The organism is Rhodococcus ruitaii, assembly GCF_055230935.1.
Genome location: NZ_JBUYWC010000022.1, coordinates 1 through 90,131, shown reverse-complemented (window position 1 = coordinate 90,131; position 90,131 = coordinate 1). Strand labels below are relative to the sequence as shown.

80 protein-coding genes and 1 riboswitch are annotated in these 90,131 nt (G+C 66.6%); of the genes, 54 read left to right on the top strand and 26 right to left on the bottom strand.

Annotated features, from left to right (window positions below; translation table 11 throughout):
* The coding region (locus tag ACZI8W_RS24035) for a biotin/lipoyl-containing protein (protein ID WP_463371031.1) at positions 1-487 on the bottom strand (487 nt) is incomplete at its 3' end.
* A gap of 309 nt (positions 488-796) precedes the next feature.
* Positions 797-2,308 carry a leucyl aminopeptidase gene (locus ACZI8W_RS24030; RefSeq protein WP_463371030.1) on the bottom strand — a complete coding sequence of 504 codons (1,512 nt, stop codon included), beginning with the start codon at positions 2,306-2,308 and terminating at the stop codon, positions 797-799.
* Positions 2,309-2,438: 130 nt separating this feature from the next.
* On the opposite strand from ACZI8W_RS24030, the gene gcvT reads away from it, so the two are divergent.
* The gene (gene gcvT / locus ACZI8W_RS24025) at positions 2,439-3,539 is read left to right on the top strand and encodes a glycine cleavage system aminomethyltransferase GcvT (protein WP_463371029.1); all 1,101 of its coding nucleotides are present in this window, start codon (positions 2,439-2,441) and stop codon (positions 3,537-3,539) included.
* Positions 3,540-3,571: 32 nt separating this feature from the next.
* Positions 3,572-4,678 (top strand): branched-chain amino acid aminotransferase, encoded by a 1,107-nt coding sequence (locus ACZI8W_RS24020; RefSeq protein WP_463371028.1) that lies wholly within the window; start codon positions 3,572-3,574, stop codon positions 4,676-4,678.
* A 30-nt stretch (positions 4,679-4,708) separates the two neighbouring features.
* Here ACZI8W_RS24020 and ACZI8W_RS24015 read toward each other — a convergent pair whose 3' ends face one another.
* The 3 genes from ACZI8W_RS24015 to ACZI8W_RS24005 form a co-directional block, all read right to left on the bottom strand.
* Entirely contained in the window at positions 4,709-5,470 is a 762-nt protein-coding gene (locus tag ACZI8W_RS24015) for an adenosylcobinamide-GDP ribazoletransferase (RefSeq protein WP_463371027.1), read from the bottom strand.
* Positions 5,470-6,540 carry a nicotinate-nucleotide--dimethylbenzimidazole phosphoribosyltransferase gene (cobT, locus tag ACZI8W_RS24010; protein WP_463371042.1) on the bottom strand — a complete coding sequence of 357 codons (1,071 nt, stop codon included), beginning with the start codon at positions 6,538-6,540 and terminating at the stop codon, positions 5,470-5,472. Before cobT ends, ACZI8W_RS24015 begins: the two co-directional genes overlap by 1 nt.
* 174 nt (positions 6,541-6,714) lie before the next feature.
* The gene (locus ACZI8W_RS24005) at positions 6,715-7,392 is read right to left on the bottom strand and encodes a DUF3043 domain-containing protein (protein ID WP_463371026.1); all 678 of its coding nucleotides are present in this window, start codon (positions 7,390-7,392) and stop codon (positions 6,715-6,717) included.
* A gap of 170 nt (positions 7,393-7,562) precedes the next feature.
* On the opposite strand from ACZI8W_RS24005, the gene ACZI8W_RS24000 reads away from it, so the two are divergent.
* Together ACZI8W_RS24000 and ACZI8W_RS23995 are read left to right on the top strand one after the other, a co-directional pair.
* Positions 7,563-7,913, top strand: a complete 351-nt coding sequence (locus ACZI8W_RS24000) for a HesB/IscA family protein (RefSeq protein WP_463371025.1) — start codon at positions 7,563-7,565, stop codon at positions 7,911-7,913.
* A gap of 177 nt (positions 7,914-8,090) precedes the next feature.
* Positions 8,091-9,059, top strand: coding sequence for a carbohydrate kinase family protein (locus ACZI8W_RS23995; protein ID WP_463371024.1), 969 nt, complete (start codon positions 8,091-8,093; stop codon positions 9,057-9,059).
* A 68-nt stretch (positions 9,060-9,127) separates the two neighbouring features.
* Here ACZI8W_RS23995 and asnB read toward each other — a convergent pair whose 3' ends face one another.
* On the bottom strand, positions 9,128-11,053 hold the full coding sequence (gene asnB / locus ACZI8W_RS23990; protein WP_463371023.1) for an asparagine synthase (glutamine-hydrolyzing): 1,926 nt from the start codon (positions 11,051-11,053) through the stop codon (positions 9,128-9,130).
* A 312-nt stretch (positions 11,054-11,365) separates the two neighbouring features.
* Between asnB and ctaC the strand changes: the two genes are divergently transcribed.
* A complete protein-coding gene (gene ctaC / locus ACZI8W_RS23985; protein ID WP_463371022.1) occupies positions 11,366-12,421 on the top strand; it encodes an aa3-type cytochrome oxidase subunit II in 1,056 nt (351 codons plus the stop codon).
* A gap of 28 nt (positions 12,422-12,449) precedes the next feature.
* Positions 12,450-12,866: a cytochrome c oxidase subunit 4 gene (locus ACZI8W_RS23980; protein WP_463371021.1), complete on the top strand. Its 417-nt coding sequence runs from the start codon at positions 12,450-12,452 to the stop codon at positions 12,864-12,866.
* 658 nt (positions 12,867-13,524) lie between these two features.
* Here ACZI8W_RS23980 and qcrB read toward each other — a convergent pair.
* From qcrB to ctaE, 4 genes are all read right to left on the bottom strand, one after another.
* Positions 13,525-15,264, bottom strand: a complete 1,740-nt coding sequence (gene qcrB / locus ACZI8W_RS23975) for a cytochrome bc1 complex cytochrome b subunit (RefSeq protein ID WP_463371020.1) — start codon at positions 15,262-15,264, stop codon at positions 13,525-13,527.
* Positions 15,261-16,388 (bottom strand): cytochrome bc1 complex Rieske iron-sulfur subunit, encoded by a 1,128-nt coding sequence (qcrA, locus tag ACZI8W_RS23970; RefSeq protein WP_463371019.1) that lies wholly within the window; start codon positions 16,386-16,388, stop codon positions 15,261-15,263. Before qcrA ends, qcrB begins: the two co-directional genes overlap by 4 nt.
* On the bottom strand, positions 16,385-17,221 hold the full coding sequence (qcrC, locus tag ACZI8W_RS23965; protein WP_463371041.1) for a cytochrome bc1 complex diheme cytochrome c subunit: 837 nt from the start codon (positions 17,219-17,221) through the stop codon (positions 16,385-16,387). Before qcrC ends, qcrA begins: the two co-directional genes overlap by 4 nt.
* 104 nt (positions 17,222-17,325) lie before the next feature.
* On the bottom strand, positions 17,326-17,940 hold the full coding sequence (gene ctaE, locus ACZI8W_RS23960; protein WP_463371018.1) for an aa3-type cytochrome oxidase subunit III: 615 nt from the start codon (positions 17,938-17,940) through the stop codon (positions 17,326-17,328).
* 138 nt (positions 17,941-18,078) lie between these two features.
* Between ctaE and ACZI8W_RS23955 the strand changes: the two genes are divergently transcribed.
* Together ACZI8W_RS23955 and trpD are read left to right on the top strand one after the other, a co-directional pair.
* Positions 18,079-18,537: a hypothetical protein gene (locus tag ACZI8W_RS23955; protein WP_463371017.1), complete on the top strand. Its 459-nt coding sequence runs from the start codon at positions 18,079-18,081 to the stop codon at positions 18,535-18,537.
* Positions 18,538-18,652: 115 nt separating this feature from the next.
* Positions 18,653-19,744, top strand: a complete 1,092-nt coding sequence (gene trpD, locus ACZI8W_RS23950; protein ID WP_463371016.1) for an anthranilate phosphoribosyltransferase — start codon at positions 18,653-18,655, stop codon at positions 19,742-19,744.
* An 80-nt stretch (positions 19,745-19,824) separates the two neighbouring features.
* Here the strand turns inward: trpD and ACZI8W_RS23945 are convergent, their stop codons facing one another.
* A complete protein-coding gene (locus ACZI8W_RS23945) occupies positions 19,825-20,100 on the bottom strand; it encodes an Lrp/AsnC family transcriptional regulator (protein ID WP_463371015.1) in 276 nt (91 codons plus the stop codon).
* Positions 20,101-20,169: 69 nt separating this feature from the next.
* Positions 20,170-21,927: a DEDD exonuclease domain-containing protein gene (locus ACZI8W_RS23940; RefSeq protein WP_463371014.1), complete on the bottom strand. Its 1,758-nt coding sequence runs from the start codon at positions 21,925-21,927 to the stop codon at positions 20,170-20,172.
* A gap of 448 nt (positions 21,928-22,375) precedes the next feature.
* Positions 22,376-22,541, top strand: a riboswitch (cyclic di-AMP (ydaO/yuaA leader).
* A 15-nt stretch (positions 22,542-22,556) separates the two neighbouring features.
* Between ACZI8W_RS23940 and ACZI8W_RS23935 the strand changes: the two genes are divergently transcribed.
* From ACZI8W_RS23935 to ACZI8W_RS23880, 12 genes are all read left to right on the top strand, one after another.
* Complete coding sequence (locus tag ACZI8W_RS23935) at positions 22,557-23,120, top strand: C40 family peptidase (protein WP_463371013.1); 564 nt, start codon at positions 22,557-22,559, stop codon at positions 23,118-23,120.
* 203 nt (positions 23,121-23,323) lie between these two features.
* Positions 23,324-24,370: a C40 family peptidase gene (locus ACZI8W_RS23930; protein WP_463371012.1), complete on the top strand. Its 1,047-nt coding sequence runs from the start codon at positions 23,324-23,326 to the stop codon at positions 24,368-24,370.
* Between the two features lie 60 nt (positions 24,371-24,430).
* A complete protein-coding gene (locus ACZI8W_RS23925; protein ID WP_463371011.1) occupies positions 24,431-25,762 on the top strand; it encodes a DUF1570 domain-containing protein in 1,332 nt (443 codons plus the stop codon).
* 64 nt (positions 25,763-25,826) lie between these two features.
* Positions 25,827-26,984 carry a glycosyltransferase family 4 protein gene (locus tag ACZI8W_RS23920; RefSeq protein ID WP_463371010.1) on the top strand — a complete coding sequence of 386 codons (1,158 nt, stop codon included), beginning with the start codon at positions 25,827-25,829 and terminating at the stop codon, positions 26,982-26,984.
* Between the two features lie 49 nt (positions 26,985-27,033).
* Positions 27,034-27,429 carry a polyketide cyclase / dehydrase and lipid transport gene (locus ACZI8W_RS23915; protein ID WP_463371009.1) on the top strand — a complete coding sequence of 132 codons (396 nt, stop codon included), beginning with the start codon at positions 27,034-27,036 and terminating at the stop codon, positions 27,427-27,429.
* A 122-nt stretch (positions 27,430-27,551) separates the two neighbouring features.
* On the top strand, positions 27,552-27,989 hold the full coding sequence (locus tag ACZI8W_RS23910) for an SRPBCC family protein (RefSeq protein WP_463371007.1): 438 nt from the start codon (positions 27,552-27,554) through the stop codon (positions 27,987-27,989).
* Positions 27,986-29,212, top strand: coding sequence for an ArsA family ATPase (locus tag ACZI8W_RS23905; RefSeq protein WP_463371040.1), 1,227 nt, complete (start codon positions 27,986-27,988; stop codon positions 29,210-29,212). The genes ACZI8W_RS23910 and ACZI8W_RS23905 overlap by 4 nt, the downstream gene beginning before the upstream one ends.
* Positions 29,209-29,676, top strand: a complete 468-nt coding sequence (locus ACZI8W_RS23900) for a hypothetical protein (protein WP_463371006.1) — start codon at positions 29,209-29,211, stop codon at positions 29,674-29,676. Before ACZI8W_RS23905 ends, ACZI8W_RS23900 begins: the two co-directional genes overlap by 4 nt.
* Positions 29,677-29,693: 17 nt before the next feature.
* Complete coding sequence (locus tag ACZI8W_RS23895) at positions 29,694-30,674, top strand: ROK family protein (RefSeq protein ID WP_463371005.1); 981 nt, start codon at positions 29,694-29,696, stop codon at positions 30,672-30,674.
* A gap of 128 nt (positions 30,675-30,802) precedes the next feature.
* Positions 30,803-31,555 carry a lysophospholipid acyltransferase family protein gene (locus ACZI8W_RS23890; RefSeq protein WP_463371004.1) on the top strand — a complete coding sequence of 251 codons (753 nt, stop codon included), beginning with the start codon at positions 30,803-30,805 and terminating at the stop codon, positions 31,553-31,555.
* A 30-nt stretch (positions 31,556-31,585) separates the two neighbouring features.
* Positions 31,586-32,077: a polyadenylate-specific 3'-exoribonuclease AS gene (locus ACZI8W_RS23885; protein ID WP_463371003.1), complete on the top strand. Its 492-nt coding sequence runs from the start codon at positions 31,586-31,588 to the stop codon at positions 32,075-32,077.
* Between the two features lie 45 nt (positions 32,078-32,122).
* Positions 32,123-33,508 (top strand): class II 3-deoxy-7-phosphoheptulonate synthase, encoded by a 1,386-nt coding sequence (locus ACZI8W_RS23880; protein WP_463371002.1) that lies wholly within the window; start codon positions 32,123-32,125, stop codon positions 33,506-33,508.
* 68 nt (positions 33,509-33,576) lie between these two features.
* Here ACZI8W_RS23880 and pknB read toward each other — a convergent pair whose 3' ends face one another.
* Positions 33,577-35,610: a Stk1 family PASTA domain-containing Ser/Thr kinase gene (pknB, locus tag ACZI8W_RS23875; protein WP_463371039.1), complete on the bottom strand. Its 2,034-nt coding sequence runs from the start codon at positions 35,608-35,610 to the stop codon at positions 33,577-33,579.
* Positions 35,611-35,720: 110 nt separating this feature from the next.
* Here pknB and ACZI8W_RS23870 point away from each other — a divergent pair, with 110 nt between their 5' ends.
* The gene (locus ACZI8W_RS23870) at positions 35,721-36,092 is read left to right on the top strand and encodes an Rv2175c family DNA-binding protein (RefSeq protein WP_463371001.1); all 372 of its coding nucleotides are present in this window, start codon (positions 35,721-35,723) and stop codon (positions 36,090-36,092) included.
* Here ACZI8W_RS23870 and ACZI8W_RS23865 read toward each other — a convergent pair.
* From ACZI8W_RS23865 to ACZI8W_RS23850, 4 genes are all read right to left on the bottom strand, one after another.
* Positions 36,064-37,038: a phytoene/squalene synthase family protein gene (locus ACZI8W_RS23865; protein ID WP_463371000.1), complete on the bottom strand. Its 975-nt coding sequence runs from the start codon at positions 37,036-37,038 to the stop codon at positions 36,064-36,066. The genes ACZI8W_RS23870 and ACZI8W_RS23865 overlap by 29 nt on opposite strands.
* Entirely contained in the window at positions 37,035-38,600 is a 1,566-nt protein-coding gene (locus ACZI8W_RS23860) for an alpha-(1->6)-mannopyranosyltransferase A (RefSeq protein ID WP_463370999.1), read from the bottom strand. The genes ACZI8W_RS23865 and ACZI8W_RS23860 overlap by 4 nt, the downstream gene beginning before the upstream one ends.
* Positions 38,601-38,721: 121 nt before the next feature.
* Positions 38,722-40,263, bottom strand: a complete 1,542-nt coding sequence (crtI, locus tag ACZI8W_RS23855; protein WP_463370998.1) for a phytoene desaturase family protein — start codon at positions 40,261-40,263, stop codon at positions 38,722-38,724.
* The gene (locus ACZI8W_RS23850; protein WP_463370997.1) at positions 40,263-41,336 is read right to left on the bottom strand and encodes a polyprenyl synthetase family protein; all 1,074 of its coding nucleotides are present in this window, start codon (positions 41,334-41,336) and stop codon (positions 40,263-40,265) included. The genes crtI and ACZI8W_RS23850 overlap by 1 nt, the downstream gene beginning before the upstream one ends.
* A 242-nt stretch (positions 41,337-41,578) precedes the next feature.
* On the opposite strand from ACZI8W_RS23850, the gene metF reads away from it, so the two are divergent.
* Complete coding sequence (gene metF, locus ACZI8W_RS23845) at positions 41,579-42,499, top strand: methylenetetrahydrofolate reductase [NAD(P)H] (RefSeq protein WP_463371038.1); 921 nt, start codon at positions 41,579-41,581, stop codon at positions 42,497-42,499.
* Between the two features lie 28 nt (positions 42,500-42,527).
* On the opposite strand, the gene ACZI8W_RS23840 is transcribed toward metF, so the two are convergent.
* From ACZI8W_RS23840 to ACZI8W_RS23830, 3 genes are all read right to left on the bottom strand, one after another.
* A complete protein-coding gene (locus ACZI8W_RS23840) occupies positions 42,528-43,247 on the bottom strand; it encodes an LppM family (lipo)protein (protein WP_463371037.1) in 720 nt (239 codons plus the stop codon).
* Positions 43,248-43,327: 80 nt separating this feature from the next.
* Positions 43,328-44,935, bottom strand: coding sequence for a phytoene desaturase family protein (locus ACZI8W_RS23835; RefSeq protein ID WP_463370996.1), 1,608 nt, complete (start codon positions 44,933-44,935; stop codon positions 43,328-43,330).
* Positions 44,932-45,549, bottom strand: coding sequence for a GNAT family N-acetyltransferase (locus tag ACZI8W_RS23830; protein WP_463370995.1), 618 nt, complete (start codon positions 45,547-45,549; stop codon positions 44,932-44,934). Before ACZI8W_RS23830 ends, ACZI8W_RS23835 begins: the two co-directional genes overlap by 4 nt.
* 251 nt (positions 45,550-45,800) lie before the next feature.
* Here ACZI8W_RS23830 and ACZI8W_RS23825 point away from each other — a divergent pair, with 251 nt between their 5' ends.
* From ACZI8W_RS23825 to ACZI8W_RS23715, 23 genes are all read left to right on the top strand, one after another.
* Positions 45,801-46,190 (top strand): SAV_6107 family HEPN domain-containing protein, encoded by a 390-nt coding sequence (locus ACZI8W_RS23825; RefSeq protein WP_463370994.1) that lies wholly within the window; start codon positions 45,801-45,803, stop codon positions 46,188-46,190.
* Positions 46,191-46,392: 202 nt separating this feature from the next.
* Positions 46,393-46,821, top strand: a complete 429-nt coding sequence (locus ACZI8W_RS23820) for a DUF3040 domain-containing protein (RefSeq protein ID WP_463370993.1) — start codon at positions 46,393-46,395, stop codon at positions 46,819-46,821.
* 473 nt (positions 46,822-47,294) lie between these two features.
* Positions 47,295-47,726 carry a division/cell wall cluster transcriptional repressor MraZ gene (gene mraZ / locus ACZI8W_RS23815; RefSeq protein ID WP_463371036.1) on the top strand — a complete coding sequence of 144 codons (432 nt, stop codon included), beginning with the start codon at positions 47,295-47,297 and terminating at the stop codon, positions 47,724-47,726.
* A 240-nt stretch (positions 47,727-47,966) separates the two neighbouring features.
* A complete protein-coding gene (gene rsmH / locus ACZI8W_RS23810) occupies positions 47,967-48,977 on the top strand; it encodes a 16S rRNA (cytosine(1402)-N(4))-methyltransferase RsmH (protein WP_463370992.1) in 1,011 nt (336 codons plus the stop codon).
* A gap of 3 nt (positions 48,978-48,980) precedes the next feature.
* A complete protein-coding gene (gene ftsL / locus ACZI8W_RS23805; protein WP_463370991.1) occupies positions 48,981-49,853 on the top strand; it encodes a cell division protein FtsL in 873 nt (290 codons plus the stop codon).
* The gene (locus ACZI8W_RS23800) at positions 49,850-51,760 is read left to right on the top strand and encodes a peptidoglycan D,D-transpeptidase FtsI family protein (protein ID WP_463370989.1); all 1,911 of its coding nucleotides are present in this window, start codon (positions 49,850-49,852) and stop codon (positions 51,758-51,760) included. Before ftsL ends, ACZI8W_RS23800 begins: the two co-directional genes overlap by 4 nt.
* 180 nt (positions 51,761-51,940) lie before the next feature.
* Positions 51,941-53,623 carry a UDP-N-acetylmuramoyl-L-alanyl-D-glutamate--2,6-diaminopimelate ligase gene (locus tag ACZI8W_RS23795; RefSeq protein WP_463370988.1) on the top strand — a complete coding sequence of 561 codons (1,683 nt, stop codon included), beginning with the start codon at positions 51,941-51,943 and terminating at the stop codon, positions 53,621-53,623.
* Entirely contained in the window at positions 53,620-55,152 is a 1,533-nt protein-coding gene (locus tag ACZI8W_RS23790; RefSeq protein ID WP_463370987.1) for a UDP-N-acetylmuramoyl-tripeptide--D-alanyl-D-alanine ligase, read from the top strand. The genes ACZI8W_RS23795 and ACZI8W_RS23790 overlap by 4 nt, the downstream gene beginning before the upstream one ends.
* Positions 55,149-56,231, top strand: coding sequence for a phospho-N-acetylmuramoyl-pentapeptide-transferase (gene mraY, locus ACZI8W_RS23785; RefSeq protein ID WP_463370986.1), 1,083 nt, complete (start codon positions 55,149-55,151; stop codon positions 56,229-56,231). Before ACZI8W_RS23790 ends, mraY begins: the two co-directional genes overlap by 4 nt.
* A gap of 4 nt (positions 56,232-56,235) precedes the next feature.
* Positions 56,236-57,813, top strand: a complete 1,578-nt coding sequence (murD, locus tag ACZI8W_RS23780) for a UDP-N-acetylmuramoyl-L-alanine--D-glutamate ligase (protein WP_463370985.1) — start codon at positions 56,236-56,238, stop codon at positions 57,811-57,813.
* Positions 57,814-57,869: 56 nt separating this feature from the next.
* Positions 57,870-59,324, top strand: a complete 1,455-nt coding sequence (ftsW, locus tag ACZI8W_RS23775; RefSeq protein ID WP_463371035.1) for a putative lipid II flippase FtsW — start codon at positions 57,870-57,872, stop codon at positions 59,322-59,324.
* Positions 59,321-60,475, top strand: a complete 1,155-nt coding sequence (murG, locus tag ACZI8W_RS23770; protein ID WP_463370984.1) for an undecaprenyldiphospho-muramoylpentapeptide beta-N-acetylglucosaminyltransferase — start codon at positions 59,321-59,323, stop codon at positions 60,473-60,475. Before ftsW ends, murG begins: the two co-directional genes overlap by 4 nt.
* Complete coding sequence (murC, locus tag ACZI8W_RS23765; protein WP_463370983.1) at positions 60,472-62,001, top strand: UDP-N-acetylmuramate--L-alanine ligase; 1,530 nt, start codon at positions 60,472-60,474, stop codon at positions 61,999-62,001. The genes murG and murC overlap by 4 nt, the downstream gene beginning before the upstream one ends.
* 152 nt (positions 62,002-62,153) lie before the next feature.
* The gene (locus ACZI8W_RS23760; RefSeq protein WP_463371034.1) at positions 62,154-62,816 is read left to right on the top strand and encodes a cell division protein FtsQ/DivIB; all 663 of its coding nucleotides are present in this window, start codon (positions 62,154-62,156) and stop codon (positions 62,814-62,816) included.
* Between the two features lie 187 nt (positions 62,817-63,003).
* A complete protein-coding gene (gene ftsZ, locus ACZI8W_RS23755) occupies positions 63,004-64,227 on the top strand; it encodes a cell division protein FtsZ (protein WP_463370982.1) in 1,224 nt (407 codons plus the stop codon).
* Positions 64,224-64,958 (top strand): peptidoglycan editing factor PgeF, encoded by a 735-nt coding sequence (gene pgeF, locus ACZI8W_RS23750; RefSeq protein ID WP_463370981.1) that lies wholly within the window; start codon positions 64,224-64,226, stop codon positions 64,956-64,958. Before ftsZ ends, pgeF begins: the two co-directional genes overlap by 4 nt.
* Positions 64,955-65,692: a YggS family pyridoxal phosphate-dependent enzyme gene (locus tag ACZI8W_RS23745; RefSeq protein WP_463370980.1), complete on the top strand. Its 738-nt coding sequence runs from the start codon at positions 64,955-64,957 to the stop codon at positions 65,690-65,692. The genes pgeF and ACZI8W_RS23745 overlap by 4 nt, the downstream gene beginning before the upstream one ends.
* A gap of 32 nt (positions 65,693-65,724) precedes the next feature.
* Complete coding sequence (locus ACZI8W_RS23740) at positions 65,725-66,378, top strand: cell division protein SepF (RefSeq protein WP_463370979.1); 654 nt, start codon at positions 65,725-65,727, stop codon at positions 66,376-66,378.
* 134 nt (positions 66,379-66,512) lie between these two features.
* Complete coding sequence (locus ACZI8W_RS23735) at positions 66,513-66,803, top strand: YggT family protein (protein WP_463370978.1); 291 nt, start codon at positions 66,513-66,515, stop codon at positions 66,801-66,803.
* 153 nt (positions 66,804-66,956) lie between these two features.
* Positions 66,957-67,811: a DivIVA-like cell division protein Wag31 gene (gene wag31, locus ACZI8W_RS23730; protein ID WP_463370977.1), complete on the top strand. Its 855-nt coding sequence runs from the start codon at positions 66,957-66,959 to the stop codon at positions 67,809-67,811.
* Positions 67,812-67,855: 44 nt separating this feature from the next.
* Entirely contained in the window at positions 67,856-68,098 is a 243-nt protein-coding gene (locus tag ACZI8W_RS23725) for a hypothetical protein (RefSeq protein ID WP_463370976.1), read from the top strand.
* Positions 68,099-68,429: 331 nt separating this feature from the next.
* On the top strand, positions 68,430-71,576 hold the full coding sequence (gene ileS / locus ACZI8W_RS23720; protein ID WP_463370975.1) for an isoleucine--tRNA ligase: 3,147 nt from the start codon (positions 68,430-68,432) through the stop codon (positions 71,574-71,576).
* A 20-nt stretch (positions 71,577-71,596) separates the two neighbouring features.
* Positions 71,597-74,929 (top strand): AfsR/SARP family transcriptional regulator, encoded by a 3,333-nt coding sequence (locus ACZI8W_RS23715; protein ID WP_463370974.1) that lies wholly within the window; start codon positions 71,597-71,599, stop codon positions 74,927-74,929.
* 42 nt (positions 74,930-74,971) lie between these two features.
* On the opposite strand, the gene ACZI8W_RS23710 is transcribed toward ACZI8W_RS23715, so the two are convergent.
* Positions 74,972-75,796, bottom strand: a complete 825-nt coding sequence (locus ACZI8W_RS23710) for an ABC transporter permease (protein ID WP_463370973.1) — start codon at positions 75,794-75,796, stop codon at positions 74,972-74,974.
* Complete coding sequence (locus ACZI8W_RS23705) at positions 75,793-76,794, bottom strand: ATP-binding cassette domain-containing protein (RefSeq protein ID WP_463370972.1); 1,002 nt, start codon at positions 76,792-76,794, stop codon at positions 75,793-75,795. The genes ACZI8W_RS23710 and ACZI8W_RS23705 overlap by 4 nt, the downstream gene beginning before the upstream one ends.
* Before the next feature lie 155 nt (positions 76,795-76,949).
* On the opposite strand from ACZI8W_RS23705, the gene ACZI8W_RS23700 reads away from it, so the two are divergent.
* Both ACZI8W_RS23700 and ACZI8W_RS23695 read left to right on the top strand, forming a co-directional pair.
* A complete protein-coding gene (locus ACZI8W_RS23700) occupies positions 76,950-78,287 on the top strand; it encodes a DNA polymerase IV (RefSeq protein WP_463370971.1) in 1,338 nt (445 codons plus the stop codon).
* A 139-nt stretch (positions 78,288-78,426) separates the two neighbouring features.
* Positions 78,427-78,924 carry a WKL family lipoprotein gene (locus ACZI8W_RS23695; RefSeq protein WP_463370970.1) on the top strand — a complete coding sequence of 166 codons (498 nt, stop codon included), beginning with the start codon at positions 78,427-78,429 and terminating at the stop codon, positions 78,922-78,924.
* 99 nt (positions 78,925-79,023) lie between these two features.
* Here the strand turns inward: ACZI8W_RS23695 and ACZI8W_RS23690 are convergent, their stop codons facing one another.
* Entirely contained in the window at positions 79,024-79,980 is a 957-nt protein-coding gene (locus tag ACZI8W_RS23690; RefSeq protein WP_463370969.1) for a hypothetical protein, read from the bottom strand.
* Between the two features lie 65 nt (positions 79,981-80,045).
* Here ACZI8W_RS23690 and lspA point away from each other — a divergent pair, with 65 nt between their 5' ends.
* From lspA to rarD, 4 genes are read left to right on the top strand one after another with little or no spacing between them, the layout of a single operon-like run.
* Complete coding sequence (gene lspA, locus ACZI8W_RS23685; RefSeq protein ID WP_463370968.1) at positions 80,046-80,702, top strand: signal peptidase II; 657 nt, start codon at positions 80,046-80,048, stop codon at positions 80,700-80,702.
* 14 nt (positions 80,703-80,716) lie between these two features.
* Positions 80,717-81,625 carry an RluA family pseudouridine synthase gene (locus tag ACZI8W_RS23680; protein ID WP_463371033.1) on the top strand — a complete coding sequence of 303 codons (909 nt, stop codon included), beginning with the start codon at positions 80,717-80,719 and terminating at the stop codon, positions 81,623-81,625.
* A 3-nt stretch (positions 81,626-81,628) separates the two neighbouring features.
* A complete protein-coding gene (locus tag ACZI8W_RS23675) occupies positions 81,629-82,267 on the top strand; it encodes a hypothetical protein (RefSeq protein ID WP_463370967.1) in 639 nt (212 codons plus the stop codon).
* Positions 82,268-82,321: 54 nt separating this feature from the next.
* On the top strand, positions 82,322-83,302 hold the full coding sequence (rarD, locus tag ACZI8W_RS23670) for an EamA family transporter RarD (RefSeq protein ID WP_463370966.1): 981 nt from the start codon (positions 82,322-82,324) through the stop codon (positions 83,300-83,302).
* Positions 83,303-83,345: 43 nt separating this feature from the next.
* Here rarD and ACZI8W_RS23665 read toward each other — a convergent pair whose 3' ends face one another.
* Positions 83,346-84,239: an aldo/keto reductase gene (locus ACZI8W_RS23665; RefSeq protein ID WP_463370965.1), complete on the bottom strand. Its 894-nt coding sequence runs from the start codon at positions 84,237-84,239 to the stop codon at positions 83,346-83,348.
* Positions 84,240-84,402: 163 nt separating this feature from the next.
* On the opposite strand from ACZI8W_RS23665, the gene ACZI8W_RS23660 reads away from it, so the two are divergent.
* Complete coding sequence (locus ACZI8W_RS23660; RefSeq protein ID WP_463370964.1) at positions 84,403-85,320, top strand: helix-turn-helix transcriptional regulator; 918 nt, start codon at positions 84,403-84,405, stop codon at positions 85,318-85,320.
* 64 nt (positions 85,321-85,384) lie between these two features.
* Positions 85,385-86,404 (top strand): aldo/keto reductase, encoded by a 1,020-nt coding sequence (locus ACZI8W_RS23655; RefSeq protein WP_463370963.1) that lies wholly within the window; start codon positions 85,385-85,387, stop codon positions 86,402-86,404.
* Positions 86,405-86,436: 32 nt separating this feature from the next.
* Here ACZI8W_RS23655 and ACZI8W_RS23650 read toward each other — a convergent pair whose 3' ends face one another.
* On the bottom strand, positions 86,437-86,802 hold the full coding sequence (locus ACZI8W_RS23650; RefSeq protein ID WP_463370962.1) for a DUF2255 family protein: 366 nt from the start codon (positions 86,800-86,802) through the stop codon (positions 86,437-86,439).
* Between the two features lie 314 nt (positions 86,803-87,116).
* On the bottom strand, positions 87,117-89,780 hold the full coding sequence (gene nhaA / locus ACZI8W_RS23645) for a Na+/H+ antiporter NhaA (RefSeq protein ID WP_463370961.1): 2,664 nt from the start codon (positions 89,778-89,780) through the stop codon (positions 87,117-87,119).
* Positions 89,781-89,914: 134 nt separating this feature from the next.
* Here nhaA and ACZI8W_RS23640 point away from each other — a divergent pair.
* Positions 89,915-90,131, top strand: a 217-nt coding sequence (locus ACZI8W_RS23640; protein WP_463371032.1) for a PHP domain-containing protein, incomplete at its 3' end; no start/stop codon positions are given.

Sequence of the window (90,131 nt, the reverse complement as noted above, 5' to 3'; positions counted from 1 at the left end):
CGGTGGAGACCTCGAGGAGGGGTTCGTCGACGGCGACCTCGTCGCCGATGGCCTTGAGCCAGCGGGTGACGGTGCCTTCGGTGACGGATTCGCCGAGCGCAGGCATGGTGACGGGGGTGCCCGCACCATTGCCGCTCGACTGCGCGGGTGCGGCGGGAGCCGGTGCGGCTTCGGCGCCGGGCGCAGGTGCCTCGGCTGCAGGAGCAGCTGCTTCGGCTGCGGGGGCGGGTGCGTTACCTGCGGATTCGCCATCGCCGCCGATCTGTGCGAGCTCGCCGCCGATCTCGACGGTGTCGTCTTCCTGAGCGACGATCTTGATCAGCACGCCGGCAGCGGGGGACGGGATCTCGGTGTCGACCTTGTCCGTGGAGACTTCGAGCAGCGGCTCATCGACTTCGACCGTGTCTCCTTCCTGCTTGAGCCATCGCGTGACAGTTCCCTCGGTGACGCTCTCACCAAGCGCTGGCATCTGGACGGAGAAGGCCATGTCTGTTGACTCCTCGACGGTTGTGTTCGGGTGTGTTGAGTTGTACCGACTCGTGGGTGTCGACCATTGTGTGGTCGCGCTCCCATTGTGCTCGAGGCCGGGGACTCGTGCGGTTGGTTCAGGTGTTCTCGTGGGCCGATACCGGAGGAGGCACGCCCGGAACCATCCTTGCACTCGTCGCCATCGGATGTTCGACGAGGGGCGGATCTGCTCACACCGCTTTCGTGGTGTGTCCGGCCACACGCGGCCGTCCCACCCGACTCAGGGGGACGGCCGCGCCGAACTCACGGCAATAATGGGCGACTGTCGTCATCCGCGTTCTGCGACGTCCTCGATCACCGCGAGCATGGTGCGCACCGGCACCCCGGTGCCGCCCTTACCGACATAGCCGAACGGGCCACCTGTGTTGAACGCCGGGCCGGCAACATCGATATGGACCCACTGCACGCCCTCGGGGACGAACTCCTTCAGGAACAGCCCCGCGGTCAGCATGCCGCCCCAGCGGTTCGGGCTGACGTTCGCGAGGTCGGCGACTCGCGACTCGAGATCCGAGCGCATGTACTTCGGCAGCGGCATCGCCCAGCCGTTCTCACCGACCTCCTGCGACAGCGCCGCGACCCGGTCGCGGAACTCCTCGGTGCCCATCACGCCGGGCGTGCGGGTGCCGAGCGCCACCATCTGTGCACCGGTCAGCGTCGCGGTGTCGATCAGGTAGTCGGGCTCGTCCTCGCACGCGCGCACGATGGCGTCGGCGAGAATCAGCCTGCCCTCGGCATCGGTGTTGATCACCTCGACGGTGGTGCCGCCGTACTGGGTCAGGACATCGCCGGGACGCTGCGCCGTCGCCGACGGCATGTTCTCGGCCATCGGCACCGTGGCCGTGACGTCGGCGGCAACGCCCAGCTTCGCGGCGAGCACCACGGTCGCAACGACGGCCGCGGCACCCGCCATGTCCGAGGTCATGGCCTCCATGCCGGCGGCCGGCTTGATCGAGATGCCGCCCGTGTCGAAGGTGACTCCCTTGCCGACGAGCGCGATCTTCGGCGCCTTGCGCTTCTTCGAGGCGTACGACAGGCGTACGAGACGCGGCGGTCGCGACGACCCCTTGCCGACACCCACGATGCCGCCGTAGCCGTGCTTCTCCAGTGCCTTCTCATCGAGCACTTCGACCTTCAGTCCCGCCGCTTCACCCAGAGCCTTCGCGCGCTCCGCGAAGGACGCCGGGTACAGGTGGCTGGGCGGGGTGTTGACGAACTCGCGGGCGGCTGCGACCGCTTCCGCAACCGCTGTCGACCGGGCGAGTGCGGCCTTGGCGGTGCGGTCACGGGTCGAGGTGACGAGCAGTTCGATCCGTGACGGCGGCTTCTTGTCGGCACCGGGCGCCGACTTCTCGGACCGGAACTCCGTGTAGGTGTATGCGCCGAGGGCGAAGCCTTCCGCGGCGGCACCGAGGTCGACGGCCGACAGGGTGGTCGCCACGGTGGCGACACCGGCCAGTGCGCGGGAAGCGGCACCCGCTGCGCGACGCACCTGCTCGGCGTCGATGCTGTCGGCGGCGCCGAGTCCGACGGCCACGACACTCGGGACGGGGAGTTCGGCGGGCGCAGGAACGCGGGTGATCTCCTCGGCGCGACCGGTGGCTCCGACTGCCTGCACCGCGTCGAGAATGCTCCCGAGCACGTCTTCGTCGATCACATCGTCGCCGAGCAGGACCTCGGGGTCTCCGTCGGTCGAGGTCAGACCGACGACAAGTACGTCGGCTCGCTTCGATACCGAGCCGGCGAGAACGAGTTCGGGCAACTCCGGGGTCGGTGCGCTCACTGGGCAACTCCTAGGCAGACGAGGTGACGCAAGAAGGTGGTCCCGAACGATGCTAGTGATTGCGCGGAGAGGAGGTGGGTGTGGCCGGACGGAACTGCGCCGCGCAGCGGGTCGGCTAGCCTCATGTCACATGAGTGACCAGGAATTGCAGCGGGGACCGATCCATGCCGTGCATGTCGAACTCGGCGCGACATTCGCGCCGTTCGGCGGCTGGGAGATGCCTGTGTCCTATGCGGGCACGCTCGCCGAGCACACCGCGGTCCGCGAGAACGTCGGCTTGTTCGACGTCAGTCATCTCGGCAAGGCGCTGGTGGCGGGACCGGGCGCCGCGGAGTTCGTGAACTCGGCCCTCACCAACGACCTGGCGAAGATCGGACCCGGCAAGGCGCAGTACACCTTGTGCTGCACCGAATCCGGCGGGGTCATCGACGACCTGATCGTCTACTACGTGTCGGACGAGGAACTCTTCCTCGTGCCGAACGCCGCGAACACCGCCGCGGTCGTCGCAGAACTCGCCGCACAGGCGCCGGACGGCATCACTGTCACCGATCAGCATCGCGACTACGCAGTCCTGGCGGTGCAAGGTCCGAAGTCCGCCGACATCCTGACGGAACTGGGTTTGCCGACGGACATCTCGTACATGGGGTTCGTCGACGCGGAGTGGAACGGCACGCCGATCCGTGTGTGCCGCAGCGGTTACACCGGCGAGCGCGGATTCGAGGTACTGCCGGCCTGGGGCGGTGCTGAGGCGTTGTTCCGTGCGCTGGAGACCGCAGTGCGTGCTGTGGGGGGCCAGGTGGCTGGCCTGGGTGCCCGCGACACCCTGCGTACAGAAATGGGATACCCGCTGCACGGGCACGAGCTGTCGCTCGCGATCTCGCCGGTGCAGGCCCGCACCGGCTGGGCAGTCGGATGGAAGAAGCCGGAATTCTGGGGTCGGGAAGCGTTGCTCGAAGAGAAGCAAATGGGTCCGACGCGTCGCCTGTGGGGTATCAAGGCTCTCGATCGCGGAGTTCTGCGGCAGGGTCAGACGGTCCTGAAGCACGGTGCGGCAGTCGGCGAAACTACCTCGGGTACCTTCTCTCCGACCCTCGAGATCGGAATCGCACTCGCCCTGCTGGACACGGATGCCGAACTCGCGCCCGGCGACGAGGTGAGCGTGGATGTGCGTGGCCGCTCCTTGCGTGCCGAGGTGATCTCTCCGCCGTTCGTCGAGGACCACACCAAGTAGGCGTCGGCGCCGATTGGTTACCATTGTCATTCATGACAGGTGTCCTCGAATTCGCTCGCGTCCCGCATCCCTCACCGACTTCCGCGGAGCGGCGTCAGGAGATCCTGGCCGATCCCGGATTCGGCCGGTACTTCACCGACCACATGGTGACGATCACCTACACCGAGGGCACCGGCTGGCACGGCGCGAAAGTAGAGCCCTACGCGCCCATCTCGCTGGATCCCGCCGCGATGGTGCTGCACTACGGCCAGTCGATCTTCGAAGGGCTCAAGGCGTACCGGCAGAGCGATGGCAGCATCGCGTCGTTCCGCCTCGAGGCCAACGCTGCCCGGTTCAACCGGTCGGCCGACCGCATCGCGATGCCGCACCTGCCCGAGGAACTGTTCGCTCGGTCCATCACCGAACTGCTCGACGTCGATCACGAATGGGTCCCCCAGGCCGGAGGTGAATCGTCGCTCTACCTTCGCCCGTACATGTTCGCGACCGAGCCGGCGCTCGGGGTTCGCCCCGCGGCCGAGTACAAGTACCTGCTCATCGCGTCTCCCGCCGGGGCGTACTTCCCGCGCGGGGTGAAACCGGTGAGCGTGTGGCTCTCGCGTGAGTACGTGCGTGCCGCACCGGGCGGCACAGGTGCCGCCAAGTTCGCAGGCAACTACGCTGCCTCGCTGGTCGCGCAGGCGCATGCCGCCGATCAGGGTTGTGACCAGGTGGTGTGGCTCGACGCCATCGAGCGGAAGTACGTCGAAGAGATGGGCGGCATGAACCTGTACTTCGTGTACGGGTCGGGTCCCGATGCGCGGCTCGTCACCCCTGAGTTGTCGGGTTCACTGCTGCCGGGAATCACCCGCGATTCGCTGCTCACGCTCGCGATGGATTCGGGTCTGTCGGTCGAGGAGCAACGCATCAGCACCGAGGAATGGCGCGAGAAGGCGGCCTCCGGCGAGATCACCGAAGTGTTCGCTTGCGGCACGGCGGCGGTGATCACGCCCGTCGGGAGCGTCAAGGATCGCGACGGCGAGTTCAGCATCGGTGGTGGAGAACCCGGACCGATCACGATGGCGCTGCGCGACACGCTGACCGGAATTCAGCGGGGAACCTTTGCCGACACACACGGTTGGATGACAACCCTGCGCGCATGAGTCAGGCCTGAGAGGTGATCCGTCGGAAGGTCAGACAGCGCACGCGGCGACGACGGCGAGCAAGGCCACACACCCTTCGGTCGTCGCGCCGAGAACGTCCCCACTGAGGCCGCCGAATCGGGCGGCGCAGTGTTTCACGAACCACCACGACAGCGCCAGTGCCACGCCCACCGCGACCGGGCCGAGCCACAGCGGCCCCGGAACGCACACGGCTGCGGTAGCGATCGCGACGAGACTCCACGCTCCGATCACCACCGGTCCCTGAGAATCGGCGACGAGCGCTCCGAATCCGCTGCCCGCGGCGGCGGGGAGTCCTCGTCTGCATGCCGGCACCACCGTCACCCGCCCGAACGCGACGGCGAACCCGATCGCCGCCCAGGCATTCGCGTCGGCGAGCGCACCGAACGACACGGCCTGCAGGCCGAGCACGACGATCAACGCGGCCACTCCGAACGGCCCGGCACCGCCGGACTTCATCACCTCTCGGGCGCGTTCGGGAGGGCCGTAACAACCCAGACCGTCCGCGGTGTCCGCGAGGCCGTCGATGTGCATGCCGCGGGTTGCGAGGGCGAGAAAGCCGACACACACGAATCCGATGATTCCCGTGGTAGCTCCTGCAGCGGAGACCACCCACGCCACTGCCGTCGCAGTACCGCCGAGGACCAGCCCGGCGACGGGCGCGGCACCGATCGCGCGACCCGCGACTGCCCGGTCGATCTCACGTGGACCGCGCACGGGTGCGACCGTCAGCCACGACAGTGCCAACGCGACACCGCCGAGCCCGCGCTGCATCAGCTGTCTGTGGGTTCGGCGGGGGTGTCTGTTGCGTCACGGGTCGTCACGCCGGCTTCGGCGAACGTCGCCATGTTCGCGAGTACGGACACAGCGCCCCGAAGGATGGGCAGCGCGGTGACCGCCCCCGACCCTTCACCGAGTCGCATGTCGAACTCGACGATCGGTTCGAGCCGGAGGTGACGCAGGGCGACGCTGTGAGAGGGTTCCGACGATCGGTGGCCGGCAACCCACCAGCGGCGTGCGCCTGGAGCGAGTTCCTCTGCAAGCATCGCTGCCGCTGTGACGACCACCCCGTCGAGTACCACGGGTGTACGACGCACCGCCGCCTGCGCGAGATACCCGGCCATCGCGGCGAGATCAGCGCCGCCCGCGGTCCGCAACAGCGCGACTGGATTCTTCACGAACGGGCGTGCCCGTCGCATGGCGTCGCGGATGGCAGAGACCTTGCGCATCCACCCGGCGTCGTCGATACCGGTCCCACGTCCCACGGCTGCAACCGGTTCGGTCGAGGTCAGAGTAGCGATCAGGACGGTTGCCGGAGTGGTGTTGCCGATTCCCATGTCGCCTGCGATCAGGAGGTCTGCGCCTTCATCCACCTCGCGGTCGGCGATCGTGCGGCCCGCGGCGATCGCGCGCATCGCTTCCTCGTGGGTCAGGGCGTCCTCGCGGTCGATGCAGCCGCTCGACCGGCGGATCTTGTAGGCCGACACGTCGGGGGCCGTGTCGCCGTCCACTGCCATGTCCACGACTCGGACCTGGGCGCCGGCATCGGCGGCCAGAACATTGACCGCGGCGCCACCGGCGACGAGATTCGCGACCATCTGCGCCGTCACCTCCGGCGGATACGCCGATACCCCGGTGCGTGCGACACCGTGGTCACCCGCGAAGACCACCACCCGTGGCTGCCGGAACTGGCGGGGAGGTACCTCCCCCTGGCACGACGACACCCAGCAGCCGAACTCTTCGAGTCGCCCCAGCGACCCGGCCGGTTTCGTGAGATCTCGCTGTCGTGCTTCCGCCTGCAGATAGAGCTCCCGATCCGGCGCAACGATGGCGGGAAAGTCGATGGTGGCGGGATCTGCCGTCGTGTTCGGCCCGAGTGTTCTGTTCGGCGCAGGGGGTTTGTTCGGCCCAAAGGGTTTGTTCGGCACAGCAGTGGGATCGCTGCTCACAGGTCGCCTCTCACGTGGGTCAGTCGATTCCACGGTGGATTCGACTGGGATACCCAAGGAATATTTCGGTCAGATCGCGTCGCCGGGCTTGACTCGGGGTAGCGGCGCTCGCAATTTCCGGATCTGCGATGCGCGCACGAATGCGTACCAGCCGAGACCGAAGCCGCCGTCGGTGGAATCCGGGAATCGCGCTCGGACCTTCTTGTTGACCATCCGACCGAGGTAGATGCCTTCGATCACCATCAGCAGCATCATCACGAACATCGCGAGGGTGACGTACTGCTGGATGACCGGGCCGAGGAACATCGTCATGATGAGCACCAGTGCGAGGGGCATGAACAGGCCGACGAGATTGCGGCGGCTGTCGACGATGTCGCGCACGTAGGCCCGGGCGGGACCGCGGTCGCGGGGGAGAAGGAACTTCTCCTCGCCTGCGAGCATCCGGTTGCGGCGTTCGGACGCGTCTGCGCGCCGCTGCGCGGACTCGGCCTTGCGCTCGTCTTTCGACTTGGACTGACGCGCTGCCTTACGGCGTGCACGGGCTTCCTTGGCTGTGAGGGGAGCCGGAGCCACGGGCCCGCGCCGCTTGCCTTCCGCATCGCGCCGTTTGGGCGTCGGGCGCCCTTTCCCCTCGGTGACGTTCGAGGGCGATGTGGTCTGCGTCGACTCGTCGTCGGCGGAGACCTCGGGCGTGGACACCCCCGGCTTGTCGGAGTCGTCAGAACCACCACGGCGTAGCAACTTCACCCTTCCAGGCTATATGCCTGCTCCCGTGATCAGGTAAGCCGCCCACCGGAGGGTGCAGTGAACCTTCTGAAATGAACCTACTGAAATGTGAGCAACTCCTGTAGGAGGAATAGATTCCAGCGCGGTACCGTTGACGCATTCGGGTTGAATTCGAACGACAGGGAGCGCCCATGACTGTCCAGCAAGAGACTGCCGCCCATGGCGTCATCATGACCGAGACCGCCTCTGCGAAGGCGAAGGCTCTTCTCGACCAGGAGGGCCGTGACGATCTCGCGCTGCGCATCGCTGTGCAGCCAGGTGGTTGCGCCGGCCTTCGTTACCAGCTGTTCTTCGACGATCGGTCCCTCGACGGCGATCTCACCGTCGAGTTCGGTGGCGTTGCCCTCGCTGTCGACCGGATGAGCGCCCCTTACGTCGAGGGTGCATCCATCGACTTCGTCGACACGATCGAGAAGCAGGGTTTCACCATCGACAATCCGAATGCCACCGGCTCCTGCGCCTGCGGCGATTCGTTCAACTGAGTTCGACCGTCCGGACCCCGGCACGCAGGCCGTGCCGGGGTCCTCACGTATCTGCCGGTACCGTGAGTCCGCTGCGGCCATCGACCGATGCGCCCTAGCGAATCTCGACAATCCTGAATCTCGACAATCCTGCATCTCGACACACCAGATACCGATAACGCGGAAAGGCTCTTCCACGTGACCATCGCTGTGACCGGCTCCATCGCCACAGATCACCTCATGCGCTTCCCAGGCCGATTCGCGGAGCAGTTGCTCGCGGATCAGCTCGCGCACATCTCGCTGAGTTTCCTCGTCGATGACCTCGTTGTCCGACGCGGTGGGGTGGGAGGCAACATCGCCTTCGCCATGGGTGTTCTCGGCGGTGCGCCGGTGCTGGTGGGCGCGGTCGGGGCCGACTTCGCCGAATACCGCGGCTGGCTGGAGCAGCACGGCGTGGACTGTGGGTCGGTCCACACATCGACGACGGCTCATACGGCCCGGTTCGTGTGCACCACCGACGAGGACATGGCGCAGATCGCTTCGTTCTACCCCGGCGCGATGTCGGAAGCCCGCGAGATCTCCCTTGCCGACGTCGTCGACAAGCACGGAGTCGACCTCGTGCTGATCGGTGCGAACGACCCCGACGCGATGATCCGTCACACAGAGGAGTGCCGCCGGCTCGGTATTCCGTTCGTCGCCGACCCGTCGCAGCAGCTTGCGAGGCTCGATGGCCGCCAGGCGGAGGCACTCATCGACGGCGCCGAATACCTGTTCACGAACGAATACGAGTGGGGCCTGCTCAAGCAGAAGACCGGATTGACGGACGACGAGATCCGCGCCAAGGTCGGCATGCGTATCACCACTCTCGGCGGTGACGGCGCCCGTATCGTCGACGCCGACGACAATTGGGTCCAGGTGGGCGTGGTGCCCGAGCGCGCCAAAGTCGATCCCACCGGTGTCGGCGACGCGTTCCGTGCCGGTTTTCTCCTCGGACACCGGGGAGGGCTCAGCGTCGAGCATGCGGCACAGCTCGGGTCGCTTGTTGCTGTGCACGTCCTCGAGACCACGGGCACCCAGGAATGGGTTTTCGACCGGACCGATGCCGTCAAGCGACTGGCAGACGCCTATGGCACCGTCGCCGCCGACGAGATCGCTGCGATTCTCTGACGGACGAAGTGCGGGACGGCGCTCGTCGTCGACGAAGAGCGCCGTCCCGGTCCGGGCGTGATGCCCGCCTAGAGTTCGACGGGGTAGGTCGGTTCCTGGATCTGCGGCACGATGCGCTTCTCCACGAAGATTCCGTGCCAGATCATGAACACCAGCAATGTCCACAGTCGCCGGCTGTGATCGATCGGGCCCTCCCGATGCGCGTGCAGCATCTTCATGATCGCGGCCTTGTCCAGAATGTGCTCGGTCTGCGACTCGGTGATCACTTGGTGGGCCCAGTCGAACAACTCCGTACCGGCGAGCCAGTGGCGCATCGGTACCGGGAATCCGAGTTTCGCGCGGTGTAGCACATGCGGTGGGACGATGCCTTCGAGAGCTTGCCGAAGCGCGTACTTCGTCGTCTGTTTCGTAATTTTCTGATCGAGCGGTACCTGCGAGGCCACCCGGAACACCTCTGAGTCGAGGAACGGAACCCGCAGTTCCAGTGAGTTCGCCATCGTCACCTTGTCGGCCTTGACGAGAATGTCGCCGCGCAGCCACGTGAACAGGTCCAGGTGTTGCATCCGCGCTACCGGGTCCCACCCGACGGACTGGGCGTAGATCGGTGCGGTCACGTCCTGATGTGTCCACTCCGGTCGGAACTCGCGCAGTACCGAGCGCAGCTGTGCGTCGTTGAAACTGCGCGCGTTACCGTAGTACCGCTCCTCGAGAGGCATCGACCCTCGGTTGAGCAGGCTCTTGCCCCGGGTGCCTTCGGGGATGCGGTCGGACAGCTTGCCTGCGGCGCGACGCAACGGCGACGGCAGGTACTCGAACGGTTTGAGTGACAGCGGCTCGCGGTAGATGGTGTAGCCGCCGAACAGCTCGTCGGCGCCCTCACCCGAGAGCACCACCTTCACGTGCTTACGGGCTTCACGCGCGATGAACCACAACGGCACCAGCGCAGGGTCGGCGACGGGGTCGTCGAGGTACCAGACGATCTCCGGGATCGCCGCGGCGAACTCGGCGGGGGAGACGACCCGCACGATGTGCCGTGCCCCGATGGCCTCCGCGGATTCTGCGGCGACGTCCACCTCGGAGTAACCCTCGCGCTCGAAACCGGCGGTGAAGGTGATCAGGTTCGGGTTGTGTCGTTTGGCCAGTGCCGCGATGGCGGTCGAGTCGATGCCGCCGGAGAGGAACGAACCGACCGTGACGTCGGCACGCATGTGCTTGGCGACCGAGTCCTCGAGGACGTCGGCGATCTCGCGGTAGCGATCCTTCTCACGACCCGCCGCGAACGGACGCACCGGGAAGGTCGGGGTGAAGTAGCGGACCTTCTCCGGCTCGGAACCCGGTCGTACGCGGGCATAGGAGCCGGACTCGAGACGAGTGATCCGGCGGTGCAGGGTCTCGGGCTCCGGTACGTACTGCAGTACCGTGTAGTGCTCGATCGCGCGCTCGTCGAGTTCGGTGTCGATGCCGATGACGTCGGCGAGTTCGAGCAGACTCTTCTTCTCGCTGCCGAACGCGGTGCCCGCCGAGCCTGTTGCCAGGAACAACGGTTTGATGCCGAACGGGTCGCGTGCGAGGAAGAGTTCGCGTGTCGCGGTGTCCCAGATCGCGAAGCTGAACATGCCCCGCAACCGGCGCACCGCGGCGGCGCCCCAGTAGTGGTACGCCGCGACGATCGTTTCGCTGTCACCCTCGGTCGCGAAGGTCGCACCGTGCTCGTCGGCCAGTTCTGTGCGCAGTTCGAGGTAGTTGTAGATCTCCCCGTTGAACGTCAGCGCATACCGGTCGGGCTGTTCCGGTGGTCCCCATCGGAGGGGCTGGTGGGAGTGGGCGATGTCGATGATGGACAGACGGTTGAAGCCGAGAACGAGATCGGCGTCGTGCCAGGTGCCTTGTTCGTCCGGTCCGCGGTGGCGCAGGCAGTGCAGTGCGTCGCCGACGCGCGAGACGGCGTCATCGCTGGTGCCTTCGTTGGTCAGAAACCCGAGCAGTCCGCACACGGAGTTCGGTACCTCGATTCCAATCGGGAAGTGAGTTGATCCCGTGGCGTCCGCAGCGCGTAAGGATGCGGGGAACTCTGAGCCGGGATCCGACGTTTGTCACTGTGGAGTATGCCGCAGATCGCCGATCGAGTTCGTCATCGGGATCGCGCAAAACACGTCGTCATCCGCGACTGCGTCCGGCCGACCGATCCGACGCGACACGATCTTCGTGCCCCGAGGGTGGATAGTGGTCGGCTTTGGTCTACGCTGCGTAGTAATTGGGTCTGCCCAACGGGTGTGCCCTAATGGAATTGCGGCGATCAGGAAGGCGTGAACGTGGCGCAAGGTCGGATCCTTCGGCGGTTCGGGCTCGCAGCATCACTCGGCATTGCAGCCTTGGTGTTGACGGGGTGCTCGAGCGAAGAAGTTCTTCGTTTCGGCTGGCCGGAGGGTGTTACTCCCCAGGCCGAGCGTATGCGCGAGTTGTGGACGTGGTCGGTTGTGGCCGCCCTCGCCATGGGCATCCTCATGTGGGGCCTGATGTTCTGGACGATTCTCTTCCATCGGAAGAAGAAGAACTCACCGGAATTCCCGCGGCAGACGGCATACAATGTGCCTCTCGAACTGCTGTACACCGCCGCGCCCTTCGTGGCGGTTTGTGTCCTGTTCTACTTCACCGTCGTGGTGCAGAACTACGTGCTGGAGAAGGAAGACAACCCCAACGTCGTCGTCGACGTCACCGGGTTCCAGTGGAACTGGAAGTTCGGCTACCGCACCGTCGACATGGGCGGGTCCGTCTACGACGGCACGGATTACGAAGCCGAGGAAGCCATGGCTTCCGAGCCGTTCGATCCGGAGTCGGCCGACCACCATGCCCAGCCGGGTCCCATCCACGGCGACGGTGTGTCAGATCTGTCGTACCTGAACTACGACAAGATCGAGACCGTCGGCACCACCGAGGAGATTCCCGTCCTGGTGCTCCCGACCGGCAACCGGATCGAGTTCAACCTCGCATCATCGGACGTCATCCACGCCTTCTGGGTTCCCGAGTTCCTGTTCAAGCGCGACGTGAACCCGAATCCGCTGAACAACAACTCCGACCCGGTGTTCCAGATCTCCGAGATCGAGCGGGAAGGTGCCTTCGTCGGTCGTTGTGCAGAAATGTGCGGTACCTACCACGCGATGATGAACTTCGAGGTTCGTGCTGTGTCCCCGGAAGATTTCGCGGAGTACATCGAACTGCGTAAGCCTGTTGAAGACGGTGGCGAAGGTTTGACCAACGCCCAGGCGCTCGAGGCGATCGGTCAGGATCCGCTCGCGATCTCCACCCATCCGTTCAAGACCGACCGCACGGACCGCTCGGCGAGCGTTGCCGCGGACGAGTGACCACACATCGACAAGGACAAGTGCTGAAATGAATATCGAAGCCAAGATCTTCGAACTCGTCACGGTGTTCTTCTTGCTCGTCGCCGTCGTGTACGGCACGTTCACCGGCTTGTCGGACAAAGGTATCGAGTGGGCAGGTCTCACCGCGCTCGCGTTGTCCGGCGGATTGACCCTCATCGTCGGAACCTACTTTCGGTTCGTTGCGCGTCGTCTCGATACGCGTCCCGAAGACTTCGAGGATGCAGAGATCAGTGACGGTGCCGGCGACCTCGGATTCTTCAGCGCAGGTAGCTACTGGCCGATCCTGCTCGCCGCCGCTGCTGCGTTCGCTGCGATCTCCCTGGCGTTCTTCCAGGGGTGGCTGATCGTGGTCGCTGTCCTGCTGATCATCGGTGCGTCCGCGGGCCTGGTATTCGAGTACCATCTCGGTCCCGAAAAGCACTGATCACTTCCTGAATGCACTGATCACCTCCTGATCTCACGAGGGCGGGCGCCGCACCCAAAAAGGGTGCGGCGCCCGCCCTCGTTCGTGTCCGGTGAGAAGTATCCGGAAGAGCCGCAGCCTGATCGGGATCGAACGTGCCATCCGACGCGCGCCGTCACCGTCTCGATGCGAAAGCGCCGCGGCGTGCCGGACACCGCCGCACCGACCGCGCTGGGGGCACCATCCGGCGCCAGCGGGGGAGAATCATCGAACCAGACTTGTCAGGTCGTCCGACTTGCCGCGATCGGATGCTCGGGACCGAACGAGGTCGGGCCGGTCGTAGTGTTTCACCATGATCAAGATCGCAGAGGGGGCCGACAAGACCCGCCGTACCGTCGCACGTGTCCTGTCCCCACCGGATACCACCTCGGTGCGACTGCAGGATGCCACCGTCGGACGGGGGTGATGCCGTTGGCCTGACCCGGGCGCGAGAGATCAGCTGTCCGCCCCACAGGGAGATCAGCTGTCCGCTGGTGCCAGGGGTGACGTATGAATCCCTCGGCGCGAATCCCTTGGCGCCGCGCCGAGTACCCAGTGAACGGGACACGGCTTCGATACGGCCAGAGGGCCCCGAACCGGATCCGGTTCGGGGCCCTCGGTGGGTCGAGCTGATGAAGCGTCAGTGAGCCTTGTCGCTGTCGCCCTTGTCGCGGTCGCCCTTGTCGCTGTCGCCCTTGTCGCTGTCGCCCTTGTCGCTGTCGTCCTTGTCGGACAACGCCTTGGAGTCGTCGACGTCGGACTCGCGGTGAATGCGGTCCTGGTATTCCTTCAGGATCGTGCGCAACTCCGCTTCGCTCTCGTGATGTGCGGCCTCGAGGGCAGCCGACTCGTCGGCGGGATCCGCGCTCCACCAGCTACCGGCACCGGGCTTGCCTGCGCTGCCGAGGCGGTTCATCCGCTTGGGCACTGCAGCGCCCTGGTAGTCGAGCGGCAGCGGGTGTCCATGGTCGTCCACCGGGCCGAGCGGCTGGTGGATTTCGATGTACTCGCCGTGCGGGAGGCGACGGACGATGCCCGTCTCGATGCCGTGCTCGAGCACCTGGCGGTCGCTGCGCTGCAGACCCAGACAGAACCGGTAGGCGATGTAGTACGCGAGCGGAGGCAGGATGACGAGCCCGATCCGCCCCATCCACGTCGTCGCGTTGATGGAGATGTCGAACTTGTACGCGATGATGTCGTTGATGCACATGAGCGTCGCGACACCGTAGAAGGCGAGAGCCATCGCGCCGAGTCCGGTGCGCACAGGTACATCCCGGGGGCGCTGCAGCAGGTTGTGGTGTGCGTCGTCCTTGGAGAACTTCTTCTCGATCCACGGGTAGAGGATCAGCACGGTGAACACCAAGCCCATGAGCAGTGCGATCCAGAACGGCTGGGGGATCGTGTATCGGCCGAACAAATACAGCTCCCACGCCGGCCAGATACGAGCCAGGCCGTCCGTCCACATCATGTAGAAGTCGGGCTGCGACCCTGCGGACACCTGCGATGGGTTGTATGGACCGATGTTCCACACCGGGTTGATCTGCAACAGACCGGACATCAGGGCCAGCACCGCGAAGGTCATCGCGAAGAACGCGCCGGACTTGACGGCGAACACGGGGAGGATGCGCACACCCACCACGTTCTGCTCGGTTCGGCCGGGGCCGGGGAACTGCGTGTGCTTCTGGTACCAGACCAGCGCGAGGTGCGCGGCAATCAGCGCCAGAATGATGCCGGGGATGAGCAACACGTGCAGGACGTAGAACCGCGGGATGATCAGTTCTCCGGGGAAGTCTCCGCCGAAGATCATCCAGTGCAACCAGGTGCCGACGACGGGAACCGACAGTGTGATGCCGGAGAATGCGGCGCGAAGGCCGGTGCCGGAAAGCAGGTCGTCGGGCAGCGAGTATCCGAAGAAGCCCTCGAACATCGCGAGGATCAGCAGGAGCGAGCCGATGACCCAGTTCGCTTCACGCGGGCGACGGAACGCGCCGGTGAAGAAGATACGAAGCAGGTGGACGATGATCGACGCCGCGAACATCAACGCGGCCCAGTGGTGGATCTGTCGGACGAACAGACCGCCGCGCACCTCGAAGGAGATGTTCAGCGTCGTCTCGTACGCGCGGGACATGCCGACACCGCGGAGCGGCGTGTAGACACCGTCGTAGGTGACGTGGGCCAGTGACGGGTCGAAGAACAGCGTCAGGAAGACACCTGAGATCAACAGGATGATGAAGCTGTACAGGGCGACCTCGCCCAGCAGGAACGACCAGTGGGTGGGGAACACCTTGTTGATCTGACGGCGGATGCCGGCTGAAAGGTGATACCGCGAGTCGAGGTTCTCGCCTGCTTTTGCAGCGTGTGATTGAGTTGCAGTACTCACGGGCGACGCTCCCAAAATGCCGGGCCGAGAGCTTCGATGAAGTCGCCGCCGGCGACGAGGAAGCCCTCTTCATTCACTGTAATAGGCAGCTGCGGAAGAGCGCGAGCAGCGGGACCGAAGATCGGTTTGCCGTACTCGAGTGCATCGAACTGCGACTGGTGACACGGGCAGAGAATCCGGTTGGTCTGCTGCTCGTACAGCGACGTCGGGCAACCGAGGTGGGTGCAGATCTTCGAGAAGGCGAAGTAGTCGCCGTAATTGAAGCTTTCCTGGCCCTTGCGCTTGATGGCGCGCTCGGCATCGTCGGTTCGCAGACGAATGAGCATGACCGAGTTGCGGATACCGCGAAGACCGTCGAGCAGCGCGTGGTCGTCGCCGCGATCGGATTCACGGAACGGGAAGACCGTTTCCATGCCGCCCGCGTCGAGGTCTTCCGGACGCACCAGGACGATGTCCTGGGGGCGACCGGTATCGCGGCGCAGGTAGATCGTCTCGCCCTGGTAGCGGGGCGTCCACCCGGACACCCAGAGCGACGAGTCGTCACCCTCGGCCCACGGATTCTTGATCAGTCCGCCGAGCGGCATGATCAGACCGACGCCCAGTGCACCACCGCCGAAGATGGCGGTCCGCTTGATGAGTTTGCGCCGGGGCAGCGTCGAGGTCTCGAGTGAGTCTGCCAGCTCGGCGACGATCGTCTTGCGATCGACCTCGGCCGACGGGCCGTCGTGGCGATCCTGGATCGACACCTCTTCGGGTATGAACTTCTTGGTGAACTGGACTGCGCCGACACCGATCCCGAGGATGGACAGCCCCAGGGTCAGACCGAGCAGCGGGGTGTAGAGGTTGTACCACCCGTATTGCGGGTCGTCGATGCTCTGGTATTCCCATGGCCAGAACAGGTAGACGGCGATGAACGCAACACCTGCGATGCCGGCCAGGATGAACCAGGCTGCCACGTTGCGCTCGGCGCGCTTCTCGGCGCGGGTGCCTTCGACGGGCCACCGATCCTTGCGGAACGCGACATCGACGCCGTCGAGGTTCGTGCCGAGCTCGACGAGATCGTCGCGGCTCATCTGATCGAGGTTCTCGATCGAGTGCTTGTTCGGCGTGTCGCCGCTACTCATGACCTTGCTCCGATCCACAGTGCAGCACCGACAACCGCGACGATGCCTACGGCGAACATCGTGGGACCTTCGGCGCCGGGCCCGAAGCCTCCGAGGCCGTAGCCGCCCGGATCCTGTGTCTCGCTGACAGACTTGACGTATGCGATGATGTCTTGCTTCTCCTCGATCGTCAGCTGACGATCGGAGAATTTCGGCATGTTCTGCGGCCCCGTGACCATGGCGGTGTAGATCTGCTGTTCATTGGCCGGGTCGAGGATGGGTGCGAACTTGCCGGACGAGAGTGCGCCACCGCGACCGGTGAAGTTGTGGCACGATGCGCAGTTCTGCCGGAACAGTTCGCTACCGCGTCCGATGTCGTTGCCGCGCAACGAGGACTGGGCGATCTCGCCGTTCTCGTCGCGGATGACCGTCGGCCCACCACCGTTGGCCTGGATGTAGGCGCCGAGAGCATCAGTCTGATGGGCGTCGAACTTCGGGTCCTTACGCAGGGCCTGAGCCTCGTTTCGGGCGGCCGGCATACGACCGGAGGACACCTGGAAGTAGACCGCAGCCTCGCCCACGCCGATCAGCGTGGGGCCGCGATCGTCGATGCCCTGCAGATTGACACCGTGGCAGGTCACGCAGGAGGTCTCGTAGAGCTGCTGGCCTTCGCGGATCAGTGCGCTCTGATCGTCCTGCGCAGTGGCCACCTGCGGGTCGGGTGTCAGCGCCGAGGCGAGGAAGCCTGCGCTGAGGAGACCGAGGGCCAGTACCAAGGCGCCGGTGACGCGGCGCCTGAGCTTGCGCTGACGGCGGGACGTGGCAGCCGAAGCTGCCGAGGATCGACCGGGCATGTCGTCACCCTCGGGTGCGAGAGGTGGGGATGAACTCATCTGTATCCCTTATATGTAAGTCGGGACTGACTGGACGTCAGGGGGCTGCCTAAGCGTTCAGCTGGCTAACGGATGAAATAGATCGTGGCAAACAGTGCGATCCACACGATGTCGACGAAGTGCCAGTAGTACGACACCACGATGGCTGCGGTGGCCTGCGCGGGAGTGAACTTACTGACCTTGGTGCGGAACAGTAGGAACACGAATGCGATGAGTCCACCGATCACGTGCAGGCCGTGGAAGCCGGTGGTGATGTAGAAGACCGAGCCGTACACACTGCCCGAGATGGTGGTGCCGTCCTGGACCAGGACGATGTACTCGTAACCCTGACCGAGCACGAAGAATGTGCCCATCGCGAGGGTGATCAGGTACCACCGTCGAAGACCGAAGACGTCGCCGCGTTCGGCTGCGAACACACCCAGCTGGCAGGTGAAGGAGGATGCGATCAGCACCGAGGTGATCGGTACCGCTACCCACAGGTTCAAGTGGGTGGGGGGCGGAGGCCACATGCCCTCCGGCGCCTGTGCCCGTGCCACGAAGTACATGGCGAAGAGCCCCGCGAAAAACATGAGCTCACTGGACAACCACACGATTGTGCCGACGCTGACCAGGTTGGGCCGGTTCAACGAGTGCACGCGCTGTGTGATTGCAGATCCTGAAGTCCCTACTGCGCTCGTCACGCTGGCTAGTATGACCCGTCGTAGTAAGTGATGGGCAATCGGGGCCGAAATCGGCGCGTCTTCACAGTTCCCGAGGTGAGAAATGCCGAGTCCCCGGATCGCGGGGCAACCCGATATGGCGGATGTGAAGGTGGCGGAATGAGTGAACAACCGGGGTTGCTGGGGAGAATCCGCCGGCTTGTGACGAGACGGCGACCAGAGCCCCTCGACGGAACCCGGCAGGACCTCGTGATCGTCGTCGAATCGTTCGACGACTCGGAGGCATGCTCGGCCGCACTCGATCGTGGCACACAGCGGGCCCCGTATTGGGTCGAATCCGACGATGCTGTCCTGCGACACCATCTGCAGCTTCCCTCAGCGCTGGTCGAGGAAGCTCTCGCGCTGGCCGGTCAGGACGGTTACACGGCCTCCGTGCCCCCGGTTCCGGTGTCTTCTGCGGCCCCTGCCGCAGATGGGGAGGCACCGCTCTCTCTGATCTTGCAGCGAGTCCAGAGACTCGACGCGATGCACTGCGCCCAGGAGAAGTCGCGGATGGCGTCGCTGGCCCAACGTCTCGGCGGCAATGCTCTCGGATGGGACGCGCTCCAGCCCGAGTGACCGCTCCAGGCCGAGTGCCATGCATGCAGTCGCCGGACAACGCCTGGCTAAGCTTTCTCCGCGAAGGGCACAACAGTGCTCGGCAGCGAGTCGGATGTGGCGAAGGGTAGGTGCGATGAACGCGAGGCAGACCGCGGACGAGGTGGTCGCCAGTTGGCCCGCAGTACTCGGATCGCTGACAGCGGGCCGCGATCTGACGCGACCCGAGGCCGTCTGGGCAATGGACGAGATCTTCTCCGACAACGCAACCCCCGCGCAGATCGCGGCGTTCGGTGTCGCACTGAAGATGAAGGGCGAGACCCCGGACGAGTTGCGAGCTCTCGCCGACACGATGCTCGGCTACGCGAACCTGGTGCCGGTGGACGACGACACGGTCGACATCGTCGGAACCGGCGGTGACCGTGCCAACACTGTGAACATCTCGACAATGGCAGCGCTCGTGGTGGCCGCAGCGGGTATCCGAGTGGTCAAACACGGGAACCGGGCTGCCTCGTCGAAGAGCGGTGGCGCCGACGTGCTCGAGGAACTCGGGGTACACATCGATCTCGGGCCGGAGCAGGTTGCACGCTCGCTCGAGGAAGCGGGCATCGGATTCTGCTTCGCGCCGGTGTATCACCCGGCCCTGCGGTTCGCGGCTGCCCCGCGCAAGCAGATCGGGATCCCGACCGTGTTCAACGTTCTCGGTCCGCTCACCAACCCTGCGCGTCCCCGTGCCGGGCTGATCGGCTGTGCCTTCGAGTCATTGGTACCGACCATTGCGGGGGTGCTCGCGCAACGTGGTAAATCGGCGCTGGTCGTTCGTGGCGACGACGGTCTCGACGAGCTGACGACGTCGACGACGTCGACCGTGCACATCGTGCGAGGAGGCGCGGTCGAGGTTCGGACGCTCGATCCGACGAGGCTCGGGATCGCACGCGTGCCGCTCGAAGCGCTTCGAGGTGGCGATGCAGCCGAGAATGCTGTGGTCGCACGGGCATGCCTCGCGGGCGAGACCGGGCCCGTGCGTGATGCTGTGCTTCTCAATGCCGCGGGAGCGATTGCCGCGTTCCGAGGTATCGACGGTGGGGGTATCGACGGTGGGCTCGAGGAAGCGCTTGCCGCCGGACTCGAGTCGGCCGCGGCCGCCGTAGACAGCGGCGCGGCCGTGAAGGTGCTCGAGAGGTGGGCCGCCGTGACGACCCGACTCGGGGGCGAAGCCCAGCGCTGACCCCAGCCGTCATGGTGTCGAGGTGGTGCCCGCACCGTGTGGGCGGACACCACCTGGCGCGGATGTGCCGCGGGAGCGGGTCAGTTCCCGATGGAGAAGCCCGCCTCGATGTCGTCGCTCGAATACGACTGGAACGCAATGTGCGTGACGGTCTTGCTCACGCCCTCGACCTTGTTGATGCCCCGCGTGACCACCTCTGCGATCTGCTCGTGGTCGCGGACCCGCACAATCGCCACGAGATCGACGTCCCCGGCACACGAGTACACCGTGTCCACCCCGGCGAGGTCGGCCACCGCTCGGGCGGTTTCCGGGATGCGGTGGGCGTCGGCGTCGATCAGGACGATGGCGTTGATCATGGGGACTCCTTGTGTGTACTCCGGTGACTTGTCTGTACTCCGATGACGCAGATCTTCCTCCGGTGCCGATCAGCCTATGCGGTGGGCGTCCGGTTCCGGGGGCGGCCCGGAGGCCCCGCGCGCTTCGCGGGCCAACTCGGCCCATTCGCTCCATCGGCCCGCGCCTTCGACAGGCTCGGACCATCCGTGGGAGGTCCGCACGATGCGCACCCCGTCGGAGTCCAGCCACCGCGCAAGCTGTCCTATCTCTTCGGGGGGCGCACCGCGAAGAGGGCCTGGACCGGGCCGTATCGTTTCGGCGCTCGCCGTGATCGCCTCGACGACCGGCATGGGACGCACCCCACGTTCGGCGACGCCGGCCGACGCGAGTCGTCCGGCGCGCACGACGGCGAAATCCCACCCCCCTTCGGGGCGGGGCCGGGCGGCGATCAGTTCGTCGATGGCGGCAAGCGCGGCGAGGCGTTGCGTGCGTCGAAGGGCACGGACTGCGTCGGCGGTGCGGTCGCGTAATCGTGCCGCGTTCTCGAACAGTTCTTTGCCCGCCAACTCGTCGATGCGCTCCTGCGCTCGTGTGATCGTCGAGGCGTCGTGGCCACGGAGGAGCGCGCGTGCCTGCCGGACCTGAACGGAATACTCGTCGGGAGTCTGAGGACCGAACGAGGCCGCCGAACAGGCACCGACAGCGTCGGGTGGGCAACGGTCGCCGTGGCGCGCGGACAGGCCGATCCGGCGGGTACACGTGCGCAGCCCACTGAACCCGGCGAGGGTGGCGGCCACGTCGGCGGCTGCGTTCCGGACGGAGAAAGGACCGAGCGCGTCGGTCGAGGGTGTGCGCGAGATCGCGAGGCGCGGGAACGGTTCGTCGGTGAGTGTGATCCACCATCCGCGAGTGGGGTATTTGGAACGGCGGTTGTACGGGGGAGCGTGGGCAGCAATGAGTCGGAGTTCGCGGATCCCGGCCTCGAGACCGTGCGCGCATTCGACGTGGTCGATGCGGGTCGTCAGCGCGACCATCTCGCGCAGTCGGGGGCGGGTCTCCGAACCCGTGAAGTAGTTGCGGACACGGCGACGCAGATCCACGGCCGTGCCGATATAGAGCGCTTCGTCCGAGGGGCCCCGGAACAGATATACGCCGGGGCGATGCGGTAGATGCGCAGCCAGGGTGCGTTTGGCACGTTGTTCGGCGGTGACGGCGGGGATGTAGTCCCGCAGTTCGGTGAGACTGTGCACTCCCTGGTTGCCGACGCGCTCGATGAGCGCGTGGAGCACCTCGACGGTTGCGCGGGCGTCGTCGAGCGCGCGATGTGTGGGCTGCGTCGACACGTCGAACAAGGTGGCGAGTGCGGAGAGTTTCACCGAGGGTGCTTCGTCGCGTCCCAGGACCCGCCGCGCCAGTTTGACGGTGCAGACGACGGGGAACCGTGGCCACGCCACGTCGCAGCGTGCAGCCGCCGCACGGAGGAAGCCGGTGTCGAAGCCCGCGTTGTGCGCTACGAGGACCGCGCCGCCGGCGAACTCGAGGAACGCGGGAAGTACTTCCTCGATACGGGGCGCCTGATAGACCATCGCGGTGGTGATGCCCGTGAGGCGGACGATCTCGGGAGGGATCGACCGGCCGGGGTCGACGAGCGTTGCGAACTCGCCGAGTACTTCACCGTGGCGCACCTTGACCGCGCCGATCTCGGTGATGGCGTCGTCGCCGGAACGTCCTCCCGTGGTTTCGAGATCGACCACGACGAAGGTGGTGTCGCGGAGGGGAGTGTCGAGTTCGTCGAAGCTCAGCTGAATCCCGTGAGTGGTGTCGGAGCCGGTGGGAGACGACGTCATGGGCACGAGCGTAGAAACCGCCTCTGACACGCCCGAGAACCGGACCTTCCACGCCGATGAGATGAGGATCACACCCGGTCGGGTGGTTCATCCTGCAGGTCTTCTGCGGGATGTCACCGTGTGCCGTGCGGGGCGACTGTGCAGTGCGTCCGGGTGGTTGCCCGGCGGGCGCGCAAAAAGATCGAACGACGCTCTGAACTGGGATGAGTCACGGCGATGCGCACTCGGCGGGTGCGCTCCCTCTCGATTCGGTCGACCGGGTGGAGGTGACCGCCGCGGGGTTGTTATCGGGCTGTTATGAAATGGCGGCGGCACTGGTTCTGAAATACTCAAAACGGACTTAGAGTGCATACCCCGCGAGTTGGGGTTGGCCTCAGCGATGCAGTTTCGTAACCTTCCTGAGACCAAGCGGAACAGTACGTCCGGCCCACTCCCGAGGGCTGGGGCCGCTAGGTAACCGCCTAATCGGCCGCTCGACCTCGAGTGTCCGAGCCGGGGACCCACACGCGTTACTTGGGGTGAATCCCCTCCACCGCACTCGCGGGAGAGGGGTAGGGCTGATCTTCCGGCCCGAATCCGTCAGCTAACTCGGTCGGCGGGTGAACGGAAGAATTGGAGAACATCCCCTCGTGGTCTCGCAGAACAGCAAGCGTACGGTACGTCGCGCTCTCGTTGCCGGTGCGCTCGCGCTCGGTGCAGTCACCGTCACCGCCGGTCCGGCGATGGCAGAGCCCGTCACCATCCCCGGAATCGGCACCATCGAACTTCCCGCCGGCGTGACCCTGCCGCCGGAGGTCACCAACCTCATTCCACCGGCCCCCGAAGCCGCTCCCTTCACTGCGCCGTTCAGCTCGGTAGGCCAGCGCGCCGCTGACGCCGCCCTCAGTAAGGTCGGATCCCCGTACGTCTACGGCGCAACAGGCCCGAACGCGTTCGACTGCTCGGGGCTCGTGCAGTGGGCGTATCAGCAGGCGGGGCTGGGCGTGCCCCGCACCAGCTACCAGCAGGCCGGTGCGGGCCAGGCCGTGCCGGTAGGCGCGTTGCAGCCCGGCGATGTCGTGTCCTTCTACGGTGGAAGTCACACCGGGATCTACATCGGCGACGGCAATATCGTGCATGCGTCGACCTCGAGTCAGCCGGTGAAGGTTGCGCCGCTCGACTCGATGCCGGTGGACGGCGCTCGCCGCTTCTGACCGGACGAACAGTGCCTGTGGAGGGTGGATCGGCGACGTGCCGGTCCACCCTCGACGCGCTTGGTGGAGTCGAATCGGCGATCACGAACATCGTGAACGACGAATTGAAGCGCACTACCCGCGGGTAGACATGAAGCTATGCGATTCCGTAACCTGATCGAGATCTTTGCGATCGAGGTTTTTGCGAAAGGAAGACAAGTCGCGTGTTCTCCGCTCCCGCCGGACAGGCTGTTCGCACTGCTCTCGCCGCATGTGTCCTTCTCATTCTGGGGCTCACGGCTGCGCCTGCAGCAGCCGACCCCATCGGCGACAGTCCCACCGCCAAACTCGAACATCTCGCCGACCTGTCCCGTCGATCCGAGCAGGCCACCGAAGCGCTGCACCATGCCGGCATCGAACTGGATGCCCGAATCGCCGAACAACACGACCTCGATGCTCGCGCCGCCACCGACCGGGACGTGTTGGCCACGGCCCAAGCCGAGGTCGCACGCTTCAAGCCCACTGTCGACAAACTGGCCCAAGCCAACTACCGGGGTTCACGCACCAATCGGCTCTTCGCGGTAATGGTCAGCGACTCGCCCCAGCAGCTGCTCGACCAGATGGTGATGCTCGACGTGCTCGGCGCGCAGACCGATCGCGAGATCGAAGGGTTCCGCCGAGCCACCGACGCGGCAGCGGTCGCCGCCGCGGCATCGCAAGAATCGGCCGAAGCTGCGCGCGTCGCAGCCGAGCAGGCGCAGACGCTGCGCGACGATCTGCAGCGTCAGGAAACCGAGCTGGAGGCGCAGATCGCCGCAGTACTCGACGCCTTCGACAATTTGAGTGACGAGGAGAAGTCGATCCTCGCCGGCACTCCGTTCCCGCCCGGTCTCGACGCCGAGCGCATCATGGAGCATCTCATTCCCGGCAACGGCGCAGGCGCCCTCCGTGCCGCACTCACCCGGATCGGCGATCCGTACGTGTGGGGGGCCACCGGGCCTGATCAGTTCGACTGCTCCGGCCTCGTGGTCTGGGCGTATCAGCAGATCGGAAAGACCGTACCGCGCTCCAGTCAAGCGCAGGCGCAGGGCGGAACCTCCGTCTCGCGCGACAATCTCCAACCCGGCGACGTCATCATCTTCTACAACGACGCGTCACACGTCGGTATCTACGCGGGCGACGGAAACATCGTGCACGCCTCGACGTTCGGCGTGCCGGTGAAGGTGCAGTCGATGGACAGCTTCCCGTTCCACAGCGCACGACGCTACTGACCGCCCCGGACAACCACGCGGCGCGGAGGACGCGACCGGTCGCCACATACACTTGCCGCCGTGCCCGCGCCGGAGACCCCGCCTCGAACCCGTCCCCGCCTGCTGTGGGAGCGCATCGGGCTCGCTGGGTTGGCGCTCGTGGTGGCGGCGGTCGGCGCCCTTCTCGTTGGCCTCGATACCGTCGAGCAGTCCGAGTCCGACGTCCGTGTGGAGTTGCAGGCGCTGCTCGATTCCTGGGCCGCCGCGGTGCGTAGCTCCGACAGCGCAGCTCTCGCCGAGGTGATCGACACCGCAGCGGGAACGGAGTTGCTCGACGCCGAGATCCGTCGCGCGCAGGCGCTCAGCCTCGTGCCCTTGGCCGAGTTCGGATACGAGCTCGGCGCCGAGCCCGCCAGCGAGGTCCCGGCCGAAGTTGGCCGCCGGTTCGGAGACGATCCGCTACTCGCGCTCACCGTGACGTTGCGCTACGGCGTCGAGGGTGTAGACGAGACTCCGACACGTAAACCTGTCGCGGTGCTGTTCGTCGCGCGTCACGACGGGTGGAAGATCGCATCCGACCGGCCTCTCCCGGATTCGGCGTCTGCGACATGGCGAGGGCTGTGGGACCACGGACCGCTCGACCTGACGACCACCGCGACTGCCGGTGGTACGTCGATGATCCTCGCCCACTCCGATACCACCGACCTCGCCGAGAGCATCGCGGACGAACTTCCCGCCGCTGTCGACGCGGTGTCGGAGGTGTGGGGGACGGACTGGCCGGAACGGTCGCTCGTGCTGGTCACCTCGAGCTACGAGGAGTTCACCGACCAGGTGGGCACGGCACACAACGGTGACGAGATCGCTGCAGTGGCGATCGCCGATGCGGTCGATCCCGAGCACGACAGAGCAACGGGCCAACGCATCGTCTTCAGCCCGGCGGCCGGTGGTCGTCTCTCGAGGGAGGGCCTGCGCGCGGTCCTCCGGCACGAGTTGGTGCACATCGCAGCCCGGCCGCAGACCGTGGACGGATCACCGATGTGGATCCTCGAGGGATACGCCGACTACATCGCCTACCGATCCGGCACCGGAACGCCCGTGACCGGTGCCGACCTACGTCGAGTCGCTCCGAACCTCGTCGGGGAGGTCATCCGCAACGGCGCACCCGCACGGATCCCCACCGACGCCGACTTCGCCGACCCGGGCCGATCCCGCACCGCATACGAGACTGCGTGGAGCCTCACGACGTTCCTGGCAGAGGAGTACGGCGAAGACGAACTGACCTCGTTGTACCGCGCACTCGCGGACGGGCCGGCGCCGGAGGGCGACCAGAGTGACGCACTCACCGAGATCGTGGGATCGGACGCGGAAGATGTCGTCGACCGATGGGGCGACTGGCTCACCGAACGAGTCTGACCTCCGCGCCTCTCGATCAGGGCCCCGTCGAGCAAAGGCTTTCCCCACACCCTACGGTGTAGCCATGTCGCGAACGCTGCTGGTGACCAACGACTTTCCGCCTCGACCGGGAGGGATCCAGTCGTACCTGCGCTCGTTCGCGGCGCAACTTCCGGCCGACGAGATCGTCGTGTACGCACCGCGCTGGCGCGGCGACAGTCACATCCGCTATGACGCCGAGCAGCCGTTCGAGGTCGTGCGTCACCCGACGACATTGATGCTGCCGACTCCGGCAGTCGCGCGGCGCGCATCCGGTCTGCTCGCCGATAGGGGGTGCGACACGGTATGGTTCGGCGCCGCGGCGCCGCTGGCGCTGCTGGCGCCGGTGCTGCGCCGAGCCGGCGCCGAGCGGATCGTGGCGAGCACCCACGGTCACGAAGTCGGCTGGTCGATGGTGCCGGGCGGACGACAGTTGTTGCGTCGCATCGGTAACGAGTCCGACACCGTCACATTCGTCAGCCGCTACACCCGAGGCAGGTTTGCGTCGGCATTCGGTCCCGACGCCGGTCTCGAACACCTGCCGTCCGGCGTCGACACCGAGGTGTTCCGGCCGGATCCGGTGGCCCGCGCCGAGCTCCGCGCACGGTACGGACTCGGTGATCGGCCGACGGTGCTGTGCTTGTCGAGGCTTGTACCGCGCAAGGGCCAGGACACTCTGATTCGAGCGTTGCCGCAGATCCGGCGTCGTATCGACGGAGCCGTACTCGTCATCGTCGGTGGCGGCCCGTACGAGGACACGCTTCGTGATCTGGCGCGCAAGACCGGTGTGGAGGACCATGTCGTCATCACCGGTGGTGTCCCCGCCGCGGAGCTGGCAGCACATCACACGATCGCGGACGTGTTCGCGATGCCGTGCCGCACCCGGGGCGCCGGGCTCGATGTGGAAGGCCTCGGGATCGTCTACCTCGAGGCATCTGCCACGGGTGTTCCGGTCGTGGCAGGGAGATCCGGCGGTGCCCCCGAGACGGTGCGCGACGGGGAGACCGGGTTCGTTGTCGACGGCACGTCGGTGTCGGCTGTCGCGACCGCGATCACCGGGGTTCTCGCCGATCCGGACCGGGCCGCGGCGATGGGAGCCGCCGGTCGGCAGTGGGCGTCGACCGAGTGGCGCTGGGACGTTCTCGGCGCCAAACTCCGGGAACTCCTGGGGGGGAGGCCGCAGCGACCGAGCACCGTCCACTGAACTGCGGGGTGGCGACTCGACCGGACGCCCGATATGTGAGGCTGTCTGCGTGAGCAGCATTCAGGTGTCCGACCAGACCTTCGTCGCGGCAGACCCCGTCCGCATCGCCGCGGAAATCGCCGCGCCGGACCGGTGGCGCGTGTGGTGGCCGGATCTCGCATTGATCGTCCGCGAGGACCGTGGGGAACAGGGAATCCGATGGGCGGTGTCCGGTCCACTGACCGGGACGATGGAAGTATGGCTGGAACCTTCGCTCGACGGCGCCATCATCCACTACTTCCTGCACTGTGAGCCGACGGGTGTCGCGTCCGAACGCGTTGCGGACCTCGACCTGGCGTCGATGAACCGGGAGCGCAGAGTGGCCGGGAAGAAGATGACCTTCGCCATCAAGGCGCGTCTCGAAGCCGGGCGTGCCGCCGGTGACGCTCCGCGTGACCGGCCCTGACGGACCGATACCGTATCGCTACGGTGTGTGGTAGACAACGGCGTCGGTATCGGCTGCTTCGGTGACGGAGACGGCCCCGCACCTCCAGTACACGCGACGGACCGAAAAGGAGTCTTCGTCGAATGGCCGAGAAGACCAAGAGGTCGATCACCATCGATGCCCCGGCAGGTCAGGTGATGGCCGTGATTGCGGACTTCGACGCCTACCCCACGTGGGTGGAGGCGGCCAAGACCGTCGAGGTACTCGAGCGCCGGCCCGACGGCCGCGCCGAAACCGTCCGGTTCGTCCTCGACGCAGGGATCGTCAAGGACACCTACACCCTGCGATACCGCTGGGCATCGGACGGGCGAGCGGTCAGCTGGAACCTCGAGAGCGGCGAGATCCAGAAGGCGCAATCCGGGAGCTACGTCCTCGTCGACGCTCCAGGGGGCGGCACCGTGGTCGACTACGAACTCACCGTGGACTTGACCATCCCGATGATCGGCCTGTTCAAGAGAAAGGCCGAAAAGGTGATCACTGATACCGCGCTCAAAGAACTGAAGAAGAAGGTGGAAGGCTGAGCGCCGAACGCGGGACGACTCCCGCCCGCGTACGACTGTTCCTCGGCAAGGGAGGTGCGGGCAAGACCACCCTCGCCGCGGCCACCGCGGTCGGGGCCGCGCATGCCGACGACCCGGTGCTCCTCGTCTCCATCGACCAAGCGCACTCGCTCGCCGACGTCCTCGCCGTCGACGCGGGACGAGGCGTGACGCCCGTGGCCGACGGCCTCGACATGTACGAGATCGATTCGCTCGGGTTGCTCGAGGAGCGCTACGCGACACTGCACCGACTCGCGACGGTGACAGGGGGGCACGACCACGACGGGCAGTTCGATCTGCCCGCCCCGGAAGAACTCATCGGCCTACCGGCAGTGCAGGAGCTTCTCGCGCTCACCGAGGTGACCCGACTGGCCGACGACGGACGCTGGCGCACGGTGATCGTCGATGCGCCTGCATCCGGCGACGCCTTCCGGATGATCGCGTCGCCCCGCACGTTCTCGGACTACATGGATCGAATCTGGCCGCAGCACAGCAGAATTGCCGCATCGAGCGGGCCAGATCCGCGACTGATGATGGTGGTGGCGCTCTACGACCGGATACTCGGAGGGCTCGGTGCGGTACGAGACCTGATCGACGACCGCACCCGAACGGGTGCGACACTCGTCACGACCCCGGACCGCGCGGGATTCGCCGAGCTGCGGCGACTTCGGTCCTGGGCCGCGATGGCCACACTCCGGCTCGACGCCGTCATCGTCAACGGAATTCTGCCCGACCTCGGTGGGGACGGATCCGCCGCCGAGTGGGTCACCGCCGCGCGCGCGGCGCAGTCCGATGCCGTCGACGACATCCGTGCGCTGGTCACCGAGACGCCGGTTGCCGTGTGCGAGCGCCGCAGAAGTGAACCGATAGGCTTGCTCTCACTCGGTGAGCTGGCACAGCGCTACCGAGGCGACCGGGATCCGTCGCGACAGGGGGCCGGCGACGTCGAACCGGTCCGGATCGGTCACGACACGGGAACGGGGGTGGACGCGGTGTACACGATGCGGATGCATCTCCCGCTCGCCGATCCGTCGTCGCTCACGCTCGGCCGAGTCGACGACGACCTCGTCGTGGGGGCCGACGGCATTCGCCGCAGGCTGCGTCTGGCATCCGGTCTGCGTCGCTGCACTGTATCGGAGGCGGAATTCGACGGCACCGATCTGGTGCTGCGCTTCATCCCGGATCCGGCGGTGTGGCCGCAGTGAGTTCGGATCACGACGCTCTCCTGGCCGACCTGAGGGTCCTCGCCGATACCGTGCTCGACCGTGTCGAGGCGCTGGTCGAGCAGGTGGCCGCACAGGACGGCCCCCAGCGACACAACCCCCAGCAACACGGTGCAGACCACCACCACGCAGGCCGTGCGGGGCAGTCGGATCCTCCGGCGAACGAGGACACCCCCGTGGCGCCTGCGCCCGCCCCGACCGATACCGGTAGCTGCACCTGGTGCCCGCTGTGCGCGGTCGCCGCACTCGTCCGCGGTGAGAACCACGAGCTGATCACCAAGTTGGCGTCGCAACTCGCCGCGTTGATCGCGATCATTCGCGAACTGGTGGCCCGTTTTCTGCCGTCTCCCGGCCCCGAGCCCGATACCGGGCCGGACGACCCGACTCCTCCGGACCCCCCTGATCGCGGTGGGTTCGTGCCCATCTCCGTCACGATCCGCCCTTGACGGCGGACACTGACGAGATGGTTGAGTCCGAACGGTTCACGATCGGTATCGATGTGGGCGGAACGAATATCCGGGCCGCAGTGGTCGATGCATCCGGGGAGGTGATCGATTCTGCGCGTGCGCCGACCCCCGGATCGGCGCCCGTGCTCGAGGATGCACTGCACCGGGTCGTCCGGCAGCTCGCCGACCGCAACGATGTTTCTGCGGTGGGGTTGGCGGTCGCCGGGTTCCTCACTGCCGACTGCCGCACCGTCCGCTTCGCCCCGCACCTCCCGTGGACCGACGCCCCGATCGCGGAACGCCTCGCGGACCGGTTCGGACTGCCTGTGGTCCTCGAACATGACGGGAACGCAGCGGGCTGGGCCGAATACCGGTTCGGTGCAGCCGCGGGCAGCCGCGTCGCGGTGCTGGTGGCGCTCGGGACCGGTATCGGCGCCGCGCTCATGCTGGACGGCCGGATCTTCCGAGGCGCACACGGAGTTGCACCCGAGCTCGGTCACCTGCAGGTCGTGCCGGGCGGTCGGCCCTGTCCCTGCGGTAAGCGAGGATGCTGGGAGCGGTATTGCAGCGGCACCGCCCTGGTCGACATTGCTGTCGAGATGCTTGCCGCCGACCCCGGGCATTCGCAGCTGGCGGCTGGAACGAGGGCGGATCCGGGTTCGTTGACCGGCAGGCGGATCGCCGACGCCGCACGGGACGGCGACCTACTCGCGCACGCCGCCGTGGCCGAGTTCGCCCGCTGGCTGGGGCTGGGGTTATCTATCGTTGCCGATGTGTACGATCCGGAGCTCATTGTCGTCGGCGGAGGAGTGTCGGGTTCGGCCGCGCTGTTTCTCGACGATGCACGAGAGCACTACGCTGTTGCTTCGACCGGTTCCGGATACCGGCCCCTTGCCCGGGTACGCGCCGCGCAACTCGGGGATGCCGCCGGACTGATCGGCGCCGCAGACCTCGCCCGGCGGGCGGTGGCGGCGAATCAAGAAGCGACCTTCTCGTGAGATTCTTGTCACTTCCTGTGCGTTCCAGTGGAGCCGAGCACCCTGCGACGTGCGGGTGACCCACGAGTCGACGTAGAGTCGACCAGCGGGCCTTGTGGGCCTGTTTCGCCGATTCCGGGAAGGGTGCCATGTGGTACTGGCTGACCAAGTACGTCCTGCTGGGTCCACTCTTGTGGCTTATGGGCAGGCCGAAGTTCGAGGGCGGGGAGAACATCCCGTCGGACGGGTCCGCGATACTCGCCAGTAACCATCTCGCCGTGCTCGACTCGTTCTATGCGCCGCTGCTCGTGAAGCGGCGAATCACCTTCTTGGCGAAGAGCGAGTACTTCACCGGCACCGGGCTGAAAGGTGCATTCCAGCGCTGGTTCTTCTCCTCCGTCGGTCAGGTCCCGATCGACCGGACGGGCGCGGACGCCGCGCAGGACGCACTCAACGCCGGTGTCCGGGTTCTGGCGCAGGGAAAACTGCTCGGCATCTACCCGGAAGGCACGCGTTCGCCCGACGGACGCCTGTACAAAGGTAAGACCGGGTTGGCGCGCCTCGCGTTGGAGACCGGCGTACCCGTCATTCCCGTCGCGATGATCGGGACCGACAAGATGAACCCGATCGGCTCCAAGATGTGGAAGCCGGCCAAGATCACTGTCCGGGTCGGCGAACCGATCGATTTCTCCCGATTCGAGGGTATGGGAGGGAACCGATTCGTCGAGCGAACCGTCACCGACGAGGTGATGTACTCCCTGATGCAGCTGTCCGGTCAGGAATATGTCGATGTTTATGCCGCATCCATGAAGGACAAGGTGGCGGGGGCCGGCACTCCAGATGTCGCGGTCGTACGCGATCTCGGCGATGCCGATCGCATGCCCGACACCCAGGCGGGGTGACGCAAGGTGTGCCGGGCATAATGTGGCCACGTGCGCTATTTCTACGACTGCGAGTTCATCGAGGACGGACGCACCATCGAACTCGTGTCGATAGGTGTGGTGTGTGAGGACGGCCGCGAGTTCTACGCGGTGTCCACAGAATTCGACCCCGAGCGTGCGGGCCCGTGGGTTCGCCGCAATGTTCTTCCCAAGCTGCCGAACCCGAGTCACCCGGCCTGGAAGCCGCGAAGCCGCATCCGCGACGACCTTTTGACATTTCTCGTTCCCCGCGTGGGTGTCAGACCCGAGCTGTGGGCGTGGATCGGCGCATACGACCACGTCGCGCTGGTCCAACTGTGGGGATCCATGCCGGAGTTGCCCGACGTGTTACCCCGCTTCACCCGCGAACTGCGGCAGCACTGGGAACAGCACGGGTCCCCATCGCTTCCGCCGGTGCCCGACGACAACCACGACGCACTCACCGACGCCCGTCACAATCTCGCGAAGTTCGATGCAATCGAGGCGGCCCGCCGGACTCGATAGCCGGGTCTGTGCGACCGGTGGGAGCCGTGGCCATATCCTGGTGGAGTGAACTGGACTGTCGACGTACCGATCGACCGCTTGCCCGAACTTCCGCCGCTGCCCTCGGAACTGCGCGAAAAGCTCGACTCCGCGCTGTCCAGGCCCGCATTGCAGCAGCCGAGTTGGCCCCAAGATCAGGCCGAGGCGATGCGGACCGTCCTCGAGAGCGTGCCGCCGATCACGGTGCCCCGCGAGGTCGAGGAACTGCAGAATCAACTCGCGGCCGTTGCGCGCGGCGAGGCCTTCATGTTGCAGGGCGGTGATTGTGCCGAGACATTCATGGACAACACCGAACCGCACATCAAGGGCAACATCCGTACATTGCTGCAGATGGCTGTCGTCCTGACCTACGGTGCCTCGACGCCGGTCGTCAAGGTTGCGCGCATCGCAGGGCAGTACGCCAAGCCTCGCTCCTCGGACACAGATGCACTCGGATTGCAGTCGTACCGGGGTGACATGGTGAATTCCCTCGTCGCCGACGCCGCCGTCCGCGTACATGATCCCTCACGTCTGGTCCGGGCGTACGCCAACGCCAGTGCGGCGATGAACTTGGTCCGGGCGGTCACCTCCAGTGGCGAAGCCGACCTGCATCGCGTCCACGACTGGAATCGTGAGTTCGTCGCGTCGTCACCGGCCGGAGCCCGCTACGAGGCGCTCGCCTCCGAAATCGACCGGGGCCTGCGTTTCATGGATGCCTGCGGGGTCATCGACCCGAACCTGCGCGCCGCGACCATCTATGCAAGTCACGAAGCTCTCGTGCTCGACTACGAGCGGGCCATGCTGCGTCTCGACACCACCGGAGACGAGCCCCGGCTGTACGACCTGTCGGCGCACTTCCTGTGGATCGGGGACCGCACCCGGCAGCTCGACGGCGCCCACATCGCCTTCGCCGAACTGCTCTCCAACCCGATCGGTCTGAAGGTCGGCCCGAGCACGACGCCCGAAATGGCTGCGGAGTACGTCGAACGACTCGATCCCCACAACAAACCGGGCCGGCTCACCCTGATCTCGCGGATGGGGCATTCGAAGGTCCGCGACCTGCTGCCCGGCATCATCGAAGCTGTCGAAGCCACCGGCCACAAGGTCATCTGGCAGTGCGACCCGATGCACGGAAACACCCACGAGTCGTCGACCGGGTACAAGACCCGTCACTTCGACCGGATCGTCGACGAGGTCCAGGGTTTCTTCGAAGTGCATCGCGCACTGGGCACTCACCCGGGCGGCATCCACATCGAACTGACCGGTGAAGACGTCACCGAATGCCTCGGCGGCGCCCAGGACATCTCCGACGTGGACCTGCACGGCCGGTACGAAACCGCGTGCGATCCCCGGCTGAACACGCAGCAGTCCATCGAGCTGGCCTTCCTCGTCGCCGAAATGCTGCGAGGCTGACGACGCTGATCCGCAGAACGGCCCGGCCGACACCACGGGTGGCCGGCCGCGGGCAGGAGCCGAATGGGTCAGGGAACGGCGGTCAGCACTACCGCGCTGCCGGGCTCCGCTCGATCACCGGCACCGGGACTCTGCCCGATCACCACGGACCGGTCGGAGTCGGTGAGCTGCCGGACTTCCACCTCCAGGCCCAGCCTCACTAGTTCCTCGCGCGACGATGCGACCGAGCGTCCCAGCATCGACGGGACCTTCACCGCGTTCGACACGAGCAATGTCACCGTGCCGCCCGCACCGATGCGGTCGCCCTCCGACGGATCGGTCCCCGACACGCGGCCTGCATCGACGTCGGGATCGAACACTTCCCGCTCGCCCTGGACGGTCAGGCCGACTCTCTCCAGCTCGGCGCGCGCGGCGTCGACCGTCCGGCCTCCGAGATCCGGAAGTACCACCGGGGCGGCCCCCTTGCTGATGATCACCTCGACCCTCGCGCCGACCGGCAGGACCGTGCCCGGTGCCGGATCGAGTGCGGCGACAGCTCCTTCGGGAGCCGACGCGCTGAACGCCGTTCCGCCGTCGACGGGTTCGAACGTGCGACGCCGCAATTCGTCTTCGACCGTGTTCCGGTCACCTCCACCGGGAACCCCCGGTACCGTCGGGCGGCCCAACGACACCAGCAGCGCGACGGTGGCGCCTCTGGGGACCTGCGAGCCGACCGTCGGATCGGTTCCGAGGACCGTGTCGATCGTAATCGAGTCCGAGTACTCACCGCGGGTGTCGACGGTCGCGCCCGCGGCCTCGACGGCCGCCACGGCCGCGGCGCGATCCATACCCTGTACCGCAGGAATGTCGATCATCCGACCTGACCCGAGCCACCAACCGGCCAGGCCCACGATCAGCGCGAGGGCGACGATCCCGCTGATCCAGGCGACGGTGGTCCACCGGGGGGTGCGTCGGCCCGCGTGGTGGTCGTCGTGCGTGCCGCCTGCGGCGAGGCCGCCGTCGTGCTGACCCTCCGGGGTGTCGGTTCGGGTGTGCTCCCGCGTGACGACCTTGGTGTGCTGCGGCTGCGCGTGGACCTGCAGGGCGGTCGGACTCGCGGCGTGATGGACCGTGGTCGGTGCTGCATCTCCGGTCGGGGCGGTCGGTTTGATCACGGTGGTCTCGGGGGCCGAGCCCCCCGAGGCCGGGGACGGTGCCGCGACCGGCACCTTCGCCGAGGTCGCGGATTTTCGGGGCGCCGGGACCCGGTAGCGAGGAAGTTCGAGCGCGTCACTGAGGTCGGTGAGAGCGTCGGCCATCGTACCGGCGTCGGTGTATCGCTCGCCCGGTTCACGTTCTGTCGCGTGCCGGACCAGCGTGTCGAACTCCTCCGGTACACCGTCGATCCATGTGCCCGGATCGGGTACGTCTTTGTCGACACGCTGGTACGCAACGGACAGTGAGGTGTCGCCGGTGAAGGGTGTGCGTCCGGTGAGCATCTCGAATATCAGCACACCGGCCGAGTACACGTCGCTGCGTGCGTCGGCGCTGCCGGTGGTGACCTGCTCCGGCGAGAGGTACGCGGCCGTCCCCAAGATCACACTGCGTGACGTCGTATTCGCGGCCGCGACCGCGCGGACCAGACCGAAATCGGCGATCTTCACCTCGCCGTTACGGGAGATCAGGATGTTCTCGGGCTTGACGTCGCGGTGCACGAGCCCGGCCCGATGAGCCACCCCGAGGGCTCCGAGCACAGGCGCTGCCACTGCTGCCGCGGCGTGCGGGGGCATGGGCCCGCGCTCGCGCAGCAGCTCGCGGAGCGTGCCACCTTCGACGAGTTCCATCACCAGGAACACGTCGTCGCCGTCCTGTCCCTGGTCGTACACCGCCACGAGACCCGGATGGTTGAGTCGCGCCACCGATCGGGCCTCGAATTCGAATCGCGCGAGGAACTGGGGGTCGGCAGCGAATTGGTGGTCCATGACCTTCACCGCGACCGGGCGATCGAGGCGTTGATCGGTGGCGCGGTACACGGTCGACATGCCACCGCGGGCTATCCGTGCTTCGATCAGATAGCGCCGGTCGAGGAGCTTTCCGACCATGCGGTCGCCTCCAGCGGTCACCGGTGTACCCCCGTGTCTCTCAGTCACGATTTCGTCCCTGACGATCGTAGTCATGGTGCCGTCGGACGGTCGCGTACGTGCCCCCTGTGCATCGGCGATACGGTGGAACCGTGAGCACTATTCCGTACTGCGACGACGTCCTTGACAGCACCGTTCCGGTGGTGCAGCTCGTCGACGTGGCCAAGCAACTCGACCTCGCTGTCACCCGCGTTCATCAGCTGCTGCGTGACCGCCGGCTGCTGGCGTTCAAACGCAACCGCGTTCCTGTCGTACCGGAGGCGTTCTTCGATGGCACCGGAGCGATCGTCAAGGGCCTTTCCGGCCTCATCGCGGTGCTTCACGACGGGGGCTTCGATGACGAAGAGATCCTGGATTGGATGTTCCGGGAGGACGACACTCTCCCCGGTGGGAATGCCGTCAGCGCGCTGCACACCGATTCGATGAGAGAAGTTATCAGGCGGGCTCAGGCGGCCGCCTTCTGACGAGGACGCCCGAGGCGGCGTGCGTCAGCGCGACGGACAGCCGCGTGCGGCGCGGAACCGACACGCGCCGGTCCAACACCCGATAGCCACTGCGCTCGACCTCGTCGAGGATCCTCGCGTACAGCACGAACGCGGTGCGGATTCCCGGTCGGATGCGGGGAGGGAGCAGGTCCAGTCCGGGTTCGGCCGTGCGGTACCGGTCGCGTGTCAACGCCACAGCATGTGCGAGGGCGCGTCGTACCCGAGGGTCCGGGCGACGGTGGATCCGGCCGGCACGGAGCAGGTCGTCGTCGACACCGAACGCGGTCCACAGATCGGTGGGTAGATACACGCGACCTCGGTCGAGATCCTCGCCGACATCACGGATGAAGTTGGTGAGTTGGAAGGCTTCGCCGAGGGCTCGGGCATACGGTCTCGCCTTGTCGTCGTCGACACCGAACACGGGGAGCAGTTGCAGGCCGATCACGGCGGCCGACCCGTACATGTAGTCGTGCAACTCGTCCATGTCGTGATATCGGGCCCGGTGTTCGGGGGTACCGCGAATGTCCATGCGCATCGACCGGAGGAATGCGTCGAAGTACTCCACCGGGATGTCGTATCGGGAGATGGTGACGGCGAGGGCACGCACGATCAGCCCGATCGGGTCGGGTGGCCCGGGATCGCCGTGGAGGGCCGAGTGCAGGCGGGTGGAGGCCTCGTCGATGCCGTGCGCGGCCGCAGCCGGATCGTCGATGTCACCGACGTCGACGATGTCGTCGGCGATGCGCGCGAATCCGTACAGCGCATGCACGGCGTGGCGCCGCTGCTCCGGCAGAAGCCGCGCTGCGAGGTGGTAGGTGCGACCGTGCTCGGCGGTCAGCGACGCGCAGAGCCGGAATGCTTCGTCGAGGTGGTCGACTGCTCCCGAATCCGCCGAAGTGCGTGGTGTCGGCACACCGGACCTCATCGTGCGGCTGCGCGCAGATGCAGTGGATCGGGGCTACGCAACGACAGCGCGGCGACGACTGCAGCGAACACGGCGAGGGCAATGTGCGCGATGTTGTACATCCCGATCGAGCCGTCCGGATTGAAGATCAGCATCAGCCAGGTCGACAACGCGACGAGGAGCATCAGGGTGCGTGTCGACATCGTGAACGCTGCCGCCACGACCAGCGGCCACGAGTAGTACCAGGGCAACGCGGCCGGTGACAGCAGTGTCACGGCGGTGAGTGCGATGACGATGCCGAGGACGGCATCGCGTTCGGTGCGGCGGTAACGCCACCACGCGTAGACCAGGATGGCCCCGAGAGCAATCATGCAGAGCATCCGGGTCACGTCGAGCACCGGGCCCAGACGCCACGGCGTGAACCAGGTGACCGCATGGCCCAACATCGTCGGGAGCGACAACCAGTTGATGATCTTGGACGAGCCGGAGAGTGCGGTGAGCCATCCGATGCCGACACCGGCGACCAACGAGGTGCCGCCGAATACGAACGCGAACACCGCGATCCCGGAACCGGCGGCTTTGGCGAACAGCTTTATCGGGGAGGGGGGGACGCGGCCCTCGGCGAGCGCGCGGTCGCGTTCATGGATCATCCACACCCACACCAGGAAAGGCAGTGCGAGTCCGGCGGTGGCCTTGATCGCGGCACCCAACGACACCAGGGCGACGCCACTGAGATGCCGCCCTTCGAGCACGAGCACGATTCCGGCGAGCATGAGCCCGACCATGAGCAGCTCGTTGTGGACACCCCCGACGAGGTGTACGAGGACGAGTGGGTTGAGGACCGCCAGCCACAAGGCCACGGTGGGATTGCCGCCCATGCGGCGTGCGAGCCGGGGCACTCCCCAGGCCATGAGCACCAGGCCGGGGAGCATCAGCAGCCGCCACAGCCAGGTGCCGGACACGACGTTGTCGCCGGTGATGGATGTGATTCCGGCGCCGAGCAGCAGATGGACCGGTCCGTACGGTGTGGTCGTCGTAGTCCAGACGTTGCTGACGTTGTCGAGCAACAGACCCGGGTTGACGACGGGGCCTTCCGAGTACGGATCGAATCCCTCACGCAACATGGCGCCCTGGGCGAGATACGAATAGGCGTCCCGACTGAACATCGGGGTCGCGACCAGCAGCGGCACCGTCCACGCGGGAAGGATCTTCCAGAGGTCGCGGACCGATGCGAGGTCGGCGAGCACAGCGCGGCCCAGCCGGACCCATGCGCCGATCATCAGCAGGACACCGATCCAGATGATGATGGTGGAGAGCAGATGACCGTGCCCGAATCGCAGCCACGACAGATACACGCCCTCGAGCAGCGGGTCGACTCTGCGCACACTGCCTGCACCGAAGCTTCCGAACGTCAGGAGGGCGGCTCCGCACGCTCCGACGAGTGCCGCATTACCGGCGGGACTCCGAAGGAAGTCGGTCGGAGTCCGGCGAGAACCTGCCGGTTCCTGCGACGTGTGTGCCGTTGCCGGTTCGAGGGCCGAGCGATCATCAGGATCGGCTTCGGAGGCGGCAGGGGACGACATGGGTACGGTTCCTCCCCCGGAAGTCGCGTTGATGCAGGGCACAGCTGACAAGGACGATGACACAGTTTAGTGGAGTAGGAAAACGCGGCACCGCCGCCTCGGTATCGGCGTGGCGTGCGTCTCAGTGCCGATGAGGGGTGACGCCGAGTCGCTCGGCAGCGAGACGACCCGACAACAACACCGTCGGGACCCCGACGCCCGGCACGGTTCCGGACCCCGCGAGAACGATATTGGGATGGCGCGGGTCGAGGTTGCGACGACGGAACGGGCCTGTCTGCCGGAATATGTGGGCGCCTCCGAACGGGCTTCCCGCCGACATGCCCTGTGCTGCCCATGTCGTGGGCGTGTCGATGTGATCGACGTTGAATCCCGAGGTGATTCCCCCGTATCCGCGTGTGCCCAGCACCGACAGCAGTTCTTCGGAATACGGACCGGCAAGCGCGTCCCATGCGAGAGGGGCACTGTCGAGGTTGGGACAGGGCGCGAGTACGGACAGTGGTTCATGCTCACTTCCGTTGCGGCGGAGCAACAGATTCGGATCGGACAGCGCGGGCCGGGTGACGAGCAGCGACGGATCGGTCATCAGCCGTCCACGGCCCCGACGCGCGGTGATGTCGCGGAAGGTGCCTTCCCATCGTTCACCGAACTCGATGACGTGGTGGTGCGCAGCCGACCATGTCCGGCTGATGGCGGTGGGTACGGTGCCGTGTAGGACGACGGCGGATGGAGACGCGACCGTCCGCCGTCTCCGTGGGGCGGACACAAGTGTGTCGACCACGGGTAGATCGGGGGTCAATACCACGGCATCACACGGATGGCAGGTGCCGTCCGCGGTCTGCACCTGGCGGACGTGGGCACCGTCGAACTGGAGTTCCGTGACCTCGGCACCGAGGTGCAGACGGCCACCCGCGCGCACGAACGCATCGGCCATCGCTCGGGCGATGGTGCGCATTCCTCCGTCCACGGCGTAGACACCGAGTGAGGTGTCCATGTGGGGGATCGCGCCGTACACGGCGAGGGCGTGTGCCGGCGACACCCCCGCGTACAGCGCCTGGAAGGTGAACACCTTTCGCAGCCGGGGGTCGCGGATCCGGCGGTTCACCTGGGCGCCGAGCCTGCCGAATCCGCCGAGTCGGACGAGCCTGCTCAGGTCGCGCACCGCGGCCGGCGAGGAGACCAGGTCGAGCGGTGAATCGAAGTTCGCGTTCATGAACCGGTCGAATTCGGCGTCGAAGATGTCCGCCAGCCATCGCCGCAGTGCCAGATAACGCCGGGCCTCGTCCGCGCCACATACCCGGGTGATCTCGGCGACCATCGCGTCGGGGTCGGAGTGCACATCGAGTGCGCTGCCATCGGCGAACCGGGCGTGATAGGCGGGGGACAGCCGGGAGGTACGCACCGGCGGGTGCACCGTGGTGGCCTCGGCGCCGACTGCGGCGAGCGCGTCATCGACGAGTTCGGGCATGGTCAGGACGGTCGCGCCGTTGTCGATCTCGTAACCCGGGCCGATGTGGACCCCGACGCGGCCGCCCACCGACTCGCACCGTTCGAGTACTGTCACCTCTCGCCCGGCGCCACGCAGGTGCAGTGCAGCAGACAGCCCCGCCAGGCCCGCACCCACCACGACCACTCGTCGTGCCTCGGGAACGATACGGATCGTCATCAGGACGCGCGCCGTGTCGCGGCCAGCGCAGCCTCGCGCAGCAGCGCGGCGCCCTGGTCGGTCGCGTCCGACGAGTCGAGGGCAGCGAACGCCCGTTCGGTGAGACCGGTGATCTGCTCCTCGACCTTGTCGACAGCGCCGACCTCGACGAGCAGATCGCGTATCCGGTCGACCTGCTCATCGCTGAGGTCCGTGCCGATCGCCCCCCTCAGGGTCGCCGCGGCGAGGGGGTCGTCCGCATCGGCGGCTTCCAGGGCCAACGCGTACAGCACAGTGCGCTTGCCTGCGCGCAGGTCGTCGCCGGACGGCTTCCCGGTCACCTCCGGATCGCCGAAGACGCCGAGGAGGTCGTCGCGCAGCTGGAAGGCAAGGCCGATGTCGGTGCCGAAGCGGCGGTACGCATCGATCAAGTGCTCGTCTGCGCCGGCAAGAACTGCGCCGAGGTGCAGTGGACGCTCGATCGTGTAGGCGGCCGTCTTGAAACGGTTGACGCGGGCTGCGGCCTCGACCGACTCGTCCGCGGCGACCTCACCTGCGATGTCGAGATACTGGCCACCGAGGACCTCGGTGCGCATGGCCGACCAGACGGGTCCGAGCCGCGACGCCGCTGCGCTGTCGAGCCCTGCTTCGCGGACCATGTCGTCCGCCCACACCAACGCGAGATCGCCGAGCAGGATCGCGACGGCATGCCCGAACTCCGACGCCCCCCCGCGCCAGTCGTTGTCGCGGTGCAATCCGGCGAAGTCGACGTGCACGGTGGGGAAGCCGCGACGCGTGGTGGACGCATCGATGATGTCGTCGTGAATCAGCGCACCGGCCTGCACCAGCTCGAGTGCCGAACATGCTCGTATCACCGCATCGGCGTCCGGACCGGCCGGATCACCACCGGCACCGAGCCACCCGGACCATGCAAACGACGGGCGGACCCGCTTACCTCCGCGGAGCACGAACGACTCGAGGGCAGCCACCGCTTCTCGGTAACCTCCACCGACGGACTCCACGATGGGAGCCTTGGAGTCGAAGAACTCCCGTAGCGCGTATTCGACGAGTTCGGGCAGCGGAGCAGTGGGCACGGGTGCGGGTCCGGTGGACAGTGGATTCCTCCTGGTCGAATGCTTCGAGTGTCGCGGGACGGGTCGCGCGGCACCGCTACCGAGCCTATCCGGCGTCGTTCGACGTCGCCGGTGACCGCTCGTTGGTCGGCGCCCCCTATGCTGGACGGGTGGTAGTCGATTTCAGGGGGCCCAGTGAAGGCGCGGCGACCGATGCCGCCGAGCGTGTCGAGCAGTATGGCGACTCACGTACTCCGTCGATCGTGCATCGCCTCGGCGAGGCCCGCGGCGGGCGCATTCCGTTCTCGGTCGAATTCTCGCCGCCCCGCAACGCGGAAGCCGAGGCGCGCCTGTGGCGCGCTGTCCGGGTGTTCGAGCGGCTCGGTCCGGCGTTCGTCTCGATGACGTACGGGGCGGGCGGCTCCACCCGCGACCGCACGGTCCGCGTGACCGGTGAGCTTGCGGAAGCGACGACGCTGCTGCCGGTGGCGCATCTCACCGCCGTCGGGCACAGCGTCGACGAACTCCGCGCCATGGTCGGTGCCTACGCGGATCGCGGCATCACGAATATCCTGGCCCTGCGTGGCGATCCGCCCGGCAATCCGCTGGGGGAGTGGGAACAGCACCCCGAAGGGCTCGCGCACGCGGACGAGCTGGTGCGACTCGTACGCGATCTGGGCGACTTCCACGTCGGGGTGGCCTCGTTCCCGGAAGGCCATCACCGGTCGCCCGACCTCGACCACGACACCCGATTCCTGGTGAACAAACTCCGTGCGGGTGCCGAATACTCCATCACCCAGATGTTCTTCGACGTGGAGCATTACCTGAGGTTGCGCGACCGCGTTGTCGCGTTCGACGCAGAGCAGGCCACCAAGCCGATCATTCCCGAGATCATGCCGATCACGTCGCTCCGATCGGCGCGCCGAAGCTTGGAACTGTCCGGATCGAAGCTTCCCGCGGTACTCGAGGAGCGCCTGGTGCGGGCGGCCGGTGACGGACCGGAGGAGGACCGGACGGCTGTGCGTGAGGTCGGCATCGATGTGGCCACCGAGATGTGCGAACGACTCATCGCGGAGGGTGTTCCCTGTCTGCACTTCATCACACTGAACTTCGCGAGGGCCACCAGCGAGGTACTCACGCGTCTCGGCATCGAGATGCCGTCACCTGCTGCGCAACCGGCCTGAGACCGTGACGCCGAGTGCGCCGCGCAGATCAGGACCGGCTGCGCTCGCCCGATGAGGGTCGTGTCGCGGTGGGGTTGCGGGTGAACCAGGCCAGTGCGCCGATCAGCAGTGTGACGGCCGTGGCGCCGCCGGCCATGATTCCCGCCCAGCCCGCGAATCCGCGGGTGTTGGGATCGGAATAACGTACTTCTGCGCGGAGCGTGCTGACCTCGCCCGCGGGCAGCTTCCACGTGACGATCGAGTCGGACTCGCGATCGCCGTTCGTGGTGGCCACACGCGCAGGGAAGGCGATGGTGAACTGGACGTCTGTGCCGCGTTCGGGAGCAGCTTCGAGATCGACCCGCCCGGTGAGCGATACGAGATCACCGGAACGCTGCAGCGAGAGCTGGAAGGATCCGGCGCTCTGATCGGACATGGTTGCGAGCTGCTGCACGTCACCGAAGGTCAGGTTACTGAAGAAGACTTGGCTGCCGACGTACCCGTCCTGTGAATACTCCTGGACGCGCACTTTCCCTGCGAGGGACGAGGGAACAGTCAGTTCGGGGCCCGGGTCTTCCTCGTCGATGGGGATTGTCGCCGCGACGATCTGGCCGGAGACCCGGTCATCGGACGAGATTCCCATCGAGGTCTGCACACGAAGGCATCCGGTGAGTGCGGGAACCAGCAGGATCAGAAGTCCGAATGCGACGATGACCCGGCGACGGAGGGCTGTGGGGCGAACAGATGCGGAGGACGGCGGCACGAGGATATACTGCCAGGCCGGTGACGTGCCGCCGGATCACCGGGTCGGATCCGGCGTGTCGCGGCGCTCCATACAGATCGAGGGCATCACCGTGAGAGCCTGCCGAGTGTTCGGCGCAGCAGGCCGCCACGGGTGTCGCTGAGTGCGACGCGCGCGGTGCTACGACCGCTCGATCCTGACACGCCACCGCCGGGATGCGTCGACGCACCCGTGAGGTACAGCCCGGAGGCGCCCGGTACCCGGTACCCGGACAGATCGGGGATGGGACGCCAGAAGAACATCTGGTCGAGTGTCATCTCCACGTGCATGACGTTGCCGCCGATCAACCCCATCTCTCGTTCGATGTCTTCGGGCGTCTGCGTGTACGTATGACGGATACCCGCAGTGAAGCCGGGGGCCCGGTGCTCCATTTCGGCGATGATCCGGTCGGTCTCGGCCGCAGCCACCGTCTCCCAGCTACGTCCATCGCCGAGCCGGTAGGGATGCCACTGCGACCACAGGGTGATCTGATGCTCACCGGGCGGTGCGATCGACGGGTCGAGTGCGGAGAAGCTCATCGCCAGGACAGCGGGAGTCGGAGGCAACTCTCCTGCGAGCGCCGCGCCGTGCGCGAGACGAAGCTGGGCGCGGTCGTCGACGAGGAGTTGCAGACCGGTGGTGTCGCCGCCGTCGCCAGGGGCACCGCGATAGCGGGGAAGCGAGTCGGTGCCGAGCCGGAGAACCATGCCGATGCCCGGACCGACGCGGATGCGTCGTCGCCACGCGTCGATTCGGGTGGCGTCGAACCCGCCCCGCTCGAGCATGTCCAGTGTCGTGAGGACATGGCATCCGGCGATGACGGTACGGGCACGCACGGTCCGTCCCGAATCAGTGTGGACAGTCCAGGATTCGCCCGTACGACGAATCGACACCGCAGCGTCGCCGCATGTCACAGCGCCGCCGTCGGAGGCGAGTCTGGACGCAAGGGCTTGCGTGAGTGCGCCGCTGCCGCCGACGGCTCGGCCGGGGGGGAGCGTGTGCATCAGAGCGGCGAATCCGACCATGGGCGCGGTGCCCGGCTCGGACATCGGGGGGCCGGACTGTGCGCCGAACCAGGCGAGCGCGGCCTTGAGCGGTTCGTCGTCGAAATACTCGTCGAGCAAGGCGTCACCGGACGTGAGGAATCGCCGCGACAGGTCGGCCGCTCCACCGCCCAGGTCGAGCCCCCGGAACGAGGGGACGAGATGGCGGACGGTGGGGGGCGCTGCGAACGATTTCATGACCGCGCTGGTGCGGGGTCCCCAGTCGCGCACGAATCGGAGGTAGGCATCGGCGTCGCGCGCCCCGCAGGCCGTCTCGATCGAGGCGCAGGTGCGACCGAGGTCGCGGTGGAAGACGATGCCGGGTCGGTCGCTGCCGCTCGGCGGTGGGGCGAAGGCCCACGGGTCGCAATCGATGTAGTGCAGACCGTAGGAGGCCAGGTCGAGTTCTTCGATGATGCCCGAGTGCCGGATCATGATGTGCGCGGACGACCCGCGGTCGACCGCGTACCCGGGAAATCGCTCCACGGTCGAGACCGCTCCGCCCAGCACGGTGTCGCGCTCGAGGACTTCGACGGACCAGCCTTCCCGCGCCAGGTAGCAGGCCGAGACGAGTGCATTGTGGCCGGAGCCGACGACGACGGCATCGAGCGCGGAACCACCCGTGGCGGTCACGTCCGAGTCTCGGGCGCATCCGCGCCCATCGGCAGCGCTCGTCCGAGAACCGCAAAGGGTCGGGCGTCCCCGGCGAACACGAATCGGCGGACGACATCACGGAAGCCGAAACGCCGATAGAGACGCCACGCGCGGTTGTCTTCCTCGGCGACTTCGGGTGTCGACAGCAGGACCGCTTCCTCGGTGCGGTCTCGGAGCAACCGGCGGAGTAGAGCCTCGCCGATGCGGTGGCCCTGCGCGTCGGGGCGTACGTGAAGTTCGGTCAGTTCGAAGTAGTCGCGGAGCAGCGCATCGATCGAGTCTGCGGATATTCCTGCGTGACGCATCCCGGTGCGCACTTGCTGATTCCACCATTGGTGAAGGTGTCCGCGATAGCCGTAGGCGATCCCGACCAAGGTGCTGGGCTCGCCGGGGATCATCGCGGCGACGGCGCACCAGCCGTCCCGGTCGGCGTGTTCTGACCACATCGGTGCGCGGTGGTGTTCGGTGCCGTGCGGATACCGCATGGCGGAGACGTAGACGGACAGGAGTTCGGGCAGATGGGTCCGGAACTCCGTGGGAGTGAGGTCGACGAGTATCGGCTCCGGGTTGTGCCGATTCGGGTCAGTGCTCATGTGAGGACGGAGACCGCCTTCCCTTGACGACGTGTCGGTGGGTCCAGCTATATTGAATACGTCGAACCTATGTTCGATGTCGGTGATCCGGGGATGTTCGAGGGAAGCGGACATCCCCGGATTCTCCGGGCCGGAGCCGTACGGAGGCAGTGCAGGGAAGGATGCGAGCCATGGCAGCGCCGAACACCGCGAGATCAAGATCACATCGGGTTGCCGGCGGGCGTGCGCCCGGGGGGTGTAGGGGGCCGTCGATGTCAGCACGGGCCGTATCCCTGCTGCGCAGCGCCGACGAACTCTTGTCGGGCGCGGCGGGTACCGATACCCCCGGTGAGCGTTTCCGGCTGGCTTACCTCGCGGCACTGCGCGGTGCGGGCGCGGTGGTCGCGGCGGCGGAGTTGAAGGCGTCGAAGCAGGCCAGGCGAAGGCCTGCGACCCGAAATGCCTGGGTGATGATGATGCGCGCAGACGATACGTTCGCCGGCTGGGCGGATTTCTTCGCCGATCGGTCTGCCACCCGTGCCGCGGTCGAAGCCGGGGCGGCGCGGGCGGTCGATGCCGATGACGCGTCGATCTTCTACGACGAGGTCGGGCGTTTCCTGCACGACGTCGAGATGTATCTGTCCGACGGATCTGTCCGCTGAGAGCGGAACCGGGGCCTCGGGTGCGACGTTGGTCCCTGGCCGAACGGTGTTTTTCGCCCAGGGAGATCGAACCAACTCCCGTAGTTGGTGGTCCCGGAGGAAATGTGCTCGTATCATTGACGTAGGCGGCCGTGATGTCGGCGCCCCGCCGGATTCGTCCCACCGGGTCCGGCGGCCACCGTTTAGTGCCGGGGGAGGTACCGTGCCACTCTCCGAGCACGAGCAGCGCATGCTCGATCAGATCGAGAGCGCGCTCTACGCTGAGGATCCCAAGTTCGCCTCGACCGTTCGCGGAAAGCGAATGGGAATGGCGTCGAACAGGCGACGGCTGCAGGCCGGCGCGCTATTCGTATTGGGTTTGACATTGCTTATTGCGGGAGTTGCCCTACCGGTAAAGCCGGGTGGGTTCCCGATCATCAGCCTGCTCGGGTTTCTCGTGATGTTCGGTGCGGGAGTCCTCGTGTTGGTTGACGGGCGGCGCCGGTCCGCGTCTGGCGCTGCATCCAGCGGAGCGGATTCCGAAAAGGCTGGTAAGGCCGGTAAGGGTGCCACTCGGGATCGGAAGAAGTCTTCTGACGGCTTCACTCGCAGGATGGAGGAGCGGTTCAGGCGTCGCTTCGAGCAGGAGTGATCTGACGCGCGCGTAGCGCGCGCCAGGTGTACGGCAAGGGCGTGACCCGTGTGGGTCACGCCCTTGTTGTGTGCGTGTGTCCGTGTCCGCGGGGTCGGCCTCGACCGTGCGGATCCGAGTCCTTCGGGGTTTCGCAAGGCCACCTTTCTTCGGCGGCCCCACTTCGCCCCACGGCGGCGCCGGCACAGCTCCGGCTCGTCGCGTCTCCCCGTCCGGCCTTGCCCGATTCCGGCTGTTCCGGCACGGCCGGATGTACGTCACATACGGGTGCGAGCGCGGTTCCTGTCACGACTGCGGGCGCCGGCCACCTCCACCCGCCCCGGCTGATCAGGAATTTCAAGACCAACACGCCCACGCGACGTCCGCTAAACGGATATTCGTGGGGCGAAGTGGGGTACTGTGGGGCCCGGCGGAGGGCGAGAGTGATTCCGTCGCACGACGAAGAGTCCGTCCGGCAAGGCGGGAGGTTCCGGGTGTTCCTCGGTACCTACACGCCGAAGTTGGACGACAAAGGCCGGCTCACGCTGCCGGCGAAGTATCGAGACGAGCTGGCGGGAGGGTTGATGATCACCAAGGGGCAGGATCACAGCCTGACCGTGTATCCGCGCGAGGAGTTCGCTGCGCTTGCCGAGCGTGCGGCGGCCGCGTCCCGCAGCAACCCCAAGATGCGTGCATATCTGCGAAACCTCGCGGCGAGCACGGATGAGCAGCGTCCCGATTCGCAAGGGCGCATCACCTTGTCGACGTCACACCGGACATACGCGGGGCTCACCAAGGACTGCGTGGTGATCGGTTCCGTCAACTATCTCGAAATATGGAACGCCGAGTCGTGGGCGGCGTACCTGGCCGAGCACGAAGAGGGCTTCTCCGAGGCGAGGGACGAGGTACTTCGCGACATATTGTGACGGATCTTCAGCTCCGCGCGGCGAGTGCCGTGAGGCCTCTGCCCGGGACCGGCCCTGACGCACTTCCCCGGCGCCAGGTACGGAACGGATGCCCTGACACACTTCCCCAGTGTCAGGTCTCCGGAATCGGACAGAGACCTCCCGGCATTCGCCGTCGCCATATCCAGACCATCCGACCGACCACCAAGATCGAATGGCCCGAGCGGCCCGCATCGAATGAGCAGTATTTCGGAGGACCATATGGTGGACGGCGAGGATGACCCCGCGGCCGCCGGAAGCGACGCTTTCGGCCACGTCCCGGTACTGCTGGACCGCGCTGTGGATCTTCTCGGTCCGGCGATCGAAGCAGCCGGTCCGGGCGGGGCAGGTGCGGTATACGTCGATGCCACACTGGGTTTGGGTGGTCATTCCGAGCATTTTCTGCGCACATTTCCCGGGCTCAGGTCGGTAGGACTCGATCGCGATCCCGACGCTCTGGCCATTGCACGTGGACGCCTGGCCGAGTTCTCCGACCGCACGGACTTCGTCCACACCCGCTACGACGGCATCGCCGACGCGCTCGATCGAGTGGGGCTCGACCGGGTCGGGTCGGTGCACGCGATCCTCTTCGATCTCGGCGTGTCGTCGATGCAGCTCGACGAGGCCGACCGCGGGTTCGCGTACTCGAAGGATGCGCCGCTGGACATGCGCATGGACCCGACCACTGGAATCACGGCGGCTGACGTGCTCAATACGTACGGGCACGGTGATCTCGCCCGGATTCTCAGTACCTACGGCGAGGAGCGATTCGCAGGCAAGATCGCGTCCGAGATTCTGCGGGCGCGTGAGAAGTCGCCGTTCCAGAACAGCGGAGAACTCGTCGAACTGCTGTACCGGGCGATTCCTGCCGCGTCGCGACGCACCGGCGGACACCCCGCCAAGCGCACATTCCAGGCACTTCGCGTCGAGGTCAACGGCGAACTCGACTCGTTGCGTGCCGCTATTCCGGCGGCACTCGATTCCCTCGCGCTCGGTGGGCGGGTCGTGTTCATGTCCTATCAGTCCCTCGAAGACCGTGTCGTCAAGCAGGAGTTGACGCCACGCTCGAAATCCCGTAGCCCGGAGGGGCTTCCGGTGGAGCTACCCGGAATGGGCCCGGAGCTGCGGATCCTGACGCGGGGTGCGGAACGCGCATCCGATGACGAGATCGACAAGAACCCACGCTCGGCGCCGGTCCGGCTGCGTGCCGCAGAACGAATCGCCAGGAGGTAACCGATGACCCTGCAGGTGACATCACCGCCCCGACCTCGGCAGGCTCGATCGACTGCAGCTCAGCGTGCCTATCAGCGCCGCAATCAACGGGCAGCGCAGTCGATTTCCCCCACCGAGACCCGTGGACGTACCACCGGTGCGCGTCGCGTCGCGACGCGCATCCCATTCGTGGCCAGCATCATCGGGCTCCTCGCGGTCGGGATGATGGTCACGCTGCTCCTGACGACACGGGCTGCGGAAGACTCCTACGAACTCAGTGCTGCGCGCGCGTACAACGAGAGCCTTCTTCAGCAGCGGGCAGTGTTGCAGCGCGACGTCGAAGCGGGTCTGACGGCTCCGGTGCTCGCGCAGCACGCTGCCGACTTGGGCATGATCCCGGCGGGGCAGGCTGCCCGGCTCGTGGTGAGTGAGGATGGCTCGGTGCAGGTCGTCGGTGAACCGACGGCTGCGCAGGGTGCACCGCCGGCACCGATGAACGCACCGGATCAGCGGGGCGAGGTGCAGCCGCCGCTTGCGGGCAGCGCCGGACGTGAGAATCCCCGCCCCCTGTCGCCCTCGGGTGAGCAGCCCGAACCTCGCGACACCGTGGAGTCACCCGATGCGGTGGATCCCGAGCAGCGGGCGGCAGCAGCGGAGGCGCCCCGCGCATCGGATCCGGCGGGGCAGGCTCCCGTCGCCGAACCGGAGCCGGGTGTCGCTGTCGGTCCGGCACCCGAGGTCGCTGCGGAACATCCTCAGGGCGGCGCCACGCCACAGCCCGAGAATGACGCGGTTCCTCCCGTCGACGCGGAACAATCGATGCCTGTGAGTGAACTGCCTCAGGCCGAGGCTCCCCGGATGGGGGAGCCGGTGGGATCGGAGGACGGACAGCGGTGAGGACAGGTCCCACTCCTCGCCGCGCGGCTCGCCCGCGCGGGAATGCGCCCAGGCGTCGACCCGCGCCGAAGGGTGCAGGATGGCGTCCGAGCCGTCGCCGGACCGACACCACGTCATTCCAGTTCCGGAACAAGCTCGGTCTCTGGGCAGTCCTCGCGATTCTCGGGCTCGCCGCCGCGCAATTGCTGTCGATCCAGCTGTTCCAGGCGCCGACGTTGTCCGCGGAAGCTGCAAGCCAGCGCACGACCCGGCTCGTCGAACCGGCGACGCGCGGAACGATCAGCGATCGGAACGGCAACCCCCTCGCTTACACGATGGAGGCGAAGGCGATCACGTTCCAGCCCGTCCGCGTGCGGAACGAACTGAGTGAGGCCCGGGCGAAGGATCCGTCGCAGCCCGAGGTGTCCGAGTATCTCGAAGGGGTGGCCGACGCCCTGCACGAGGCACTCGGTGCTGCCGCACCCAAGAAGGACGTGCTCGGGAAACTGGAGAGCGACGAGACGTTCGTCTACCTCGCTCGCGGGGTGGATCCGGGTGTGGCGGCGGATATCGTCGACGAATACAGCATGGTGGGTCTCGAACGCCAGGACATCCGCCTGTACCCCGGTGGGTCGCTCGCGGCAAACATCGTGGGCGCGACCGGGTGGGACGGGTACGGGCTGATAGGACTCGAGGCCTCCATGGACTCGGTCCTCGCCGGTACCGATGGATCATCCACCTACGACCGAGGGTCGGACGGTGTGGTGATTCCGGGAAGCTGGCGCGACCAGCACCCCGCAGTAGACGGTTCGTCCGTGGAGCTCACCATCGACAACGACATCCAGTACCACGTGCAGCAGCAGGTGCAGCGAGCGAAAGACCTGTCCGGCGCCGACAATGCGTCGGCCGTGGTGCTCGATGTCCACACCGGACAGGTTCTCGCGATGTCCAACGACAGTACGTTCGACCCGTCTATCGGCGTCGCCAACAATCCGGCTTCCGCAGAGCAAGGAAATCCGGCGGTTGCGTCGCCGTTCGAACCCGGCTCGGTGAACAAGATCATCACGGCCGCGGCAGCCATCGAAGACGGCGTCACCACACCGGACGAGATCCTGCAGGTGCCCGGCAGCATCGACATGTCCGGTATCACGGTCAAGGATGCGTGGGACCACGGCGTTGCGCCCTACACCACCACCGGCATCTTCGGGAAGTCGTCCAATGTGGGCACCCTGATGCTTGCGCAACGCGTCGGTGAGAGTCGATTCGCCGACATGCTGGAGTTGTTCGGCCTCGGCCAGCGCACCGAAGTAGGGCTTCCAGGCGAGTCGCCAGGATTGGTACCCAGCCGCGAGCAGTGGTCGGGAGGTACATTCGCGAACCTTCCGATCGGTCAGGGTCTGTCGATGACGCTGCTGCAGATGACCGGGATCTATCAGGCGATCGCCAACGACGGCGAGCGCATCCCGCCCCGCATCGTCAGCGCGACCATCGGTCCCGACGGAACCCGCACCGAAACGGAATCGCCCGAGCCGATCCGGGTGGTCAGTCCGCAGACGGCAGCCACGGTGCGCGACATGTTCCGGTCGGTCGTCCAATCCGACACGGGAAATCAACAGGGGACGGGAGCGCAGGCTGCGATCGAGGGATACCAGATCGCGGGAAAGACCGGCACCGCCCAGCAGATCGACCCCAATTGCGGGTGCTACTCGAATTCGGACTACTGGATCACCTTTGCGGGCATCGCACCGGCGGACGATCCGAAGTACGTGATCGGGATCATGCTCGATGCACCCACGCGTAGCTCCGACGGCACCGGTGGCCAATCCGCAGCCCCGTTGTTCCGGGATATCGCGTCGTGGCTGCTGCAGCGCGCCGCAGTGCCGCTGTCCCCGGACCCGGGTGGCAAGCTGATTCTCCAGGCCGATTGACTCGATATGTCCGGACGCCTGCCCCTCATGCCCGAGAGCCCGGACAGGTGTCAGTGCAGCCTCACCTTCTGGGTAACCTGACACGTCGGTAACGTGACACTGCGGTGTCCGGTGCCGACCGAGACCAGCAGTACCGACCGAGAACAGCAGCGGGATGCCGCAAGAGAGGAACTTGTACCTGTGCCATCGAGTCCGGATCCGTCTCCTCCCGAGGAGGGGCGCCGACCCGAGCATCCGCCGAGGACCCCACTCCGGGATCTGGCTGCTTCCATCGGTGCCGATCTCGTTTCGGTGGGGCCCGCTGGGCCTTCTGCTACTGCGGTGTCCTCTGGTACTGCGGTGTCCTCTGGTACTGCGGTGTCCTCTGGTACCGCTGAGGACGACAAGGTCGTCACCGGGATCGACCTGAGCGCCCAGCGAATCCGGCCCGGCGACCTCTTCGCTGCGTTGCCGGGTGCTCGTGCGCACGGGGCAACCTTCACCGGCACCGCGCTCGAGCGCGGTGCCGTAGCCGTCCTCACCGACGCGGCGGGGGTCGAGGCCATCACCGCCTCAGGATTCGGTCCGGTACAGGTGCTGCGGCACCCGGACCCCCGCTCGGTGCTGGGCGCCGCGTCGGCCACCATATACGGACACCCGTCCGAACGGATGCAAGTCATCGGCATCACCGGAACGTCGGGTAAGACCACGACCTCGTACCTCGTCGAAGCGGGTTTGAATGCCGCAGGCCGGGTCACCGGCCTCGTGGGCACGGTCGAGACGCGGATCGCAGGCCAGCGCGTGCCCAGCGCACTGACCACCCCCGAGGCCCCCCAACTTCACGCACTGTTCGCGGCCATGCTCGAACACGGAGTCGACACGGTGGTGATGGAGGTATCGAGCCACGCACTTGCTCTCGGCCGCGTCGCCGCGACCGAATTTGCTGTCGGCGGGTTCACGAATCTGTCACAGGATCACCTCGACTTCCACAAGGATTTCGACGACTACTTTGCTGCGAAAGCCCGCCTGTTCGCGCCCGATTCGCCCGTTCGCGCCCGCCGAGCCGTCGTGTGCGTCGACGACGCCTGGGGCACACGCATGGCCGCGATCGCGCGGTCTGCCGATGTCGACGATCCGGCCGGTGTACGGACGGTGGCGACCGACGGCGCTCGGGCCGCGGACTGGTCGGTGACCGATGCCGCATCCGACCCCGACGGCACCCAAAGATTCAGGTTGACCGGACCAGACGGGGTGGCGCGCCGAATCGGCGTGCGGTTGCCCGGACGATACAACGTCGCCAACGCAGCGCTCGCAGTGGCACTCTGCTCCGCGGTCGGCATCGACGTCGATGTCGCGGCGCGCGGGATCGCGACCGTCGACGTCCCGGGGCGTGTCGAGCGCATCGACCGCGGACAGAACTTCCTCGCAGTCGTCGACTACGCGCACAAGCCCGCCGCGCTCGAGGCCGTCATCTCCACTCTTCGACGGAGCACGTCCGGACGCATCGCCGTCGTCGTCGGCGCGGGCGGTGATCGTGACCGCGGGAAACGTCCGCTCATGGGGTCGGTCGCCGCTTCGGCGGAGCTCCTCGTCGTCACCGACGACAACCCTCGGACCGAAGACCCCGCATCGATTCGGGCTGCCGTGCTCGAGGGTGCCCGAGCACTCCCGCAGGACCGGCGGGGCGAGATCCGGGAGATCGGTGATCGGGCAGCGGCAATAGAGGCGGCGGTCGCGTGGGCGTGCCCCGGCGACGTCGTGCTCGTCGCGGGAAAGGGCCACGAGCGTGGCCAGGAGATCGACGGAGTCAAGCATCCGTTCGACGATCGCGAGGTACTCGCGGCGGCAGTCGAACGGCACCAGCACAGCGGAGGCACGGAATGATCCCGATGACACTGGCCCGGATCGCGGAGGTAGTCGGGGGAACCTTGCACGACGTCGACGTCGACGACGCGACCGTCGAGGTCACCGGCACAGTCGAATTCGACTCGCGCCGGATCGTCCGAGGTGGACTGTTCCTGGCGCTGCCCGGCGCGAAGACCGACGGCCACGATCACGCCGCGGACGCGATCGCCTCGGGGGCGGTGGCCGTCCTCGCGGCGCGCCCCGTCGGGGTGCCCGCCATCGTCGTCCCGCCCGTGGCCGAGGCCTCGACCAACGCCTTGACGCTCGAACACGACGCGGACGGATCCGGAGCGGCGGTACTGACCGGCCTCGCGAAACTCGCCCGGACAGTCGTCGACGAACTCGTCGCCGGAGGGCTGACCGTCATCGGGGTGACCGGGTCGTCCGGGAAGACGTCCACGAAAGACCTCATCGCGGCGGTGCTCGCGCCGCTCGGACCCGTTGTGGCGCCACCGGGTTCCTTCAACAACGAACTCGGCCACCCCTGGACTGCGCTGCGCGCCACCGGAGACACCCGGTTTCTCGTCCTCGAGATGTCGGCGCGTGGCCCCGGCCACATCGCCGCGCTCGCTCAGATCGCACCACCGCGGATCGGTGCAGTCCTCAATGTCGGCACGGCCCACCTCGGTGAGTTCGGTTCGCAGGACGTGATCGCCCAGACCAAGGGTGAACTCGTCGAAGCCCTCCCACCCGCAGCGGACGGTGGTGTCGCGATCCTCAATGCCGACGACACGCTCGTGGCACGCATGGCAGAACGTACCCGCGCGCGGGTGGTCACCGTGGGGAGCGCCGGTACGGCCGAGGTCACGGCCACCGACATCACCCTCGACGGTGATGCCCGACCGACGTTCACCGCCGTGATCACCGACCGCGACACCGGAACCGTGCAGCGTATGCCCGTCACCCTCGCCGTGCACGGAGAGCACCAGGTCGGAAACGCACTCACAGCGATCGCGATCGCACTCGAATGCGGTGCCACGACAGCGCAGGCCGGCGCGGCCCTGTCCGGCGCAGTTCCGGTCTCGGCGCACCGGATGGCAGTGACCACCCGTGCTGACGGAGTGACGGTCATCGACGATGCGTACAACGCGAACCCGGATTCGATGCGCGCCGCGCTCAAGGCACTCGCAACGGTGGCCCGCAGCGGGCCGACCCGGCGTCGGACCTTCGCCGTTCTCGGTGAGATGGCGGAGCTGGGCGACGATTCCATCGTCGAACACGACGCGATCGGCCGGTTCGCTGTGCGCCTCGACATCACCCGCATCATCGCGGTCGGTGCGACCCGACCGGTCCGGAGTCTGTTTCAGGGTGCCGTGATGGAAGGATCCTGGGGCGAGGAAGCGAGCCACGTGCCCGATGCCGCCGCCGCGGTCGCGCTCGTGCGTGACGAGGTCGGCCCCGGCGACATCGTGTTGGTGAAAGCTTCGCAGGCGGTTGGCCTGTGGTCGGTCGCGGAGGCATTGCTCGGGGATGGCAACGCTGTTCTGGAAACGGAGGCTGCACGGTGAGACAGATCCTATTCGCCGCGGGTATCGCACTCGCGGTGTCGATTCTGCTCACGCCCGTGTTGATCAAAGCGTTCTCCCGGCAGGGCTTCGGCCAGGAGATCCGGGTGGAGGGTCCGCAGAGCCACCAATCGAAGCGCGGGACGCCCACGATGGGTGGTGTCGCGATTCTCGCGGGGCTCTGGGCCGGCTATTTCGGTTCGCATCTGATCGGTCTCGGCTACGAGGGTGCCGAGGGCCCGAGTGCATCCGGTCTGCTGGTCCTCGGCCTGACCACCGCGCTCGGCGGAGTCGGATTCCTCGACGACTTCATCAAGATCCGCAAGCAGCGCAATCTCGGTCTGAACAAGACCGCGAAGCTCGTCGGGCAGCTGGTCGTTGCGGTGGTGTTCGGGATCTTGGCACTGCAGTTCCGCAATGCCGACGGATTGTCCCCGGCGAGCACCGACCTGTCCTATGTGCGCGACATCGCCACGGTATCGATGGGGTCGATCGTCTTCATTCTCTTCGTCTACCTGCTCGTGGCGGCGTGGTCGAACGCGGTGAACCTCACGGACGGACTCGACGGGCTCGCGGCGGGTGCGATGGCGCTCGTACTCGGCGCGTACGTGATCATCACCTTCTGGCAGTACCGGAACGCGTGTGCGGTCGAGCCCACCGCAGGATGCTACGACGTGCGCGACCCGCTCGACTTGGCACTTCTGTGCGCTGCAGGCGGTGCGGCCTGCCTCGGCTTCCTGTGGTGGAACGCGGCCCCCGCAAAGATCTTCATGGGCGACACCGGTTCGCTCGCCCTCGGCGGGATGCTCGCCGGCCTGTCGGTCACCACCCGCACGGAATTGCTCATGGTCGTCATCGGCGCGCTGTTCGTCGCCGAGGCAGCCTCGGTACTGATCCAGATCGCAGTCTTCCGCTCCAGCAGACGCCGAGTGTTCCGGATGGCGCCGTTCCACCACCACTTCGAGCTCGGAGGATGGGCCGAAACCACGGTGATCATCAGATTCTGGTTGATTGCCGGAATAGCCTCGGCCATGGGCCTCGCCCTGTTCTACAGCGAGTACCTCGCGGCGATCGGAGACTGACATCGTGACGGAAGAACTGGAGTGGCTGCGGGGAGCGCGGGTTCTCGTCGCCGGCGCCGGCGTCTCGGGCAGGGCCACCATCAGGCCACTGCTGGATCTGGGGGCGCGTGTCACCGTCACCGACCGCAGTCCCGACGCGCTGGCGCAGTGCGCTCAACTCGGCGCCGACACCATCGAACTCGGCGCGTTGCTCGACAACGGTTCGGCGCTGCGTGAGTACGCTCTCGTCGTCGCCAGCCCCGGATTTCCCCCCGACGCGCCGCTGCTCTCTCGTGCCGCTGGTGCCGCGGTCCCCATCTGGGGCGACATCGAACTGTCGTGGCGCATCGATCAGGCCGAACTCTACGGCCCGCCCCGGCGGTGGCTCGTCGTGACCGGCACGAACGGCAAGACCACCACGACGATGATGTTGCACGCGATCCTCGAATCGGCAGGCATCTCCTCCGTGGCGTGCGGCAACATCGGCCTGGCCGTACTGGACGCGTTGCGGCGCGCCGACCGCCGGGCCGACGTCCTCGCCGTCGAACTGTCGTCGTTCCAACTCCACTGGGCACCCTCCGTTCGACCCGCGGCCGGCGTCATCCTCAACATCGCCGAAGACCACCTCGACTGGCACGGCGGCATCGAGAACTACATCGACGCCAAGCTCGGCGCGCTCACCGGCGCGGTCGGAGTCCTCGGACTCGACGACCCGATTTCCGGGGGACTCCGTGAACGATCCCGGGCCGTCCTCACCGTCGGATTCACCCTCGGATACCCGGACGCGGGACAGCTCGGCATCAGCGGGGATGTGCTCGTCGACCGCGCATTTGCCGATTCCGCAGTACTCGCGTCGGTCGCCGACGTGACCCCCGCCGGCCCGGCCGGACTGTCCGACGCACTGGCCGCTGCCGCATTGGCCCGCGCGATCGACGTGCCGGAAGCGGCGGTACACGACGGACTGCGCAGACACCAGGTCGGACCGCACCGTGCCGCACCGGTGGGCACCGTCGACGGCGTCGCCTACATCGATGACTCGAAAGCCACCAACCCGCACGCGGCCCGCAGTTCCCTGCTCGCCTGCGATGCGGTCGTGTGGATCGCCGGCGGGCTACTCAAAGGGGCGCGCGTCGACGACCTGGTCGCCGACGTCGCACCGCGACTGACCGGAGCCGTTCTGTTAGGTCGCGACGCCGGGCAGATCGCCGACGCGCTGACACGACACGCGCCCGGCATCCCCGTGGTCCTGGTCGACACGCGCGACGATGGGGCAATGAGCAGTCAGGACCGTGAATCCGAGCAGGGCGGGGAATCCGAGCAGAGCGGGGAATGCGGGCAGCGCGGGGAATCCGGGCAGGATGAGGACCGGGTGCAGAGCAGTGGACCGACATCAGGGTTTCGCTCGGTGAGTGCACCCGGCGCCGACGGACCCGACGCGATGCGCATCGCGGTTCGTGAGGCTGCTGCGCTCGCATCCCCGGGACACGCCGTCCTGCTGGCACCGGCCGCCGCCTCGCTCGACATGTTCGCCGACTACGCCCAGCGCGGCCGCAGTTTTGCGGCCGCGGTCGACGAACTGCGCGGGGGCGGGACACCCCAGTGACCTCGCCGCAGGGCAGTTCACAACCGCCGTCCGCGCGCGGACGGATCGGATTGTGGATGGCGCGCCCGCTCGCGTCGTTCCACCTCGTCGTCACCATCGCCGTGCTGCTCACGGTGCTGGGGCTCGTGATGGTGCTCTCGTCGTCGAGCGTGGAAGCTGTCGCGGCAGAACTCTCGCCGTACCGGATGTTCACATCGCAGATCGTGTTCGTCTGCGTCGGCTTCCTCGCCTTCTACCTTGCCCTGCAGATCCCAGTGCGCGCGATGCGCCGGTTCGCGTTCCCGGCCTTCGTTCTGTCGGTGCTGCTGCTCGTACTCGTGCTGATACCCGGTATCGGGACCGAGTCACAGGGCACCCGTGGGTGGTTCGTCGTCGCCGGTGTGTCCCTGCAGCCGTCGGAGGTCGCGAAGCTCACGATCGCGATATGGGGTGCACACCTGCTGGCCTCGAGACGCGGTGAGAATTCCACCCTCAAAGACATGATCGTGCCGCTTGTCCCCGCGGCACTGCTGGTGACCATCCTCATCGTCCTGCAGCCCGACCTCGGAACGACCGTCTCGCTCGTCATCGTGGTGCTGGCCCTGCTGTGGTTCGCAGGTCTCCCCCTGAAAATCTTCCTCGGCATCGTCGGCACCGCCGTTGCGAGCGCCACCGTTCTCGCGTTGACCGCCGGGTACCGCTCGGCGCGCGTCCGCTCGTTCTTCAACCCGGGTGACGACCCGCAAGGTGCCGGGTACCAAGCGCGGCAGGCCCGCTTTTCGCTCGCCGACGGCGGCATCTGGGGACGAGGACTGGGTCAGAGCCGCGCGAAATGGAACTACCTGCCGAACGCCCACAACGACTTCATCTTCGCGATCATCGGCGAAGAACTCGGCTTCATCGGTGGAGTCGCCGTCATAGGCTTGTTCTCCCTCTTCGCCTACGTGGGCATGCGCATTGCCATGCGCTCGGTCGATCCGTTCCTCCGCCTGTTCACTGCCACTGCCACGGTATGGATCATCAGCCAGGCCTTCATCAATATCGGATACGTCGTCGGCCTGCTGCCCGTGACCGGTCTGCAACTACCGCTGGTGTCGGCCGGCGGCACCTCCACCGTCACCACCCTGTTCATGTTCGGCCTGATCGCGAATGCGGCACGACACGAGCCCGAAGCGGTCGCTGCACTGCACGCAGGCCACGACGGGCGCCTGGCCAGGATCATGAAGATCCGCAAACCCGAGCCCTACCGACCCGCGCGCAGTGGAACACACCGCGGGGCCCCCGGTGGAGCGGAGCCGCCGCGAGGTCGCACCGGGCCCCGGAGCGGCGGAACAGCCGTGGCGCCGCGAACACGACAGGCACCCGCCGCCACTCGACGCCGCGCAGCTGACGGCCCTCGTTCAGGCGATGCCAGGGGCGCTCGCGCGCGGGACTCCACACCGAAACGTACGAAGAACAACCGCGCGACGTCGCAGAGCACACGAAGGCGCGACGGTAATGGCAGAACCGGAGAGCGAGGAAACCGTAGGTGAGTGGGGACAAGCCAGGACTGTCTGTCGTGGTCGCAGGAGGAGGCACAGCAGGGCACATCGAGCCGGCCCTCGCGGTGGCCGACGCGATTCGCGAACTGATACCGGGCGCCGCGGTGACCGCCCTCGGAACCTCACGTGGCCTCGAGACGACTCTGGTGCCGCGCCGCGGGTACCCGCTCGAACTGATCCCCCCGGTGCCGCTGCCACGCAAACCCACACTCGACCTACTCAAACTCCCCGCCCGAGTGGTGGCGTCCGTCCGGCGCACCCGCGACGTCCTCGACCGTGCCGAAGCGGACGTCGTCGTCGGCTTCGGTGGTTACGTCGCGCTCCCCGCATACCTCGCTGCTGGTAGGGGAGTGCTGCGCCGTCGACGACGCATCCCTGTCATCGTCCACGAAGCGAACGCCAGCGCCGGTATCGCGAACAAGATCGGCGCCCGGCGGGCAGCCCGGGTCCTCGCCGCCGTTCCCGGATCCGGCATCACGAGAACGGGTGAGGCCGATATCGTGGGGATCCCGGTGCGGTCCTCGATCACGGAACTCGACCGTCCGTCGTTGCGGGCCGAGGCCCGACGCCATTTCGGGCTCCCCGATGACGTGCCGGTGCTGCTGGTGTTCGGCGGTTCCCAGGGCGCGCGCTCCCTCAACGACGCCGTGGTCGGTGCTGCGGCAAGCCTCGCCGAGGCCGGCGTCGCTGTCCTGCACGCCCACGGTCCGAAGAACACCGTCTCAGTTCCCGCTCATCCCGGTCATGCGCAGGCGCCCTATGTGGCCGTGCCGTACCTCGAACGAATGGACCTGGCCTACTCGGCAGCGGACGCGGTGGTCTGCCGCTCCGGCGCGATGACGGTGGCCGAGGTCTCCGCGGTGGGATTGCCGGCCGTGTACGTGCCTCTACCGCACGGTAACGGCGAGCAGGAACTCAATGCCCGCCCGATCGTGGCGGCAGGTGGTGGAATGATCGTGGCGGACGCCGAGCTCACGCCGGCGTTCGTGGCCGACACGGTCACGCCGTTGCTGCGTGATCCCGGTCGGGTCGCCGAGATGGGACGCAACGCGGCGGCCGCCGGGCATCGTAGTGCCGCAGCTGAAGTGGCCCGAATCGTGCTCGAGGTCGCCGGCGTGGAACCGAACAGGAGTCGAGAATGAGCGCGCAGTTGCCCGCGGAGCTTCAGCGGGTGCACATGGTGGGGATCGGCGGTGCGGGAATGTCGGGCATTGCCAGGATTCTGCTCGCTCGTGGTGGTGAGGTGTCCGGATCGGATGCCAAGGAGAGCAGGGGAGTTCTCGCACTCCGCGCGCGCGGCGCGCACGTGCGGATCGGTCATCACGCCGACGCGCTCGACCTGATCGACGGTGGACCGACCGCTGTCGTCACGACCCACGCCGCGATCCCGAAGAACAACCCCGAGCTCGTGGCTGCCCGTGAGCGGGGGATCCCCATTCTGCTGCGGCCCGCAGTGCTCGCCGCTCTGATGCACGAGTACCGCACATACTTGGTCTCAGGCACACACGGAAAGACATCGACCACATCGATGCTGGTCGTGACCCTCCAGCACTGTGGATTCGACCCGTCGTTCGCAGTGGGTGGCGAGCTCAACGAATCCGGCACGAATGCCCATCACGGCAGCGGCGACGTCTTCGTCGCGGAAGCCGACGAGAGTGACGGCTCGCTGCTGCAGTACGACCCGAACGTCGTGATCGTGACGAACGTCGAACCCGATCATCTCGATTTCTTCGGCACCCCCGAGGCATACACGAAGGTGTTCGACGACTTCATCGCCAAGATAGTGCCGGGCGGCCTGTTCATCGTCTGTCTCGACGACGGCGGTGCCGCTGCACTCGCCGAGCGTGTTGTCGCGCTCGGTCGTACCGATCTTCGGATTGCGGGGTACGGCACCGCCGACGTCATCGGGGCGGGTGAGGTCGTGCGCGGCGTCCCGGTCGGGGTGCGCTTGCTCGCGTGGGAGGCGAAGGACATCGGCGGCGTCGCCGAGTTCCATCTTGCCGGTGAAGACGTACCGCGCACGGTCCGATTGTCGGTGCCGGGTCGGCACATGGCTCTCAATGCGCTCGCTGCCCTGCTGGCAGCACTCGAGTCCGGCGCGGCCGTGGACGAGGCGATCGAAGGACTCGCAGGGTTCGGAGGGGTCCATCGGAGGTTCCAGTTCAGCGGACGTGAACAGGGTGTGCGCGTCTTCGACGATTACGCCCACCACCCCACCGAGGTGCGCGCCGTCCTCGCGGCCGCGGCGGAACTCGTGGCGGGGGAGCCCTTGCGCTATACGGAATCGGGCACCGAGCGTCCCCGGGTGATCGTCGTATTCCAGCCGCACCTGTACTCACGCACCGAAACATTCGCGACGGAATTCGGTGCAGCCCTCGACCTGGCCGACGAAGTGGTGGTCCTCGACGTCTACGGGGCTCGTGAAGAACCGATTCCCGGTGTGAGTGGGGCGTTGGTTGCGCAGGCGGTGTCGAAGTCGGTGCACTACCAACCGGACCTGTCGCTCGTACCGCGCCAGGTGGCCCGGCTGAGCCGCCCCGGCGACATCGTCATCACCATGGGTGCGGGCGACGTCACGATGCTCGGCCGCCAGATTCTCGATGCTCTGCACAGCAAGCCGGGCCGGTTCCGTTCGACGGGGGTCGGAACGGAATCGAGCGGTTCGTGACACCCGACACCACGAAGACCACCGAGCGCACGGCATCGCGCCGCGGACGTTCCGGTCGCGGCGGCCGCGCAACCGGTCGCCGCGCCAGGAAACTCGAGCGAGACGACGCGACCGGAGCGAGCAACGCAGCGCGGCGCCCTTCGGGTCGCTCGGTGCGGTTGCGTACGGTGCTCATCGGAGGGACCGCGGTGATCACCCTGCTCGCGGTGATCGTGGTGGCATGGACCTCACCGTTGTTGTCGGTGCGCTCGGTGGAGGTCACCGGCAACGACGTCATCACCCGCGAAGAAGTGCTCGCGAGCCTCGAAATCGCCGACGGGACCCCTCTTCTGCAAGTGGATACGGCCGAGGCTGCGCAACGCGTCGCGTCGGCGCTACCCCGAGCGGCGTCGGTCCGGGTGCAGCGGGTCTACCCGTCGACTGTGCGGGTGACCATCATCGAACGTGTCGCCGTGGCGTATTTCGACGGACCGGACGGCACCCACTCCGTCGATGCGGAAGGTGTGGACTTCGCGGTGGAGCCGCCGCCGCTGCTCACCCCCCGGCTCGTCACAGACTCGCCAGGCACCGGCGACCCGGCGACGGTAGCGGCGGTAGAGGTCCTCGGAATGCTGCCACCGGAACTGGCTGTGCAGGTGCACGAGGTCGCGGCAGGTTCGGACTCGGACATCTCCCTGACCCTGGTCGACGGTCGGGTGGTGATGTGGGGTGGTGTGGAACGTTCGGATCGCAAGGCCGCAGTGATCCTGCCGCTCTTGACGCAGCCCGGTCAGCAGTTCGATGTTGCCAGTCCGGACCTTCCGACGGTTCGGTGAGGTGGCCGGCGTGAAATTGGTGGCGTGTCGTCGGCGAGTCTGCTGGCACATTCGGGCTGCCGTGCCATAGCGTTTCGCTGCAGTCGGGTACTTGACATAACCTTCAAGCTATGGTTGAGGGTTGTAATGGGTACCGTGAAAAGATCGATCGAAGTGTGAACCCGAAATCCCAGGAAGGCGAGAGCCCATGACGCCCCCGCACAACTACCTCGCCGTAATAAAGGTCGTCGGTATCGGCGGTGGCGGCGTGAACGCGGTCAACCGCATGATCGAGCAGGGACTCAAGGGAGTCGAGTTCATCGCGGTCAACACCGATGCGCAGGCACTCCTGATGTCCGACGCTGACGTCAAACTCGACGTCGGACGAGAATTGACCCGCGGTCTCGGCGCCGGTGCCGACCCCGAAGTGGGCCGTAAGGCTGCCGAGGACCACAAGGACGAGATCGAGGAAGTGCTCAAGGGCGCCGACATGGTCTTCGTCACCGCCGGCGAGGGCGGTGGCACCGGTACCGGCGGAGCGCCCGTCGTGGCAAGCATCGCGCGCAAACTCGGTGCACTGACGGTCGGCGTCGTCACGCGACCCTTCTCCTTCGAAGGCAAGCGGCGTGGCGGCCAGGCCGACACCGGCATTCAGACCCTGCGTGAATCGTGCGACACCCTCATCGTGATCCCCAACGACCGGTTGCTCCAACTCGGCGACGCTGCGGTGAGCCTCATGGACGCATTCCGGTCCGCCGACGAGGTCCTCCTCAACGGTGTGCAGGGCATCACCGACCTCATCACCACCCCCGGTCTGATCAACGTCGACTTCGCCGACGTCAAGGGTGTCATGTCCGGAGCGGGTAGTGCGCTCATGGGTATCGGATCGTCGCGGGGTGAAGGGCGCGCGATCAAGGCTGCCGAAGCGGCGATCAACTCGCCACTCCTCGAAGCGTCGATGGAGGGTGCGCGCGGCGTACTGCTGTCCATCGCTGGTGGCTCCGATCTCGGGCTGTTCGAGATCAATGAAGCTGCGTCGCTGGTGCAGGAAGCCGCGCACATCGATGCGAACATCATCTTCGGCACCGTCATCGACGACTCGCTCGGCGACGAGGTGCGCGTCACGGTGATCGCTGCGGGCTTCGACGGAGGCACTCCGGCTCGTCGTCCCGTCGAAGCTGCCCCCGGCCAGCAGCAGGGCCACCAGTCGCAGCAGAACCCGCAACAGGGTTCCCGACCCGGCGCCATCGGCGCGGGTCGCGCGGGTGAGCTGGGCCGGCCCGATCGGGATGGCACCGACGAGACACCGGTCCGCGAGCCGGTTCCGGCGTCCGGCGGGCTTCCCCCGGCCGGTGGCGGCCCTGCGCGCTCCGTCGACGTCGACGACGAGGGCGACGACGACGTGGACGTGCCTATTTTCATGCGGCGTTGACGGCGCCTCACACCGGGGTACGCGCCCGCCGGGTCGTGACCACGCGAGCCGGCGGGGTCTCGGCTCCGCCCTACGACTCCTTCAACCTCGCCGACCACGTGGGGGACGATCCCGAATCCGTCGCAGCCAATCGGCAGCGGCTGGCTGAGGTCCTCGGATTGTCACCCGAACGGTTCGTGTGGATGGAGCAGATCCACAGTCGAAACGTCACCGTGGTGGACGGCCCGGTCACGGAACCGGTTCCCGCGACCGACGCGCTCGTCACCACGACGACCGGTCTCGCGCTCGTCACCCTCAGCGCCGATTGCGTGTCGGTGTTGCTCTCGGACGATGACGCCGGTGTCGTGGCCGCGGTGCACGCGGGACGGATCGGCGCGCGTCTCGGCATCGTCCCGCAGGTGCTCGACGCGATGATCGAACTCGGTGCACGCGCAGACCGGATCGGGGCCTTCCTCGGTCCTGCAGCGAGTGGGCGCCGGTACGAGGTGCCTGCTGCGATGCGCGACGATGTGGAGGCGCATCTTCCCGGCAGCGCGACACTTACCGCCAAGGGCACCGCCGGGCTGGATCTTCGCGCAGGCCTGCGTAGACAATTGATCGACCACGGCGTCGCAGCCGTGGCCGAGGACCCGCGATGCACCATCGAGGACCCGACCTTGTTCAGTCACCGCCGGGGTGCACCGACGGGAAGACTGGCCTCCGTCGTCTGGCTCGAGGAAGATCCACAGTGAACGACGCAGTGCGGCGGATCCGGCGCGATGAGCTCGCTCGCGGGCTCGAGAGTGTGCGGCGTCGATTGGACGACGCGGCACGTGCGTGCGGACGCGACCCGTCCGATGTCGGATTGTTGACCGTCACCAAGTATTTCCCGGCATCGGACGCAGTCCTGCTGTACGAGCTGGGATGCCGCGCCTTCGGAGAATCTCGGGAGCAGGAGGCGCACGTCAAGATCGAGCAGTTCCGGGCCGAGGTGCCCGACCCGACCGTGCAGTGGCACATGATCGGGCGGCTGCAACGCAACAAGGCGCGCGCGGTCGCGCGCTGGGCCCACACGGTGCATTCCGTCGACAGCGTGCGGCTCGCGGAAGCTCTCGCGACGGGGACGGCGGCGGCGCTCGCTACCGGCGCCCGGACCACGTCGCTGCGGGTGCTGCTGCAGGTCAGCCTGGACGGCGACCCGCAACGCGGCGGCGTACCGGCCGACGGTCTCGAAGCCCTTGCGGACGCGGTGGCCGAGGCCGACTGTCTGGAACTTGCAGGAATCATGGGAGTACCGCCGGTCGGTGCGGACGTCGAAGCCTCGTTCGAGGCCCTCGCCCGCTCGAGCGAGCGGTTGCGGCGGCGACACCCCGAGGCCGCCGAGCTGTCCGCCGGGATGTCGGGTGATCTCGAACATGCCGTGCGGCACGGTTCGACTTGCGTGCGTGTCGGAACAGGAGTGTTGGGTGCGCGACCGCTAGCCTGAATTCCAACCGCCGCGCGAGGGAAGGGCGATCGATGAGCACGCTCCACAAGTTCAAGGCCTACTTCGGAATGGTCCCGATCGAGGATTACGAGGACGACTACCTCGACGACCCGGCCGGCCCTCGTCGCGAGCGTGACTACGGTGAGCAGTCGTACGGTGCGTACGCCCCGCGTCGCGAGGAGTACCAGGCTCCGCGCCGCGACGAGGCCGCGCGTGACTTCGCGGACGACGACTTCGATCGCTACGAACCGCCGGTGCGCAGTGCGCGGGTCGAGCCGATCACTGCCCGCGCCCCGCGTCCGGCGCCGGCTCCAGCGCGGCCTCCTGTCCGCTCCACGATGGCCGCGGAGTCGAGGCTCGAGCGGACGGAGGCGCGGCGCGGTGCGCTGTTCGATGAAGGAGGTCCGTTGTCGAAGATCACAACGCTGCGTCCGCGCGATTACGGTGAGGCGCGCACGATCGGTGAGCGGTTCCGCGACGGGACTCCGGTGATCATGGATCTCGTCGAGATGAGCAACGCCGATGCGAAGCGGCTGGTCGATTTTGCGGCCGGACTGGCGTTCGCTTTGCGCGGGTCGTTCGACAAGGTCGCGACGAAGGTCTTCCTGCTGTCGCCCGCAGACATCGACGTGTCCGCGGAAGAGCGTCGCCGCATCGCCGAGACCGGCTTCTACAGTCAGCAGTAGTCCGCGCGGTGTGACTTCCGACGCGGTGCCCGACCCTCCCTCGAATGCACACTGAACGCTCGGCGTGATGCAGATAACTGCAGGCCGGGCGTTTCGGTTTGGAAGGGTTCGGGTTCGTCGGGCAGAGTGGGCGGGTGGCCGTATTCGATGTGCTGTACTTCCTGCTGTTCATCTTCTGGCTTCTGCTGATCGGACGAATCATTGTCGAGTTCATCAGAACCTTCGCGCGGGACTGGAAACCGTCGGGATTCGTCGTGGTGATCCTCGAAGCGATCTTCACGGTCACCGACCCGCCGGTGAAACTGCTCAGGCGTCTCATCCCGCCGCTCAATCTGGGTGGGATCCGGCTCGATCTATCCATCATGGTCTTGCTGTTCATCGTGTATTTCTTGATGGCGTTCATCCCGCGTAGCGGGGGCATCTGAGATGCGCCTCCGCAGCTCCGCTGGGGGGCCTTCACGCGCTTCGATGTGCCAGAATGGAATGCCATATACAGTGGGTTTTGATACGCGTGACGCACTGTCTGAACTACGGAACGCCTGCTTGACCGCTTATTTGACGCGTGAAGGGATCCTTCCATGCCGCTGACACCAGCTGATGTGCACAATGTCGCGTTCAGCAAGCCTCCGATCGGGAAGCGCGGATACAACGAGGACGAGGTCGATGCATTTCTCGATCTTGTCGAGCAGGAGTTGACGTCCCTGATCGAGGAGAACGCCGACCTGCGCCAGCGCGTCGCGGAACTCGACCAGGAGCTTGCCGAGGCGAAGAAGGCGCCGCGCTCTGCTGCGCCGGCAGTGTCGCCGGCAAAGCCGGAACCGGCGCGGGTCGTCGAGACCCCCAAACCGGAGCCGACTCCGGCGCCTGCCCCGGCACCCACACCCGCCCCGGTGGCGGCGGCCGCGCCGGCCAGCGGCGATGCGAGCATGCAGGCCGCGAAGGTGCTCGGTCTTGCCCAGGAGATGGCCGACCGGCTTACCGGCGATGCCAAGACGGAGGCCGAGGAGTTGGTGCGCAACGCGCGCACGAACTCCGAGCAGCTCGTCTCGGACGCGCGTACGCGCAGCGAAGCCATGATTGCCGACGCTCGCCAGAAGTCCGACGCGATGCTCTCCGACGCGCGCACGCGTTCCGAGACACAGCTCCGTCAGGCCAAGGAGAAGGCCGATGGGCTTCAGGCGGATGCCGAGAAGAAGCACACCGAGATCATGGCGACGATCAATCAGCAGCGCTCTGTCCTGGAAGACCGGATCGAACGCCTCAAGACCTTCGAGCGTGAATACCGGGTGCGCCTGAAGTCGTACCTCGAATCGCAGCTCGAAGAGCTCGAGCAGCGCGGTTCCGCGGTGCCGGTGGACAGCGGCGCAGATGCGTTCAACCAGTCCAACTCGTCGTCGTTCGGTTCGTCGTCCTTCGCCAAGGGCAACAGCTGAGCCGAGGCCCGGGCCTGGTTCCGCACCTCGGTTGAGGAGGTGTCGTGCTCGTTGTGACGTTGGTGCTCGCAGCGATCGGATTCGGTCTTCTCGTTATTGCTCTGATGACCGGATCCATCGTGTGGGCCTGGGGTTGTATTGTGGTCTGTGCCGTGGGCGGGATACTTTTGCTCGCGAGTTCCCTGGCGTCCCGGGACTCGATGGATGTGGGGCGACCTGCCCGTCGGCGCACCTTGCCGGGTGCGCGGCCCACGCGAGGCGACGAACAGCGCGATTCACGAGAATGACCAGCACTGCCTACAATGGGCAGCGCGAGTACGTGTCCTTCACGAGTGCGGTTCCGTGGGGGCGAGTACGCTACTGATGTTTCCCGCGCGTGCGGGACGGCGTCGATCCGGCCATCACCGGGGAGCCTTCGGAAGAACAGTGCCGAGCGAATGCGCCTGTATTCGTGAGGCAGTCAGTAGAACCGAACGGGTAGGGCCCGTGACAGCCCGAACGAAGAGGCACCCCGCCGGACAGCCGGGGGAGTGCAAGCGGGGTGGTACCGCGGTGACCGTGCAGAATGCGCGGTGATCGTCCCCGTGCCGACGATGCGAGGCACGGAGGAGTCACGCGGTGACCGAGAACATCAATACCACTGCAGCGTCAGGCGGCTACCCGCGGGTCGACTACGGCGTCGCCAAAGATGCCGGCGTCGACTTCCCCGATCTCGAGGAACGAGTCCTCGCGCACTGGGCCGAGGACGATACCTTCACTGCTTCCATCACCAATCGTGCGGGCGCTGAGGAGTTCGTGTTCTACGACGGCCCGCCGTTCGCCAACGGACTCCCGCATTACGGGCATCTGCTCACCGGCTACGTCAAGGACGTCGTTCCGCGTTTCCAGACGATGCGCGGCAAGAAGGTCGACCGAAGGTTCGGGTGGGACACCCACGGGTTGCCGGCCGAGCTCGAAGCCGAGAAGCAGCTCGGCATCAAGGACAAGTCCGAGATCGACACGATGGGCCTGGCCGAGTTCAACGCGTACTGCAAACAGTCGGTGCTGCGGTACACGGGCGAGTGGCGCGACTACGTCACCAGGCAGGCTCGCTGGGTGGACTTCGACAACGACTACAAGACGCTCGACCTGGACTTCATGGAGTCGGTCATGTGGGCGTTCAAGTCGCTGTACGACAAGGGCCTGATCTACCAGGGCTTCCGCGTGCTGCCGTACAGCTGGTACGAGCAAACCCCGCTGTCGAACCAGGAGACCCGGCTAGACGACGCGTACAAGATGAGGCAGGACCCTGCCGTCACCGTCGACATGGTGCTGCGTGCGCCAGGCACCGAACTCGACGGGGCCAATGCGCTGATCTGGACCACAACGCCGTGGACGTTGCCGTCGAACCTCGCGATCGCAGTGCACCCCGAGATCACCTACGTCGCAGTACGCGCAGGTGAGGACGACCAGGCGAAAACCTACCTGCTGGCGAAGGATCGCCTCGGCCATTACGCCCGCGAGCTGGGTGACGAACCCCAAGTGCTGGCCGAATACACCGGTACCGATCTGGTGGGGCTCGCGTACGAGCCACCGTTCGATTTCTTCGTGGGTCGTGACAATGCCCACCAGGTGATTGCCGCGGATTATGTGACCACCGAATCGGGTACCGGAATCGTCCACCTTGCACCGGCTTTCGGTGAAGAAGACATGGAGTACTGCCAGCGCAACGGTATCGAACTGGTGCAGCCACTCGATCCGGGCGGCAGGTTCACCTCGATGGTGCCGCCTTACGAGGGCTTGCAGGTGTTCGATGCGAACCCGGTCATCATCAAGGATCTCAAGGCTGCCGGAAAGCTGTTGCGGCATGAGACGATCCAGCACTCCTACCCGCATTCGTGGCGCTCCGGCCAGCCGTTGATCTACATGGCCGTGCCGTCGTGGTTCGTGGCCGTCACCCGGTTCCGCGACCGCATGGTCGAACTGAACCAGGAGATCACCTGGGTCCCCGAGCACATCCGCGACGGCCAGTTCGGCAAGTGGCTCGAGGGTGCGCGCGACTGGAACATCAGCCGGAACCGCTACTGGGGTAGCCCGATCCCCGCGTGGGTATCCGACAACCCCGAGTATCCCCGGCTCGACGTCTACGGTTCACTCGACGAACTGGAGCGCGATTTCGGTGTGCGCCCGGACGATCTGCACCGGCCGATGATCGATCAGCTCACGCGCCCCAACCCGGACGATCCGACCGGCAAGTCGACCATGCGTCGTGTGCCGGAGGTGCTCGACTGCTGGTTCGAGTCGGGTTCGATGCCGTTCGCGCAGGTGCACTACCCGTTCGAGAACCAGGACTGGTTCGACTCGCATTACCCCGGCGATTTCATCGTCGAGTACAACGGGCAGACCCGCGGGTGGTTCTACACGCTGCATGTCCTCGCGACCGCGCTGTTCGATCGTCCGGCGTTCAAATGCGTCGCGGCGCACGGCATCGTCCTCGGTGAGGACGGGCTCAAGATGAGCAAGTCCAAGGGCAACTACCCGGACGTCAACGAGGTGTTCGCCCGCGATGGCTCCGATGCCATGCGCTGGTTCCTCATGTCGTCGCCGATCTTGCGCGGTGGCAACCTCGTCGTGACGGAGCAAGGTATCCGGGAGGGGGTGCGGCAGGCCCTGCTGCCGTTGTGGAACGCGTGGAGCTTCCTGCAGTTGTATGCGCCGAAGACCGGCACATGGCGCACCGATTCGACCCACGTCCTCGATCGGTACATCCTGGCGAAGCTCGCCGAAACCCGCGACGCCGTCACCGAGGCGCTCGAGGTGATCGACATCGCGGGTGCGTGCGACGAGGTGCGCACCTTCTGCGATGCGCTGACCAACTGGTACGTACGTCGGTCGCGGTCGCGGTTCTGGGAGGAGGACGCCGATGCGATCGACACCCTGCATACGGTGCTCGAGGTCGTCACCCGACTTGCGGCCCCGCTGTTGCCGCTGGCGACCGAGGTGATCTGGCGTGGCCTGACAGGTGGCCGCTCGGTGCATCTCGCCGACTGGCCCGACTCAGATGAACTCCCCGCCGACCCTGATCTGGTGGCGGCCATGGACGACGTGCGATCGGTGTGCTCGACGGTGCTGTCACTGCGTAAGGCCCAGCAGCTTCGGGTGCGGCTGCCGCTGCCGCAGGTGACCGTCGCCAGCGCCGGCTCTGCAGCATTGCAACCATTCGTCGATCTGGTGAAAGACGAGGTCAACGTCAAGAACGTCGTCCTCACCGACGATGTCGAAGCACACGGTCGTTTCGAAGTCGTCGTCAACGCACGTGCGGCAGGCCCGCGTCTCGGCAAGGACGTCCAGAAGGTGATCAAGGCGGTCAAGTCGGGAGACTGGAGCGAGAACGCGGATGGCACTGTCACCGCTGCGGGGATCGCGCTGCTACCGGAGGAGTTCACCACACGTCTCGTGGCTGCAGAACCGGAGTCCACTGCGGCCCTGCCGGGCGGTGCGGGGCTCGTGGTCCTCGACTCGACGGTCACCGAGGAACTCGAAGCCGAGGGGTGGGCGAAGGACCGCATCCGCGAACTCCAGGATGCTCGACGCACCCTCGGGCTCGATGTCTCGGATCGCATCTCGGTGCGGTTCGAGGTCCCTGCCGACCGCGTCGAGTGGGCGGACCGGTACCGCGATCTCATCGCCGGCGAGATTCTCGCGACGACGTTCGAGATCGCCCCGGCCGAGACCGATCCGATCGAACTCGGCGAGGGTGTGCGGGTGTCCATCACGAAGGCGTAGTGGCACTAGTATCGGCGGAGGTGCACCACGATTCGAACGACCCCATTGCGGCAGCCTTCACCGGCGTCGAAGTGGCCCTGTTGGGTGAGGTGGCGACGCGCCGCGGCGACGAACTGATCCCACTTCCGGGCCTGCGTGCCCGCAGTCTCCTCGTGGCGCTGGCACGCAGGCCGGGTCGCGCGCGCAGCCCCCGGTCGCTGATCGAGGACGTATGGGGCGACGAGCCGCCGCGCTCGGCGACGAACGCGTTGCACACCCAGATCTCCCGGCTCCGCGCTGCGCTACCCGACGGTGTGCTCGAGAGAGGCCCCGCAGGGTATCGACTCGGCCTCGACCGGATGCAGGTCGATCTGACATTGGTGCGCATGTGGGAGCAACGTGCGCAGCAACAGCGTGCGGACGGAGATCTCTCCGGCGCTGTGGCGACCGTGCGTCAGGCGCGCGCGTTGTGGCGCGGTGAGCCGGGTGCGGATCTGGCGCCAGGTGACCTCGCTCGCGAGATCGCCGAGGAGGCCACTGCCCGTGCAGCGGCTCTCGATGCCGTGGAACTCGCCGCGACGGTTGCGATGGGCGAGCTGGAGCAGGCGTTGCCGCTGGCTCGTGCAGCCGCTGCGCAGGCGCCCGTCGACGAACAGGTCCACGGTCAGCTGATGCTGGTGCTCTCCGGTCTCGGGCTCGCCGGCGACGCTCTCGAGGTGTTTGCCGGACTCCGCACCAGGCTCGCCGACCGGCTCGGTGCCGATCCCTCACCCCGGTTGGTCGACCTCAATACGGCGATCCTGAAGGGGGAGTCACCGAGGCCCGCCTCGACACCGGCGGTCGACGTGGGAACACACGTACGGACGCACCGCGCGCTCGAACCGGAACACGGAGCGGCACCGACGATTCAGCGTTCCGTCGGACTGCGCGCAGCGCCCAATGCTCTGCTCGGGCGCGAGGCAGATCTGGCTGAAGTCGAGCGCCTGTTGACCGATGCGCGCGTGGTCACCGTGCTCGGTCCGGGTGGCACCGGGAAGACCCGTCTCGCGCACGAGATCGGCCTTCGGGCAGCGCGAGATGTCCCGGTTGCGCTGGTCGAGCTTGCTCCGTTGCGCAGCGGCGCCGACGTGGTCGCCGCGATCAGCTCCGTGCTCGGGATCGGTGAGGTCGAGCTGACTCCCGGGACGGTGTTGCCCAGAGCACGGGTACACGATGCGCGTGAGAGGTTGCGCGAGGCACTCTCGTCGCGTCCGTCGCTGCTGATCGTCGACAACTGCGAACACCTGATCGACGACGTTGCCGAGGTCGTTGCGGACCTGGTCGCGGCCAGCGGGCAGCTGACAGTGCTCGCCACGAGTCGCGCTCCGATGGCGATCACCGCCGAGGTCGTGTACCCGCTGCCCCCGCTGGACGTCGCGGAGAGTGGGTCACCGGCAATGGAACTGTTCAGCATCCGCGCGCAGGCCGTGCGGCCCTCGGTGCGGTTGGACCCCTCGGAAGTGGCACGACTGTGCCGAACGCTCGACGGTCTTCCCCTCGCGATCGAACTGGCTGCCGCGAGGGTGCGGACCATGACCGTCGAGGACATCAACGACCGTCTCACCGACCGGTTCACGCTGCTGCGCTCAGGGGACCGCACGTCGCCCCACCGGCATCGCACTCTGTACGCGGTCATCGAATGGAGCTGGAATCTCCTTGGACCCGACCAGCGGGCGGTGCTGCGCCGGTTGTGCGGGTTCCCGGCCGGGTTCACGCTCGACGCAGCTGTCGCGGTCTCGCAGTGGGGTGTGGTCGCCGGTGCGGCAGACGCGGTGGAAGGTCTCGTGACCCAATCGATGCTCACCGTTGTCGAGGGTCGAGCAGGTCTGCGGTACGTCATGCTCGAGACCGTCCGTGAATTCGGGGAGGAACAACTGACCTGTGCGGGCACCGGCGAGCGCGCCTCGATTCAGGAGCGGGCCTTCGATTGGGCGGAGCGGTTCTGTCGCGACGCTGTGCGGAGCTTCCTGGACGGTGACCAGATCACGATCTCGTATGCAGTTGATGCCGAACACGACAACCTGCTTGCGGTGCTGAGGCAGGCGCTCGACGCGGGACGGGATCGGACTGTGCTGACCGTGTTTCCGGTGCTCGCCGTGCTGTGGATGGTGCGAGGCACCCACTCCGAGGTGCTCGCCTGGTCGTCTCGGATTCTCGACCTCGACGCTCGCGGTGAGGGAGCACGGGAAGTGCCGGGAAACCACCTGGCGGTGAGTTACCTGATGGTGGTCGCGGTCATGGCGTTCACCGGTGTTTCCCGTGCTCTGGCCATCGCCCGGGTCAGACTGCGCGACATCGTCCGGATCCGAACCGATCTCGATCCGATGATCGCAACGTGCACCGCTGTGCTCGTGCTTCCGATGACCGGTCGGGGTGTCGCACGTGCGCTTGCCGTCGCGGTTCGGCATCCCGATCGGGCGGCGCGCGGTGCCGCGCTCATGGTGCGGTCCGATCTGCGAGTGAACAACGGTGATCTGTTCGGCTCAGCTCGGGACGGCAGGGCTGCGCTTGCCCTTGCGCGGGCCTCAGGGGAAGAGTGGACGGTCTCCATTATCAGCCATCACCTCGGCAGTATCGCCGCGCAATCCGCCCGATACGAGGAAGCGGTCGGCTATTACCGCGACAGCGCCGACCTCATTGGGGAGCTGCACGGATTCGACGAGTCAGCGGCTCTGCACAGTAATGTTGCCGCTGCATTGGTCGGACTGGGCCGGATCGACGAGGCGCGCCACGAACTGGAGTCGGCCGGCCCTCTCGTGGAGGCCGGCGACAGCGCGGAACAACGGGATCGGAGCCAGGGCACAGCGGCACTCGCGGCGAGTCGCGCCGAATTGGACTTGGCCTCCGGTGATATCGAGGCCGGACTGCGCGGCTACCGATCGGCCCTCGCGCTGAGGGGCTGGCCGGACCCCGATCCGGACGATGCTCCGGATCTGTTCGGAACCATGATGATTGCTGCGGTGACCATCGACGCCCATGTACTCGTGGGTCGAGCAGCCGAGGCGCGCCACGTCGTCGACTGGTTCGGTAGAAGGATGAGGGACGAACTCGAATCGGATGGATATCGTGATCTTCCGGTGATCGGTGCCGTGGCATGCGCGATCGGTAGCTTCGACATCGCAGCCGGCTCCGAGTCCGGATTGCGGTTGCTGACTCTGTCCACGAGAGTGGTTCCACGTCAGGACTTTCCGTCGATGCAGGTGTCGCGACACCTGGACCGTGCCCGTGCCGTCCTCGGTGGTGACCGCGTGGTGGAGGCGCTCGCCGCGGTAGCGACGACACCGCGCGCTCGCGCCAGGTTGCTCATCATGGAGATCTTCGCCGCCCGCGAGTAGTCCCGGCATCGAGGACCGGACGTACTCACGGGCGACACCCACCTACTCCTTGCGCATGTAGATGCGGACGGTCAGCGGCGCGATGACCGCGACGAGGAGTGCGGCCCCGAGGAGCGACCACACGAGATGGATCCCGACGTTGCCGTTGTTGACCAGCTCCCGGACGGAGGTCACGAGGTGTGAGACCGGGTTGACGTTCACGAACGCCTGCATCCAACCCGGCATGGTCTCGGCGGGCACGAACGCGTTGGACATGAAGGTCAGAGGGAAGATCACGAGCATCGAGATGCCCTGCACACTGGACGCCTTGTTCATCAATACACCCATCAGTGCGAAGATCCAGCTGATCGCGAAGGCGCACACGACGACGAGCAGGCCTGCGGCAACGATGCCGAAGATCCCGCCTTCCGGTCGGAAGCCCATCGCGTAGCCCACCGCGAAGGTGATGGTCGTTGCGATCGCATACCTGGTCACGTCCGACAGCAACGCACCTGCCAGTGGTGAGACCCGGGCGATGGGCAGGGATTTGAATCGGTCGAAGACTCCCTTGTCCATGTCCTCGCGGAGTTGGGTGCCGGTCACGATCGAGGCTGTGATCACCGTCTGGACCAGGATGCCGGGAATGATGATCGGCAGATACGATGCGACGTCGCCGGAGATCGCGCCGCCGAAGATGTAGGTGAACATCACCGTGAAGACAATGGGTTGGATCACCACGTCGAACAGTTGCTCGGGGTTGTGTTTGACCTTGATGAGGCCGCGATAGCCCATTGTCGCGGATTGCGCGAGCGTCCCGCGTAACCCGATGGTGTGCACGGTGGGGCGGGGTGCGGTGCCGGGCCGGCCGTCGGCGAGCGTGGTGGTCATGCGACGTTCCTCTGGTTGTCGGTGGTGGCTGCGTCGGCGCTGTCGGCGCTGTCGGTGCGGTGCCCGGTGATCGTCAGGAACACCTCGTCCAGGCTGGGCTTGCTGACGGTGATTTCATCGACGGCAATGCCGTTGTCGCGCAATCGGATCAGTAGATCTGCAGTGATCGAGGTGTCGGACAATGGTGCCGTGAGCCGCGCCGTGTCGGGACTGACGGCGACGTCCCCGTCCAGCGCTTCGGCGAGGAGCGTGCGCGCCGTGTCGATGTCGTTGCGATCGGCCAGGCTCAGCTGGAGCGATGACGTGCCGACCGAGGTCTTGAGTTCGTCAGCGGTGCCGTCCGCAATCACGCGGCCGTGGTCGATCACTGCGATCCGATCGGCAAGCTGATCGGCTTCATCGAGATACTGGGTGGTCAGCAGTACCGTCGAGCCCTCATCGACGAGCCGGCGGATGGTGTCCCACATCTGTGCACGGGTCCGTGGGTCGAGACCGGTGGTCGGTTCGTCGAGGAACAGTAGCGGCGGATGCGAGATCAGGCTGGCTGCGAGGTCGAGGCGTCTTCGCATACCACCCGAGAAGTTCTTCAGGGCCCTGTTCGCCGCGTCGGTCAACGCGAACTCCTCGAGCAACTCGGCAGTCTTGCGCCTCGACGCCGCGCGGCTCAGCCCCAGCAGCCGAGCGAAGATCATCAGATTCTCGGTCGCGGTGAGATCCTCGTCGACCGAGGCGTATTGGCCGGTGACACCGACCAGCGAGCGCACCGCGGTCGGTTCCTCGGAGACGTCGTGTCCGAAAACCCGGGCGCTACCGGCGTCCGTCCGGAGCAGAGTGGCGAGCATGCGGATCGTCGTGGTCTTGCCGGCGCCGTTGGGGCCGAGCACGCTGTAGACGGAGCCGGCCGGCACGGTGAGGCTGACGCCATCGACGGCGGTGAATGCGCCGAAACGCTTGACGAGTCCCTCGGCCTCGATGGCCGGTGTAGACGAGTAGTACATGCGGGAGGTCCTTTCTCGGATCGGTGTGTCGAAGCCACGATCCGCGCCCCCGGTTGCGTGCCTCTTGCGCTGCCCTTGCATGCCGCTTGCACTGCTCTCCGCGCGTTGTCACGCTCAGAAGCACGGGCGTCGGTGCGTCCCTCTAACCTGGGGAGATGACCACTGGCGTGAACCGGCGCTGGGTCCTTCACGTGGACCTCGACGCGTTCTTCGCGTCCGCCGAGCAGCTGACCCGGCCGACCCTTCGGGGCCGTCCGGTGCTGGTCGGTGGCCTGGGGGTGCGGGGGGTCGTGGCAGGCGCGAGCTACGAAGCGCGCGGATTCGGTGCGCGTTCGGCAATGCCGATGAGCCGCGCCCGCAGACTTGTCGGTGCGGGTGGCGTGGTGCTCCCGCCCCGCGGTGTCGTGTATCGAGAGCTGAGCACCTCGGTGTTCGACACGCTCCGGTCCCGAGTGCCCGTTCTCGAGACGCTCTCGCTCGACGAGGCGTTCGCGGAACCGGCCGAACTGGCCGGTGCGTCCGCCGAGGACGTCGACCGCTTCGGTGTGGAGCTGCGCGCGGAGGTCCTGGAGAAGACAGGTCTCGTGGCCTCCGTCGGTGCGGGCTCGGGAAAACAGATCGCGAAAATTGGGTCGGGGCTGGCCAAGCCCGACGGCCTGCTGGTCGTGCGGCCCGAAGAGGAACTCGCGCTGCTGCACGGCCTGCCCGTGCGCAGTCTGTGGGGCATCGGACCGGTCGCCGAGGAACGGCTACGGAAGCTCGGTATCGACACCATCGGACATTTGGCGGCGCTGCCCGTCACCGAAGCCGCCTCCATTCTGGGCACAACGATCGGCCCCGGACTGCACCGGTTGGCCAACGGACTCGACGACCGCCCCGTGGTCGAACGCGCCGAGGCCAAACAGGTCAGCGCCGAAACCACCTATCCGGCCGACATCGTGGCGCTACCTCAGTTGCGCCGCGCGGTGACCTCCAGTGCAACTGCTGCGCACCGGCGGTTGTGTACGGACGGACGTGCCGCGCGGACCGTCGTCCTCAAACTGCGCAAGTCCGATATGTCGATTCTCACCCGGTCGACGACACTGCCCTATGCCACCGAGGATGTGCAGGTCCTCACCGCCGCGGCCCAACGACTCGCCCTCGACCCACTCGAGATCGGGCCGATCAGACTCGTCGGTGTCGGCTTCGCGGGGTTGTCGGCTCTTGCGCAGGATTCACTCTTCCCGGAACTCGATGCGCTCGAATCGGAGTCGCCGCGAGGCGACCCGGTCACCGACGCTGTATCCGAAGGGATGCAGGTGGCGGATCGGCGTTGGCTACCCGGAACCGATGTCCGGCATCCGGATTTCGGACACGGATGGGTCCAAGGGGCCGGGCACGGTGTCGTCACGGTTCGGTTCGAGACGAGGTCCACCGGCCCGGGGCCTGCGCGGACGTTGGCCGAGGCAGATCCGTTGCTCGACCGTGCTGATCCGCTCGTCAGCTTGCGCTGACACGCGTTCTCGGCGCCCTCATGGTTCTCTCACTACCGCCGGGTACTCTTGCGGACAATCCGCCTGTCGCGGACCCATCCGTTGCTGGATGACCGAGCACGAAGGTCGTGTTCGTTCGAGAACGAGAAGGACGAGAATTTTGAAGCTTCGCAAGATCACCGTCGCTACGGTGGCACTCGCTGCCGCCCTCACGATGACTGCCTGCAGCTCCGACGACGGAGGCTCGACCGAGACGACCGCGGCAAACACGACGACAGCCACCACGACGGAGGCCGCCGTGGCGGACTATCCGCCGGTGCCCACCGTCGAGGAACTGCAGGCCATGCTCGACCAGGCCTTCGACGGCAGCATCCCGGCCGAGGAGAAGCAGAACCTCGTGCAGGGTGCAGAGCTCGACCCGACGCTGATCGATCAGGTCGCTGCAGCTGCACAGCAGGCCGGCGCCCAGGTCACCATCATCGACATCAACGACAACGAGGACGGCACCGCGACCGCTGGCATCGAGACCGCCATCGGCGACCAGGTCTCCACGGGCACGGTCATGTTCGTTGCCGAGGACGGCTTCTGGAAGCTGTCGCAGGACAACGCCTGCGCGATCGTGTCGCTGGCAGCCCTGCAGACGCCTGCATGCCCGTAGTTCCTGAGCGCAACCTCACGCCGTGAGACGACGACGGTGGCCGACGCGGAGATCCGTGTCGGCCACCGTCGTCTCGGAGACCGGGTGGCCGTGCCGGGTTCAGCTCTCGGGGGTGTGCCAGCCGACCCGGTCCACCTGGGACTGCGCCAGCCGGGTTGCGCCGTTCGGGTCGAGATAGGTCTGGTCACCGCTCACTGTGAAGTCACCCTGAATGGGCAGTGGTTTACTCGGGTCGATGGTCAGCGTTCCGTCGCCGGCCATCGTGTACTGCTCGACGGCGAGCTGACCTTGCCCGTTGGGGAGCATCCAGGTCGATTCCTGCGGGATCTGTTCGACACGGATGTCCACTCGAACCCGGTCGTCATCGCGCGAGACGAGAGTAGCCGTGCCGACCTGGTCGATCGTGATCCCGGAGCTCATCACCTGCTGGTGACTCTCCCACACCGCACCCACGCCGATTGCTTCGTCGGGGAACGCCACCATCCGGTAGACCGCCTGGTAGAAGGCCTGTTCGAGTGCCGAGCGTGCCACATTGGGCACCGCGGTACCGGGCTCGAGTCGCAGTGCACTGACCGCGCCGTTGGGGCCGATCGTCAGACCGGCCCCAGAACCCTGGACCTCGGTGAGGGAGGTCTCGAGATGCGGGTCGGGGGTACTGACATCGCCGAGGACCAGATCGACCACGGTGCCGGATGCTCCGTCGGTCACCGACTCCGTGACCGTGGCGGACAGCGGTGTCGTCAATTCGGGCGTCGAGAAGTCCTGTGTCGCTTGATCACCGATCTGTTGGTGAACCTCGGATCGTGTGGTGAGGATCACGTTCTGCCGGGTTCCGGTCGCGGGTGTCAGACGCACCGGCTCGCGAGGTTCTGCTCCCGGATCGAGCACGGTCGCGATCACCGCAGACACCGGCACCGTCACCTCTGTCGAGGAGCCGGCGGTGACGGCGGGAACATTGTCGGGGGCATCACCGCATCCTGTGACGAGCGCGGTGAGCGACAGGACGGCGGCAAAGGCGCATGGTCTCGTATGGGTGAATCTCGACAGCACAGGCACGCCACCAGGGTAGCCACGACGGGCGCGGTGGCCGCGTCCTCGGCCGTGTAGGGGATGATGGCGGGGTGAGTGACGAAGCTACCCGGCCCGATCCTGCGTTCGGTGCGCCGGAGCCGCCCGCGCAGGATCCCCCGGTGACAGTGCCGGTGAGGCGGAAGCGGCTGCGTTATCTGCTCGTCCTGGCATGTGTGATCTACGTGGCCGACCTGCTCACGAAAATCGCGGCGGTCCACTTCATCGACCCGTCCGATCCGATCTCGATCATCGGCGACACCGTGACGTTGACGTTGATCCGCAATCCCGGCGCTGCGTTCTCGATGGCGACCGGTATGACGTGGGTGCTCACGCTGGTTGCGATCGGTGTCGTCATCGGTGTGATCAAGATCGGGCGGACATTGCGCTCGACGTGGTGGGCGCTGGGATTGGGGCTGGTGCTCGGAGGTGCGCTCGGAAATCTCACCGATCGGCTGTTCCGCTCGCCCGGCCCGATGCAGGGGCACGTCGTCGACTTCGTCTCGGTCGGATGGTGGCCTGTGTTCAACGTCGCCGATTCGGCGATCGTCTGCGGTGCGATCCTGCTCGTGGCATTGACCGTGTTCGGCATCGAACCGGACGGAAGCCGTGCGAACTCGGGGGACGCGGCGAAATCTGCGGACGCTGCCGGCCCGGAGCGCACACAGGGCACCGAGTCGGGAACCGACAGAAAGGGAAACAGCCAGTGAGAGAAACCCGGGCGATGCCCGTACCGGATGGGCTCGATGCGATGCGTGTCGACGCCGGGCTGGCCCGTCTGCTCGGCTTGTCCCGGACCGTGGTCGCTGCGCTCACCGAGGAGGGTGCTGTCATCATGGACGGCACACCGATGGGCAAATCGGATCGGCTCTCGGCGGGATCGTGGCTCGAAGTGGTCCTGCCCGAGCCGCCGCGCCCACTGACCATCGAGGCGAAGCCTGTCGAAGGCATGGAGATCCTCTACTCCGACGACGACATCGTCGCAGTCGACAAACCGGTCGGTGTGGCCGCGCACGCGAGCGTCGGCTGGACGGGGCCGACGGTCATCGGTGGTCTGGCCGCCGCGGGCTTCCGCATCTCGACCTCGGGTGCCCACGAACGTCAGGGAATCGTGCACAGGCTCGATGTCGGCACGTCGGGCGTCATGGTCGTCGCGACCTCCGAGCGTGCGTACACCGTGCTCAAGCGGGCGTTCAAGCAACGCACCATCGACAAGCGTTACCACGCTCTCGTGCAGGGTCACCCGGATCCGAGTAGCGGCACCATCGATGCCCCCATCGGCCGGCATCGCGGCAGCGACTGGAAGTTCACCGTCACGGCGGACGGCAAGCCCAGCATCACGCACTACGACACCGTCGAGGCGTTCCAGGCGGCGAGCCTGCTCGACATCCACCTCGAGACCGGCCGTACCCATCAGATCCGCGTGCACTTCTCGGCATTGCGGCACCCGTGCTGTGGTGATCTGACCTACGGCGCCGACCCGCGGCTTGCGGCGCGTCTCGGGCTGGAACGTCAGTGGCTGCACGCCCGCTCCCTCGGGTTCGCACACCCGACGCGAGGGAACTGGGTCGAGATCACCAGCAAGTATCCTGCCGACCTCGAGGACGCCCTCGACGTGTTGCGCAACGCCTGAGCGATGTCTCGGATCCTCCCGTGGGCGGTGACGGCCACATTGGTGCTCGCAGTGATCCTCGCCGGTGTGCTCAATCCGGTCCGTCCGGCATCGGTGCGTACCGACGCACTCGGTCCCGACAACGGCGAACAGGTGTCGGACTATCTCGGTCGGGCCGAGACCAGTCTGGCCGACCTCGGGTCCGAGCCGAGTTGGGCCCTCGTCTCGTTCACCGAACCGGTGGATGTCGCTGCGGTCGCCGCATTGCCCGGCGACGCGCGCGTGGCCCAGGTTCTGTTTCGAGTACCGATCGACCGGGTCCAGACCCCGCTCGTCACCGTCGCCGTGTCCGCGCACCCCGAGGCGTTGCGCCGCGCTCCGGGTGTGGCGGCAGGACGACTACGCGGGGCCGCGGCGGGAAGCGATCGCGCGGCGCGGATCGCCGCGGTCTCCGCCGATCGACTCGCAGCCGACTGCGCCTGTGCGGTGGGGATCGTCGTACGGGGTGCCGGCGACCAACTGCGAGAGGTGGCCACTGCCCCCGCAGTCCGGGCCGTGGAAGCGTTGCCGCCGGACGCCGTGGCCGGGAGGTTCTCGGTGAGACCGCTTCTGCCCGAGCACATCGACACGGTGGCTCCCGGTGCCGACGACGGCGAGCCGTAGCGAGCAGCGCTGCGGTACGCGGCCGGTACCGGCGTGAAGGAATAGAGTTGGCGGGTGAGTGCCGTCGATCGTAGTCCCGACAGCGTCGGAGTCCTGTGTGGGACCGGGGCCTATCTGATCTGGGGTTTGTTCCCCGTGTTCTTCGGTTTGCTGGCGCCCGCCGGGGCACTCGAGATCCTCGCGCACCGGGTGGTGTGGACTCTGCTGCTCATGCTGCTGTTGCTTGCAGTGCTCGGGAAACTCGGCACATTGCGGGGGCTCGGCCTTCGGACGTGGGCACTGGTCGCAGCAGCGTCGGCGGCGATCGCCGTGAATTGGGGAACCTACATTTACGGGGTGACGTCGGGGAGGGTCGTCGAGACGGCCCTCGGGTACTTCATCAACCCACTGGTCAGTGTCCTGTTCGCAGTGCTGTTCTTCCGGGAACGGTTGTACCGCGCGCAAATCGCGGCGCTGCTGCTCGCCGCCACAGCGGTCGTCGTCATCACCGTCGACTACGGTCGCCCGCCGATCATCGCGCTGACGTTGGCGTTGTCGTTCGCGTCGTACGGGGTGATCAAGAAGATCGTGCCGCTCGAACCGAGCACATCACTGACCGGCGAGGGGGTGGTCGCGGTACCGTTCGCGGTCGGCTACCTGGTGTTCCTCGCGGCGACGGGTACCGGCACGTTCTTCGGGAACGGCCCCAGCCACACACTGCTGCTGGTGTCGGCGGGTTTGGTCACTGCGGTGCCGCTGCTGCTGTTCGGGGCGGCGGCGCAACGGGTGCCCCTCGCGACGCTGGGAATGCTCCAGTATCTGACACCGAGCCTGCAGATGGCGTGGGGTGTCCTGGTGCTGCACGAGGCGATGCCCGCGTCGCGGTGGATCGGGTTCGCACTCATCTGGGGAGCACTCGTGATCTTCAGCGCAGACGCGGTGATCCGTGCTCGTCGCGCTTCCCAGGCAACCCTGACACGTACGACCGCGTCGGTGGGTTCGACGATGGTGGGTCGGGGACGTCCTCGACCCGCGCATCGCCGGCGCCGTACATGAATGTTGCTCGCATGAAAAAGAATTCCTGTTCTTTTCTGGTGTGTCAGGCTTCGGGGATGGCGATGCCGGCGTTCTCCAGCGTCAGCGATGCCGGTTCGGGGCCGCCGCGCACACCGGTGTCGAGGGCGTCGATCGCGGCCAGTTCCTGGTCGGTGAGGGTGAAGTCGGTGACGTCGAAGTTCTCCGAGATGCGGTGCGGTGCCACCGACTTGGGGATTGCAGACCGGCCCTGCTGCAAATGCCACCGCAGCATCACCTGTGCGGGGGTCTTGCCGTGCGCCTCGCCGATCGTGCGGAGCGTCGGATTGTCGAGGGTGCTCGAGTTCTTCCCGTCGCGGTAGAACGTGATGCCGCCGATGGGGGACCACGCCTGGGAGACGATGCCGTGCTTCTCGTCGGCGGCGAGCACGCCGGGCTGCCGGAAGTACGGATGCACCTCGATCTGGTTGACGGCGGGCACCACGTTGACGGAGGTGAGCAACGCGTCCAGGTGATCGGGCATGAAGTTGCTGACACCGATCGCGCGGACCTTACCGTCGGCGAGCAGTGTTTCGAGCGCCCGATATGCCTCGAGGGTCAGCTCGAATCGGGTCGGTAGCGGCTGGTGCAGGATCAGCAGGTCGAGTTGGTCGACGCCAAGTTTGCCGGTGGCCTTCTCGAACGCGTGCAGGGTGGTGTCGTAGCCGTAGTCGCTGATCCAGACCTTGGTTTCGACGAACAGGTCGGTGCGGTCCACACCGGAGCGGCGGATCGCCTCGCCGACCTCGCGTTCGTTGCCGTAGGCGGCGGCGGTGTCGATATGGCGGTATCCGGTGCGCAGGGCGGTTTCGACGGCGGTGATCGTCTCCTCCGGCGGTGTCTGGAAGACGCCGTAGCCGAGCGCGGGCATGGTGACACCGTTGTTCAGGGTCAGGGTAGGAATCGTGTTCACTGGCATGTCTCTCACGGTAGGAGGGTTCGCGCGGTGCCGGGAGGGTCTGTCGTTACCTTGTTCGCCGGTTCCCTGCTCACCGGATTGTCGCGACACCGGGAACGACGAGTCCGAGCCCGGTACTTTCAGAACCTCCCACCGTCGGCTACCCGGTCGTACCGTTGAAGACATGGATCTGAAGGCAGAAACGGGTGAGTTCCTCGCCTCGCGGCGAGCCAGGATCACCCCGGACAAGGCTGGACTGCCCGCGTACGGCGGGAATCGGCGGGTGCCGGGACTGCGGCGCGAGGAAGTGGCGATGCTCGCCGGGGTGAGCGTCGACTACTACACCCGCCTCGAACGCGGCAACCTGCGCGGTGTGTCCGAATCGGTGCTCGAGGCGTTGGTCGAGGCACTGCAACTCGACGAGGCCGAACGCGTCCACCTGTTCGATCTGGCGCGGGCGGCGAACGCCTCCGGTGCCGCGCGGTCCCGGGCGCGCCGAGCGTCCCCGGCGACGGTGCGGCCGGCTGTGCAGCGCATCCTCGACTCGATGGAAGGCGTGCCCGCGTTCGTTCGCAACGGCAGGCTCGACATCCTGGGGGCCAACCTGCTGGGTCGGGCCCTGTACGCGCCGATGTACGACTCGCCCGAGCGGATCGCCCGCCAACCGGTGAACACCGCGCGGTTCCACTTCCTCGACGCTGACGCCGCGCAGGCGTACTGGGAGGACAAGTGGGAGAAGGTCGCGCACGATGCCGTTGCGATCCTTCGTGCCGAAGCGGGGAAGAACCCCCACGACAAGGTGTTGATCGCCTTGGTCGGTGAACTATCCACGCGCAGTGAGGATTTCCGAAGGATGTGGGCGTCGCACGATGTGCGCCTCCATCGCAGCGGAACGAAGGTCTTCCACCATCCGGCGGTCGGTCGGCTCGAACTCGCCTACGAGGCACTGGAACTACCCGCGGACACCGGCTTGCAGATGAACGTGTATACGGCTCCACCCGGCTCGCCGTCGGACGATGGACTCAAACTGCTTGCCTCGTGGGCGGCCACGACGTTGGCGCCGGAGGTCGACGAGCAGACCGGGTCACGGAAAGTGAACTGACGCGAACACTGTTGCGGGAGGCGGTGCCGTCGCGGGCAGCGGTCTCGTGAACGAAAGGGAACACATGCAGTACCGACCACTGGGGCGCACAGGCGTCCACGTTTCACCGCTCTGTCTCGGAACCATGATGTTCGGGCCGTGGGGAAACGACGACCGAGCCGACGCGTCACGCATCATCAACCGTGCACTCGATGCCGGCATCAACTTCGTCGACACCGCCGACATCTACTCGGGTGGCGCCTCGGAGGAGATCCTCGGGGAGGCGATCGCGTCGCGCCGCGACGAGGTGTTCCTCGCGACGAAGTTCTTCATGCCGATGAGTGAGAACCCGAACGAACGCGGCGGTTCCCGGCTGTGGATCATGCGCGCGGTCGAGAACTCGCTGCGCCGACTGGGCACCGACCACATCGACCTGTACCAGGTACACCGCCCCAGCTCGGACACCGATATCGAGGAGACCCTCGCGGCGCTCACCGACCTGGTGCGACAGGGGAAGATCCGTTACATCGGGTCGTCGTCGTATTCGGGTTCGCAGATCGTCGAAGCCCAGTGGGCGGCGAAGGAGAACCGGTTCTCGCGGTTCGTCACCGAGCAGCCCCCGTACTCGATCCTCGTCCGGGGCATCGAGGAGGATGTGCTGCCCACGACGCAACGCCACGGCATGGGCACCCTGTCGTACAGTCCGCTGGCCGGTGGATGGCTGTCGGGGCGGTGGCGCAAGGGCAGTGCATCGGCGCCGACGTCGCAGGCCAGGCCAGGCGTGCGGTTCGATATGTCGACCGCCGCGAATCAGCACAAACTCGACCTTGTCGAGGATCTCGCCGTGTTGGCGGAGGGCGCCGGGATGTCACTGATCGAGATGGCGATCGCGTTTGTGATCAACCATCCGGGAATCACGAGTGCCATCGTTGGGCCGCGCACGATGGAGCAACTCGACAGCTACCTGCCCGCTGCGGAGATCACGCTGTCACCGGATGTTCTCGACCGCATCGACGAGATCGTGGCGCCCGGTGTCACCGTCAACCCCGACGACAACAGCTATGGTGCGTACGAGTTGCTGCCGGACCAGCGCCGGCGCGAGTGATACTCGGTTGCCGGAGGACCCGTCCACGGTGGCTACCTCGCGTCGATGCGGAGTGTCGTGCCGCGGGCAGGCTCGCGGTTGAGTGCCTGCGTGGGAGCCCCGTTGCCGTACTTCTGTCGGTATGCCTCGTCGACCGCCTCGTCGTGTGAGGGGTCGTCGGTGTAGTCGACAGCGCGCTGGGTGCCGTTCCACTGGATCGCGCCGGCCATCTGCCGTTTCACGCCGACGTACCAGGCGGCGTCGGGTCCGTTGACGGACCGGGCGTACAGCACCCCGTCGACGACGACGTGCCAGATGATGCGGAAGCTGCGCAGTGATCCGTCCTTGCGGCTACCGGCGACGTGGATCTCGGAGGCACTGTCGATGGCGTCGAGTTCCTCGGGTGTCCAGGTGGTCATGCCGTTCCTTTCTGTCGTGCTCAGTCCAGGGTGAGCCATCTGGACGAGATGTGGCAGGTACTGGTAAAACCGGGGAGAAGGAGGGTGAGAACGATCTTGCCGGACTGCATTTCCGGGTCACCCGTGATTCTCTCGGGCAGTGGTATGCGTCGTTCGTGGTCACCCGCAAGCGGCAACCGATCCTCGCGGTCGCTCCGGACAGTGCTGTCGGGATCGGCTGGAGTGTGAGCAGGACCGCGACCGCCACGGATACGGAGTTCGATCTGCCGCATGTCGAACACCGTTCGGTTCTCGCGCAACGATCATCGGACGCTTCAGTTCCCCTGAGTCTCCGGCGCCGAACTCGCGATGTTGCGTTCGTTCGGATCGGGCGATGCGTCGCCCGTCCGGCCCGCATCGCGCAGCGCTTCGGCCAACTCCGTGTCGTCCGGGTCGCGGAGAACGACGCACGGCGAACCGAACACGGCCACAGGCAGATCGGCTTCGGCCAGCCTGAGTTCGGCCATGTAGGTGTCCGCGGTGCCTCCGGACTCGAGATCGATGAGCACGGACGATATTCTGTGGTTGTCCGCCCATTCCCGCAGTCGCTGGGTACGGGGGTTGTGGGAGTGTCCGACGATGCGGACATCCGCGGTGCTTTCCAGGCCGATCGCGTGCCGGACGAGGAAGGCGCGCTGCACGATCTCACGCAGTTCGGCGTCCGTGTCGAGCGCCTCGCGCAGCTGCGCGATCGTGAGACGCAGAACGGCGCCGTCTCTGACCGCGACTGCGGCCCGGTGCACGGTGTCCTGATCTAACAGGTCGAGCGCCCCGAGGAAGCGTCGCTCGCCGTGGACCCGGACCACCTGTTCGCGACCCTCGGGTCTGGCGACGACCGCCACCGCGCCGGACAGGATCACGTGGAAGTCGTAGCCGCGGTCGCCGGGACGGTAGAGGACGTCGCCGCGGACGACGTCCCGTCGTTCCCCGATCTGGGCCAGCCGCTCGATCTGATCGTCGGTGAGCCGCGGATGGTCGCCGCCGGTGTCGGGTGTTTCGGGAAGGTCGGCGGGGAGATCGTCCAGCAGGTCGGCGGTATCCCATACCGGTGCGGGCGTCGACACCGTCCGGTGATCGGCTGGCGGGGGCGGGGTCCGGAACGTCCGCCTCTGCTCGGTTCTCGTTGTGCCGAGCAGGGCGGCGGCGAGGGAATCTGCGTCGTGCGGCCCGGTGTACAACCGGCCGTCGATGTAGAAGGCGGGCATCTCGCCCGCGCCGCTCGCCTGGGCCGATTCCGCATCGTGACGCACCCGTCGTGCGAACCGACCGGAACCGAGATCCCTCGTGAAACGCGGGGTGTCGAGACCGAGGGCGTCGGCGTGTGCGAGAAGCTCGCTCGGGCTCAGTTGATCCGAATGGGTGTAGAGGCGGTCGTGCATCTCCCAGAATCGTCCCTGGTCGGCGGCCGCCTCCGCGGCCTCGGCAGCCATCTGTGCCTGCGGGTGGATGGCCGTCTGGGGGGCGTGGCGGAACACGTAGCGGAACCGGTCGCCCAGTCTCTCGTGAAGTTCGTCGATCCCACCCCACCCGCGGTACGGGGCCTGGAAGTCCCCGAACCCGACCAGGGTGAGCGGGGCATCGGCGGGACCGCGAATGTGGTCACGGTCGGTGTCGACCGGGGGGTCGAGCAGCTTGGGTCGCGTATCCGCCGGTCGGCGCCGCGCCGCGGCACGCAGAAGTGCGCTGCCCAGGATGCCGGCGATGACCGATGCTGCCAGCACACCGATCCGGGCCTGGTTCGCGAGCTCGTCGTCGGTGAAGGCCAGGTCGACGATGAACAGTGAGATGGTGAAGCCGATCCCCGACAACGCAGCCCCACCCACCACCTGGAATCGGTCGATACCGGGAGCGAGGATCCCCAACCGCAACGTGACCGCGAGCCAGGTACCCAGGGAGATTCCGATCAGCTTGCCCACGACCAGACCGGCGACGACACCGATCGTGATCGGGGAAGTCAGCGATGCCGTCAGCGTCCCTCCCGTCAGCGGGACACCGGCGTTGGCCAAGGCGAACAGAGGCACGAAGAGGAAACTCACCCACGGGTCCCACAGCTCCCGTTGCCGCGGGCCCGGAGGCATCGACCGTTCGATCGACAACCGTGCGGCACGTGCAGAGTCCGCGTTGGGGGACTGCCCGTACATGCGGGCGCGCCGCAGGGCATCTTCCACCTCGCCGCGCCGGGGAAGGTACGCCGGTGTGACCAGGGCGACGGCCACACCCAGCAGGGTCGGGTGAATGCCGGACAGATACAGCGCCACCCACGAGACGGTCCCGATCGCCAGGTACGCCGGACCCCGCCACACTCGCAGCTGCCGCAGGCCGATCATCACCAGCAGCCCTGCCACAGCGACTGCCAATGCGAGAAAGTCGAGGTCCTCGGTGTAAAATATCGCGATCACCGTCAGCGCGCCTACGTCGTCGCCGATCGCGACTGCCAGCAGGAACACGCGTAGCTGGGGCGGGACTGCGGATCCCAGCAACGCCAGGATTCCGATCACGAATGCGGTATCGGTGGAGATCACCACACCCCACGCGCCGACCTCCCCGCCGGAAACGTTGAAGGCCACGTAGACCAGCGCTGGGACGGCCAACCCAGCGAGTGAGGCGATCAGGGGCACCGCGGCGCGGCGCCGGTCGGCGAGCTCCCCGAGGACCAATTCGTGCTTGACCTCGAGCCCGACCATGAAGAAGAAGAAGGTCATCAACCCGTCGTTGACCCAGTGCTGCAGTGTCAGCGACAACTGCGCATCACCGATGCCCACAGCCAGTTCGGTGTGCCAGAAGGTTTCGTAGGTCTCGCCGAACGGCGAGTTGACCCACACGAGCGCGACGATTGTGGCCAGCAGCAGGAGAGCTGCCGCACCGACACCGCGGCTCAGACGGGCTCGCAGATCACCGATGCGGGGCGCGGTTCCGGTAACGGATGCTGAGTGGCTCACGGATCGACGGTAGGACGAGGCGACTCGCCCGAACAGGCCCCGGCAGTACCTGCCTCAGCGGTGTGGCAGACCGGACGCGTCGCCGTGGGCGCCTACACTCGTCCGTGCCCACGAAGATCCAGGAAGAGGCACGCGTGTCCGACTCGTTCGTTCATCTGCACAACCACACCGAGTACTCGATGCTCGACGGCGCGGCCAAACTCGGCCCGCTGTTCGCCGAGGCGCAACGGCTCGAGATGACGGCGGTCGGCATGACCGACCACGGCAACATGTACGGCGCCAGCGAGTTCTACAACTCCGCGACGAAGGCCGGGATCAAACCGATCATCGGGATCGAGGCCTACGTCGCAC

Coding starts and splice junctions, on each gene's coding strand:
- gcvT (WP_463371029.1), top strand. CDS start 2,439: ATGAGTGACCAGGAATTGCAGCGGGGACCGATCCATGCCGTGCATGTC.
- ACZI8W_RS24020 (WP_463371028.1), top strand. CDS start 3,572: ATGACAGGTGTCCTCGAATTCGCTCGCGTCCCGCATCCCTCACCGACT.
- ACZI8W_RS24015 (WP_463371027.1), bottom strand. CDS start 5,470: ATGCAGCGCGGGCTCGGCGGTGTCGCGTTGGCACTGTCGTGGCTGACG.
- ACZI8W_RS24000 (WP_463371025.1), top strand. CDS start 7,563: ATGACTGTCCAGCAAGAGACTGCCGCCCATGGCGTCATCATGACCGAG.
- ACZI8W_RS23980 (WP_463371021.1), top strand. CDS start 12,450: ATGAATATCGAAGCCAAGATCTTCGAACTCGTCACGGTGTTCTTCTTG.
- qcrA (WP_463371019.1), bottom strand. CDS start 16,388: ATGAGTAGCGGCGACACGCCGAACAAGCACTCGATCGAGAACCTCGAT.
- qcrC (WP_463371041.1), bottom strand. CDS start 17,221: ATGCCCGGTCGATCCTCGGCAGCTTCGGCTGCCACGTCCCGCCGTCAG.
- ACZI8W_RS23955 (WP_463371017.1), top strand. CDS start 18,079: ATGAGTGAACAACCGGGGTTGCTGGGGAGAATCCGCCGGCTTGTGACG.
- trpD (WP_463371016.1), top strand. CDS start 18,653: ATGAACGCGAGGCAGACCGCGGACGAGGTGGTCGCCAGTTGGCCCGCA.
- ACZI8W_RS23945 (WP_463371015.1), bottom strand. CDS start 20,100: ATGATCAACGCCATCGTCCTGATCGACGCCGACGCCCACCGCATCCCG.
- ACZI8W_RS23940 (WP_463371014.1), bottom strand. CDS start 21,927: ATGACGTCGTCTCCCACCGGCTCCGACACCACTCACGGGATTCAGCTG.
- ACZI8W_RS23920 (WP_463371010.1), top strand. CDS start 25,827: ATGTCGCGAACGCTGCTGGTGACCAACGACTTTCCGCCTCGACCGGGA.
- ACZI8W_RS23910 (WP_463371007.1), top strand. CDS start 27,552: ATGGCCGAGAAGACCAAGAGGTCGATCACCATCGATGCCCCGGCAGGT.
- ACZI8W_RS23895 (WP_463371005.1), top strand. CDS start 29,694: ATGGTTGAGTCCGAACGGTTCACGATCGGTATCGATGTGGGCGGAACG.
- ACZI8W_RS23890 (WP_463371004.1), top strand. CDS start 30,803: ATGTGGTACTGGCTGACCAAGTACGTCCTGCTGGGTCCACTCTTGTGG.
- ACZI8W_RS23865 (WP_463371000.1), bottom strand. CDS start 37,038: ATGAGGTCCGGTGTGCCGACACCACGCACTTCGGCGGATTCGGGAGCA.
- ACZI8W_RS23860 (WP_463370999.1), bottom strand. CDS start 38,600: ATGTCGTCCCCTGCCGCCTCCGAAGCCGATCCTGATGATCGCTCGGCC.
- crtI (WP_463370998.1), bottom strand. CDS start 40,263: ATGACGATCCGTATCGTTCCCGAGGCACGACGAGTGGTCGTGGTGGGT.
- ACZI8W_RS23830 (WP_463370995.1), bottom strand. CDS start 45,549: ATGAGCACTGACCCGAATCGGCACAACCCGGAGCCGATACTCGTCGAC.
- ACZI8W_RS23825 (WP_463370994.1), top strand. CDS start 45,801: ATGTCAGCACGGGCCGTATCCCTGCTGCGCAGCGCCGACGAACTCTTG.
- rsmH (WP_463370992.1), top strand. CDS start 47,967: ATGGTGGACGGCGAGGATGACCCCGCGGCCGCCGGAAGCGACGCTTTC.
- ftsL (WP_463370991.1), top strand. CDS start 48,981: ATGACCCTGCAGGTGACATCACCGCCCCGACCTCGGCAGGCTCGATCG.
- ACZI8W_RS23790 (WP_463370987.1), top strand. CDS start 53,620: ATGATCCCGATGACACTGGCCCGGATCGCGGAGGTAGTCGGGGGAACC.
- ftsW (WP_463371035.1), top strand. CDS start 57,870: ATGGCGCGCCCGCTCGCGTCGTTCCACCTCGTCGTCACCATCGCCGTG.
- murC (WP_463370983.1), top strand. CDS start 60,472: ATGAGCGCGCAGTTGCCCGCGGAGCTTCAGCGGGTGCACATGGTGGGG.
- ftsZ (WP_463370982.1), top strand. CDS start 63,004: ATGACGCCCCCGCACAACTACCTCGCCGTAATAAAGGTCGTCGGTATC.
- ACZI8W_RS23740 (WP_463370979.1), top strand. CDS start 65,725: ATGAGCACGCTCCACAAGTTCAAGGCCTACTTCGGAATGGTCCCGATC.
- wag31 (WP_463370977.1), top strand. CDS start 66,957: ATGCCGCTGACACCAGCTGATGTGCACAATGTCGCGTTCAGCAAGCCT.
- ACZI8W_RS23710 (WP_463370973.1), bottom strand. CDS start 75,796: ATGACCACCACGCTCGCCGACGGCCGGCCCGGCACCGCACCCCGCCCC.
- ACZI8W_RS23705 (WP_463370972.1), bottom strand. CDS start 76,794: ATGTACTACTCGTCTACACCGGCCATCGAGGCCGAGGGACTCGTCAAG.
- ACZI8W_RS23700 (WP_463370971.1), top strand. CDS start 76,950: ATGACCACTGGCGTGAACCGGCGCTGGGTCCTTCACGTGGACCTCGAC.
- ACZI8W_RS23680 (WP_463371033.1), top strand. CDS start 80,717: ATGCCCGTACCGGATGGGCTCGATGCGATGCGTGTCGACGCCGGGCTG.
- ACZI8W_RS23675 (WP_463370967.1), top strand. CDS start 81,629: ATGTCTCGGATCCTCCCGTGGGCGGTGACGGCCACATTGGTGCTCGCA.
- ACZI8W_RS23665 (WP_463370965.1), bottom strand. CDS start 84,239: ATGCCAGTGAACACGATTCCTACCCTGACCCTGAACAACGGTGTCACC.
- ACZI8W_RS23660 (WP_463370964.1), top strand. CDS start 84,403: ATGGATCTGAAGGCAGAAACGGGTGAGTTCCTCGCCTCGCGGCGAGCC.
- ACZI8W_RS23655 (WP_463370963.1), top strand. CDS start 85,385: ATGCAGTACCGACCACTGGGGCGCACAGGCGTCCACGTTTCACCGCTC.
- ACZI8W_RS23650 (WP_463370962.1), bottom strand. CDS start 86,802: ATGACCACCTGGACACCCGAGGAACTCGACGCCATCGACAGTGCCTCC.